We start from the raw sequence: 113949 nt of genomic DNA on the forward strand, positions 1-113949 counted from the left end.
TGATCGAGGTAGCGGGCGGCCTGGGCGAGTTCCTCCTCCTCGCCGGGAGCACAGCTGACCACATAGGTCTGACCCATGAGGCTGATTTCGACGGTCTGACGTGGTCCCTCGGACATGACATCACTTCCGGTACGGGCCAAGTACTGGCCGTTGCGCTAAGATGGTGAACGCTGACGTGATGACGGTCTGCCGCGATCAGGACGTCGTGAACACCCGTCGTCGCCACTATAGAGAGCCGCCCGGAAGCGGTCAACGCGACCACTGCCGGGTGGCAGCTGTACTCCCTACCGCAATTCGAGGTCCGGATGTCGACCGATCAGCCACCGGCGGATTTTGCCACCGTCGCCGATGTTTTCCTGGCACACGGCAGCCTGCAGTCGCCTGCCTTCCTTGACGGACAGCTCAGCGCCCGGCTGGCGCTCGATGATATCGACGCCGAATACTGGTTGACGCTGGTGTGCGAAACGATGGGGGTGGAGGAGCCGCGCTCGCGCGATGAGGCGCAGATACTGCTCGCCTGGCGCAGTCAGGCCCGCGAGCGGCTCTCCACCTCGGAGATGAGTTTCGAGCCGCTGCTGCCCGATGAACTGTTCTCGCTGGCCGAGCGCGCCCAGGCGCTGCGCGAATGGTGCCAGGGGTTCAACGAGGTGATCGCCGAAGTGGATGAGGAGCGGCGCCGGGCATGGCCGGCGATGTTGCGCGAGGCGCTCGAGGATCTCGGTCACATGAGTGATATCGATACCGAGCTGACCGACAGCCGGGAAAACGAGGACGACCTGTTCGCGCTGACCGATCACGCCCGCATGGCGGCGCTGATGCTCTATACCGAGCAGCATCCGGGGCGCCCGCAGGTTGAGCAGCCCGAGGATGACAGCAACCCTGCCACGCGCCACTAGGGCGCTGGCGTTTCCGGTGTCCGGGAGTCCACATGAGTAATGCTCCGGCAGAGCGTGCCGAGCACCGCTCGGTCGATGTTGCCATTGTCGGTGGTGGCCTGGTCGGCGCCAGCCTGGCGCTTGCCCTGGCCCCCCTGATCGAGCGGTTCGGGCTGACGGTCGCGGTCATCGAGGCCGCGCCGCTCGGTGACAGCGATACCAGCGGTTACCAGCCCAGCTTCGACGAGCGCGCCAGTGCCATCGCCTTCGGTTCGCGCCGCCACTTCGAGGCCATGGGGATCTGGTCGCAGCTGGCCGAGCGGGCCGGCGACATCCATCACATTCACATCAGTCAGCGCGGTCATCCCGGCGTCACCCGACTCTCCCGCGAGGATGTCCGGCTGCCGGCACTGGGCCACGTGCTGCCCAACGCCTGGCTGGGGCGGGTGCTCCACGAACGGCTGGCCGAACAGGCGCTGCAGTGGTACTGCCCGGCCCGGGTCGAGCAGATCGCACCACACCCGGGGGGGCACCGGCTGGTGCTGGATTCAGGCATCGTGCTGGATGCCGGACTGACCGTGCTGGCCGATGGCGGGCGCTCGCCGCTGAAGCAGCAGCTGGGTATCGATACCGATGTCCGGCACTTCGATCAGCATGCCCTGATTGCCAATGTCGAAGTGGGGCGCGACCACCGCGGCTGGGCCTTCGAGCGGTTTACCCCGGAGGGGCCGATGGCACTGCTGCCGCAGACGGCGCAGCGCATGGCGCTGATCTGGACCCGGCCGCCGGCGGTGGCCGAGGAGCTTGCCCGGCTCGATGAGCGCCCCTTTCTGCATGCCCTGCAGCAGCACTTCGGCGATCGGCTGGGACGCTTTCGCCGGCTGGGCACGCGTCACGTCTATCCGCTGTCGACGGCGCGGGCACGCGAGCAGTCACGCCCCCATCTGGCGATTCTCGGCAATGCCGCCCATGCGCTGCATCCGGTTGCCGGTCAGGGGTTCAATCTTGCCCTGCGCGGGGTCATGGCACTGCGCGATGCGCTGACAGCGCATCTGACCGAAGGGCAGGCGCCCGGCAATGCGGCGATGATGCGCGAGTTCGAGCGCCGCCGCGGTGCCGACCGGGATCTGATCATGCCGGCCAGCAGCTCGCTGGTTGCCCTGTTCGAGCAGCAGTGGCCGGGGCTGGCGCACCTGCGCAGTGCCGGGCTGACGGGGCTGGAGGTCAATGCGCCGCTCAAGCGGCTGGTTACCCGGCGCGCGATGGGCCTGTTCCATGGGCACGACTAGCCGGGGCACGACGGCAATTCACGAAGCCGGCCTGTCGTGGCGGGCCGGCGGGCAGCGAGGTTGCGATGAGTTTTGATGTGGTGGTCGTTGGCGGCGGGCTGGTCGGTGCCAGTCAGGCGCTGTGCTTGGCCGAGGCAGGCATGACGGTCGCTCTGGTCGAGGCCGGGCGGCTCGGCGGTGACTGGCAGGAGGATCGGGTGGATCCCCGGGTCAGTGCGATCACGCCGGCCTCGCAGGCGCTGTTTGCCTCGCTCGGGGTCTGGTCGGCGATGGTCGAGCGTCGTGTCAGTCCCTACCAGTACATGACGGTCTGGGAAGCCGAGGGCACCGGGCGGATCAGCTTTGCTGCCGATGCCCTGGGGATGCCGGCGCTCGGTCACATCGTCGAGAACGGGGTGATACTGGCAGCGCTGGCCGAGCGGCTGCACGACCATCCTGCCGTCACGCTCTTCGAGCAGTGCACGCCGCAGGCCGTCAGCCGCGATGCGGGAGAGACCACGGTGGTGCTGACGGATGGCCGCCAGCCGAGCGGGCGCGTGGTGGTCGCGGCCGATGGTGCGAACTCGACCCTCCGCGAGCTGGCCGGCATCCGCCGGCGGGAGTTCGCCACCGGTCAGCGCGCCATCGTGACCACGGTGCACCACCGCCACGACCACCGCGCCAGCGCCCGGCAGTGCTTTCTGCCGACCGGACCGCTGGCCTTCCTGCCGCTGGCGCTCGAAGGCGGGCGACAGTACTCCTCGATCGTCTGGTCGTGCCATGCCGACGAGGCCTGGCGGCTGATGGCGCTGGATGATGCGGCCTTCTCGGCCGCGCTGGCCGAGGCCTTCGAACTGCCGGCCGACGACATCGTGGCCATCGAGACGCGTCACGACTTTCCGCTGGTCCAGCATCACGCCCGACGCTACGTCGCCGATGGCATCGTGCTGGTCGGCGATGCCGCCCACCGGCTGCATCCGCTGGCCGGGCAGGGCGTCAATCTCGGTCTGCTCGACGTGGCGGTGCTTACCGAGGAACTCGAGCGGGCGCGCCGGCGCGGCGCGCCCCTGTCCGATGAGCGCGTGCTGGCCCGCTATACCCGGCGCCGGCGCGGCGACAATGCCGCCATGCTGATGCTGATGGATGCCTTTCGGGTCGGCTTCGGCAGCAGGCTGCCCGTGGTGCGACTACTGCGCAATCGCGGACTGTCGCTGGCCGATGCCGGCGGCCCGCTCAAGGACCTGATGATGCGTCAGGCGATGGGCGAGCGCAGCGACCTGCCGGCGCGGCTGCGCCGGTACTGGCCGGTCTGAAAGGGGCGGGGCGGCATCAGCCGCTGCCGCCGCGGGCGTGATGGTCATCATGAGTGGCATCCCGCTGATGGAGGGCGTTGAGCCCGCGCAGCAGGTTGAGCGCCTCGCCGAGCTGATAGTCGCTGCCAGCGACCGGAGTGGCTTGTGATGACTCGGGACGTGAGCGGTCGCGGGCGTTCTGCAGATGCCCGCTCAGGTCCGATTCGCGTATCCGCAGGCCGGCGCTGCGGGCGATTTCGAGATGGCCCTGCTGGACATCGACATCGGGCACGATGCCCTCGGCCTGGATGGAGCGGCCGTCCGGCGTATAGTAGAGCGCCGTGGTGAGCTTGAGCCCGGTGCCGTTGTCCAGCGGCATGACCGACTGTACCGAACCCTTGCCGAAACTCTCGCTGCCCATCACGATCGCCCGGTGGTGATTCTGCAGGGCGCCGGAAACGATCTCCGCGGCCGAGGCGGTGCCGCCGTTGATCAGCACCACCATCGGCGTGTCCGCCAGCGGGGTATCGGCATGGGCGGAGAAGGACATCCGCGAATCCGGCAGGCGCCCCTTGGTGTAGACGATCAGGCCCTGCCCGAGGAACAGGTCGGCGACATCCACGGCGCCGTCGAGAATGCCGCCGGGATTGTTGCGCAGATCAAGAATCACTCCCTGCAGTGGCTGTTCGCCCTGCCCACGGAGGCTGGCGATGGCCTCGCGCGCCTGGTCGGCGGTGCGTGTCTGGAACTGGCTGATGCGCAGATAGCCATAGCCCGGGGCGAGCATGCGCGAGCTGACGCTCCGGCTCGAGATCTCGGCGCGCTCGAGCGTGACCTCACGCGGCTCGCCAGCCCCCTCGTGAATGATGGTCAGGGTCACCGGGGTGCCGGCATCGCCGCGCAGCCGATCCACGGCATCCTCGAGTGACATGCCGTCGGTGGCGGTACCGTCGATGGCGAGAATACGGTCATGGGGCTGCAGGCCGGCGCGGGCAGCCGGAGTATCATCGATCGGCGCAATGACGGTCAGGCGCCCCTCCTCTTCGCCGATCTGGATGCCGATGCCGCTGAACTCGCCCTCGGTGGCTTCCTGCAGCTGTTCGAAATCCTCCCGGTCGAGATAGGCCGAATGCGGGTCCAGCCCCGAGAGCATGCCGCGCATGGCATTGCGCAGCAGCGTGGCGTCATCCACCTGGTCGACGTAGGTGCGCTTGATGCGCTCGAAGACCTCGGCGAAAGTACGGACATCATCAAGGTCGAGCTCGACGGAAGTACCGGTCTCACCCTGCGGGGCCGCATCGGCGGGCATCTCGGCGGGAGTGTCGGTTTCGGCCCATGCCGGCGCCTGCAGCGCGAGGGGCGCAAGGCTCAGCATCAGCAGCAGCGGGGTGCGACGCGCGCGCATGGCGTCTCCTGAAATGGTTCGGCAACGACGGTGGCCTCGGGCCACGGCATCAGCATAGCCCGATCCGGACCGGCCATGCCATTGGTGGCAAGCGCCTGTCAGCGCCGGGCCAGCCAGGTGTCGGGGTTGATCGGCTGACCGCCGCGGCGGACCTCGAAATAGAGCGCCGGGCTCTGCCGGCCGCCGCTGTCACCGACATGGGCGATGACCGCACCGCGCTCGACCCGGTCGCCGGCCGCCACGGCCAGGCTCCGGTTGTGGGCATAGAGCGTCAGTACGCCATCGTGATCGATGATGACCAGGTTGCCGAAGCTGCGCATCCAGTGGGCAAACACCACCCGCCCGGCCGCGGCCGCCCGGACCGGCGCGCCGGCACTGGCGGCAATCAGCACACCGTTGCGGTCGATCCCCTGGCCCTGGCCGAAGCGGGCGAGGATGCGGCCGTCGACCGGCCACTTCGAACTTCCGCCACTGCTGGCCCGGTGGGTGGTAGTGGCGGGCTCAGCCGCCAGTTCGCTGGCGGTCAGCCCGCCGCCATCGCCATCATCCTCGTGATCGTCGCCGGCGTCCGGCGCGGTCTGCTCCTGAGCCTGCTGCCGGCGTCGCTGCGCTTCGGCGCGACGCTCGCGGCGCGCCTGTTCCAGCTGCTGCTCCAGCCGGTCGACCATGGCCTCTGCCTGGTCGCGCTCGGATTGCAGGTCGTCCAGGCGCGCCTGCTCGCTCTGATAACGCTGATCGAGCCGGTCCAGCGCCTGTTGGCGCTGCTGGCGCTGCTCGGTCAGCTGCTGCTGGCGCTGCTGGAGATCATCCAGCAGCTCGCCGAGCTGCTGCTGACGGCTGCGGGTATCGCGACGATTGTCGCTGAGCTGACGATTGAGCTGCTCAAGCCTGTCCAGCCGCTCGGCTCGGGCCTGATTGAGGCTGTCGAGATAGCGCTGGAAACGCTCCAGTTCGGTGGGGTCATCGCCGTTGAGCAGCATCTTCAGCCGCGGCTGCCGGCCCATTTCGTAGAGCGCCCGCATCTGCTCGGCGAGCGCCTGCTGCTGGGCACTGCGTTGCGTCTCGAGCTCGTCCTGATGCGCCTTCAGTTGCCTGAGCTGCGAACGCACCTGCTGCTGCTGCTGCTGCAGCTGGCGAATGCGCTGATGGGTGTCGGCCAGCGACTGTTCGGCCTTCTGCAGCGTATGGCGTGCCTGGCTGCGTTCGTCGCCGGTATCCTCGAGCTGCTGTCGGGCGTTGCCGATGCGCTGCTGGATCGATTCGAGCTGCGCCTTCGAGGCTTCCAGATCGGCGGCCGCCGACTCGCCGGCCCCCAGTGCCAGCAGGGTGGCCAGCAGCAGCGCAGTCCTGCCCGACGGCCGGCTGCCCGGGCCGGTGGCGCCTGGCGCGCCACGACGGCCAGGGGACCGCAATCCGAAATACGACACTGGCCTGACATCTCCCCGAACTGCTCGTGACCCGGCGGCACCCGCCGGGGTTGCCCCGGCGGGTCGGCCTCAGCGGAAATCCACCAGACTGTGACCGGACATCTCCTCCGGCGGCTGCTCGTCCAGCATGTGCAGCAGCGAGGGCGCCAGATCGCACAGGCGGCCGTGATCGTGCAGCTGCGCCGGCCGGCTACCGACATACAAAAGCGGCACCCGGAAGGTGGTGTGGGCGGTATGCGGCTTGCCGGTGTCCGGATCGACCATCTGTTCGGCATTGCCGTGATCGGCGGTGACCAGCGCACTGCCGCCGGCGCGTTCGATCGCCTCCAGCACCCGGCCCAGGCCCTGATCGACCGCTTCCACGGCGCCGATGGCAGCCTGCAGATCGCCGGTGTGACCGACCATGTCGCAGTTGGCATAGTTGCAGATGACCAGATCGAAGCGGTCGGCATCGATCGCCTCCACCAGCCGGTCGGTGACCTCGCCGGCGCTCATTTCCGGCTTCTCGTCGTAGGTCTTCACGTCCTTCGGCGAGTTCACCAGGATGCGCTCCTCGCCCTTGAAGGGTTCCTCGCGGCCGCCGGAGAAGAAGAAGGTCACGTGGGCGTACTTCTCGGTCTCGGCGATGCGCAGCTGAGTGAGTCCGCGAGCGCTGGCGAACTCGCCCAGGGTATTGGGCAGCTCCTGGGGCGGGAAGGCGACCGGGGCGTCCAGGTCGTTGCTGTAGCGCGTCATCATCACGAAATCGACCTGCGGCCGGCGCTCGCGAGCAAAGCCGTCGAACTCCTCATCGACGAAGACCCGGGCCAGCTCGCGGGCTCGATCGGCGCGGAAGTTGGCAAACAGCACCGCATCGCCATCGTCGATGGTGACCGGCCGGTCGTCGGGGCGCAGGCTGGTGGCCTCGACGAACTCATCGGTTTCGCCGCGCTGATAGGCTGCTTCGAGCCCGGCCTCGGCGGTCGTGGCGGTATGAGTGCCCTGACCATCGACCACCACCCGCCAGGCCTGCTCGACCCGCTCCCAGCGGTTGTCGCGATCCATGGCATAAAAGCGGCCCACCATCGAGGCGACGCGGCCGACACCGAGCTGTTGAAGCTTGTCGTCGGCGCGTGCCAGCGACTCGCGGGCGCTCTGCGGCGGGGTATCACGGCCGTCGAGGAAGGCGTGAATGTAGACCCGCCCGGCACCCCGGGCGGCGGCCAGCTCGGCCAGTGCCAGGATGTGATCCTCGTGGCTGTGGACCCCGCCCGGCGAGAGCAGGCCGAGCAGATGCACGGCGCGACCGCGCTCGACGGCGGCGTCGATGGCATGGGTCAGTGCGGCATTGTCGGCCAGTTCGCCGTCGCTGATGGCGTTGGAGATGCGGGTCAGGCTCTGGAACACGATGCGGCCGGCACCGATGTTCATGTGGCCCACCTCGGAGTTCCCCATCTGCCCCTCGGGCAGGCCGACATGCCCACCGTCGGTGTGGATCAGGGTGTGTGGGCACTCACTCATGAGGCGATCCATGACCGGCGTGTTCGCCAGCGCCACCGCATTGTGGTCGGTGTTCGGGTTACGACCGTAGCCGTCGAGGATGATCAGGGCGACCGGGCGCGACCGGTCGGTCCGTTCCTGTGACATGGAAGGCCTCGCTAACGATTGAAAAGCAGGCGTGCTGACGGCGGCAGCATGAACCGGTGGCCGACCATGCTCGCGCGCCGTGCTCGGCGACTGGCGTCATCATAACGCAGCCGACGGGAAGTGCGCATGATCGTGTTTGCCCCGGATGATCCACGCGTCTGCTCATGTATACTGGGCGTCCTCCGGAATCCGGTCTCCGGAGCGGCGCGTACGGCAGGCCATGCCGCAGGCGCCGGTACAGGCCCTTGCCGGGACACGCAACGAGTACGAGTTCGTCATGATTGATCAGCTTCTGGAGTTCGTGAGCCGGCACCCTCTGCTGGTGGGTGCCTTTGTGGCGGTAGGGGCGGCCTTCATGGCCTATGAAGCCCGACGCAGCGCTGCGGGGGGGGTCTCTTCCGGCGAGGCGACCGCCATGGTCAACCGCGAGGATGGCGTGATCGTCGATCTTCGCGAGAAGAGCGAGTTTCGCAAGGCGCATATCCCCGGCTCGCGCAACATCCCCAATGATCGCCTCGACGATCGCATGCAGGAACTCGATGAGCACAAGGACAAGCCGATCATCGTGGTCTGCAAGATGGGGCAGCAGTCCGGTGCCGCGGTCGAGAAGCTCAGGAAGGCCGGCTTCACGCGGGCGGTACGCCTCAAGGGCGGCATCTCGCAGTGGCAGGCCGACGATCTGCCTACCGCACGTCGCTGACGGGCCGGCTTCGAAGGCGCCGAATTCAAACGTCACCGCAGGAAAATCGCTACCATGTCCGAGAACAACGCTACCGACAGCACTGCCGACAACGGTCAGGGTGAAGTCCAGTTCGCGCTGCAGCGCATCTACGTCAAGGATATCTCCTTCGAGGCGCCCAACTCGCCGCAGATCTTCCAGCAGCAGTTCCAGCCGCGCGTCAAGCTGGATGTCGACACCGAGCACGCCGTGCTGGGCGAGTCCATGTACGAAGTCACCGTGCGGGTCACCGCGCACGTCTACAATGGCGACGAGCAGTCCACTGCCTTTCTTGCCGAGGTCGAGCAGGCCGGGCTGTTCTCCATTGCCGGACTGACCGACGAGCAGCTCGGTCACACCCTGGGTGCCTTCTGCCCCAATGTGCTGTTCCCCTACGCACGCGAGTGCATCGACAACATGGTTGGCCGCGGCAGCTTCCCGGCGCTGATGCTGGCACCGGTCAACTTCGATGCCATGTACGCCCAGAAGCAGGAACAGCGCAAGCAGCAGCTGGACAGCTGAAGTCTTGGCTGCCGGCACCCCACGCTTCTACGTCGATGCCGCACTGACGCCGGCCGGCGAGCTGGTACTGCCCGAGCGGGTGGCACACCATCTCACCCGGGTGCTCAGGCGCGGTGTCGGTGACGGGATACGCCTGTTCGACGGGCGTGGCAGCGAGGTGAGTGCTCACATCGAGCGCAGTGAGCGCCGGCAGGTCACGGCGCGTATCGAGGCCCCGCTGACGCCCATGGCGGAGTCACCGCTGGCGGTCCATCTGGGGCAGGCGATCTCCAAGGGCGATCGCATGGATTACGCCATCCAGAAGGCGGTCGAGCTGGGCGTGGCGGCGATCACACCGCTTTATACCGAACACGGCGATGTCGCCCTGAAGGGCGAGCGGGCGGCGAAGAAACTGGCCCACTGGCAGGGCGTGGCGATCAGCGCCTGCGAGCAGTGCGGGCGAGCCACCGTGCCGGTGATCGCCCCGGCCATGAAGCTCTCCGAATGGCTGGCGGCGCGTGACGAACCGGCGCGCTGGGTGCTTCATCCGGGTGAGGCGAGCCTGGCAAGTACCACGACGATCGCGCGCGCCGCGCTGCTGATCGGCCCCGAGGGCGGGCTCGGCGACAGTGACCTGACCGCTGCCCGGTATCACGGCTTTGCGCCCCTGCGCCTGGGCCCCCGCATCCTGCGTACCGAAACGGCGCCGGTGGTGGCGCTGTCGCTGCTGCAGTATCTTCACGGCGATCTGGGCTACTGATCCGCCTGCCGTCGCAGTACGGGCATCGAGGCGATTGATGACGGTCATGAAACCTCAATCGCTTCATCCGGACTAAACTGACAGGGACGTGCGGATGCCAGGATGGCATTGCATCCGCCGACGCTGTTTGTTTTCCGACAAGGAGGTGCCCGTGGCTGACCCAACCGTGGCCGATATTCTGGTGGAAACCCTCGCTCAGGCCGGTGTGCAGAACATCTGGGGACTGCCGGGGGATTCGCTCAATGGCCTGACCGAAAGCCTGCGCCGTCAGGAGCGCATCCGCTGGCGTGGTGTCCGCCACGAGGAAGTGGCCGCGCTGGCGGCGGGCGCCGAGGCGGACGCCACCAAGGCACTCTCGGTCTGTGCCGGCTCCTGCGGTCCCGGCAACCTGCATCTGATCAACGGCCTGTTCGAGGCCCAGCGCGCCAATGTGCCGATGCTGGCGATCGCCGCCCAGATTCCTTCCAGCGAGGTGGGGCTGGGCTACTTCCAGGAGACCCACCCCGAGCAGCTCTTTCGCGAGTGCAGCGACTACTGCGAGCTGGTCTCCTCGCCCGAGCAGATGCCGCGAGTGCTGGAAACCGCGATGAATACCGCCATTACCCAGCAGAGCGTGGCGGTGATCGTGCTGCCCGGCGATGTCGCCCTGCAGCCGTCGCCGGTCAAGCGGGTACAGTGGTCGAATCCGGTGCGGGCGGTGCCGGTGCCGCCGCCGGCTGCGCTGGACGAGCTGGCCGGGATGCTCAATGAGCAGGGGCGCGTGGCGCTGCTGTGCGGCTATGGCTGTGACGGCTATCACGATCAGGTGGTCGCGCTCGCCGAGCGGCTCAAGGCGCCCGTCATTCACGCCCTGCGTGGCAAGCAGTCGCTGGAGTACGACAATCCCTTTGATGTCGGCATGACCGGGCTGATCGGGTTCAGTTCGGGCTATCACGCCCTCAAGGAGTGTGATTTCCTGCTGATGCTGGGGACCAACTTTCCCTATCGCGACTTCTTCCCCGAGCATGGCCGGATCGTGCAGATCGACGAGCGCGGCGCCCATCTCGGCCGGCGCAGTCCGCTGCTGCGCGGACTGGTCGGTGATGTCGGGGCGACCATCGAGGCACTGCTGCCCCGGCTCGAGGAGAAGCGCGATCGCGATTTCCTCGACGACTCCCAGCAGCACTATCGCAAGGCGCGTCAGGGGCTCGATGAGCTGGCCACGCCGCGGGAGGCCGGCGAGCCACTGCATCCCCAGTATCTGACCGCCCGGGTCAGCGCACATGCCGCCGCGGATACCGTGTTTACCTGCGATGTCGGCACGCCCACGGTGTGGGCGGCACGCTATCTGGAAATGAACGGTCGGCGCCGGCTGACCGGCTCGTTCATGCACGGCTCGATGGCAACCGCCGTGCCCCAGGCGATGGGCTGGCAGGCCGCCTGTCCGGGACGCCAGATCGTGGCGCTGGCCGGCGATGGCGGGATCACCATGCTGATGGGCGATCTGCTGACCATGGTGGAGCAGCAGCTGCCGGTGAAGGTGGTGGTCTACAACAACGAGACCTTGGGCTTCGTGGCGCTGGAGATGAAGGCCGCCGGCTTCGTCGATACCACCACCAACCTTTCCGCGGCCAACTTTGCCGAGCTGGCCAATGCGCTGGGCATTCGCGGCATCCGGGTGGAATCCTCGGAGCGGCTCGACGAGGCGCTGGAAGATGCCTTTGCCCACGATGGCCCGGTGATCGTCGATGTACGTACCGCCAAGCAGGAGCTGTCGATTCCGCCGCGAATCGAGGCCGAGCAGGCCAAGGGCTTCAGCCTCTACACCGTGCGCGCGGTGATGAGCGGCCGCGGCGACGAGGTCATCGATCTGGCGAAGACCAACTGGCCGTTCCGACGCAGGAAGTAAGTGCCTGCCAGGCCATGAATGAAACGCCCCGGCCATCAGGCCGGGGCGTTTTTGATCGCGCAGCGGGCCGGGCCCGTGGCGCTCAGGACTTCTCGTCGATCAGGCGCTGGCGGGCCTGGCGCTCCTGTTCTTCGGCGTAGGTGGGGAAGTCGACATAGCCCCGGGCGTCGCCGCCATAGAAGGTGTCCGGATCGTACTCCGCCAGCGGCCAGTCGTGCTTCATGCGCTCGACCAGATCGGGGTTGGAGGTGAACAGCCGCCCGAAGACCGGCAGATCGATGGTGCCGTCATTGACCAGCTTCTCGGCCTCGGCCCTGTCGAGGTTGCCGGCGAACAGCAGCGTGCCGCTGTAGGTGTCGCGGAACTGCTTCAGATAGTCGCGCGGCAGCGGCGGCATGCCCTGTCCGCCCTGGTCGTGCAGATGCACGTAGGCCAGATTGCGCTTGTTGAACTCGCGGGCGAGATGCAGATAGGTCTCGCCGTTGTCGTCGTACTCCGGCATGTCGAACAGCTGGCCGTGCGGCGAGAGACGCACCCCGACGCGGTGACTGCCGATCAGCGCGCAGACCTCGTCGACCACCTCGATCAGCAGCCGGCAGCGGTTCTCGCGCGAGCCGCCATACTCGTCGTCGCGATCATTGACCACGGCGTTGAGGAACTGCTCGAAGAGGTAGCCGTTGGCACCGTGGATCTCCACGCCATCGAAGCCGACGTTGCGGGAATTGACCGCGGCCTGGGCGAAATCACGCACGATCCCGCGCACTTCGCGGGTGGCCAGCCGGCGCGGCGTGCTGGCCGGCAGCATGTCGGGGATGCCCTGCTCGTTGTAGCCGAACGCCATCCCGCCCTGCTGTTCGCTGGGGCCGACCGGTGCGGCACCGGCGATCTGCACCGAGGTGTGCGAGACCCGGCCGACATGCCAGATCTGGGCGAAGAAGACGCCGCCGCGCTCATGTACCGCGCGGGTCGCTTTGGCCCAGCCGTCCAGCTGGTCGGGGCCGTAGATGCCGGGGTTGTAGAGATAGCCCGTACCCTGACGCGAGACCGGCGTCCCCTCGGAGATGATCAGTCCGGCGCTGGCGCGCTGACGATAGTAGAGCGCTCCCATTTCGTTGGGGATGTCGTCCGGGGCCCGCGAACGGGTCATCGGCGCCATGATGATGCGGTTGTCGAGCCGAATGCCGGCCAGGTCATAGGGTTCGAAGAGTACGCTCATGCAGTCCTCCATCGGTGACGGGAATGATCCGAACGTCGAAGACGCCGGAACGCGATGTGAAGCAAGCCTGGCAAGCCGTTAGCATTCGAGCAATAGTTTTCATGCATGCCCGCGATGGGATCTGCCTGGCTGCAGTCGGACGCTTGCGCCATACTGGCGCGATTCATCACCGGGGCGCCGGTCAGCAGGAGTCGAACATGAGTGAACGTACGCTGGACATGGCGGTGGTCATGGACCCCATCGCCGATGTCGCCTACAAGAAGGACACCACCCTGGCCATGCTGTGGGCGGCACAGAAGCAGGGGTATCGGCTGTGGTATCTGGAACCGGAAGACCTCTATCTGAAGGATGGTCGCGCCATGGGCCGGCTGCGTCGGCTGGAGGCGTTCGAGGATCCGGAGTGCTGGTACCGCCTGGGCGAGGTCGAGGCCGGGCCGCTGGCCGCGATGGATGTGATCCTGATGCGTCAGGACCCGCCGGTGGATGATCACTTCATCAACACAGTGCACCTGCTGGGCTTTGCCGAACGCGAAGGCGTACTGGTGGTCAATCCCACCAGGGCGCTGCTGACCTGCAACGAAAAGCTCTACGCCCAGCAGTTTCCGCAGTGTCTGGTGCCGACCGTGGTCTCCTGCAACGAGGCGGTGCTGCGCGAATTTCACGGCGAGCATGGCGATACCATCTTCAAGCCGCTCGATGGCATGGGGGGGAACGGCATCTTTCATGTCACCCCCGAGGGGCGCAACCTCGGCTCGATCATCGAACAGCTGACCGATCGCGGTAGCCGTCAGATCATGGCGCAGCGCTACATTCCCGAGATCAGCCGCGGCGATACCCGCATCCTGCTGATCGACGGCGAGCCGGTGCCGCACGGGCTGGCCCGGATCCCCAGTGCCGGCGAGGTGCGCGGCAATCTGGCCGCCGGCGGACGCGGCGAGGCGCGGCCGCTGACCGAGCGCGACTACTGGCTGGTAGCGCAGGTGCAGGATTCGATCCGCGAACAGGGCCTGCTGTTTGTCGGCCTTGATGTCATCGGTGACTACATCACCGAGATCAATGTCACCAGCCCGACCTGCGTGCGGGAGATCGATGCCCAGACCGGCAGCGACATCGCCGGCCAGCTGATGACCGCCATTGCCCGGCGGCTGGCAGCACGATGAGCCGGCACCAAGCCGCGGGCGTTGGTAAGCGCTCGCTGTGGCCCGGTCGCCTGGGTAGCGATCGGGGTTGCCGTTAGGTGTTACACTGAATCCATCAGACATGATGGCCGGTTGCCCGGCGGGCGCCGTGCCGTCCCGTGACCCCACACTGCGTTGGCAGAACGCCACGTCCGGGAGAACTATGCAAACCCTGCGCGATCACTTCCTGATGGCGATGCCGCATCTGGAAGATGAAAACTTCGCCGGCACCCTGAACTACATCTGCGATCACGACGAGACCGGCACCCTCGGGCTGGTTGTCAATCGCCCGCTGTCGCTGACCCTCGAGGGCCTGTTCGAGCAGCTTGACATCGAGATCGGCGACTGTCCGCACCTGGAAATGCCGGTGCTCTACGGTGGCCCGGTGCATCGTGATCGCGGTTTCATCCTTCATCGGGGCAGCGCCGAGGAGTGGGACTCCAGCCTGCAGGTCTGCGAGTCGCGCGCCCTGACCACCTCGATGGATATCCTGCACGAGCTGGCCGCCGGCCGGGGGCCGGACGAGTTCCTGGTCTGTCTCGGCTGCGCCGGCTGGCAGCCCGATCAGCTCGCCGAGGAGATCAAGGAGAACACCTGGCTGAACGTGGCTGCCACCGACGAGATCCTCTTTCGCACGCCGCCGGAAACCCGGCTGGAAGCGGCCGCCAACCGGCTGGGCGTGGACCTGGCACTGCTGTCGCGCCACGCCGGCCATGGCTGAGCCGCACGCCCTGTCCTGCCGCCGCCGGGGCGCCCCGTGAGCCGGCCGGGCGAGCGGCTGATCATGGCGTTCGATTTCGGCGCCCGCCGTATCGGCGTGGCTGTCGGCAACGAGCTGCTGGGGTCGGCATCGGAGCTGGCGCCGCTGCCCTGTCGCGATGGCATTCCCGACTGGGCGCAGGTTGCCCGGCTGCTCGACGAGTGGCAGCCGGCGCTGCTGGTGGTCGGGCTGCCGCTGCACATGGATGGCAGCGAATCCGAGATGAGCCTGCGGGCCCGCAAGTTCGCCCGCCGTCTGCACGGCCGCTTCGGTCGGCCGTTCGAGATGTTCGACGAGCGCGGCTCGACCCGTGAGGCCAAGCGCATCGCCCGTGAAGAGGGGCATGCCGGAGACTATCGCAACCACGGCGTCGATGGCATCGCCGCCGAACTGATCCTGAGCGCCTTCCTCGCCCGTCCTGCATGAACGCTGCCGGCTGCCGTGGGCAGCGATTTCCCTGTCCGCCACGGCAGGGCCGTGACTAGACTGAATTCCGGGGCGGCCATCCGGTCGTCGGCAATGCCCGGGAGGATGACATGTCAGCGATACAGCATTTCGATGTGATTGCCGTGGGCGGTGGCTCGGGACTGACCGCTGCCTGGCATGCGCTGCAGGAGAACTGCGATGTGGCACTGGTGACGGACCAGCCGGAGGCGCTGGGCGGCACCTGTGTCAATTTCGGCTGCATTCCCACCAAGACCCTGCTGCAGTCGGCCGAGCTGATGGATAGCGTGCGCCACGCCGAGCGCTTCGGCATTCATCTCGACCAGGCCTCGGTGCAGGTCGATTTCGCCCGCATCATGCAGCAGATGCGTCACGCCCGGGCCGAGGCAGTCGCCGGGGTGCGCCGCTGGGTGGAAACCGAGATGACGCCGATCTTCAGCCGGGTGCGCTTCATTGATGAGCGCACCCTGGAGAGCGCCGATGGCCAGCGTCTTACTGCCGATCACATCTTCCTCGCCACCGGCGCCCGGCCGGTAGTTCCGGAGATCCCCGGACTGGCGGAAGCCGGCTACTGGACCAACGAGGAAGTGCTCGAACTCGAGGCGCAGCCGGCAAGCCTGGTCATCATCGGCGGCGGCTACATCGCCGCCGAGCTGGGCTACTTCTTCGCCGCGCTGGGCACCCGGGTCACGCTGATCAGCCGCTCGCCCCGGCTGCTGACGGGCGAGGATGACGAGATCAGCGAACGGTTTACCCGGGCGTTCGGCGAGCGGGTCGAACTGGTCACCGGCGAGCCCGTCGAGGCGCGCGCGACGGCGACACAGCGCCAGGTGGTCGTGGCCACGGCCGATGGCGGCGAGCGCGTGCTGGCGGCCGAGCAGCTGCTGGTGGCGACCGGCCGGCGTGCCAATACCGAAGGACTCGAGGCCGAAACCGGCGGCATCGAGCTCGACGCGCAGGGCGCCATCCGGGTCGATGAGCAGCTGCGTACCCGCAACCCGCGGGTGTTCGCCTATGGTGACGTGATCGGCCGGGCGATGTTCAAGCACACCTCGAGCTACGAGGGTGGGCTCGCCTGGCGCAATGCCCGCGGCGCCGGTGAGCGGGTCGACTACCGCAGCAATCCGCATGCCGTCTTCAGCCATCCGCAGATCGGCGCGGTGGGGCTGACCGAGCGTGAGTGCCGGGCGCGGGCGCTGGATTACCGGGTGACCACCCGCGAGTACGGCGATGTCGCCCGGGGGCGCATCATCGGCGCGCCGGACGGGCTGGCCAGGCTGCTGGTCGAGCGCGGCAGCGAGCGCATTCTCGGCTTTCACATGCTCGGCCCCGGTGCGGCCGAGCTGATCCACGAGGTGGTGGTGGCGATGAATGCCGGTGATGGCAGTACGGCCTCCGTGCGGCGATCCATTCACGTGCATCCCACCCTGCCGGAGCTGGTGCGGGCCGTGTTCGACGCCGACTGAGCCGCCGCGGGCCGGGGTGCGTGCCCCGGCCGCCGACGGTCTCCCCTGACGCGCTCAGAGGGTGACGAAGGAGGCGTCATCCGGGCTCAGGCGCTCGGGCACCTGCCAGCCGACGTCGCGCATCGACTGCTCGATCAGATGATCCACCCCCATCAGCCAGGCGAAGATCGCCATGCGCACCGGAATGCCGTTATCGGTCTGGCGGAAGATGGCCAGCCGGGGATCGCCGTTGAGATCGACATCGAGATCGTTGGCGCCGGGCCGGCTGTCGCGCGGCAGCGGATGCATGACGATGGTCTCGGGCGGACAGTGGCGATCGAGAAAGGCGCGATTGACGCGGAATTCGTCCGACAGGTTGTGAAAGCGCTCCTGCATCTCTTCGGTGAACCGCTCCTTCTGGATGCGGGTGGTATAGACCACGTCGACCGGCTCGAAGTGCGTCTCGAGACTCTCGCGGCTCTCGATGCGGTGGCCGCGGCTGGCCACCAGATCGACCAGTTCGCCCGGCATCTCCAGCCCCGGCGGCGCCACCAGGGTAATGCGCAGCGGCGGGTGCAGCGACAGCAGCCGCATCAGCGAGTGCACGGTCCGCCCGTACCGGAGATCGCCGGTCAGCAGCAGGTGGGCGCCGGCGAGCGACTTGCCCAGGCGCTCGAACTCCTGGCGGATGGTGTAGAGATCGAGCAGGGCCTGGCTGGGATGCTCGCCGGGGCCGTCGCCGCCGTTGATCACCGGCACGTTGATGGCGCGGGAAAACTCCGCCACCGAGCCCTGATCGGGGTGGCGCAGTACGATGGCATCGACATAGCCCGCCATGACCCGACTGGTATCGTAGAGCGACTCGCCCTTGGCCATCGACGAGAAGGTAAATCCGGTGGTGTCGCAGACACTGCCGCCCAGCCGGCTGAAGGCGGCATGAAAGCTCATGCGGGTCCGGGTACTGGCTTCGAAGAAGAGATTGCCGAGCACGGCGCCTTCCAGTACCCGGGTGATCTTGCGACGACGGGCGATCGGCTCCATGCGCCGGGCGATGGTGAACAGGTGCTCGACGGCATCAAGCGAGAGGTCATCGACGGAAAGCAGGTGGGGACTCATGAGCAGCAGCCTCGTTCGGCGGGCCTGGCGGCGAAGTTCGGCAACGCCGGGCAAAAGCACCGGCGTTACCCCGGTTCGGGCGACAGTGTAACCGCAGTGCGGATGGGCTTCATCTGCCGGATGACGCGCGCCGGGCAGACTCTTCTATGCTGGGAAGGCGGGGGTCCAACCCCCATGGACGGCATTCAAAAGGAGCTTGAAATGAGCGATCGACAGTCATCCCCGCCCCAGGCGCAACCCGGTCGTGAGCATGAAATGGGCCCCGAGCCGGAGTACATTCGCGACAGCTATCGCGGTACCGGCAAGCTGGCCGGCAGAACGGCAGTCATCACCGGAGGGGACAGCGGCATCGGTCGTGCGGTGGCCGTGCACTATGCCCGCGAGGGTGCAAATATCGTGATGGCCTATCTGGCCGAGGATCAGGACGCCGAGGACACCCGGGCGCTGGTCGAGGCCGAGGGGCAGCGCTGCGTGGTCCTCAGGGGCGACGTCGCCGATCCGGCCTTCTGCCGCGAGATCGTCGAGCGGGCCGTCAGCGAGTTCGGGGCCGTCAACATCCTCGTCAACAACGCCGCCGAGCAGCACGACTGGGATGATGTCACCGACATCACCGACGAGCAGCTCGAGCGCACCTTTCGAACCAACATCTTCAGCCACTTCTACATGGTCAAGGCCGCGCTGCCACACATGGGCAGTGGCGATACCATCATCGAGTCGTCCTCGGTCAACGCCTTCAAGGGCAACAATTCGCTGATCGACTACACGGCCACCAAGGGGGCGATCCAGGGCTTCATGCGCTCGATCTCCAAGGTGCTGGTCGGACGCGGCATCCGGGTCAACGCGGTGGCACCGGGACCGGTATGGACACCGCTGATCCCCTCGACCATGGAGGAAGAGAAGGTCGAGGGCTTCGGTGAGCAGGTGCCCATGCAACGCGCCGGCCAGCCATCCGAGATGGGGCCGGCCTATGTCTATCTGGCCAGCGAGGAGTCCTCCTACATGAGTGGTCAGACGATTCATCTCAATGGTGGGGTGATTCTCAATACCTGACGCCGATTGTCAGGGCGACCAGCGGGGCGCTGTCGGCATGGCCGGCGGCGCCCTTTTATTGGCATGTCCTGCATGGTTGCTTCGACGGGCTTTTCAGAGGGCCATTCGAAGCCATTCTGCACCGCTCTGCGGCGCAGCGATTTTTCGATACACCAATACGTATTTAATTACGTAATGCTTTTACCCCTGCAATGCCAGGCACTGCGCCGACTGCAGGGCAGTCATCATTACACTTATGGCGCGCCCGTCGATACGGCTTGAGACGAAAGTGGGCTGCACTACGCTTGACGCAGGACAACAGTCGTTGTCGAGGGCATGACGCCCGAAACCGACAAGGGAGATTGGTCATGAGCAAACAGTTTCCGGCACAGCAGCAGGAGCGTCAGCCCGGCGTTGAGCAGGAGATGACGCCGCAGCCCGAAATCATCCGCGAGGACTATCGCGGCAGCGGCAAGCTCGAGGGCCGCAAGGCGCTGATCAGCGGTGGCGACAGCGGTATCGGCCGCACGGCGGCAGTGCATTTCGCCCGCGAGGGCGCGGATGTGGCGATCGTCTATCTGGATGAACACGCCGACGCCGAAGAGACGAAGCGGCTGATCGAGGCCGAGGGGCGTCAGGCGCTGTTGATCAGCGGGGACATGAGCGACAGCGACTTCTGTCACCGGGCCGTCGAGCAGACCCTGCAGGCCTTCGGGGCGATCAACATCCTGGTCAACAACGCCGCACAGCAGGTGGTGCGCGCGGACATCACCGACATCCCCGATGACGAGTGGCGTCACATTTTCGATGTCAACATCCATGGCTACTTCTACATGACCAAGGCCGTGCGCCCGCATCTGAAGGCCGGCGATACCATCATCAACACCACGTCGATCAATCCCTTTGTAGGTAACGCCAAACTGATGGCCTATACTTCGACCAAGGGCGCGATTACCGGCTTTACCCGCTCGCTCTCCGAGGCGCTCGTGGGCGAGGGCATCCGGGTCAACGAGGTGGCCCCGGGCCCCATCTGGACGCCCATCCAGCCCGCCACCATGGGGCGTTTCGACCCCACGCTGGTGGAGACACTGGGCGAGAAGATGCCGATGGGGCGCGCCGGGCAGCCGAGCGAGCTGGGACCGGCCTATGTCTTTCTGGCCTCGAAGGATGCCTCCTACATCAGCGGCCACTCGCTGCACATCAATGGTGGCGCGATCATCAACTGAACAGCCGATGTGCCGGCCCGTCTCGGACGGGCCGGTAACCGCACTTCGATCTTCCGGGAGAGTCTCATGAGCGAGCAGATTCCGCCGCAGCAGCAGGCGCGTCAGCCGGGCGTGGAAGGCGAGATGACGCCTCCGGCCGAGTTCATCCGTGACGACTATCAGGGCAGCGGCAAGCTGCGCGGTCGGGTCGCCATCGTGACCGGCGGCGACAGTGGTATCGGACGGGCGGTTGCGCTGCACTTCGCCCGGGAAGGCGCGGATGTCGTCATTCCCTATCTCGATGAGCACGAGGACGCCGGCGAGACGCAGCGGCTGGTCGAGGCAGAGGGTCGGCACTGCCTGCTGATCGAGGCCGATCTCAGCCGGGCGGAGGCCTGCCGCGACGCTGTCGCCCGGACCATCGAGCAGTTCGACCGGCTCGATGTGCTGGTCAACAACGCGGCACGCCAGGAGCTGCACGACGAACCCGAGGCGACCTCGGACGAGGAGTGGCTGACCACCTTCGATGTCAACATCCATGCCTACTTCTACATGGCGAAGGCGGCGCTGCCGCATCTGCGGCGCAGTGGCGGTACCATCATCAACTCCACCTCGGTCAATGCCTATGCCGGTCATCCGAAGCTGCTGGCCTACACCACCACCAAGGGCGCGATCTCGGGCTTTACCCGGGCGCTGTCGCAGATGACCGTGGGCGATGGCGTGCGGGTCAATCAGGTCGCGCCCGGGCCGATCTGGACCCCGCTGATTCCCTCGACCATGGGGCAGTTCGATACCGGCATGGTCGAGGACTTCGGTGCCCAGTCGCCGATGGGCCGGGCCGGCCAGCCCAGCGAGCTGGGGCCGGCCTATGTCTATCTGGCCAGTCGTGACAGCAGCTATGTCAGCGGCCAGACGATTCACGTCAACGGCGGCATGATCGTCAACGGCTGAACCGCCCACCGGTTCCGGCCCTGGGGGGCCGGCCCCGTTCAGGGTGGCAGGGTGGCTGCCGCCAGTTCGATGTCCTCGCTCGTGACCGGCCGGGTGGCCGAGCGTGCCAGTGCCACCCGGTAGTGGCCTGCCGGGATATGCCAGTGCCGGTCCCCGGGATGAAAGCGGGCCAGCTGGCGAGGCGGGATATCGATGCTGACGCGGCGGCTCTCGCCGGGCTCGAGTTCGACGCTGCGCCATCCTCCCAGGCGCAGTGGCGAGCCGTCGGGGGCGTGGACATAGAGCTGCGGTACGGTGCGCCCGGTGCGCTTGCCGGTATTGGTGACCCGAAAGCTGGCCTGCACGCCCCGGTCGTGCCGGCTCAGGGCAAGGTCTTCGAAGGCGAAGCGGGTATAGGAGAGCCCGTGGCCGAAGGGGTAGAGCGGTGTCCTGTTCTCGCGGGCAAACCAGCGGTAGCCGACGGCGGCCCCGGCCCGGTGGTAATCGACCCGGAAGGCCTGATCGTTGCCGACATGGCGCCCCGGCAGCTGCGGATGGGGCAGCTGTCGGCTGTCCCGCGGGAAGGTCACCGGCAGTCGACCGGCCGGGTTGATCGCCCCGAACAGCACCTGGCCGATGGCCTCTCCCCCGCGCTGGCCCGGATACCAGGCTTCGAGAATGCCCGCCACCCGGTCGCGCCAGGGCATCTTCACCGGCCCCCCGGTTTCCAGCACCACCACGGTACGCGGATTGGCGCGGGCCACGGCGCGAATCAGCTCATTCTGGCGACCGGGCAGTAACAGATCCTTCATGTCCAGGGTTTCGGCGGTCCACTGACCGGCAAAAACCACCGCCACATCGCTGTGGCGGGCGGCCGCCACGGCCTGATCGATGCGATCACCGGGGGTGAAGCTGATTCCGGCCTTCGGTGCCTGACGGCGCATGGCCTCCAGCGGCGGTGACGGATCCAGGATGCGCTGGGTATAGACGCCCCTGGGGGGTACCAGTCCGGGGGCCGCGTCCCCGCCCCAGGGGATCACGGCCGAGGAGCCGCCCCCGGCCAGTACGCCCCGGTCGGCCCGCCCGCCGATCACCGCGATGTGCTGCCGGCTGTCAGGGTCGAGCGGCAGTACGTGATCGGCATTCTTCAGCAGCACGATGGCGTTTTGTTCGATTTTCTGCGCCACGCGGCTGTCGGCTTCGGGCTTGATCGGCTCATCCTGCCGGCGCACCGGATCGTCGACCAGCCCGGTAGCGAAATAGCTGCGCAGGATGCGAAAGGCCATGTCGTTGATCCGGGCATGGGGCACCTTGCCGCGATCCAGGGCCTGCCAGAGTGGCTGTTTGAAGTAGAGGGTGCCGTCAAAGCCCTGGCCGGCGGACTGTTGGTCGAGACCGGCGTTGGCGGCGCTGGCCGCCGAATGTACGGCTCCCCAGTCCGACATGACAAAGCCGGGGAACTGCCAGTCATCCTTGAGTACCCGGTGCAGCAGATAGTCACTGGCGCAGGCGTGCTCGCCATTGACGCTGTTGTAGGCGCACATGGCCGCCCCCGGATCGCTGACCTCGAGGGCGGTGCGAAAGGCCAGCAGATCGGACTCGCGCAGGGCCTGGCGGCCGATGCGGGCATCCAGCCTGAAACGTCCGGTCTCCTGCGCGTTGAGCGCGTAGTGCTTGAGGGTCGACATCACGTGTTCGCTCTGGATGCCGTTGATCCGGGCGCCGGCCATGAGCCCGGAGAGCAGCGGATCCTCGGAGGGCATCTCGAAGTTGCGCCCGGCGCGGGGCTCGCGAATGATCCCGGCATTGCCGGCCAGCAGCACATTGAAGCCGTAGTGCCGCGCCTCGCGGGCGATCATGGCGCCCCCCTGGCGCGACAGCGCCGGCTGCCAGGTGGCACCACTGGCCAGCACCGAGGGCAGTGCCGTGGCCCGGCGATCGGGATCGATCATGCCGGGATTGGTCACGCCCAGCCCGGCATCGGTCTGCTGCTGGGCGGGAATGCCCAGCCGGGGCACGCCGGGCACGTAACCGGCCGAGCCGACGGCCTGTTGCGGACGTGGCGGCGCCGGATGAGGAGACTGCCCCTCCGGGCCGGCAAAGGTGCCATACAGCAGCAGCTGCTTTTCCGCAGGTGTCATCCGTGCCATGACCAGCTCCGCCCGCCTGTCCGGAGAGAGCTCCGGATCGAGCCAGGGGGCCTGCTCCGGTGGCGGAGCGCTTTTCAGGGGTTCGGCGTGGAGCGGCAGGGAGAGCAGGGCTCCTGTCAAAAGGACTGCCTGCCAGGGCAGGAATTTGAAAACGCCGGGATGCAAGCGTGTAGCCTCCGATGATCGTCGCTACAGGAATCAGAACCTTGGTCGTATGTCTTCGATGCGTTGCAGACCGGCGGGTTCTCGTCATCGGGTTACATCAGGTTATTCCTTCGCAGGTTGCGTGAGCACCGCATGGCGCCGGAAACCTCGGCAATGGGCCGGAGAGTCGCCACTATTCGGGGGTCGCGGAGACGCTACCTGGAAGTCACCGGCAACAAAACAATACCCGGTGTGACATGTAAGCAATTGTGCACAATGGATCTTTTAATAAGCTTTTAATCTTTGTGTCATCATTCATTGATCGGAATTTTACCCATGTCGTCGCTGACCCACGCTGCCTTCCCATCGGAACGATCCGTCGGGATGAGGGACCTGCGTCTCGGGGTTGCAGCTCTGGCAATGCTGGCGCTGACGACCCTGGTGACCGTGGCCCTGCCGCTGCCGCCCATCGAACGGGAGAGCATCCTGTTTCTCAACCAGTTCGCCCGACAGAGCGTGCTGGTCGATCGCATTCTCGGTGCGCTGGCCGATCGCAAGTTCGTCTCCGGGGTGCTGATGATGGCCTGTATCTGGTATGTCTGGTTTCGCAGCGAGGAGCGTGTGTGGCGGCGGATGATCCTCACCGGTACGCTGGCGGCCTTCTGCTCGTCGGCCGGTACCCGGGTGGTGCAGATCTTCATGCCGATGCATCCAAGGCCGATGCACAACGAGGCGCTGAACCTGACCCTGCCCTATGGTGTGGAGCCCGATACGCTGTACGGCTGGAGCTCCTTTCCCAGTGATCATGCGGCGGTCTATGCCGGGCTGGCGCTGGTAATCTGGCGGGCAGCCCCACGGCCGCTGGGCATGCTGGCGGTGGCACTGGCGGCGCTGCTCTGCCTTACCCGGGTCTATCTCGGCTACCACTACATCACCGATATCGTCGGGGGGGCAGCGATCGGCATCCTGGCGGTCTGCATTGCCGGGCTCGGCGTCTTCCAGGCCATCGGCGGCTGGTTGAGCGAATTCAGCTACCGTCGCCCGGCACTCTTCTATGGCGTGGCCTTCATCATGACCTACGGTATCGCCACGCTGTTTACCGAGTTGCGCGGCCTGATTTCCGGATTTTTCCAGTTTGCCTGACCGCCTCACCGATCGGGGTGAAGGAAGTGACAATGCCGCCTGCGGGCGGCATTTTAATGGGTACTCCGTCCGCCGCGGCGGATGACATCAACAATGACAATCGTCAGGAGTCCCCGTGCAGCCGTTATCATTTCCCGAAAAGGGCGCGCTCATCCATGAAGGTCGCTCCCTGCTGACCGATGTCAGCCTGCCGGCCGCTGTCATCGACGAAGGTGCGCTGGCCCACAACCTGGCCTGGATGCAGCGCTTCGCCGATCACCATGGCGCGAAGCTGGCGCCACACGGCAAGACCACCATGACCCCGGCACTGTTCCGGCGTCAGCTCGAGGCCGGCGCCTGGGGCATCACGCTGGCCACGGCGACCCAGTGCGTGGCGGCATTTGCCCATGGCGTGTCACGCCTGCTGATGGCCAACCAGCTGGTCGGCCGGCCCAACATGGCGCTGATTGCCGACATCATCGAGCGCGGGGCGCAGTTTTACTGCGTGGTCGATGGCATTGCCAACGTGCAGGCACTGGGAGCCTTTTTCGCCGAGCGCGGGCTGACCCTGCCGATACTGATCGAGCTCGGGACCGACGGTGGGCGCTGCGGCGTGCGCAATGAGCGTGAGCTGGACGCGCTGGTGGCCGCCATCGCCGGGCAGCCGGCGCTGGCGCTGGCGGGGGTCGAGGGCTACGAGGGGGTCATCGGCGATGCGGACCCGGTAGCGGCCGTGCGCGCCTATGGCGAGCGGCTGGTGGCCACCGTCATGGCGCTGCGGGAGAGCGGCGCGCTGGCGGTAGAGGCCCCGATTGTCACTGCCTCGGGGTCGAAGTGGTTCGATCTGATTGCCGAAGCCTTCGATCGCGCCGATTTACGTAATGGTTATACACCGGTATTACGCCCGGGCTGTTACGTGGTTCATGATCATCGGCTCTACCGGAGGGCCATGGCCGAGGTTCGGGCGCGCCATCCCGAGCTGCAGGACGAGCTCAGGCCGGCGCTGAGCGTGTTTGCGCATGTCCAGTCGCTGCCCGAACCCGGGCTGGCCATCGTGGCGCTGGGCAAGCGCGACATCTCCTGCGATCCGGACCTGCCGCTGGCACTGGCGCACTATCGCGATGGCCATGCGACAGCTCCGGTCAGTGAGTGGCAGGTGACCCACATCATGGATCAGCATGTCTTTGTGACACTGCCCGCACATGCCGATATCGCCGTGGGCGACGTGATCGCCTTCGGCGCCTCCCATCCCTGCCTGACCTTCGACAAGTGGCGTCAGCTGCTGCGGGTAGACGACCGGCTCAACGTGCTCGACACCATGCCGACCCTGTTCTGAGACCCCGCCGGGGTAGCGGGTGGCGTTACTGCCTGAGCCGACTATGGTGGGGGCATCAGGGGTGGCGGGAAGCGCCATCCACCAATGCAACTTACCCCCGGCGTTCAGGAATGAACATGACAGACCGCGGCAATGCGCTGGCGGCGCATCATTTCGTGCTGGTGATCGCCTGTGTGGCGGCCATCGCCGGCTTTCTCTACGGCTACGATACCGGCATCATCTCCGGCGCCCTGCTGCAGATCGGCCAGGAGTTCAGCCTCGGCCACTTCGGCAAGGAGCTGATCACCAGTGCCATCCTGGCCGGTGCCGTGATCGGCGCACTCGGCTGCGCCGCCCTTTCGCGCCGGCTGGGCCGGCGCATGACGATCATGATCGTGGCCGCGGTCTTCGCCTGTGGTGCAGTGGCCGCGGCGCTTTCTCCCGGTGCCGTGTGGCTGGGGCTGTTCCGGCTGGTGCTCGGCTTTGCCGTCGGCGGCGCGACCCAGGTAGTGCCGACCTATATCGCCGAACTGGCGCCGGCCGAGCGGCGTGGGCGCCTGGTGACCTGGTTCAATGTCTCGATCGGCGTGGGCATTCTGGCCGCTGCCCTGGTGGGGTCGTTCCTGCAGCAGCTCTGGTCGTGGCGCATGATGATCGGCATTGGTGTGGTGCCCTCGACCCTGCTGCTGCTGGGCATGCTGGTGCTGCCGGAGAGTCCGCGCTGGCTGATCCGCCAACGGCGCCGGGAAGAAGCGCGCGCAGCCCTGGCGCGGGTGCGGGGTGAAGACGAGGACATCGGCCGTGAGATCGAGGCAATCGAGTCGCTGGAAAACGGCGGCGACGAGGCGCCGGGCTGGCAGGCGCTGAGGCGCCGCTGGCTGCGGCCGGCGCTGGTGGCCGGGTTGGGGATCGCCGCGTTCACCCAGCTCTCCGGCATCGAGATGATGATCTACTATACGCCGACCTTTCTCACCGACGCCGGTTTCGGTGATCACGCGGCCCTCTATTCCGCACTCGGGGTGGCTATCGTCTACCTGGTGATGACCGTGCTCGGCAAGCTGCTGGTCGATCGGCTCGGGCGGCGGCGGCTGACCCTGTGGATGATGCCGGGGTCGGCGCTGAGCCTGTTCGTGCTGGGCGGCGTCTTTGCGCTGGGTGCGCAGGGCGCCACCAGCTGGCTGATCGTGGCCGGCATCCTGGTCTACATGATCTTCAATGCCGGCGGCATTCAGGTGGTCGGCTGGCTGATCGGCTCGGAAGTCTATCCGCTGGCGATCCGCGAACGTGCCACCAGCCTGCATGCTGCCACGCTGTGGGGGGCCAATCTGATCCTGACCGGTACGGCGCTTACCATGGTCAGGACGCTGGGCACCGGGGGCGCGATGTGGGTCTACGCGGTGCTCAACGTGCTCTGTTTCCTGTTCGTGCTGCGCTATGTGCCGGAAACGAAGGGGCGCAGCCTCGAGGATATCGAGCGTTCGCTGCGGGAAGGGCGCTTCCGGCCCGGCGCCTGAGCAGGCGCCGGGAGCCGGGGCAGCCCCCGGCGGGGTGTGCTCGTGCTCAGCCGCGGTTTTGCAGATAGTGGTAGATGATCGAGATATCGCCCTCGCCATGACCGGCGTCGACCGCCTTCGCCCAGGTGTCGCTGATGCGCCGGAGCGCCGGCATGTCGAGCTCACCGGCCGCCTCAAGTGCCAGTCTGGCGTCCTTGAGGCCCCACGCCAGCGCCATCTGGGCATCGAACTTGCCGCTGTCGATCATGTCCAGCTTGACCTTCATGTAGGGCACGGCAAGTGGGCCGCCCTCCACGGTGTGCCAGAAATCATCGATCGAGAAGCCGAGCTGCTCGGCCAGCTGGGCCGTTTCGGCCACCCCTTCCATCATGTGGATCAGCCAGGCGTTGACCACCAGCTTCATGCGTGAACCGGCGCCGGCCTCGCCCTGCCACCTGGTGGCCTTGCCGACGGCCTCGAATACGGGCTCGATGGCGGGGGCGGCCTGCCGGTCGCCGCTGGCCAGCACCACCACCTGACCCTGCTCGGCAGGCGCTTTGGTGCCCGACACCGGTGCATCGATGAAGACCACGTCCGGGCGCTTCTCCCTGACCCGGCGGATCAGCTGTTCGGTGGGCTCGACGCCAATGGTGCCCATCTGGGCCACCACGCCCTGCTGTTTCAGCCCTTCCAGCGCACCGTTATCGCCCAGCAGGATCTCTTCGGTGGTGGGCGCGTCCGGCACCATGGTAATGACCACATCGGCTGCCTCGGCGGCATGCCGCGGGCTGTCGCAGATGATCGCCCCGCTGCGGCCGAGATCCTCGGCCTTGCTGCGGGTGCGGTTCCAGACCCGGGTGGGCAGTCCGGCTGCCAGCAGATTGACGGCAAAGCCATGGCCCATGGCGCCCAGTCCCAGTACGGCAACGGTCGGTTGGCTACTCATGAACTCTTCGGTCCCCCTTTGTGAACGAATGAGCATTGTCACTCCCCATTCTGGTGGGTTCAGGGGCATTCGGCCAGCCCATTAGGGCACTAACGGTTGCCGGAGGCTGCGCAGCGGGGGCGGGTTGACGAAAGGGCCGGGGATCGGCCGGCCTGCCACGCGCTGCCCGGCAGGCAGGCGCCCGGGTATCCGCCATGGCGGCGGAGCGTGGCAGATGCCGACCCGGATGAGTCAGGCGTTTGTCGGCGGCGACCTGCGCGCGCTGCCCTGACGGTCCTCGAAGGTCAGCCCCCAGCCGGTGAGGGCCGCGAACAGCATGATGAACAGCAGCAGCCAGCCCTGGAAGACAAACGGAAAGACGGCGGTCGGCGCTACCACGGGCAGCCAGTCGTACTGCTGCTGCATGCCCTGGATGGTGCTCCAGCCCAGCAGTACCGGCGCGCCCCAGGGGAAGATGTAGCCGAGCGCCGAAGTGACGGCATCCAGCATGTTGGCGCGGCGGTAGCGGTGGATGTGATACCGCTCGCCCAGCTCCCTGACAAAGGGGGCCGCCGCGATTTCGGCCGCGGTATTGATGGTGATGGCCGTATTGAGCAGCGCCACGATCGCCCAGTTGGCCAGCTCTGCCCGGCGCACCGAGGTCCTGATCCAGCGGATCAGCCGCTGGGTGACGGCCTCCATGGTGCCGCCCAGCTTCATCAGGTGCGAGGCAGCCACGATCAGCAGGATCAGGATGGCCATGTTGACATAGCCCGAGACGCCATCCACCAGCGCCCCCGTGATCACGCTGTCGGTGGTGGGATCGAAGGCGATGATCTCGCTGGCGGCGCCGAAGTCCGTGATGATGATGATGGCGGCGCCGGCCAGGATGCCCCAGGTCAGCGAGGTGATCAGGTGCTGTCCGCTCAGTGCCAGTCCCAGCACCAGCACGAACGGGGTCAGCATGATCAGTCCGGAGGGGCCGACCGAGTGCATTACCTGCTGCAGGGCGCCGGCATCGACGCCCTCGATCCGGCCGCCACCGCCCAGCAGCGCGAACAGCAGCAGGGTGGGGAGGGCGGCCATGATGGAGTACTTGAAACGGCTGCGTACCACCCCCGGAACATCGGCCTGCTGGGTGGCAGCAGAGACGATGGTGGTGTCGGAAACGGGGGCCAGATTGTCACCGAAGATGGCACCGGCAAGGATGGCGGCAAACAGCATGACCGGGTCGCAGCCCAGCACCACGCCGGCCGGATACATCAGGGTGCAGAAGGCGACCGTGGTGCCGTAGCCGGTGCCCACGGCGGTGGAAAAGACCGCGGCCAGAATGAAGGTCAGCGCCGTGAACCAGCCGCCGGTGGCGCCCGAAATGCCCCCCAGCCAGACCAGCCCGTCCACCAGGCCGCCGACCTGGAGAACCTGGGCGAACATGCCGGCATAGAACCAGGCCACCACGGCGACCACGCCGACCGACTGGGTCATGCCGCTGAACAGCCCCTGTGCGTACTGCTCCCAGCGACTGCGGCAGAAGAACAGCCCGAGGGTCAGACCGAGGAGCGCCCCCATGACCAGGCCGATTTCGGAGGAGAGCTGCAGCACACTGGTGGTAATGGCCCAGATGACAAAGAAGATCAGGGGGATGGCTGCACCAAAAGCGCCGAGCCGAAAGCTCAGCGTCGGCGGCTCGGCGCCCTGGTGCCGGGCCGCGCCGCGCTGTGCCTCTGACGTCATTCCGATTCCTCTTGTCGATCATGGGAGCAGGGAGCGTGACAGTATTACAGGAAGCCAGGTCCGGGCAAATGCCGGAGACCGGCGGCCAGTGGCGGCAGCAGGCGGGGTCATCGTGGCTTGCGAGGGTGCCGGTTCGCGCTCTGCCGGGCGTGCCATCGCGGCGCTATCCGGTGCCCGCATCGGTGGCATGGCGGACATGCCGGGCATGATTAGGGGGCGGTCAGTCGACGTTGGCTGCCGAAGGGGTGGCTGATCGCGCGCAGCGCGTGTCGGACAGGGTGCCGGTCGGCGGCCGGTCGGGCGTGTCCTGCGAGGGTGGAGCACCGCCCGGCCGAACCGGGCGGTGGCTGAAGCAAGCGGTTGCGGCAGGCCTCAGTCGTAGTCGATGCCCGAGTACAGTACCCGCGTGCGCAGGGTGTGCTCGACCTCGCGCAGGGCGTGCAGTGCCTGCTGACCATAGGCCTTGTCGACATCGATCACGACATAGCCGACCTGTTCGTTGGTCTGCAGATACTGGGCGGAGATGTTGATCCCCTCGTTGCCCAGCACGCGGTTGATTTCGGACAGCACGCCGGGCACGTTGCGGTGGATGTGCAGCAGCCGGTGCTTGTCGGGATGCGAGGGCAGCGCCACTTCGGGGAAGTTGACCGAGGTGATGGTGGTGCCGTTGTCGGAGAAGGTGACCAGCTTGTCGGAGACCTCGACGCCGATGTTCTCCTGGGCTTCCACCGTGGAACCGCCGATGTGCGGCGTGATGATGACGTTGTCGAAGCGGCGCAGCGGCGAGACGAACTCCTCGCCGTTGCCCTTGGGCTCGACCGGGAAGACATCGACGGCAGCGCCCAGCAGCCGGCCCGAATCGAGCGACTCGGCCAGCGCTTCGATATCGACCACGGTACCGCGCGAGGCGTTGATGAAGTAGCTGCCCTGCTTCATCAGGGAGAGCTGTTCGCGACCGATCATCCACCTGGTGGAGGGCGTTTCCGGTACGTGCAGGGTCACGATGTCGGCGCGGGCCAGCAGCTCCTCGAGACTGCCGACCTGGCGCGCGTTGCCCATGCCGAGCTTGGTGACCACGTCATAATAGATGACGTTGAGACCGACCGATTCGGCCAGCACCGAGAGCTGGGCGCCGATGCTGCCGTAGCCGACGATGCCGAGCGTCTTGCCGCGGGCCTCGAACGAATTGCTGGCGGATTTCAGCCAGCCGCCTTCATGGGCGCGGGCGTTCTTCTCGGGGATGCCGCGCAGCATCATGATGCTCTCGGCGAGCACCAGCTCCGCCACCGAGCGGGTATTGGAGTAGGGCGCATTGAACACCGGAATGCCGCGTTCCAGCGCCGCATCGAGATCGACCTGGTTGGTGCCGATGCAGAAACAGCCGATGGCGGTGAGTTTTTCCGCGGCAGCGATGACCCGTTCGTTCAATTGCGTGCGCGAACGGATACCGATGAAATGAACGTCACGGATCTTCTCGACCAGATCCTCTTCGGTCAGTGACGTCGACAGTCGCTCGATGTTGGTGTACCCGGCATTGTGCAGGTTGTCCACGGCGGACTGGTGAATGCCCTCGAGCAGCAGAATCCGGATCTTGCTCTTGTCCAGAGACGTTTTAGCCATTGTGCATCAACCCTTGGGTCGGCAGGACCGACGGTGTCTTCGATAGCGTATGCCCGCGACACCCGGCGCGAGCAGAAAGGTCGCGACGGCAGGCACGGGCGTGCCTGCCGTTATGGTGCGCGATGATTCGGGGACGCCATTGTAACACAGCCGGGCCATGAACGGCGCGCCCGCGCCCCGTCATTCATCGGGGCGATGCCGGCGTCAAAGATCGCCGTGATGTGTATACTGAGGCGTTTGGGAGCGGGGCGGCAGATGCCGCCCACTGCCCGCCATTCATCAGCGTTGCGCAGCCGCCCGGCGGCATGGCGAGGCAACGTGGAGGCGAGACGCCATGACGGAGCAGGATCATACAGCCGCCCCCGCGGGTGACGACGTCGGCGGGGATCGGGATTTCGCGGCCACGCTGGCCGAACTCGAGCGACTGGTCGAACAGCTCGAGGGCGGCGAGCTGAGCCTCGAGGCGTCGCTGGGCGCCTTCGAGCAGGGCATCCGGCTGACCCGGGAAGCCCAGACCCGGCTCGATCGGGCCGAGCTGCGGGTCAGCCGGCTGCTGGAGCGCAGCGATGGCACGCTGGAGCAGGCCGCCGGGTCGACCGGCGACGAGGGAGAGGCTGCACCATGAGCGACGCCGCACGGGATCCGGCGGCGCAGCGCATCGAGGCCCTGATGCAGCACTGCCGGCAGCGCTGCGAGCGGCGGCTGGTCCGGCTGTTCGACGAGGCGCCCGGGCCGGCGCCGCGGCTCGAGCAGGCCATGCGCTACGGAGTGCTGGGCGGCGGCAAGCGGCTGCGGCCGGTACTGGTCTATGCCGCCGGCCGGACCCTGGGCGCCGGGGACGAGGCGCTGGATGCACCAGCGGCGGCGGTCGAGCTGATCCACGCCTACTCACTGGTACATGACGATCTGCCGAGCATGGATGACGACGCCCTGCGGCGCGGCCAGCCGACCTGTCACCGGGCGTTCGACGAGGCCACGGCACTGCTGGCCGGCGATGCCCTGCAGTCACTGGCCTTCGAGGTGCTCACCGCCGGCGAGACACCGCGTGCCGCCGCCATGGTGGCGACGCTCGCGCAGGCCGCGGGGCGAGGCGGCATGGCCGGCGGTCAGGCGCTCGATCTGGCAGCGGTCGGCGGTCGGCTCGATGTCGAGCAGCTGATGGCGGTACACCGCCACAAGACCGGCGCCCTGATTCGCGCAGCGGTCCGCCTCGGTGGGCTGGCCGCGGCTGCCGGGGATGATCCGCGGCTCGAGGCGCTGGATCGCTACGCCGCGGCGATCGGGCTGGCCTTTCAGATCCAGGATGACATCCTGGATGTTACCGGTGATGCCGAGGTGACCGGCAAGACCCAGGGGGCGGATGCGGCGCGCGACAAGCCGACCTATCCCGCCCTGCTGGGGCTTGATGAAGCGCGTCGTCAGGCGCAGGCGCTGGTCGATGAGGGCTGCTCGGCGCTGGCCGGCCTCGATGCGCAGCCGCTGATCGATCTGGCCCGCTACATGGTCGAGCGCAATCACTGACCGGCGTTCATTTACTGCAGTGTCCCGATGCCCCGGGCATCATGCGGACCATGGATGGATTTTCGAGCCAATATGAAGCTGTTTGATGACATCCCCACCACCCGCCCGCTGACGCCGCTGCTGGATCGCGTCCGCGAGCCCTCGGATCTGCGCAGTCTCAACGAGCATCAGCTGCTGACGCTGGCCGATGAACTGCGCGCCTATCTGCTCTACAGCGTGGGGCGTACCGGCGGTCACTTCGGCGCCGGTCTCGGCGTCGTCGAGCTGACCGTGGCGCTGCATCAGCAGTACAACACGCCGCACGACCGGCTGGTCTGGGACGTCGGTCACCAGACCTATCCGCACAAGATCCTGACCGGCCGCCGCGAGGCGATGGACAGCATGCGCCAGCACGGCGGGCTGGCCCCCTTCCCGCGGCGGCTCGAATCCGAGTACGACACCTTCGGCGTGGGGCACTCCAGCACCTCGCTCTCCGCGGCGCTGGGGATGGCGCTGGCGGCTCGCACGCAGGGTGACAACCGGCGGGTCTGTGCAGTACTCGGCGATGGCGCGCTGACCGCCGGCATGGCGTTCGAGGCACTGGCTCATGCCGGCCATGTCAACGCCAACATGCTGGTGGTGCTCAACGACAACGAGATGTCGATCTCGGAGAACGTCGGCGGCATGGCCACCTACCTGTCGCGCATCCTGACCAGCGGCCCCTATGTGGCCGCCCGCGAGAGCGGCAAGCGGGTGCTGTCGCATCTGCCCGGCGCGCTCGATCTCGCCCGGCGCACCGAGGGGCACGTCAAGGGCATGTTCAGTCCGGCGACGCTGTTCGAGGAGATGGGCTTCAACTATGTCGGCCCCATCGACGGTCATGACCTGCCGCTGCTGATTCGCACCCTGCGTGATCTGAAGAACCGCGAGGGGCCGCAGTTCCTGCATATCGTGACCCGCAAGGGCAAGGGCTACCAGTCGGCCGAGGGTGACCCCATCGGCTATCACGCCATCACCAAGCTGGAGAAGGAAAAGCCCGCCGATCCCGCCCCCTCCGGGGCCGAGCAGCAGCAGTTCAACGCGCCGCCGGCACCGAAGAAGCTCAAGTACTGCAATGTCTTCGGCGAGTGGATCTGCGACACCGCGGCACGTGACCAGCGCCTGATCGGGATCACCCCGGCGATGCGCGAGGGCTCCGATCTGATCCGCTTCTCGAAGGAGTATCCCGAGCGCTACTACGATGTGGCGATCGCCGAACAGCATGCCGTTACCATGGCAGCCGGCATGGCCTGCGAGCAGGTCAAGCCGGTGGTGGCGATCTACTCCACCTTCCTGCAGCGCGGCTACGATCAGCTGATCCATGACGTGGCCGTGCAGGGGCTGGATGTCACCTTCGCCATCGATCGCGCCGGGCTGGTGGGCGAGGATGGCTCGACCCACCATGGCGCCTTCGATCTCTCCTACCTGCGCTGCCTGCCGGGCATGGTAGTGATGGCGCCTTCCGATGAGCGCGAGTGCTACCGGATGCTGGGCACGGCCTATCACCACGAGGGGCCGGCGGCGGTGCGTTATCCGCGCGGCACGGGCCCCGGGGCCGCCATCGACCGTTCGCTCGAGCCCCTGCCCATCGGCCGCGCCGAGCTGCGTCGCGAGGCGGGCGACGGTCGCCCGCGGCTGGCGCTGCTGGCCTTCGGCAGCATGGTCGGACCGGCGATGGAAGTGGCCGAACGGCTCGATGCCACCGTCTATGACATGCGCTTCGTCAAGCCGCTCGACCGCGAGGCGATCCTCCAGGCCGCCGGCAGTCACGAGCTGCTGGTGACGCTGGAGGAGAGCGTGGTCATGGGTGGGGCCGGCAGCGGTGTCAACGAGCTGCTGGCCGCCGAGCGGATACTGGTCGAGGTGCTCAATCTGGGTGTCCCCGATCGCTTCATCGAACACGGCACGCCGAAGGAGCTGCTGACCGAATGCGGGCTGGATGCCAACGGCATCGAAGCTTCCATTCAGGCACGCCTGACCAGAATGTCGCATCATGCCTCCCGGCCAGCGCCGTAACCGGCGCTGGCCATTCGGCCGGCGGGCAGAGCGCGCCGGCCGGACCATTCATCGGGTAGTGGATATCTCATGCTGATTGTCATCCTCATCACGGCGGGGCTCGGTTATCTGATCGCACGCCTGCCGGGACTCATCATCGGTGGGCTGCTGGGGTTCTGGCTGGTACGGCGACTGCAGCGCCTGGTGCGCGACAAGGTGGTCGAGCGTCAGGCGCAGTTTCTCGACTCCACCTTTGCCGTCATGGGCTGTCTGAGTCAGGTCGACGGTGAGGTGTCCGATCATGAGCGACGCACCGCCGAGGCCGTGTTCGAGCGGCTGGGGCTGAACGAAACCCAGCGCGAGCGCTGCCGGACCGCCTTCCGGCGCGGCCAGCAGCCGGATTTCGATCTGGATGCCGAGCTCGCCCGGGTGCGTCAGGTTGCCGGGCTGCAGCGCGGACTGCTGCAGGTCTTTCTGCAGGTGCAGCTGTCGGCGATCGCGGCCGATGGTGAACTGCATCAGGCCGAGCACGACATGCTGCTGCGCGTGGCACGCGGGCTGGGCTTCTCCGAGGCGGAGATCCGCCAGATCGAGGCCATGCTGCGTGGCGGCGCCGGCCAGGCCGGGCCCGATACCTCCGGGCCCTCGCTGGAAGAGGCCTACGAGGTGCTGGGCGTGGACAGCAGCGCCAGCGATGCCGAGGTCAAGCGGGCCTATCGGCGGCTGATGAGTCAGAACCACCCCGACAAGCTGGCCGGCAAGGGGCTGCCGGAGAACATGCGGGAAATGGCCGAAAAGCGCACCCGCGAGATCGGCAACGCCTACGAGCGCATCCGCAAGGCGCGTGCCGAGCACGCCTGATTCCCATGGCGGCGGGGCGGTGCCTCCGACACCGGCCGTCTGCCCCTGACCGGGGCGTGTCCGGGCGCTGCGTTCGCATCCCCGCCGGCGTGCACTACGCTGGAGGTTCCGGTACCGCACATCCGGGCAGGGCAGGAGATGACATGGGATTCGGGCGGGTCAAGGGCCTACGGCCACGGCGCTGGCGCCAAGCGCTGGCAGGGCTGCTGCTGGTCGGCATGGCGCTCCCGGCGCAGGCTGCCAGCCTGGCGGCCTTCGGTGACAGCTACAGCGACAACGGTCGTTCCCACATGCTGGCGGAACGGGCGCGCCGGCTGGGGATGCCGGGGGTCGAGCCGATCACGCCGGCCGCGCAGGGCTATTATCGCCACCGCTGGAGCAACGGCCCCACCGCCGTCGAGGTGCTTGCCGCCCGCAGCGGCATGCAGCTCAAGGACATGGCGGTCGGGGGTGCCCTGACCGGGGCCTCGAACTATTTCCCGTGGTTCGACAGTGTCACGCCCAGCGGACTGCTGGCGCAGGTGAACGATTATCTCGACCGCCACGCTGCGCCGCGCAACGCCTTCGTGTTCGCCTCCGCCAATGACTTCTTCTTTCGGGTGCTGGATCAGCAGGCCGATCCGCAGCGCGTGGCCGAGGCCGCAGCGCACAATGTCCGGCTGGCCATGGAGCGCCTGATTGCGGGGGGCACACGGCGTGTCATGGTAGTCGGCGCGTTCGATCTGACGCTGCTGCCGCGGGTCCGGCGGGATACGGCGGTGCCTGCGGCCAATGCCTACATGCAGCGTTTTGATGACCGGCTGCGCGAGAGCGTGGCCCGGCTCGACCGGCGTGACGGGGTCCGGATCAGCTATTTCGATCTGCGCAGCGCGCTGACCGACATTCGTCATCAGGCTGTCTCGCTGGGCTTCAGTGACCTGGTGCATCCCTGCCTTGCCGGTGACGACGGCACCCTCTGCCCGAACCCGGATGCCCATCTGCTCTGGGATGCCTATCACCCCACCCGGCGTGTTCACCAGCTGCTGGGCAGACGCATGGCCGAACAGGCCCGTCAGGCGCTGGGCTGGGAAGCCGCCACTGAACATGTCCGCTCTGTCGAATAACCCCGTCGGGCCCGTGCGCCCGCTCGTGATGCGGCCCACCGAGTTGCGGCGGTGGCCCGCGTCTGTCGTTCAACCCCTGCGCCCGTGGAGCGCCATCATGACCGCTGGATCGACAAGCCATCAGCATACCGCCCGTTATCTGTCACTCCATGTGCTGATCATGTGGGTGGGGCTGAACCTGCGGCCGTCGATTGCAGCCGTGGGGCCGCTGCTGGACCGCATCCAGCAGTCGCTGGCGATGAGCTACAGCCAGGCCTCGCTGCTGACGGCGCTGCCGTTCGTGGCGATGGGACTGGCGTGTTTCCAGGGCATGCGACTGGTGCGGCGCTTCGATCGGCACCGGCTGATCATGCTGGCGCTGGGGGTGATTACGCTGGCCAGCCTGATGCGATTGTTCACCGACAGCCTGACGGGGCTGGCGCTGACGGCACTGGCCGGAGGCGCCGGCATTGCCGTGATCCAGGCGCTGATGCCGGCGCTGATCAAGGCGACCCTGCCCGATCGGGTCTCCTCGGCTACCGGGCTCTACATCGGCGCCATTCTGGGCGGCGGGGCCCTGGCGTCGATGCTGGCGCCCCCGCTGACCCGGCTGACGGGCAGCTGGCATGTCGGGCTGGCAGCATGGGCCCTGCTGGGGCCGCTGGCGTTGTGGCAGTGGCAGCGTCATGGCGGCGCCATGCTCTCGCCGGTGCCCCGCGAGGGGCGGGGCAACAATACCCCGCTGCACCGGCTGCCCAGGGCCTGGTCGCTGACCCTGTTCTTCGGCTTCGGCACCGCCGGCTACGCCTGCGTGCTGGCCTGGCTGCCGCCGTACTATCTGGCGCGGGGCTGGTCGGCGAGTGCGGTCGGTGCCCTGCTGGGCCATGCCACGCTGCTGCAGGTACTGGCCAGCGTGGCGCTGCCGTGGCTGATGCGCTATCGCCTCGACCGGCGTCCGGCGCTGTACGCCGTGGTCGGTGCGGCGCTGGTGGGCTTCATCGGCCTGCTGGCAGCACCCGCCGGCGCCCTGGCCTGGCTGTGGGCGACCCTGCTGGGCGTGGGCATCGGCGGCGTGTTTCCGCTGTCGGTGCTGGTCCCCATGGACCATCACCGCGATCCGGCGCGGGCCGGCGATCTGGCCGCCTTCGTGCAGGGCCATGGCTATCTGATTGCCGCCGCCGGCACCCTGGCCGCCGCCGTGGCGCGTGATCTGCTCGCGGGATTCGAACCGGCCTGGCTGGCGCTGATCGTGCTGTTCGGCTGGATGCTGGTGATCAGTCGACGCTTTGATCCGGCGCACTATACCCGTCAGATCGACTGACACCCGCCGGCTCGACTGACCCCGGGGCCTGCCGGGGCCGGGGTATTTGTCAGCCGCGCCCCGGGACCACTATTCTGAACAATTACCTCCACCAAAAAGAGGGTTTTTCCATGGTGGATCACAATCACTCCACGGCTGCCGAAAATACCGAGCGGGATGGGCGCAACCACGTCCAGCAGATGCTGTCGCTGGATGGTGAGGCCCAAAAGCTCAAGGCCCGTTATCGCGGTTGGTCACAAGGCAGCAATCGGACCTATCATGTGCCGGGCATCCTGTGCGATTTCATGACCGAGCAGACCCAGCGCCACTCGATGGGCGCGCCGGGACAGCTGCACATTCTCGATGCCGGCTGTGGCAGCGGCCTGATCGGTCAGGCGCTGTCGGCTCACGGCTTTACCTGGCTGGACGGCTTCGATCTCAACGATAGTGTTATCGTCGAGGCGCGCAAGTGCGAGGTCTATGACCAGCTGCGCGGCGGTGTCGACATGAACGGGGCACTGGATTATGACACCGGCAGCTTCGATGTCGTGGTCTGTTGCGGCGTGTTCAACGATGACAACGTGGATCCCGAGGCGCTGGGCGAGCTGTTGCGCATTACCCGCCCCGGTGGACTGGTGATGATCAGTACCCAGCAGGGCTATGATGAGCGCCACGGTTTCGAGGCCTGGCTGCGCACGCCCGATTTCACCCGCATGGCCGAGCGCATTCACCATCTGGTCGGCGCGCCCTACAGCGGCCGGATCACTGCCGACTATCACACCTTTCGCATTCACGCGTGACGCCCCATCCCGACCGGCCGTCGGGATGGCCGGGTGCCGCGTCGGAGACGCCGGCTAGCGGCGCCGGTTGTCGTCCACGGGGCCGGCAAAGGTGAACTGATCCAGCGCCATCATGTGGCCCAGACGCCCGGCCTTGGTGGTCAGATACTGCTCGTTGTGGGCATTGAGCCCGGTCGTCAGCGGCAGCCGTTCGCTGATCTCGATCCCGTCGGCACGCAGGGCCTCGACCTTGCGCGGATTGTTGGTCATCAGCTTGAGGGCGTGGACGCCGAGGTGTTCGAGCATCGGCAGACAGAGGTCGTAGCGGCGCATGTCGGCCTCGAAACCGAGCGCCTCGTTGGCCTCGACCGTGTCGGCGCCCTCGTCCTGCAGGTGATAGGCGCGAATCTTGTTGAGCAGGCCGATGCCGCGCCCCTCCTGACGCAGGTAGAGCAGCAGGCCGCGTCCCTCCTCGGCAATGCGCTTGAGCGCCGCCTGCAGCTGATAGCCGCAGTCGCAGCGCATCGAGAACAGGGCGTCGCCGGTCAGGCACTCGGAATGCACCCGGCCCAGTACCGGGGTGCCATCGTCGATGGTGCCCAGCGAAAGGGCAACATGCTCCTTGCCGCTGCGGTCATCCTCGAACCCGTGCAGGGTGAAGGTGGCCCAGGGCGTCGGCAGGCGGGAGGCCGCAATGAATCGAATCGTCACGTCAGATCTCGTGATGGCGGTGCATCATCATCCACTCGGGGGTGGACCAGTCTAGCAGGCCAGCGCGGCTGGCTCATCCCGCAGCGCGATGAGTTTTTCTATCACGCTCATTCGATTTCATCGACGCCCGATGGATGAGCGCAAGGCGACCGATCCGCTACAATCGGCGGTACACTTCATCTGCGGCGAGACGGCAAGCGCATGGCCCTTCACAACGATCGTTTTCTGCGGGCACTGGCCCGGCAGCCCGTTGACCGCACTCCGGTCTGGATGATGCGTCAGGCAGGTCGCTATCTGCCGGAGTATCGCGCGACCCGCGAGCGGGCCGGCAGCTTCATGGACCTGTGTCGCAACGCCGAGCTGGCCTGCGAGGTGACCCTGCAGCCGGTCGATCGTTTCGATCTCGACGCCGCGATCCTGTTTTCCGACATTCTTACCATCCCCGATGCGATGGGGCTGGGGCTCTACTTTGTACCCGGCGAGGGCCCGATGTTTCGCAGCCCGGTACGCGACGGTGCGGCCATCGACCGACTGAGCGCGCCCGATGCCGAGCGCGATCTCGACTATGTCATGAACGCGGTCTCGACCGTGCGCCGCGAACTCAATGGCCGGATGCCGCTGATCGGCTTTTCCGGCAGCCCCTGGACGCTGGCCACCTACATGGTGGAGGGCGGCCCGAGCAAGGACTTCCGCCACGTGAAGGGCCTGCTCTACAGCGATCCCGCGGCGCTGCATCGTCTGCTGGCGATCCTGGCCGAGGCGGTGACCGACTATCTCAATGCGCAGATCCGCGCCGGCGCCCAGGCGGTGCAGATCTTCGATACCTGGGGTGGGGCGCTGACCACGCCGGCCTATCGCGACTTCTCGCTGGCCTACATGCAGCGCATCGTTGATGGGCTGATCCGCGAGCACGACGGCCGGCGGGTGCCGGTGATCCTGTTCACCAAGAACGGCGGCCAGTGGCTCGAACAGATCGCCGCCACCGGCTGTGACGGGGTGGGACTGGACTGGACCACCGAGCTTGCCGATGCCCGGGCCCGTATCGGCGGGCAGGCCGCGCTGCAGGGCAATCTCGATCCCAGTGCGCTGTTCGGTGCTCCGGCCACCATTCGTGCCGAGGTGGCGCGCATTCTGGAGAGCTTCGGTGCCGGCTCCGGCCATGTCTTCAATCTCGGTCATGGCATCTCCCAGTTTACACCGCCGGAGAATGTGACGGCCTTCATCGCGGCCCTGCACGAGCTGAGTCCGCAGTGGCATGAGTGAAGCGCCGCCACGTCGCGTTCATGAAGAGGGGCATGAGGCTGAGCCCCTTTTTACGCAACTGATCGTGTTCGATGGCGACTGCCCGCTCTGCCGGCGCTCGGTGGCCTGGCTGCTGCGCCACGAACGCCGCCCGACAATCGGTCTGGTGACCCTGCAGTCCACACTCGGTCATCGGCTCGGCGATCACTTCGATGAAAGCGCCGATCAGCTCGACAGCGTCTGGCTGATCCGGTCGGGTCGGCTTCATCGTGATAGCGAGGCGCTGTGGCGGGCGGCCGAAGCACTGACCGCGCCGTTTGCCGGACTGGCGCAGCTGCGCCGGCTGCCGCAGCCGCTGCGGGATGGCGTGTATGCCCTGATCGGACGCTATCGTCATCGACTGGCGCGTGACCCGGGGCTGGATGAGGCCGTACAGGCACGGCTGCTGGCCGGGCTGAGCCCGGCACAGTGCCGGGCTCTCGACCTGCCCGAGGCCCTGGCAGCATGCGTCTGAACGGGGTGCTTTTCATCCTGTCGCTGGCAGGCTATGTTGCCCGCCCCGGCGGGTCATCCGGCCCGTTATCGCCAGCAGTAGTGACCGGTAGCGACCGGCAGGAGAGAGTGAGATGAGTGAACAGCCCCTCGATGGCTGGTTCATCGAGCGATTCGATCGTGAGGGCAGTGCCATCGGTCTGAAAGTGCAGGAAAAGCTGCATGACGAGACCACGCCCTGGCAGCATCTCGAAGTCTACTCAACCGAGACGCACGGCCATCTGATGGTGCTTGATGGCTGCGTGATGCTCACCGACCGGGACAACTTCCTCTATCACGAGATGATTGCCCATCCGGCGCTGTTCACCCATGCCGATCCGAAGCGGGTGGTGATCATCGGCGGCGGCGATTGCGGCACGCTGCGCGAGGTGCTGCGCCATCCCGGGGTCGAGCAGGCCACCCAGATCGATATCGACGAGGCCGTGACGCGCGCGGCCGAGCGCTTCTTCCCGCAGTTGACCGAAGCCAACCATGATCCGCGCGCCGAGCTGCGGTTTGCCGACGGCGTCAAATGGGTCGATGACTGCCCGGAGAACAGCGTGGATGTGCTGATCATCGACTCCACCGATCCGGTGGGTCCGGCGGAGGGCCTCTTTCAGCAGGACTTTCTCGCCCGCTGCCAGCGTATCCTGCGTGACGGCGGGGTAATGGTGCAGCAGAGTGAATCGCCGCTCTACCACAGCGGCTCGATCATTCGTGACCTGCGCACCGCCATGACGCAGGCCGGCTTCGACAGTGTGGCGACCCTGGTCTTCCCGCAGCCCACCTATCCCTCCGGCTGGTGGAGCGTGACCCTGGCCGGCAAGGGCGGTGCGGTCGATCGCTTTCGCGAGACAGCCGCCCGTGAGCGCTCCTTTGCGACCGAGTACTACAGTGACGCCCAGCACCGCGCTGCGCTGACCCTGCCGCCCTTCATGGCCCGTCTGCTGGCCGGGTAAGGCGCATGGCCCCGGCCGTGAGGCCGGGTCGCGCCCGGCGGGTGCAACATCGCTTTACCTTCCATTACACAAATGTGCTGTCCTGGTGCATTGACTGCCAAACGGTAATCGTTGCGCTCCCTTTCTGTGCATCAGCCTGCCTCCTGCGGCGCCCATGGTGTCGGCCATACGCAGCAAGTGCTTGAATCCCATCGCTTTCCCGGACAATGGGCCATTCTGGAACACTCCTTGCAACTTTCGGTCAGTGGCAGGGCATGCCACTGCTCGAGCATGAGGAGTCGTCGCCTCGAGCAGGCGACATGCTTTTCCCCGAAATTCCACAAACATGAACAATCAGGGAAATCTTCCATGGGAACCTACAAGTCCGCCTTGATGACGCTGGCCGCCGGCACCACCCTTGCCTTCACCCTGACCCATGCCGCCCAGGCGGCAACACTGGATGACGTCAAGAGTCGCGGGCAGCTGCGCTGCGGGGTCAGCGATGGCCTCCCCGGTTTCTCCAACCCGGATGCCGATGGCACCTGGCAGGGCATCGACGTGGAAACCTGCCGCGCCGTGGCAGCCGCCGTACTGGACGACCCCGAAAAGGTGGCCTTCTCGCCGCTGACCGCCAAGGAGCGCTTTACCGCCCTGCAGTCCGGTGAAGTCGACATGCTCTCGCGCAACACCACCTGGACGGCGTCGCGGGACAACTCCATGGGCCTGAACTTCACCGGCGTGAACTTCTACGATGGCCAGGGCTTCATGATCCGCAAGGATCTCGGCATCAACAGCGCCACCGAGCTGGATGGCGCCTCGGTCTGCGTGGCGGCGGGTACCACCACCGAGCTCAACCTGGCCGACTACTTCCGTGCCAACGACATGGAGTACCAGGCGGTCAGCTTTGATGAATCCAGCCAGACGGCGGCCGGTTTCGACAGCGGCCGCTGTGACGTGCTGACCTCCGACTCCTCGCAGCTGGCGGCACTGCGGCTGCAGCTCTCCGAGCCCGACAGCGTCAAGATCCTGCCCGAGCGGATCTCCAAGGAGCCGCTGGGGCCGGTGGTCCGTCAGGGTGACGATCAGTGGTTCGATATCGTCAAGTGGACCCTGTTTGCCATGATCAACGCCGAAGAGCTGGGCGTGAACAGTGACAATGTCGATCAGATGCGTGACAACCCGCCCAATCCCAACGTGGCACGTCTGCTCGGCCAGGATGGCAACTTCGGTCAGCAGATGGGACTGACCAATGACTGGGCCTACCGCATCATCAGCGAGGTCGGCAACTACGGTGAGGTCTACGCCGATACCGTGGGGGCCAACTCGCCGCTCGGGATCGAGCGCGGTATCAATGCACTGTGGAACGACGGCGGCATCATGTACGCCCCGCCGGTTCGCTGAACGCGGCTGATTGAGCGAACTCCGGCGGGGGCTTTACGCGAGGTCCCCGCCGGGTCTGCAGACCCCGTGACCTGCCGGCCAGATCCCGGCAGGTCGTCGGATCGATCCAGGCGGAGAAGCGTCAATGCTGCGTCCTTCCTCATCCATTCCCCGCCGCGGCCGCGGGCCGCTGTGGCGTGACCCGGCCGTCCGGGCACTGGCCACCCAGGTGATCCTGCTGATCGCACTGGTGGCCGTGATCGGTTTGCTGATCCACAACACCCTGGTCAATCTCGAGGCCCGCGGGATCAATACCGGCTTCGGTTTTCTTGACGGTCGCGCGGGATTTCCCATCTCGCAGACACTGATCCAGTACACCAGTGACAGTACCTATGGCCGGACCTTTGCCGTCGGGCTGCTCAATACCCTGCTGGTCTCGGTGCTGGGCATCGTGGCGGCCACCCTCATCGGCTTTCTGGTCGGCATTGCCCGCCTGTCACCGAACTGGCTGCTGGCACGGCTGGCGGCCTGCTATGTCGAGCTCTTTCGCAATATTCCGCTGCTGCTGCAGATCCTGTTCTGGTATTTCGCGGTGCTGCGCTCGCTGCCCTCGCCGCGCCAGAGCATTTCGATGTTCGATGCCTTCTTTTTCAACGTGCGCGGCATGGTGATGCCGGCGCCCGAAACCCAGCCCGCCTTTGTCGCGGTCTGGGTGGCGCTGCTAGTAGCCATCGTCGCCACCGTGGGGCTGGTCATCTACGGCCGCCGGCGCCAGGCTGCCACCGGCCGGGCCCTGCCGGTGGGGTGGATCGGCACGATGCTGATCATCGGCCTGCCGATCGTGGCCTATTTCGTGACCGGCCGGCCCCTGAACTGGTCGGTGCCCGAGCTGGGCGGTTTCAACTTCCGCGGCGGCATGCACGTACTGCCGGAACTGCTGGCGCTGTGGCTGGCACTGTCGATCTACACGGCGGCCTTCATCGCCGAGATCGTGCGCTCGGGCATCCAGTCGGTCCCGGGCGGCCAGACGGAAGCGGCCCGCTCGCTGTCGCTGCCGGGCGGCCTGACCCTGCGCAGGATCGTGCTGCCGCAGGCGATGCGGGTGATCATTCCGCAGATCACCAGCCAGTATCTCAATCTGACCAAGAACTCCTCGCTGGCCACGGCGATCGGCTACCCCGATCTGGTGGCGGTCTTTGCCGGCACCACGCTCAACCAGACCGGCCAGGCGATCGAGATCATCGCCATGACCATGGCGGTCTATCTGATCATCAGCCTGGTGATCTCGCTGCTGATGAACATCTACAACGCGCGCGTCGCGCTCAGGGAGCGTTGAGATGAGTTCCGACATGATTGCAGCGCGTCCGGCCCCCGATCAGCGTCACGGCATCGTCGGCTGGCTGCGCGCCAACCTCTTTTCCGGGCCGATCAACTCGATCGTCACGGTGGTGGTGCTGGCCCTTCTGGTGCGCCTGCTGTGGCCGGTGCTTGACTGGGCGCTGATTGACGCCGACTGGGTCGGGAGCACGCGCCAGGCCTGTACCGGTGATGGCGCCTGCTGGGTCTTCATTTCGGTACGACTCAACCAGATCGTCTATGGCTTCTATCCGGAGGCGATGCGCTGGCGGGTCGATATCGTCTTTGCCCTGTTTGCCTTGCTGGCGATTCCCCGGCTGCCGTTCAAGCGCATCGTCGGCGTGTTTGCCCTGATCGGCTTTCCCGTCATCGCCTGGGTGCTGCTGCTGGGCGGCGTGTTCGGGCTCACGCCGGTACCCACCCGCCAGTGGGGCGGGCTGATGCTGACGCTCACCATTGCCGCGGTCGGCATCGTCGGCTCGCTGCCGATCGGTGTGCTGCTGGCGCTGGGGCGACGCTCGAAGATGCCGCTGGTCAAGGGTGCCAGCGTGGTCTTCATCGAGTTCTGGCGCGGCGTGCCGCTGATCACCGTGCTGTTCATGGCCTCGGTGATGCTGCCGCTGTTTGCCCCGGCCGGTACCGAGTTCGACAAGCTGCTGCGCGCCCTGATCGGCATCATGCTGTTCTGGAGCGCCTACATGGCCGAGGTGGTGCGCAGTGGCCTGCAGGCGATCCCGACGGGGCAGGGCGAGGCCGGCGCCGCGCTCGGGCTGAGCTACTGGCAGCGGATGGGCCTGATCATCCTGCCCCAGGCGCTCAAGCTGGTGATTCCCGGCATCGTCAACACCTTCATTGCGCTGTTCAAGGATACCTCGCTGGTGCTGATCATCGGTCTGTTCGATCTGCTGGCGGTGATCCAGTCGGGTCTGACCGATTCCGCCTGGCTGGGCTTTGCCATCGAAGGCTATGTCTTTGCGGCGCTGGTCTACTGGGTCTTCTGCTTCTCGATGTCGCGCTACAGCCAGTACATCGAGCGGCGGCTGCATACCGGCCACTGAGCCATCACGGCGGCCGGCCCAAGCTGCCGCCGCCCCGCTGACAACAGGAGTGCTGTGATGAGTGAAGCCAGCGCAACCGTGACCGATCAATCGATGATCTCCATCAATCGGCTCAACAAGTGGTACGGCGACTTTCATGTCCTGCGGGACATCGATCTCGAAGTGGCGAAGGGCGAGCGTATCGTCATCTGCGGGCCGTCGGGGTCGGGCAAGTCGACGCTGATCCGCTGCATCAACCACCTCGAGCGCCATCAGCAGGGCGACATCACCGTCGGTGGTGTCCACATGACCAATGACATCAAGCGCATCGAACAGATCCGGCGCAATGTCGGCATGGTCTTTCAGCACTTCAACCTCTTTCCCCACCTGACGGTGCTGGAGAACTGCTGCCTGTCGCCCATCTGGGTACAGAAGAAGCCGCGCCGCGAGGCCGAAAGGACGGCCATGGAGTATCTTGAGCGGGTGCGTATCGCCAATCAGGCGCAGAAGTACCCCGGTCAGCTCTCCGGCGGCCAGCAGCAGCGCGTGGCGATTGCCCGGGCGCTGTGCATGCATCCCGAGGTGATGCTGTTCGACGAACCGACCTCGGCGCTCGACCCGGAGATGATCAAGGAAGTGCTCGACGTCATGATCGAACTCGCCCGCGAAGGCATGACCATGCTCTGCGTAACCCATGAGATGGGCTTTGCCAAAACGGTCGCCGACCGGGTGATCTTCATGGACGAGGGGCAGATCGTGGAATCGGCACCGCCGCAGGCGCTCTTCAACAATCCGCAGTCGCCGCGCACGAAGGAATTCCTCAGCCAGATTCTGGGCCACTGAGCCAGGGCCCGGACCATCCGCACTGCTGCCGGTCGGCGGCAGTGCCCCGCCACGAGAGTCACCATGATTCAGAAGATGATGTGTGCCGGCGCCCCGCAGCCGATTGCGCCCTTTTCCCACGCCTGCCGGGTCAACGATCTGGTATTCATTACCGGCCAGATGCCGACCGTACCGGAGACCAACGAGATGCTGCTGGGTACCTTTACCGAGCAGACGCATCGGGTGATGCAGAATCTCGCCATCGTTCTCGCCGAGGTGGGCACTCACTTCGATTACGTGGTGCAGGCACGGGTATTCATTACCAACATGGGACACTTCGAAGAGGTCAATGCCATCTACCGCAGCTACTTCAGCGACCCCCTGCCGACACGTACCTGCATCGGCGTCACCGGCCTGGCCGGCGGCGCCGATGTGGAAGTCGACATGATTGCCTGGATTCCGCCTGACGGGGCGTCGTCCGCGGTTTCGGGGTGGTGATACCCGTGGGCCGCCCATGGTGCGCGTTTGACAGCTGACGGAGGGTATCTACCTTGGATAGGCCCGAGCCATGGAAGGCCTTGGGAGACGCCCGGAGCGGAGGCTCCGGGACAGGCACCACCGGTTCATGGAGCGACCGACATTGATTGCCCTGTGGGTGTCACTGGCCGACATATCGCCGATCCTGGCGCTGCTGCCCTCCACCCTGCTGAGCCTGGGGGCGATGGCGTGGCTGGCGAGAGGGGCGACGATCCGGTCAGGGTGTCGGCCGAACAGCAGGGAGCTGCAGGAGTAATAGTACCTGACGGGGCATGGTCGGGCTGCCAGACATTCGCCCGTGGAGCTCGGGGACCGGCTGTCCTGGCGCTCAAGCTGCCCGGGGGCCAGCCGTTAATGGAAGCAATCTTCCGTTACATCTGGTCCCGAGGCTTTCATGCTGCACTCCCTGCGTGCTCGTATTCTGGCGATCTGTATCGCCATCATCGTGCTTTCCCTGATCATCACCGGCGCCGCTACCTGGTGGGTCACGGCCCACTACAATGACAGGACCATCGCCAGTGATCTGAAGGCGATTGCCGCCGGGCACGTGATGGCGATTGCCGACTGGAGTGAAAACCAGAAGCGGCTGGTGGAGTCGATCGGCGAGCGGGCGCTGGGGGACGATGCCTCCTCGGCGATGGCGCTGATCCAGCAGGCCAGCCGCTTCTCGATGGTCTATGCCGGCTACCCGGATGACGCTTTCGTCTCGGGCAGCGACTGGACGCCGCCGGAAGACTTCCGGCCCACCCAGCGCATCTGGTACCAGCAGGCCGCCGAGGCCGGCCATACCGTGGCCACCGAGCCCTACATGGATGCCGCTACCCACGCGCTGGCGGTGCCCTTTGCCACCCCGGTGATGCAAGCCGGCCGGGTGGCAGCCGTGGTCGCCGGCGACATGCCGCTGGATCAGGTGGTGGCCAACGTGACCTCGATCGCGCCCACCGAGCACAGCTACGCCTTCCTGGTGAATGATCAGGGCACCCTGATTGCCCATCCCGATACCGAACTGGCCCTCAAGCCGGCCACCGAGGTCGACAGCGAGCTCACCGCGCAGTGGCTCGGTCAGGCGGCACAGAGTGGCCGGGTGCAGGATGTCACGCTGAATGGCATCGATGAGCGGGTACTGGCCGAGCAGATTCCCGGGACCAATTGGACGCTGGTGATCGCGCTCAACGAGCGCGAGGCACTGGCCGGGCTCTACAGTGCCGCTTCCACCATGCTGGTGGCGCTTTTGATTACCGCGCTGATTGCGGCAGGCGTGCTGTGGGCCGCCCTGACACCGAGCTTTCGCCGGCTCGCCCGGGTACGTGATGCCCTTGGCGATATCGCCACCGGCGACGGCGATCTCTCCCGACGCCTGACCATTCACGGTCGCGATGAGGTCGCCGGTATTGCCAACGCCTTCAACGCCTTTGCCGAGCGCATCAACGAGGTGCTGCTGCGGGTCCGTCGCAGCAGCGAGTCGGTGCGCATGGCCTCCGACGAGATCACCCAGGGCAGTCAGGATCTCTCGCGGCGTACCGAGCAGACGGCGGCGAGCCTCGAGGAGTCGGCAGCGGCAGTCGAGGAGCTGGCCGGCACCACCGACCAGTCGGCCCATTCGGCGCGCAGCGCCAGCGCGGTGGCCAGCGAGACCACGACCATGGCGCGCCAGGGCGGCGAGCGCATGGAGGCCGTCAGTCAGGCCATGCAGCGCATGCGGGACTCCGCCCAGCAGATCGATGGCATCGTCGAGATGATCGATTCGATCGCCTTTCAGACCAACCTGCTGGCCCTCAACGCGTCGGTCGAGGCCGCGCGGGCAGGTGAGCACGGGCGCGGCTTTGCCGTGGTCGCCGAGGAGGTGCGCGGGCTGGCCAATCGCAGCACCGAGGCGGCCCGCGAGATCAAGGGGCTGATCGCCCAGTCCGGTGAGCAGACGGCGGCCGGTGTCGCCGAGGTTGAAGCCGCCGATGGCGCCATGCGCGAGATCGTGCGACGCATCGAGGAGGTCAGCGGCATGCTGGCGGAGCTCAGTGGTGCCGCCGAGGAGCAGGCTACCGGGATCGGCCAGGTCAACCAGGCGGTTTCCCAGCTTGATGGCATGACCCAGCAGAACGCCGCGCTGGTGGAGCAGTCGGCGGCTGCCAGCGAAGCGCTGCATCAGCAGGCGCTGGAGCTGGCCGACAGCGTGGCGGCCTTCCGGCTGCGCGAGGAAGACAGCGGGCAGTCCGGGGAAGCGGACTTGCGCGCCCGTCGTGAAGCCACTGATGAAACGGCAGCCCCGGCCTGATCGTGGGTCTGGCCGGCTACCGGAGTGCACTGCCATGCTGAAACTCGGATTCGTCCGTACCCTTGTCACGCGCACTGCCGGGGCCTGCCTGCTGCTGGTGATGGCGGCCCTGGTAGGACATGCGCTGCTGGCCATGAGTCACATGCAGGCGACTCCGGACGAGCGTCCCGGCGAGGCAAAAGAACAGCCGAGCGGTGCCCCGCCGGCTGCAGCGGGCAGTGCCTTCCGGTTGGTGACGGAGAGCGCTGCCGCCGGGGCGTAACGCCCCGGTCGGTTCAGGTGACCGAGAGGAGGGTCCAGGGGGCTTCGCTGGCATAACGCTCGTCACGGGTGTCGCCGAGGCTCCCCAGCGCCATCTCGCGATCGTTGTCATAGGCGACCAGCAGGCGATTGGCATCGAGCACGGCCAGGCCTTCGGCCTTGTGTTCGAAGACACGCGGGCCGCCCCGCTCATCCTCCACCAGCGTCGGTGCGCGCCGGGCATGGAAGTCCTCGAGCGACATCACCCAGAGATAGCCGCCGATGGCGTGCAGCCCTTCCTCTTCGGCTTCGAAGCTGGTCAGCAGATAGAGCCGGCCGTTGTAGGGGTCATACTCCAGGCTCGACAGGCCGCAGACATGCTCGACCCCTTCATGGGCGCCCGGATCGAAGGCGAACAGCTCACGCACCTCATCGGTGAAGGTCAGCCGACCCTGCTCGTCAACCTGGTAGTGAGCGCCCACTACGCGGCTGACATAGTCGAAGTCGTCATGCGCCCGACCCTGTTCGCGGACACCGAACAGCAGCAGGCCATCATCGCGTTCGGCGGGGATGGCGGCCAGCCCCTCGATCTTGTAGTAGGGCAGGCCGATGGCCTCATCGAGTCGCCGGCGCAGCTCCAGCGAGCCGGGCACGCCGTCGCGCGGATCGGGGTCCACGACGCGGATCTGCTCCGGATGGCCCAGCGGCCAGATCAGCAGGTGGTTCCAGGCGTTGAGCTCATGGCTGTCCTCGGCGATCCGGTCGAAGCCGGTGGTCGCCAGCACATGGCGGCCATCCGCGGTGAGGGCGAAGTCCTCGTACTTGGTGGCCTGCCTGATGGCATCACTGGTGAAGTACTCGATGCCGCTTTCGATGGGGCCCTCACTGCCCATGGGCACGGCGAAGACGGCCGAGCGTGACTCACCGGGAATCGGCTTGTCACTGGCCAGAATCAGTCGTTCACCGTCGAACACGGCCGCCGAGATCTCGGCGTTGACCAGTCTGCCCTGCTCGTCGCGCAGGCCGGTCGGAAAACAGTGCAGCGTACCTTCGCTCAAGATGCTCGTGCGGGTCATTGAACAGCTCCATCCGTTCGGGTCACGGTGCATCGGGCGGGCGATGGTTCCCCCCCTGCGCCGTGACGATTAGAATGTGTGCATTGGATTGTTTCGCAAATGCGAGTCATTTTTGGGGGTTATATCCGTGTCCAGCAAGTTTGCCACTGCCGAAGTACTCAGCGTTCATCACTGGAACGAGTCGCTGTTCAGTTTCCGCACCACCCGTGAGGAGAGTCTGCGATTCAGGAACGGCCAGTTCGTGATGATCGGCCTCGAGGTCGATGGCAAGCCGCTGACGCGCGCCTACTCGGTTGCCAGCCCCAACTGGGCGGAAGAGCTCGAGTTCTTCTCCATCAAGGTACCGGACGGCCCGCTGACCTCGCGTCTGCAGCATCTCGAGGTCGGCGATCAGGTGCTGGTCAGCCGCAAGCCGACCGGTACGCTGGTGCTGGATGATCTCAAGGCCGGTCGGCATCTCTATCTGCTCTCCACCGGCACCGGGCTGGCACCCTTCCTGAGTCTGATCCAGGACCCCGAGGCCTACGAGCGCTTCGAAAAGATCGTACTGGTGCATGGGGTACGGACCGTCAGCGAGCTGGCCTATCATCACTTCATTACCGAAGAGCTGCCGGCGCACGAACTGCTTGGTGAGGAGATCAGCGAGAAGCTGATCTACTACCCGACGGTGACCCGAGAGGCGTACCACACCACTGGGCGGCTCACTGATCACATCCGCTCCGGCAAGCTGGCGGCCGATATCGGCCTGCCCCAGCTCGATCCCGAGCAGGATCGGGCCATGCTCTGCGGCAGCCCCGCCATGCTGGAAGAGACCAGCGAGGTGCTGGATGAAATGGGCTTTGTCAGCTCGCCGCGCATGGGCGAGCCGGGCGACTATGTCATCGAGCGCGCCTTCGTCGAGAAGTAGCACACCGGAGCGCGAATCGAATGAAGCGCCCATGAAAAACCCGCCGTGAGGCGGGTTTGCTGTCTCGGTGGGGCCGGTCGTCAGCCTCAGACCGCATCCTTGCCGGTCTCGCCGGTACGAATCCGGATGACCTGATCGAGCGGCGACACGAAGATCTTGCCGTCACCGATCTTGCCGGTATTGGCAACCGAGGTGATGGCCTCGATGACTTCATCGACCATGGATTCGTCGACGGCGACTTCCAGCTTGACCTTGGGCAGGAAATCCACGACATATTCCGCACCGCGGTAGAGCTCGGTGTGCCCCTTCTGACGGCCGAACCCCTTCACTTCGGTGACGGTAATGCCCTGCACGCCCACTTCGGAGAGTGATTCGCGCACGTCGTCGAGCTTGAACGGCTTGATGATGGCGGAGACCAGTTTCATGACTTGTGTCCTTGGCTGATGAGTGCGGTTGACCGAGCTTCTCGGAGTTTCCCTGTACCTTCAGCATACAATGCGTGCTGAAGGAATGAAAAAGCACCGCGGGGACAAAAAAGGCACCCCCGAGGGGTGCCAGGGCGCACGCCAGCTCACTCGGGGGCGGTTACTTCTTGCCGCCGGTGAACTCGGGGTAGGCTTCCATGCCGCACTCGGCCACATCGACGCCTTCGTACTCTTCTTCCTCGGTAACGCGCAGTCCCATGACCGCCTTGATGATGCCCCACACGATCAGGCTGGCGACGAAGGTCCAGATGAAGATGGTGACAATGCCCAGCAGCTGCGAGCCGAACCCGGCATCGCCGTTGGAGAGCGGTACGGCCAGCAGCCCCCAGATACCGACCACGCCGTGCACCGAGATGGCGCCGACCGGGTCATCGATGCGCAGCTTGTCGAGCGCGACGATGGCGAATACCACCAGCAGGCCGCCGACGGCGCCGATCAGGGTGGCGCCCAGTGCCGTGGGGGCCAGCGGCTCGGCGGTGATCGCCACCAGACCGGCCAGCGCACCGTTGAGCGCCATGGTCAGGTCCGCCTTGCGGAACCACAGCTTGGCGAGGATCAGGGCAGCGATCACGCCCCCGGCCGCGGCGGCATTGGTGTTGACGAAGACCTGGGCGACGGCGTTGGCTTCACTGATGTTGGAAACCTTCAGCTCGGAGCCGCCGTTGAAGCCGAACCAGCCCAGCCACAGGATGAAGGTGCCCAGCGTGGCCAGCGGCAGGTTGGCGCCCGGGATGGCGTAGATGGCGCCGTTGCGGCCGTACTTGCCCTTGCGCGCACCCAGCAGCAGCACCCCTGCCAGCGCTGCGGTCGCCCCACACATGTGCACCACACCGGAACCGGCAAAGTCCTGGAACCCGGCTGCGTCGAGGAACCCGCCGCCCCACTTCCAGTAGCCCTGCACGGGATAGATGAAGCCGGTCATGACCACGGCAAAGGCCATGAAGGCCCACAGTTTCATGCGCTCGGCAACGGCCCCGGAAACGATCGACATCGCGGTCGCCACGAAGACCACCTGGAAGAAGAAGTCCGAGCGGGAGGAGTAGTAGACATCGCCGTTGCTGCCCAGCACGTCATCCACGCTGTTCTCGCCGCCCAGCAGGAAGCCGAAGCTCGGGAAGAAGCCGCCCGAAGGGCTGGAGTACATGATGTGGTAGCCGATCAGCAGATACATGGTGCAGGCAATGGCAAACAGCACGATGTTCTTGGTCAGGATTTCGGTGGTGTTCTTGGCACGCACCAGACCGGCCTCGAGCATGGCGAAGCCGGCCGCCATCCACATGACCAGCGCCCCCATGATCAGGAAATAGAGGGTATCGAGAGCGTATTGGACTTGAATCAGATCATTCATGAGGTTGGTTCCTTGACCCTGGGCGTTATACCGCGTCGACGCCGCGTTCACCGGTTCTGATACGAATGACATCCTCCAGCGGTGTCACGAACAGCTTGCCGTCGCCGATCTTGCCGCTGTTGGCGGCCTGGCGGATGGCATCGAGCACGCCGTCGATGCGCTCGTCATCGACGGCGACCTCAAGCTTGACCTTGGGCAGGAAGTCGACCACGTATTCCGCGCCGCGATAGAGCTCGGTATGGCCCTTCTGACGGCCGAAGCCCTTGACTTCGGTGACCGTGATCCCCTGCACGCCGTGATCCGCCAGGGCTTCCCTGACGTCATCGAGCTTGAATGGCTTGATGATGGCGGTAATGAGTTTCATGTCGTTGTGTCTCCCTTGTGGCTGGCGCCTGCCCTATCACAGGGCAGAAGCTGTGCCACTACCCTCAAAACCGAGCAATATCAGGCACTTGAAAAGTAAAAAAGTGTTTCGAGGGTTGCGGCGGGGGGTGGCTGGAAAGGGTAAATGCACCATCTTCGAGCCTGTGGCAGGGGTGAAGGTGCGCCATTTGCGCCATCCTGGTGCGAAGGCGGGCGCCCGCAAGGCCCTCCGGAACCGTTCGGGCGCGGCCTGCACAGCTTTGACTCAGTGCTGCACTGTTGCAGGACGTCGCCGGTTTTCATGCGGTGATCAATGCGTAACGGCGCGGGCTTGCGTATCCTTGTAGACAGCCGTCGGATGGCATGGCTGTCCGATAGATTGGTCACGCAACCGTGAGGTAGCTTCATGGCACGACAGGATGTTTTCGGCCGACTGGCGCAGCAGATCGGCGAGCGGCTTCAGGACGCCTCGCATGCGCCGGAAGAGATTCAGCGTACCGTGCATGGCGCCATGCGCGGTGCCTTCGATCGGCTCGAGCTGGTCTCGCGCGAGGATTTCGACGTCATGATGGAGGTGCTTCAGCGTACCCGGTCGCGCGTCGAGGCGCTGGAAAAGCAGGTAGCCGATCTCGAAGCCGCCCTGGACGAGCGCGAGGGCCGTACCACCCCGACCACCACCGCCCGGGCCGACCAGAGCGAGACGCCGGCGGATGCCCCCGCGGACGACAGCGCGGACCACGACCCCACTACACGGTGAAGCCGCACGGCGGGCCGATGTCGTATCGGTCCGTCGGTCGATCCGCCCGGCCCGCCTTTTGCCATGCCCCTGCCTGCCCGGGTGCGCCGTACTCAAGCAATTCCATCAGCGGCCGATTCAGTAGCAGATACCGATATTGTTTCGGTGCCCTGTGATCGCCCGTCTGAAGGAGCCATCGTGACACTTGCCATCATTCCCACCCGGGCCAGCGTGGGGCTGGATGCCCCGGAAGTGCTGGTCGAGGTGCATCTCTCCAACGGCCTGCCGGGGCTGGCAATTGTCGGCCTGCCGGAGGCGGCGGTGAAGGAAAGCCGGGAGCGGGTACGCAGCGCGCTGATCAACGCCGGTTTCGAGTTTCCCTCCCGGCGCATCACCCTCAATCTGGCGCCCGCCGATCTGCCCAAGGAGGGCGGGCGTTTCGATCTGCCGATCGCGCTGGGCATTCTGGTGGCGTCAGGGCAGATCCCGCGTGAAGCGGCAGACCGGCTGGAGTGTCTGGGAGAGCTGGCGCTGGATGGGCATCTGCGTCCGGTCTCCGGGGTGCTGCCGGCGGCGATGGCGGCCAGCCGGGCCGGGCGCACCCTGATGGTGCCTGCGGCGTGCGCCGATGAGGCGGCGCTGGCGGGCGATCTGGTGGTGCTGCCGGTCAACCATCTGCTGGATGTGGTGGCCCACCTGATGGGCCGGCAGCGCATCGAGCCCCATGTCCTGGGCGAGCCGCCCGCGGCAGCGCTGCCACCGTTCGATCTGAGCGAAGTGCGCGGTCAGCATCAGGCGCGCCGGGCGCTGGAGATTGCCGCGGCGGGTGGCCACAACCTGCTGTTCGCCGGCCCGCCGGGGACCGGCAAGACCATGCTGGCCAGCCGGCTGGCCGGCATCCTGCCGCCGCTGCAGGAGAGCGAATGCCTGGAAGTGGCGGCGATCCGCTCGGTGTGCGGGCTGGATATCCTCGAGCGCTGGGGGCAGCGGCCGTTTCGCACGCCGCACCACGGCGCCAGCGCTGCGGCACTGGTCGGCGGCGGCTCGAAACCCCGGCCCGGCGAGATCTCGCTGGCGCACCACGGGGTGCTGTTTCTCGACGAGCTGCCGGAGTTCGACCGCAAGGTGCTGGAGGTCCTGCGTGAACCGCTGGAATCGGGACGGATTCATATCGCCCGCGCCAGCCACCAGCGCCAGTATCCGGCACGCTTTCAGCTGGTCGCGGCGATGAATCCCTGCCCCTGCGGTCATCTCGGCGATCCGCGCCAGCCCTGCCACTGCACGCCCCAGCAGGTGCAGCGCTATCAGGCCCGGCTCTCCGGACCACTGCTTGATCGCATCGATCTGCAGGTCGAGGTGCCGGCACTGCCCGCCGAACAGCTTACTGCCCGCGAGCGCGGCGAGGATTCCGCCACGGTGCGCCAGCGCGTGCTGGCTGCCCGGCACCGGCAGCACGCCCGGGGCGGTCTCAATGCCCATATCGCCACCACCGTGCTGGAGCAGGCCTGTGCCCTCGGTGACGACGAACGCAGCTGGCTCTCCGACGTGCTCAACCGCCTCAACCTCTCGGCGCGGGCTTATCACCGGGTGCTGAGGGTGGCGCTGACGATTGCCGATCTCGCCGAGGAATCGCGGGTCACGCGCCCCCGGCTGATGGAAGCGATCGGCTATCGCCAGCTCGACCGCATGATGGGGCGGGGCGGGGTGTGATGGCGCAGGCGCCGGCCCGTGGCCCCGGGGAGCGGTCGGCCGCTGTGCCGATGCACGCCATTTCGGTTTTCCGGCAAAACAGTGATTGACTCCCCGGGGGTAGCGGCGCAGACTGCGCGCAGTAGGTTGGCAAGTCGCATATCGTCAGTTGTGATCGAATCATTCGGTAGCCTGGTTATATCCCCCTTGTTTTACCCACTGTCATCGGGTGTTACCCGGCAATCGTCATCAAGCGCACAGCGCTCAAGGAATTCGAAAATGGCAACTGGCACGGTCAAGTGGTTCAACGACTCCAAGGGTTTCGGTTTCATCGCTCCGTCCGAAGGCGGCGATGACCTGTTCGCACACTTCTCGGAGATTCAGGCCGACGGCTTCAAGTCGCTGCAGGACGGTCAGGAAGTCTCCTTTGATGTGACCCAGGGCAAGAAGGGGCTGCAGGCGTCCAATATCCGGCCTCTCTGAGCTCCGGCAGACGGCCGCTTCGGGCGGTCTTCTACCCTGCACCAGGGCCCGCTTCGGCGGGCCCTGGTGTTTTTGTATCTGCCACCGCAGGGCCGCCCGCTCATGCCGCAGGGTGCGCCATGGGCGCACCGCCGCGTCCCTTCATCCAAAGATCTACATGACCCCCGCACCGGGACTGACTACCCTCTGATGGCATCAGGCAGTGTGCAATGCGCTGCCCGGCTCATCACAAGAACTCGAGGGAGCAGCGCATGAATCATCATCTCCGGGGCCTGCGGCAGGGCCATCTCGCCCTGCTGTTGTCGCTGTGGCTGGCACTGGCCGGCTGTGCCGGTACCGGCACGCAACCGATCAAGACCGCCGCCGACTCCCCCGAGCCGACCTGGCAGCCGCTGCTGGCGGATGCGGCGCTGCACCACGTTTACGAGGATGGCAAGACGCTGGTCGACATGATCCCCGAGCGTCCCATGCCGGCGATCCTGGCCGATTATCGGGCACTGCCCTGCCAGCCCGACTGCAATACCGGCGAGATCAGCGCCTTCATGCAGCAGAACTTTCGCGAACCGCCAACGCCCGATGAGCGGCTCAGCGAACCCGAGAATACCCCGGTGGTGCAGCATATCCGCAATCTCTGGCCGGTTTTGACCCGCTCGCCGGAAGACAGTCGGCAGGGGCCGCTGAGCACCATGGTGGCCCTGCCGCACCGCTATGTGGTGCCGGGCGGCCGCTTCAACGAGATGTTCTACTGGGACAGCTACTTCACCATGCTCGGCCTGGCGGCGAACGACCGCTATGACCTGGTGCGCGACATGGTGGCCAACTTCGCCTGGCTGATCGACACCTACGGCTTCATTCCCAATGGGACCCGGACCTACTTCCTGAGCCGTTCGCAGCCGCCGTTCTTTGCCGCGATGGTCAACCTGCTGGCCGAACATGACGGCGACGAGGTCTATACCCGCTATCTGCCCCAGCTGGAGCAGGAGTACGAGTTCTGGATGCGCGGCGCCGATCGGCTGGCGCCCGGGCAGGCCGGCGAGCGGGTCGTGCGGCTTCCCGATGGCACGCTGCTCAATCGCTACTTCGGCGGGGAAAACCGGCCGCGTCCGGAAGCCTACGCGGCCGAAATCGAGACCGCGGCGCAGAGCGATCGTCCGGCCCCCGTGGTGTACGGCAACCTGCGGGCAGCGGCCGAGAGCGGCTGGGACTTCAGCTCGCGCTGGATGGCCGATGGCGAGCATCTGGCCACCCTCGAGACGCGCGATATCCTGCCGGTGGATCTCAACAGCCTGATGGCCAACCTGGAAAATACCCTGGCGCAGGCCTGGCAGGTTGCGGGCAACCGTGAGCGAGCTGCCCACTATCGCGACCGGGTGCAGGTGCGTCAGCAGGCACTCAATACGGTGTTCTGGTCGGCGCAGGGCTTCTACAGCGACTACGCCTGGTCACGGCAGGCGCCCACCGGCCGGCTGACCGCCGCCACCAGCTTTCCGCTCTTTCTCGGACTGGCGACGCCGTCACATGCCGATGGTGTGGCACAGGCCATCCAGACCCGGCTGCTGAAGCCGGGCGGTATTGTCACCACGCCCCGCAATACCGGCGAGCAGTGGGATGCGCCCAACGGCTGGGCGCCGCTGCAGTGGGCGGCCATTCGCGGGCTGCGGCGCTACGGCCATGAGGCGCTGGCCGAGCGGATTGCCCGACGCTGGATTGACACCAACGTCTCGGTCTATCGCCGGACCGGCAAGCTGGTGGAGAAGTACAACGTGGTATCGCCCGGCGTCGGCGGCGGCGGCGAGTACGACGTGGTCGATGGCTTCGGCTGGACCAATGGCGTGCTGATGCAGCTGCTCGAGCTCTATCCGCAGGCGGCGGAAGGCCGTCGGTCACAGCCGGCGGTCATGGAGACTTCTCCCTGAGCGCGCGCCACGGCATCACGTCATGGATCGTTGCGCTCGGGGCAACAACCGGGGCCGGTTGATCAGCCCAAAAAAAGGGCCTGCCGGGGGACGGCAGGCCTGCAGTATGCAAGGAATCATTCAAGGGAACATCTGTTTTGAAAGTGCCCCCACGGGATAAGTTCCCGCGCGCCGCCGAAAAAGCGGTAAGCGAATGCAAGCAGGCGTAACACTCTGCGTGCGCGCCCCGGGGGCAGCTTCATCGGGGCCTCGCTCGGCAAATCCGCAGCGCCGGGTGGGCCGTTAGCCTGCAAAACAATATACACTGTGTCCCGGTCATGTTCGCCGCCCGGCGGTGAACGGCAATACCCTCAGAGGACACCGCATGTCTGCTCCCCGACTGTTCGAGCCGCTGCGGCTCGATGATCTCGAATTGCGCAATCGCATCATCATTGCGCCCATGTGCCAGTATTCGGCCGATCACGGCAGTGCCACCGACTGGCATCTCATCCACCTCGGCCACCTGGCGCTCTCCGGCGCCGGTCTGCTGCTTCTGGAGGCGACTGCCGTGTCGCCGGAAGGGCGCATCAGCCCCGCGGACCTCGGCCTTTACAGCGATGACAACGAGCAGGCGCTGGCCTGCACCCTGAGCGCCCTTCGGGCCCACTCCGACATGCCGATCGGCATTCAGCTCGGTCACGCCGGGCGCAAGGCCTCGACCACCGCCCCCTGGCAGGGGGGCGAGCAGATTCCCCCCGAGGCCGACAACGGCTGGCAGACGCTGGCGCCCTCGGCACTGCCGCATGGCGAGGCGGATCATCCGCCGAGCGCGCTGTCGGTTGAAGAGATCGAACGGATCAAGGCGGATTTCGTCACCGCCGCCGAACGCGCGGCCCGGCTGGGACTGGAGGCGATCGAGCTGCACGCGGCGCACGGCTATCTGCTGCACCAGTTCCTGTCGCCGCTCTCCAACCGGCGCGATGACGAATATGGCGGCAGTCCGGAGAATCGACTGCGGCTGGTGCTGGAGGTCTTCGACGCGGTGCGTGAGGTGTTTCCGAAAGGCAGGCCGGTGGGCGTACGTGTCTCGGCCAGTGACTGGGCCGAGGGCGGCTGGGACATCGAGGGGACGCTGGCGCTGGCCCGGGCGCTCGATGAGCGCGGCTGCAGCTATATTCATGTCTCCAGCGGCGGCCTCACCCCTGCCCAGCAGATCCCCGTCGGCCCCGGCTACCAGGTGCCGTTCGCCCGCCGGGTGCGCGAAGCGGTCGAGATGCCGGTGATCGCCGTGGGGCTGATCAACGAGCCCGAGCAGGCCGAGGCGATTGTCGGCACCGGCGAGGCCGATGCCATCGCCCTGGCCCGGGCGATGCTCTACAACCCGCGCTGGCCATGGCATGCCGCAGCGGCGCTGGGCGCCACGGTGAAGGCGCCGAACCAGTATCTGCGCTCGCAGCCGCGCCAGTACCGTCAGCTCTTCGATCACGACTAGCCGGCCGACCCGCTTTCGGCAGCAAAGCCGCCTCATGGGCGGCTTTTTCATGACTGAAGGCAGCGCCATGGCATGGCGCAATCCGGATGCGCCAGCTAGCCTCTCCAGTTCAGAATGAGTGATCCGCTGCTGGAGAGTGCCTTGCCCTTTGATTTTACTGCCTTGCCGCTGCCGGTCGTCCTGGGGCTGTTTGTGCTCTGCGCACTGATCATCGGGACCATCGGCACCTGGCTGACCGGCGTGGTGGACCAGCTGGCGGATCGCACCGGACTGGGCGAGGCGATTGCCGGTTCGGTGATGCTGGGAGCGGTCACCTCGCTGGCCGGGATCATGGTCTCGGTGGCTGCCGCCGCCCGCGATCAGCCGGCCCTGGCCATGAGCAACGCGCTCGGTGGCATCGCGGTACAGACCGCCTTTCTGGCGCTGGCCGACATCACCTATCGCCGCGCCAATCTCGAACACGCTGCCCCCTCCATCGGCAACCTGATGCAGAGTGCGCTGCTGATCTGCCTGCTCGCCCTGCTGCTGATCGGGGCCTGGACCCCGCCCTTTACCGTGTTCGGCATCCATCCGGTAACCCCGCTGCTGCTGGGGGGCTACGTGTATGGACTGATCAAGGTGCGCGGCGCCCAGAACGATCCCATGTGGCGGCCGAAGAAGACCCGCGAGACCTTCGAGGATGTGCCGGCCGAGGACGACGGCAAGCGCAGCCTGACCTCGCTGTGGCTCCGCTTTCTGCTGCTGGCTGCCGTGCTCGGCATCACCGGGCTGGTGCTGGAGCGGGTGGCGTCGGCCCTGACCCTGCAGACCGGGCTCTCCGCGACCGCGGTGGGGGCGCTGCTGACCGCGGTTGCCACCTCGCTGCCGGAGCTGGTGACCTCGATTGCCGCGGTGCGCCGCGGGGCACTGACGCTGGCAATCAGCGGCATCATCGGCGGCAATGCCTTCGATACCCTGTTTGCCGCGACTTCCGACATTGCCTACCGCAAGGGCTCGATCTATCACGCCATGCCGGATTCGATCCTGCTGTGGACCGCCATTACGCTGCTGATGACCGGCATCCTGCTGATGGGGCTGATCCGTCGCGAACGCCACAACTGGGGCGGTATCGGCTTCGAAAGCGGGATCGTGCTGGCGCTCTATGGTCTGGGGGCGGCCCTGACACTGGGCAGTGGCTGAGAGCCCACCTGACATGCAAGCGTGCGCAAAATCCCCTGCGGCCAAGGTTCAATGGTTCGCCAAGTGACTGATTCTGCTGTGCAAGGTCGGTGACAGCTTGCACGATCGGCGATTGCACGCCGTCACCGGCCTGTTAGCTTGCAGTCAGGGGAAAGGTTCTCGTTCTGCAAGCGGAGGGTCACATGGCGACCGAGTACATCAAGGCAAGCAATCGGCAGGCGCAGCAGCAGGCTTCGGATCGCTCGACCCGGGAGAAGGTCCAGCAGCTGATCAGCGCTGTCGAGGAGGAGGGCGAGCCGGCGATCCGTCGCTACTCCGAACAGTTCGATCGCTGGAATCCGGACGCCTTTCGCCTGAGTGACGAGCAGATCCGGCGCTGCATCGACAGCCTTGATGCGCAGATCATCGAGGACATCCGCTTCGCCCAGCAGCAGATTCGACACTTCGCCCGCGCCCAGCGCGAGTGCCTGCAGGATCTGGAGATCGAGACCCTGCCCGGGGTGACCCTCGGCCATCGCAACGTGCCGGTGGCGAGTGCCGGCTGCTATGTGCCCGGAGGCCGCTATCCGATCGTGGCTTCGGCGCACATGAGTGTGGTGACGGCGAAGGAGGCCGGCGTCGAACGGGTGATTGCCTGCACGCCCCCGGTGGATGGCGAGCCCAATGCCGCCATCGTGGCCTCCCTGGCGCTCGGCGGTGCCGACGAGATCTACCTGCTCGGCGGCGTTCAGGCACTGGCGGCCATGGCACTGGGGACCTCGGAGATCACCCCCGTGGACATGATCGTGGGGCCCGGCAATGCCTTTGTCTCCGAGGCCAAGCGCCAGCTCTACGGCCGGGTGGGCATCGACCTGCTGGCCGGCCCCACCGAGATCCTGGTGCTGGCCGATGACAGTGCCGACGCCGAGATGGTGGCCACCGACCTGCTGGGGCAGGCGGAGCATGGCCCCGGTTCGCCCGCGACTTTGGTCACCACCTGCAGGCAGCTGGCGGAGGCTACCCTCGGGGAGATCGAACGGCAGCTGCAGACGCTGGCGACGGCCGAGGTGGCCGGCCGGGCCTGGGCCGACCACGGCGAGATCCGGCTGGTCGATGACGAGCAGACGATGATCAAGGAAGCCAATGCCATCGCCGCCGAGCATGTCGAGGTGCTGACGCGTGAGCCGCGCCGCCATCTCGCGACGCTGAAGAATTACGGCTCCGCCTTCATCGGTCCAGAGACCAATGTAGCCTATGGCGACAAGGTGATCGGGACCAATCACATCCTGCCGACCCTGGGCGCGGCCCGGTATACCGGCGGGCTCTGGGTCGGCAAGTTCATCAGGACCCTGACCTGGCAGCAGTGCACACCCGAGGCCAGTGTTGAGATGGGACGCTATTGCTCCCGGCTGTGTGCACTGGAGCGGTTCTGGGGCCACAAGGCACAGGCGGATCTGCGCTTGGCGCGTTACACGAGGGTCTGAACTGTAACGACAGCCTCATGAGGAGCCTGCCGATGACTGCAAGGCAGCGCCGTGTCACTGCCAGCGAGGTTGCCCGCGCTGCCCGGGTCGCGGTATCGACCGTCTCCCGGGCGCTGCGCGACGATCACCGTATTTCGGCGGCCACCCGTCATCATGTACAGGAGGTGGCGCAACGGCTGGGCTACGAATCGGCGACCCGGCGTAGCAGTGCGCCGCGGGTGGGGCTGGTCATGGAGCATCTGCACAACCCGTTTTATCCGGCACTGATCGAGCGGCTGTCGCACCGTCTGGCCGAGGAGGGGGTCGAGCTGCTGTGCATGACCGCCGGAGCGGATGGCCGGCACGAGACAGTCATCGCCTCGCTCGCCCGGCTGAAGGTCGGCGCCATCATCTTTACCACCGCCAACATCGACTCCGCGGCGGTGAGCGCCTGTGAACAGCACGAGATTCCGGCCATTCTGGTCAATCGTTATATCCCCGGCGCCCGGGCACTGACCGTGGGCTGCAACAACTATGCCGGGGGCATGCTGCTGGCAGAGTGGCTGATCCGGCGCGGCCATCGCCGGCTGCTGTTCATTCAGGGCGAGCGCCACGCCTCAACCACCATCGATCGCCAGAAGGGCGTGCGCGACGCCGCCCGGCGCTATCGCCTGCCTGCCGTGACCCTGGCCGGGTCGAACGCGTACAGCCACGAGGCCGGCTACACGGCCATCGGCGCGCTGGCGCGTCACGAACTGCCGGACGCCATCATCGGGGCCAATGACGTGCTGGCGCTGGGGGCCATGGATGCGCTGTGCCACGAGTGGCAGCTCGCCGTGCCCGAGGCGGTGTCGGTCGCCGGATTCGATGATATCGACATGGCCGCCTGGCGGCGCTACGACCTGACCACGGTACGTCAGCCACTGGCGGGCATGGTCGAGGCAGTAGTCGAGGGCGTTCACAGGAGCCTGAAGTACCAGGTGTTCACACCGCGCTCATACCTGCTCGAAGGTGACATCATCGAGCGGGGATCGGTCGCGACCCGGCCTGCCACCATGGCACTTTGAACCGGGCGGACAACACGCGAGGAAGGGGAGAGGCAGTCATGACGGCTTTTGCAGCACAGCGGCGCGTCTGGATCACCGGCGGGCTGGGAGGCATCGGCCTGGCCTGTGCCGAACACTTTGCCCGGGCGGGAGACCGGGTGCTGGTCACGACCCGCGATGCCGACCGGGCAAGCCGGCTGCAGTCGCTGCCGGCAGAGATTGCCGGACGGATTGAAAGCGTGACCCTGGATATCCGTGATGAAGCGGCCATCGAGCACCTGCTGGCGGCGCATGGAACGCCGGATGTACTGGTCAACAACGCCGGGCTCAATATTCCCCGCCCCTTCAGTGAAATCAGCGGCGCGGATATCGATACCGTGTTCGATATCAATGTGCGCGCCCTGATGCTGCTGACCCGGGCCGTCGTCAATGCCATGCAGGCGCAGAACGTGGCCGGGCGCATCGTCAATGTCTCCTCCCAGGCCGGGCTGATCGGCCTGCCGCAGCGTACGGTCTACTGCGCCAGCAAGCACGCCGTGGAAGGGTTCGGCAAGGCGCTGGCGATCGAGCTCAGGGGCACCGGCATTCGGGTCAACAGCGTGGCGCCCACCTTCGTGGCCACCGAGATGACCCGGGAAACGCTGGCCGATACCACCATGCGCTCGCTGATCGAGCAGAAGTGCCTGCTTGAAGCACTGCCCGAGCCCGCGGATGTCGCCGCAGCAGTCCACTTTCTCGCTTCCGAGGGCGCCCGCTACATGACCGGTACCACCCTGAAGGTGGATGCCGGCTGGACGGCACACTAGCGCCGCCCGTCGCGGGGCCGGTCACCGCTCGCAGCGCGCCGGCGCCACCAGGGTGCGTTCGACCTCGGCCACGGCCCGGCCGTGCTCATCCACCAGACCGTAGATCCACTGAATGGTGAGGGGCTCGCTGTCGCTGGCATTGATGAAGCGATGCGCGACGTGTGGCGGAATAAAGGAACTGTCGAACGGTTCGACCTCGGTGGTCTCCTGGCCTTCGACCACGCACAGGGCGCGGCCGGTCAGGATGGTCACGGTCTCCTCGACGTTGTGCACGTGACAGGGCAGGCTGGCGCCGGGGGCGAAGGTGGCCAGCCCGACGATCATGGTGCGAGCGCCATCCTCCCGACGGATCATCTCCCGGAACCGTACGCCGGGCTCGACTTCGAAGGCCTCGGCAGTGCGGTAGCGGGCCAGGCGTGATGTGCAGGACTGCGAATGCATGGCGGTACTCCGGTCGGGGACCGAAGAAGGCGGGCTTCTCCGGCCCGATGGGCCGTGCCGACGGGACACTCAGGAGCGTGTCAGCGGCTCGGTCGCGGGGGCGGTCGAGGTGTCCGGCTCGTCCTCGAACTCCTGCTGCGGGTCGATCCCCCGCTTCATCTGCCAGCGGTAGACCAGCAGTGCCAGCACCGGCGTCAGAATGGCGGTCGTGACCGTGGACCCGGCCACCTGGGCCGTGGCCGTGGCCTCGATGGCCCGATAGGCGGGGTCGGCTGCCGCGACGACTGCCGGAGTGGCGACGGCCGCGCCGGCGGTGGAGGATTCACAGGCGCCCGAGATGATATTGCGCCGATAGTGCGGCCGGCGGCGGACGCGATGGACCAGGGCGAGCAGCAACATGGCACCACCGCCGGAGACTACCAGTGTCAGCAGCCCCAGCAGCACGCCCGGCAGCCCGGCTTCGATCAGGGTCTTGAAGTCGATGCCGGCGCCCAGCGGGAAGGCAAAGAAGGGGATCAGGATGCGCTGGCCGGGGGCCAGGAAGCGGCGCAGGTTCTCATCCAGATTGCCGAGGATGAAGCCCAGCAGCACCGGGGCGACCACGCCGATGAAGGTCAGCAGCGGAATCGAGGCCAGCCCCGCGGCCCCCAGTACCAGCAGGGTGAGAAAGGGGCCGTCATTGAGCGAGATGACCGAGACGGCACCGGTATCGGTCTTGTTGCCGAACTGTTCGGTCAGGGCGACATACATGCCGCTGTTGGAGTTGGTCATGGCCGCCACGATTGCCAGGGGTGACAGCGCCAGCAGGGTGCCCGAGGGCATCAGAAAGGCTGCGATCAGGGCCACGAGCACGCCGGCAATCAGCTTGCCGATCAGGATGGCGAAGCCCTTTTCGGCGATCGGGCCGGTGGCGCGGATGGGAATCTGGGCGCCCATGCAGAATAGGAAGGCGCCGATCACCGGCAGTGCGCCCTCCTTGAACAGGGCCTGGGTGAAGCCGCCGATCTCGAGCAGACCGGGAAAGAAGGTGTTGACGGTGGCGCCCATCAGCAGCGGAATGACCATGATGCCGCCGGGCACCTTTTCGATTGCACCGAGAATGTTCATGACGGACCTCGGGTAGGTAGTGAGGCGAATGAAGCTGAATCAACCGATGCCACGGACACAATCTCTCCGGGTCACGGAACGCGGGGTTTCCGGACCTGTGGTCGATCGGTCTGCCGGCGGACGGCCGACGCCGGGCAGGGCGCCGGCCGGAACGTGTCAGGCGGACTGACGCTTCTTCAGCGCGGCCAGCGTCACCAGATAGCGGTCCCGCCAGGCCATGCGCTCGTCGCGCTGGTCGGCAGGCAGCGTCTCGCGGCGCGCGCGTTCGAGCTGGTCGAGCAGCTGTTCGCTGTAGCCGTGGCGGGGGCGCGAGGAGTCGGCAATCTGCTGATACATCGGCCCGAGCCGGGTCATGTAGTCGCGCACTCCTTCCGGGGCATTGAGATCGATGGTCTCGATCGGCCCCATGAAGAACCAGCGGGCGCCCAGGCCGTCGCTGACCACCCGGTCGAGGTCCTCGACGCTGAGATAGCCGTCCTCGATCAGGTTGAAGGCCTCGTTGAGCAGCGCCCCCTGCAGCCGATTGACCGCGAAGCCGGGAATCTCGCCTCCGAGGGTGATCGGGGACTGGCCGACCTCCGCCATCAGCGCCCGGGTGCGGTCAAGCACTGCGTCATCGGTCCAGGGCGCGGGAATCAGTTCGACCAGCGGAATCAGGGCCGGCGGATTGACCGGATGCGCCACCAGGCAGCGCTCGCGGTGGGCGAGGGTCTCGGTGAAATCGGAGGCCGGTATGCCCGAGGTCGAACTGGCCAGCGTGGTATCGGGCGCGGCCAGCTCATCGAGCCGGGCGAACAGTTCCCGCTTGAGCGCCACCCGTTCGGGAATGTTCTCCTGGACGTGGATGGCCCCCTCCAGCGCCTGCGTCAGATCGCTGCTGATCCGTACCCGCTCCAGCACGCGGGCGGGGGCCTCGTCGAGCAGCTCGTTGGCGGCCAGCTCCTCGAGGGTCTCACCGACCAGCTCACGGGCGCGGGGCAGCACCTCGGCCTGGCTGTCGAACAGCACCACGTCGTGGCCACCGCGGGCGAAGACCACCGACCAGCTGCGCCCGATCAGGCCCGATCCGATAATGGCAACATGACTCATCTTCCACCTCCTGGTTGACGGCGCGCGGGCGCCGGGCCGATCCCTGTGCCGGCCGGTAACATGCAGCGCTCAGCTCTCCCACCGGGCGCCATGGTGCTCGCAGAGTTCGCCGATCTGATCGGCATCGAGGGTGCGATACTCGTGACCGTGCAGCAGCAGGAAGAGCTTGGCGGTCTCCTCCAGCTCCTCGGCGGCGCTGACCGTGGCATCGAGGTCCTTGCCGGTGACGATCGGGCCGTGATTGGCCAGCATCAGCGCGCTGTAGTGTGGCGCCAGCCGGGCGACGTCGTCGCCGAGCCGCTCGTCCCCCGGGCGGCGGTAGGGCACCAGCGGCAGCCGGCCGATGCGCATCACGAAATAGGGCGTGATCGGCGGCAGCACACTCGCCTCGTCGACGTTCTTCAGGCACGACACGGCGCTGGAGTAGCTCGAGTGCAGGTGCACGATCGCCTGCGCCTCGGGCCGATGCTTGTAGTAGGCCAGGTGAAAGAAGTACTCCTTGCTGGGCTTGCTGCCGGAGAGGACATTGCCCTCCCAGTCGAGCTTGGAGATCTCGTCGGCGTTGAGTTCGCCCATGCAGGAGTTGGTGGGCGTGGTCAGCCAGCCATCGTCCAGCCGCACGCTGAGATTGCCGCTGGTGCCGGGACTGAGCCCGCGGTCGTAGAGTCGCTTGCCGAGCGTGACCAGACGCTGGCGCAGGGTATGTTCATTCATCGATGACCTCCCAGGCACGGGTAAACATGTCGGGGGCGCCGAAGTTGCCGGACTTCAGCGCCAGGTGCAGCGGACCATGGCTGGAGTCGGTCCAGGTCCAGGGAACGCCGGGATCGATTTCCGGGCCGATGCGCAGACTCTCGATGCCCAGTGCGCCGACGATGGCGCCCGCCGTTTCGCCACCGGCGACGATCAGGCGGCCGATGTTGCGGACGATCAGCCGCCTGGCGAGTTCCGCCAGCGCTCGTTCCACCAGCGCACCGGCGGCTTCGACCCCCAGCTGCTGCTGGGCCTCGCGCACGACCTCGGCTCGGGTGTCGCTGTGGATCAGCAGCGGCGCGCCCAGCTGTGGCAGCGCCCACTGTTCGATCGCGGCGAGGGTGGCGTCGAAATCGTGATGCAGTTCGAGCGGGTCCAGGGCCCGGGTCGGCATCCGGGCACGGGCATGTTCGATCTGCTCGCGGGTGCGCTGCGAGGCGCTGCCGGCCAGGATCAGCGCGCCGCCCTCGGGCGCCGGCAGGGCGGCCGCCCGGCCGCTCGGCGATGAATAAAGCGCCCCCAGCCCGAGTGCCAGCCCGGAGCCCCCGGTGACCAGTGGCATGTCGCGGCTGGCCAGCGCAATGGTGGTCAGGTGGGCGTTGCGCAGGGTGTCGGTCACGAGCAGCCGGTGCCCCTGGGCCTGCAGCTCCTCGAGCCGGTCGCGGGCGGCCGCTTCGCCACGCTCGATGACCTCGGCCGACAGCAGCCCGACGCGCTGTTCGGTCTGTGCCTCGAGCCAGCGCACGAGGTTGGCATCGGTCATCGGGTTGAGCGGGTGGTGCTCCATGCCGCTCTCGTTGAGCAGGCTGCCGCCCACGAACAGATGGCCCTGATAGACGGTACGGCCGGTGGCCGGGAAGGCCGGGCAGAACAGGGTGGTGTCACAGCCGAGCGCCGCCATCAGCGCCTCGGCCACCGGGCCGATATTGCCTTGCGGGGTGGAGTCGAAGGTCGAGCAGTACTTGAAGTAGAACCTTTCGCAGCCCTGGCGCTGCAGCCAGCTCAGGGCGTCCAGCGACTGACGTACGGCGTCGGCTGCCGGAATGCTGCGCGACTTCAGCGCCACCACGATGGCATCGACGTCTTCGGGCGCCGTGGTCGGCACGCCGATGGTCTGGACGGTACGAAAGCCGCTTCTGACCAGGTTGTTGGCCAGGTCCGTGCCGCCGGTGAAATCGTCGGCAATACATCCGATCAGGGCCATGGGACCTCCTTCGGTTCATCGGCCGTCCGGGGGGCGGTAAGCGTGACCGTGTCGAGTGCGATGTCGCGCTCGATGATCGCCTCGCGAGCACTTTCGGCCAGCCGGTCATCGGTGACGATCAGGTCGAAATCCTCCAGCGCACAGGCCCGGAACATGCCGAATCGGCCATACTTGGAGCTGTCGGCGACCAGCACGCTCTTGGAGGCGATCTGCAGCAGCTGCTGCTTGACCAGGATCTTCGATTCATCCGGCGTGGTCACGCCGCGTTCGAGATGCCAGGAAGAGCTGCTGAGAAAGGCGATGTCGACGTTGACCTGGCGCAGGAACTCCACCACCGAGGGGCCGACCGCCGAGTAGTTCTCGTGATTGACCCGGCCGCCGGTATGAAAGAGCTCGATGTGCGGGTACTGCGCCAGCAGCGCCGAGATGTGAAAGTTGTTGGTGACTACCGAAAGATCGTTGTGCTCGGTGAGCAGGCGAGCCATGGCGAAGGTGGTGGTGCCGGCATCGAGATAGATCGACATGCCGTCGTGGATCATGGCCGCCGCCCGCCGGGCAATCGCCTCCTTGTGCTCGATGCTGGCAGTGGTCTTCTCCTGCCAGGCGGGCTCGTGACGGAACCGGGCAGCCAGGCGCACCCCGCCGGAGACCGAGAGCACCCGGCCCTCCTGTTCAAGCTGGGCGATATCGCGGCGTACCGTCATGTGGGAGACCCCGAGCAGGTCGGTCAGCTCGCTGATGGTCAGTACGCTCTGCCGGTCGAGCAGTTCCAGCAGGTAGTCGCGTCTTTGCGTGGGTATCACGGTGGTGTTTCCGTCGATTGCTGCAGATAGCCGTGGTAAATGACGTGAAAAATTCACGTCGATTATCATGAAAGGCATGTTTGATGGTGGCGCGCTGAAAGTCAAAGCGCCGGTCATTAGCTTTTGGTATAAGGCGTGAAAGCCGGAATTCGGGGGAGGCGAGGATGGCGGGAGATATCGGCCGGCCGTTGCGGATTGTGAATCGGTGTTAAGCGGGAGCGTGCGGCCGTGACGTATCGCCATCCGGGTGATGGCAGAAGTCGATGAAACGCGCCAGCAGTGGGCTGATGTACTTGTCGCGGTGGGTGATCAGGTGAAACTGGCGCGGCATCGCCAGATCGATCTCGAGTTCACGCAACCGGCCATCCGCCAGGGCATGGCGGGCTTCCAGTTCGGAGACACAGGTCAGCCCCATGCCGGCGGCAGTCGCATTGATGATCGCTTCGGTGGCGTTGAGCTCGAGTGCGGTCTGCCAGTGTTCAAGCCGAGCGGCCAGAAAGTGCATGAACTGCTCCCGGGTACCGGAACCGGGCTCGCGCAGCACCCACTGCTGATGTTCGAGGTCGGCCACCGTGGCAACACGGCCGACCAGCGGATGCTCCGGAGCCGCCGCCACCAGCATGCGATCGTGGCGCCAGGTTCGGGCCATCAGCGGTGCGTGATCGATCCGGCCCTCGACCATGCCGATATCGAGCTCGAAGGCGTTGAGGGCCTCACCAATGGTGGCGCTGTTGACAATGGTGACCTGCTGATCGGTATGGCCGGTAAGACGACGGAATCCCTGCAACAGCGACGGCAGCAGCTGGTGACCGATGGTATAGCTGGCACCGATTCGCAGCTTGCCGGACAGCTGCGTATGGCGATCGAAGAGCTGCTCGACGGTGGCGGCGCGGCCGAGCAGCTCATCGGCCAGCGGCAGCAGCTGGCGCCCCAGGTCGTTGATGAACAGCCGGTTGTGATGACGATCGAACAACCGGTGGCCGTAGCGCTTCTCCAGTTCGGCCAGCGCTGCGCTGACTGCCGGCTTGGTCAGATGCAGGGCTTGCGCGGCGGCGGTCAGCGAGCCCTCGTGCACGATGGTGACAAAGACACGCAGCTGGCGCAGGGTGATCGCCATCGTTTCAATGCTCTCCGACGTGAAGCGGCCAGGCGATGACGGCGTTGTAGAGACATCCATGATCGTTCCACGGCACCCGGTCGGGCTGCACGTTGCCGGCCTCGTCGATGGCGCGTACGCGCAGCTCATGCTCGCCGGGCGCCAGCTCGGTGATGACCGACCAGCGTACCCAGGCAGCGGGCAGGTTGGGGGCCTCCAGTCGGGCCGGCTGCCACGCGCCGTCATCAAGGCGATACTCGACCCGCTCGACCCGCCCCTCACCGGAGAAGGCCCGGCCGCGAATCACCTGCCGGCCGGCGGCGAGCCCGGCCGGCCAGTCCAGTTCGGGGACGCTCATCACCGGCATCACCGTGATGGGGATGCCATCGGCCTCGCCTTCGGCAGGGTAGTCCGGACCGGCGAGGGTATAGTCCCGGGTGTTCCAGTACGTATTCTGCTCATGGGCCGCCACGCGGATTCGCCCCAGCCACTTGATGCTGGCCGCGCCCAGCCAGCCGGACACCACCAGCCGGGCAGGGGCGCCGTGATCACACGGCAGCGGTTCACCGTTCATCGCCAGTGCGATCAGGGTATCCTCAGCCAGCGCCTTGGCCAGCGGTAGCGGCCGGGCGAAACGCCCCTCGTCGAGTCCTTCCGGCAGTACGCTGATCGCCTCCGCCGTCACGCCGGCCTGCTCGAGCACATCGCGCAGCCGTACACCGCTCCATTCCGCTACCCCGATTGCGCCGCTGCGCCACTGGGCGCCCTCGGCCGGCTCGCCGAAGTCATGGGCGAAAAAGGCCCGGGCGTTGCCGGCGCACTCGATGGCGCGCGTGATCGAGACCTGCGGCAGTGCCTGCAGGGCCGCCAGATCGAGCGTGATCGAGCGCTCGAGGCCGTCACCCTCGAGCTGCAGTGTCCAGGTGCGGGGGTCGATCTCGGGTGTGGCGGTATGGTTGCGGATATAGAACAGGGCGGCAGGCGTCAGATAACCCGCCAGCTGCGATAACCGGGTTTCGGCATTGGACTCGCCGCCCTCGGGGGGATGGGTGAAATATCGTGTGGCCAGCGACTTGTGAATGGCGGGACGTTGCGACATGCCGGTTGGCTCCTGTTGACCTCGGGAAGGCTTGCGAGGCTCTCTCCGGGCAGTGTAGTAGTGTCGCAATTCCGGTGCTGCCGCGACGTGACGGATGTCCGCGCGGCAGGCGCTGGAAGACCCGTTGCCCACGGGCGGCGGGCCTCAGCCCGGATGGCCGGAGAGATCGGTCATCGCAAGACGTTGTCCGTAGTAGGTGGCATAGCGCAGCGCGACATACCCGACGACCACCGTGGCCACGGTGAGTTCGATATCGGCCAGTGTCTGCACCTGCGCCACCAGCGAGCCCGGCACGCCCTGGCTTGCCAGCCATCCGGCGGTCTTCGCCATCGCCGTGGCGCCGATCACCATCGGGAAGGTGAAGGCGGCATGGGCGGGGCTGAAGGGCAGACGCAGCAGCCGGAAGAAGGCGAGATAGATCACGACCGTCATCAGCAGCGCGATGCTCCCCAGCAGGGCCACCAGCAGCGGTGAGGGCTCGGCGGACACGGTCAGGTAGCCGGCCAGACTGAGACTCGCCGGGGCCGCCATGATGGCGATGGTCGGCTTGGCGGCATCCGGGATCTCGGCTGAGAAGATCAGCCGATGCACCATCACCGGCAGCAGCAGGGCGTACATGATCATGCCGAACCAGAGCAGACCCAGGGCGAGCGGCTGCAGGGCCGGTACCCCGGGAAAGGCGACATCGGCCACGATGATCCCGACCGGTGGCACGAACCAGCCCGGCACCATGTGGTGCAGCCTGAAGTCGCGGCAGCGATGAATGACGAAGGCGCTCAGAAAGATCAGATGCAGCCCCACTGCCACCAGCCAGAGCGCCGTACCAAGGCTGGGCACCCAGTGACCGAAGGCCTTCGAGACCACCATGAGGGCCATGGCGAAGGTGGGAACGACACTGCCGACCACCGGGTGGGCCAGATCCTGGCGCAGTGACTGCGGATGGCGGATGAAACGAACCGCCAGGATCAGCAGCAGGACTGCAGCGATGGCTGCGCCGGCTTGCTGGGCAACCCCCTTCAGCGCAGTAAGGCTCTCCCAGCTCCACCCGAGGCTGGCGATACCCAGGGCCAGCCCGGCCATGGGGGTCGGGGCACCACGGATGACGTCTTCAAGGCGAAGTAACATGGCGAACTCCTGCTGACTGATCGGATGTCGCCATGCTGGACTGTCGGCTTCGGTAATTATATTGGAACGTTTTTTACCGCTCGTTCACCTTAATCGAACGCTGGCCCGTCGAGCGCAGCGCGGCGGCGATTTGCCGCCGCGCCCTCGAGGGTCAGTGCCGGTCGCCGGGCGTGGTCGGGCTGTGGGGCCCGGCGAAGTGCTCGCGGGTCAGTCGGAAGACCAGCGGCGACAGCAGGGCCAGAGCGATCAGGTTGGGAATCGCCATCAGCGCGTTGAAGGTATCGGCCAGCAGCCAGATGAAGTCCAGATGTGCCATGGCGCCGACCGGAATCATCAGCACGAAGGCAATGCGGTAGCCATGCGCGGCCCGGGGGCCGAAGAGATACTGGAAGCAGCGCTCGCCATAGTAGGACCAGCCGAGAATGGTGGTGAAGGCGAAGATCGCCAGCGCCGCCGCCACGATATAGTCGCCCGGCCCCGGCAGTGCGGTGCGAAAGGCCAGCGAGGTCAGCGCCGCGCCGGACTCGCCCTCCAGCCACTGCCCGGAGGTGATGATGGCCAGGGCGGTGATGGTGCAGACCACCAGGGTGTCGATGAAGGTGCCCAGCATGGCGATCATGCCCTGGCGGACCGGACTGTTGGTCTGGGCGGCGGCGTGGGCGATGGGGGCACTGCCCAGCCCGGCTTCGTTGGAGAACACGCCGCGGGCCACGCCGAAGCGGATGGCGGCGGCCACTGCGGCACCGGCAAAGCCGCCGGCGGCCGAGACGGGGGTGAAGGCGTGCACGAAGATCAGGCCGAGCGCCTCGGGGATGTCGGTGATGTTGATCAGCAGGACCACCACACCCGCCAGCAGATAGGCGATGGCCATCAGCGGCACCAGCCGTCCGGCAACGCTGGAGATGCGCCGGATGCCGCCCAGGATGACGGCGCCGGCCAGCACCATGATGATCAGCCCGGTCAGCCAGGCGGGGATGGCAAAGGAGGTCGACAGCGCATCGGCCACCGAGTTGGCCTGCACGGTGTTGCCGATACCGAACGAGGCCAGCGCGCCGAACAGCGCAAACAGCCCGCCCAGCCAGGCAAAGCGTCTGCCCAGACCGTTACGGATGTAGTACATCGGTCCGCCGACGAAGTTGCCCTCGCTGTCGCGCTCGCGAAAGCGCACCGCGCAGACGGCCTCGGCATACTTGGTGGCCATGCCGACCAGCGCCGTGATCCACATCCAGAACACCGCGCCCGGGCCGCCCAGGGCAATGGCGGTGGCCACGCCGGCGATGTTGCCGGTGCCGATGGTGGCCGACAGCGAGGTCATCAGGGCATTGAAGGAGGAGATTTCACCGCTGTCGCGTTCGCCGCTGCGTCCCTGCCAGAGCAGCGCGAAGGCGCGGCCGATGTTGCGAATCGGCATCGCCTTCAGGCCGATCTGCAGATAGATCCCCACACCCAGCAGCAGAATCAGCATCAGCGGGCCCCATACCACGCCGTTGATGCCCTCGATAAGGCTCTGTATTACATCCATGCCCTGCTCCGTTGATTGTTGGTCGTTAGATGAGTCACGCGAGCGCTTGCTTCGGCGCATTCGGCAATGTAGCGCCGATGAAGGATGGTGTCATGACGCCCGTGCCGCGCTCGGATCAGAGTGCTTCTTCCAGTGGTGCCAGCCGGCCGGGCACCAGCGCATCCTCGACGGCGCTGATGCGCAGCACATGGCCCAGCGCCGGATGCGGCGGACGGTGCACGATCACGCCCTCCGCCAGCAGGGCGCGATGTACCTCGGCGGCCCGGTCGCCGTCGGCCAGGCAGAGGGCGACGAAATTGGTCTCCCCGGGCACGACCTGACCGCCCCGGCGGCGCAGATGGGCGGCCAGCCGCTCGCGCCGGTCGACCACATCGCGAATGTGCTCGTGCACTTCTTCCTCGTGATCGACCAGCACGGTCGCGGCCTCCAGCGCCACCGAGGAGACGGCGTAGTGGATGCGTACCTTGTGCATGTCGCTGATCAGGGTCGGCGAGGCGATGGCGTAGCCGATCCGCAGCCCGGCCAGGCCGTGCGCCTTGGAAAAGGTCCGCAGCCGGACACGGCGCGGTCGCACCCGGTTGTCGCGCCGTGCCTCGGGCAGGAAGTCGTGATAGGCCTCGTCGAGCAGCAGCGTGCAGCCCTCGGGCAGGGCTTCCTCGAGGGCATCCAGGGTGTCGGGATCATGCCAGTGGCCGCTCGGGTTGTCCGGATTGGCCAGATAGACCAGCTGGGCCTCGTGCCGGCAGGCGGCCTCGGCGAGTGCCCCGGGATCGGGTGACAGGGCGGGGGCCTGGCCTGCCGGGTCCGCCTCGCTGCGGTAGGGCACTTCGATGATGTGACACCCCTGACCCTCGGCGAAATAGCCGAAGGTGGGGTAGGTGCCGGCACTGGTGATCACCGTGGCACCGGGATCGCAGAGCGTGCGCAGGGCGAGGGCGATCAGGCTGTCGGCGCCGGCATCGATGATCAGCGCCTCCATGGGCACCCCGAGCCGATCCTGCAGCCGGCTGCGCAGCTCGAAGGCTTCCGCATCCCCGTAGGCACGCGCCAGCCGGGCGACCTCTCCCCCGAGCGCTTGACCCAGCGCCCGATGCGGCATGTCCAGGCCCTCGTTGGAGCCCAGCTGATGGGGTACCCGGCGACCCAGCCGGCGCTCCAGTGCGCGCAGGCCGGGGAAGGGGTTGGCGGGGCCGTGGCGATCGAGGTGGCGAGCAGTCATGGCAGTGGTGTCCGGAGCTTGCGAAGTGTCAGGGCGTCGCTCTGTCGGTGGCTGAAGTCCCGACCGACGAGAGCAGGGCATCGGCATCGAAGGCGCCCTCGATGTGATGCTTCCAGTCGGCGCTGACGGCGGTCGGCGCCGTCAGCTCCAGGGTCAGCCGATAGGGGTAGAGCGTGCGATCGGAGAGCTTGAGTGCCGGTGCAGAAGCGGCCAGTCGGGTACTCAGGATGCGCTGATTGTCGGCCAGGCTCGGGGTGCCCTCGATCGGCTGCCAGGCCAGGATCTGCGGGCCGTCGTCCCGTGCCAGCAGGGTGCGGATCAGGGTCTCGCGCAGCCGGGCGGCGTCGATCGGCAGGCGGTCATCCACCTGGGGCGGTGCCACCAGGATGACCCGTTGCCCGGGCGGTATGGCCCAGTCGTCGGCGGCGAGTACCTGACGCGCCGCCGACTCCCCCAGGCTCGCCAGCGGTGAGCGTGGTTCGACGGGGGCGCCATTGCCGAACAGGGCGCAGCCGGCGAGCCAGCAGGGCAGCAGCAGGACCACAAGTTGACGGAACAGGGCGCTCATGGCGAGATCTCGCAATGGACGGAGGCGACATTGTCGTTACGCTGCGCCTCGACGAAGTCGAGCAGCACCGTGAACAGTGGCTGCCGGAGCGTCTCGTGTTCATTGACCAGGTGATGCCTGGCCCGGGTATTACGCTCGATGCGGGCCATGGGGAATTGTGCGGCCAGCACCTGCAGGTTCCAGCGCCAGTCGACGGTGGCATCCTGCTCGCCCTGCAGGATCAGGACCGGCAGCGCGCGGGGCGACAGCATGCAAAACCGCGCCATCCAGCGGCGCATGGCGCGTACCCAGACCAGCGGCAGCCGCTCGGCCTGCAGCGGGTCGCCATGGCGCAGGAAGGCCACGAAGTCGGCATCGGTCGAGTTGGGGTGATGAGTGCGCGGGATCGAGCGCACGAAGGGGCCGGCGATATCGTGCAGCCAGCGCGCCCGTTTCCAGCCGCGCGGGCGGACCAGCGGCGCCAGCAGCACCAGGGCCTGCCAGGGTGAGTGCTCGCGGCGGGAGAGGGCATCGGTGGCAAGGATGGCGCCGCCGGTGCTCTGGCCGATGCCGATCCAGGGGCCCTGCATCAGTGCGCGCTCGTCGAGCTGATCCGTCAGCGCCTGCAGACAGTGGATATAGTCGGCAAAGTCGTCGATGGCCGCGCGCTCGCCGCTGGAGAGGCCATGGCCGGGCAGGTCCCAGAGGATGACCTGCCAGCCGGCAGCGAGCAGGGTCTTCAGCAGATGCCGGTAAAGGCCGAGATGATCGAAGTAGCCGTGGACCACCACCACGGTACCGTGCGGCGGCTGCGCGGGGCGCCAGCGCTGTACCCAGAGCCGATAGCCGGCGCAGTCGATCTGACCGGCGTCCAGGCCTGCCGCCATCGGTAGCGCCTCGTCGAGGCGGTAGTGGCGCAGATAGGGCGCCAGTACCCCGCCGAGCGGCTCGGGGACAGGGGCCAGCTCGCCGTAGTCGAGCAGGTTGGCAAAGGGGGCGTTGTGACCGGTCATGATCGGCCATGCTAGCGCTGCACCGCGGTCAGCGCCAGTTCAGCCGCTGCGCGCGCGCCAGCCGGCGATGGCCACGGCCGCCCAGCCGAGCATCAGCGCCAGACCTCCGAATGGCGTGATCGGCCCTAGCCAGCCGGGCGCGCCCAGTGCAAGGGCGTAGAGCGAGAGGCAGAACAGCACGATGCCGACTCCCCACAGCCGCAGTGCCAGCCGCTGCCCCCTGAGGGGCTTTTGATGGCGCCAGACCAGTACCGCCATGGCGGCCAGGGTGTGCCAGGCCTGATAGCGCACCCCGGTGGTGAAGGCGTTCAGCTGCCCGGCATCCAGCCGGTCGGCCAGGCCATGCGCGCCCAGGGCCACGGTGACCAGTCCCGAGACTCCGACCAGTGCCCAGGCGTGACGTTGGCTCATGATGATGTACACTCCCCGCCCGGCAGCATATCCGAACGGTCTGCCCCGGGTCCTGCCATACTGAAGATCTACCGGCCCTGCCGGCCTCGAGCACCTGTGGTGCAGCCGTCCGACAACAACTGACATGGCTTCGCTTCCGCCCGCGGAAGGAAACCAGCCCGCCGGAGTGCCGCGATGGAATGGCTTACTGCAATTGAGTCGGCGATCAACGCCGTCACCGATCCGATCAGCAATTTTATCTGGTCTTTCATTCTGGTCTACCTGCTGCTGGGGGTTGGCCTGCTGTTTACCCTGATCACGCGTTTCATGCAGTTCCGGCTGCTCGGCCACATGGCGCGCATCACCTTTACCAGCCGTGGCAGTGGCGAGGGCATCAGCGCCTTCCAGGCCTTCGCGACCTCGCTGGCCGGCCGGGTGGGGACCGGCAATCTGGCCGGCGTGGCGCTGGCGCTGTGGGTCGGCGGTCCCGGCGCCATCTTCTGGATGTGGGTCACGGCGCTGGTGGGACTGGCGACCGCGTTCGTCGAGTCCACCCTGGCGCAGGTCTACAAGTCCCGTCATGCGGATGGCGCCTTCCGCGGCGGGCCGGCGTACTATATCGAGCGCGGCCTCGGCCAGCGCTGGCTGGGCTGTCTGTTCGCGGTGCTGCTGATCATTGCCTTCGGGCTCGCCTTCGCCGGCGCTCAGGCCAATACCATTGCGCGTGCCATGGACGGCGCCTTCAGTGTGCCCACCTGGCTGACCGGCCTGATCCTGGTCGCGCTGACGGCGCTGATCATCTATGGCGGGGTGCGCTCGGTCGCCCGCGCCGCCGAGAAGATCGTGCCGTTCATGGCGGTGGCCTACCTGCTGGTGGCGCTCTACATCCTGGTGGTCAATCTGGCGGATGTCCCGGCGCTGCTGGCACTGATCGTCAAGAGTGCCTTCGGTTTCGGCCCCGCGCTTGGCGGAGCAGCCGGTTTCGCGATCAAGACGGCGATGGAGAACGGCGTCAAGCGCGGCCTGTTCTCCAACGAGGCGGGCATGGGCTCGGCCCCCAACGTGGCCGCCACCGCGACGGTCCGCCATCCGGCCGCCCAGGGGCTGGTGCAGTCCTTCGGCGTGGTCTGCGACACCCTGATCATCTGCACCTGCACCGCCATCGTGATCCTGTTCTCCGGCGTCTACCAGAGCCTGATGAGCGGCTCGCCCGGTGCCGACATCGAGGGTATCCAGCTGACCCAGGATGCCATGAGCGATCACCTCGGCAGCTTCGGTACCTGGTTCATCGCCATCGCGATCTGCCTGTTTGCCTTCACCTCGATCCTGGCGGACTACGCCTACTCCGCGATCAACATCGAGTATCTCTTCCCGCGCCATGCCCGGCTGGCCGATCAGGTCCTGCGAGTGGTGGTGCTGGCCATGGTGATGATCGGCTCGGTGGCATCGCTGGGCTTCATCTGGCACTTCGCCGATCTGGCGATGGGGCTGATGGCGACCGTCAACCTGATTGCCATCGTGCTGCTGGCGCCGGTGGCGTTGCGGGCGCTGCGCGATTACGAACGCCAGCGCCGCAATGGCGTGCGTGAGCCGAGCTTCGATCCGGCCATCCTCAGCCGCCCCGAGCAGGTGGATCATGACGTCTGGTCCGGCACCACCGGGCGCGCCGGCTGAGCCGCGGCCGATCGCCGATACCCTTTCAACCGCCACATCAGAGTGCCGTCATGGAATTCATTCATACCCTCGAAAATGCGATTCGCGTCGTGATGGAGCCGGTCAGCGGTTTCATCTGGGGCTATGTCCTGCTCTACCTGCTGCTGGGGGCCGGCGTGCTGTTCACCCTCATGACGAAATTCATGCAGTTTCGTCTGCTGGGGCACATGGCCCGGGTCACCTTCGGCGGCCGTGGTGCCGGCGAGGGCATCAGCGCCTTTCAGGCCTTTGCCACCTCGCTGGCCTCGCGGGTGGGCACCGGCAACCTGGCCGGGGTGGCGATTGCCCTCTGGGTCGGCGGCCCCGGGGCCATCTTCTGGATGTGGATGACCGCGCTGGTGGGGCTGGCGACCGCCTTCGTCGAATCCACCCTCGCCCAGGTCTACAAGGTGAAGCACGAGGATGGTGTCTTCCGCGGCGGGCCGGCGTACTACATCGAGCGCGGTCTCGGCCAGCGCTGGATGAGTGTGCTGTTTGCGGTCTTTCTGCTGCTCGCCTATGGCCTGGCTTTCAACGGCGCCCAGGCCAATACCATTGCCCAGGCGATGAGCGGCGCCTTCAGCGTGCCCCACTGGCTGACCGGACTGGTGCTGGTGGCAGTGACCGCGCTGGTCATCTATGGCGGTATCCGCTCGGTGGCGCGCACCGCCGAGAAGATCGTGCCGGTCATGGCGGTGGCCTACCTGCTGGTGGCGCTCTACATCCTGGCGGTCAACATCGGCGAGGTACCGGCGATGCTGGCACTGATCGTCAAGAGTGCGTTCGGCCTGGGTCCGGCCGCCGGCGGGGCGGCCGGGTTTGCGATCAAGGTAGCGATGGAGAATGGCGTCAAGCGCGGGCTGTTCTCCAACGAGGCGGGCATGGGCTCGGCGCCCAACGCCGCGGCCACGGCTTCGGTCCGGCATCCGGCGGCCCAGGGGCTGGTGCAGTCCTTCGGGGTGGTCTGCGATACCCTGATCATCTGCAGCTGTACCGCCGTGGTGATCCTGCTGTCCGGGGTGTACGACACCCTGATGGCGAATTCGCCGGGCCAGCAGATCGAGGGCATCCGGCTGACCCAGGATGCGATGAGCGATCATCTCGGCAGCTTCGGCACCTGGTTCATCGCCATTGCGATCCTGCTGTTCGCCTTCACCTCGATCATCGGCAACTACGCCTATGGTGAGATCAACATGGGCTACCTGTTCGGCAAGCGCAGCCGGCCGGCCATTCAGCTGCTGCGGCTGGCAGTGCTGGCGATGGTGATGATCGGTGCGGTGGCGAAGCTGACCTTCGTCTGGGATTTCGCCGATTTCGCCATGGGGCTGATGGCGACCACCAACCTGGTCGCGATCCTGCTGCTCTCGCCGATCGCCCTGCGGGTGTTGAAGGACTATGAGCGCCAGCGCCGCAACGGCGTGCGCGAGCCGGTGTTCGATCCCTCGGTGCTCAGGCGTCCCGATCGGCTCGAGCCCGGTGTCTGGCCGGAGCGATCTGCCGCCGACTGACAGGGGGATCGGCGCAGCCCCCGGGGCGGCGTTATAATGCGGTCGAAATCGATGTCATGTGGAGGACGGCTCATGCAGCTCACGATCAACGGTGAAAGCCGCGCGGTGGACCAGGCGGCCACGGTGGCCGAGCTGATCGACCGGCTCGGGCTCGCCAACCGCCGGCTGGCCGTCGAACTCAACGAGATGATCGTGCCCCGCTCGCGCCACGCCGAAACGGCGCTCAGCGAGGGAGATCACATCGAGATCGTACACGCCATCGGCGGGGGCTGAGGCGCTGCTCGCCATGCTGCTGCCGGCGGGACGTCAGTGGACGTGACTGCCGGCGGTCCATGCCCTTCACGGGCCCGTTTTTTCAGGAGAATGTCATGAGTGCTGACACGCGCCTCGACAGACCGCTGACGATCGCCGGGCAGACCTTCGGCTCGCGGCTGCTGGTGGGCACCGGCAAGTATCGCGATTTCGACGAGGCCGGCCGGGCGGTCGAGGCCAGCGGCGCCGAGATCGTGACCGTAGCGGTGCGCCGCTCCAACATCGGCCAGTCGCCCGATGAACCCAGCCTGCTCGATGTCATTTCGCCCGAGCGCTATACCCTGCTGCCCAACACTGCCGGCTGCTTCAATGCCCGCGATGCGGTGCGCACCTGTCAGCTGGCACGCGAGCTGCTCGACGGGCATTCGCTGGTCAAGCTGGAAGTGCTGGGAGACGAGCAGACGCTCTATCCCAATGTCATTGAAACCGTCAACGCGGCCCGCACCCTGATCGACGACGGCTTCAGCGTGATGGTCTATACCAGCGATGACCCCATCGTGGCCGCCGAGCTGGAGTCGATGGGCTGCAGCGCGGTGATGCCGCTGGGCTCGCTGATCGGCTCCGGCCATGGCCTGCTCAATCCGCACAGCCTGTCGCTGATCATCGAGGCCGCGAATGTGCCGATCCTGGTGGATGCCGGCATCGGCACCCCCTCGGATGCGTCGCTGGCGATGGAGATGGGCTGTGACGGCGTACTGGTCAATTCGGCCATCGCCCACGCCCGTCAGCCGGTGATGATGGCGGGTGCGATGAGAAAGGCGGTCGAGGCCGGTCGCGAGGCCTGGCTGGCCGAGCGCATGCCGCGCAAGACCTATGCCGCCGAGCCCTCCTCCCCGATGGCAGGGCGCATCAGCAGCTGACCCCCTTGTACCCACCCGGACCGGCTTGTCGCTCGTGCGTGATGGCCGGTCTGCATTCGACGATACGATCCAGCCATGTCCCGTGACGAGTACCATCAGCCGTTTTCAGCCACACCTGCCGAAGAGCAGTCGAGTGACGCCTCTCGTTCGCCGAAGCGCGAAGTCCGCAGCTATGTCCTGCGCGGCGGCCGCATGACCCGTGCCCAGCAGCGTGGTCTGGATGAGGTCTTCCCGCGCCTGGGCCTGACCCTGGCCCGGGGGATGATCGACCCCGAGCGCGTGTTCGGCCGGCGTGCGCCGCTGGTGGTCGAGATCGGCTTCGGCATGGGCGGCTCGCTGCTCGAGCAGGCCCGCACCCATCCGCAGACCGATTTCATCGGTATCGAGGTGCATCCGCCCGGGGTGGGCAAGCTGCTCGACGAGGCCGACAAGGCCGGGCTGGATAATCTGCGGGTCTATCGCGAGGATGCCCTGGCCGTGCTCGACGAGGCGCTGCCGGCCGGCTCGGTCGATACCCTGCAGCTGTTCTTCCCCGATCCCTGGCCGAAAAAGAAGCATCACAAGCGGCGTATCGTCCAGCCGGCCTTTCTCGAGCGGGTACACCGGGTATTGCAGCCGAACGGGCGTCTGCACATGGCCACCGACTGGGAGAACTACGCCGAACACATGGTGGAAGTCATGAGCACGACGCCGGGGTTCGTGAATACCGCCGTGGCCGGGGATTACGTGCCGCGTCCCGACTTCCGCCCGCTGACCAAGTTCGAAACCCGGGGCGAACGGCTGGGGCATGGTGTTTGGGATCTGATCTACCGGCGGACGTGAGTGCGATACTGCCCACTTCGCCTGCGGTGTGGCGCTGCATCATCACGCCGGCAGCGACAGGGCACTAAAAAGCCGCCCCTGGCGGGGCGGCGAAAGGACCGTGACTAGCTTGATGAGGAGATGACCACTGGGAGGCCTGACCTCCTCCCGGCTGTGGTCATGTGGTGCATGGCAAGCACCACACCCTCGAGTCTGGGGAAAGGCTCTGCGGCTGTCAATATGAATGATAATAATTTTTATTCAGTATTGGGCGCCTTCGACGCCATCGGCCTCACTTTCGTACCGTCTGACAGGTATGCTGACGGGCGACCCACCAGTCATTACATCCGGACTTGACCAAGCATGTGTGCTGTTCGAATCGATCGTCACCACGAGGACCAGCCCCGCCCACCGGTACTGAACGCCCTGATTCTGGTCACGCTGGTGACCATCGTCGTGGCGTGCTGGTATCTCGGCGACTACTACCTGGGCAGTGCCGGCGAGAGAACCCGCTGGTTTGCGCCGTCGCCCTTCTGCGATGTGCTTGCCGGGTCGTGTCATACCCGGCTGGGGCAGCAGGGGAGTCTGGTGACCCGGCTGGAGTCGGCGCCGCAACGGGTTCGCGTCAGTGTGACGATCGACGGGCTGGACACCCGGGCAGTAGAGGCCCAGCTCGAGGGGCGCAGCGTGTACACCGGAGAGCAGGAAATCCGGCTGCAGCAGGTCGCGCCGCATCGCTATGCGGGCACCCTGCCGATGGCGTCCTGTGAGCGCGACTCACACAGCTGGCGGCTGCGTATTCGAGTCGAGGATCGGGCGGGTGTACGACTGGGCAGCTGGTACGACTTCGACTCGCCCTGTCAATAGCACGGCGCAAGCTCCGGATGAATTATCCACAAAGGCCGCGAGCCGCGAGATGCCGCCTGTGGGTAATTGACAGGATGACGAAAATTCGTTATCGGCAATTGCGGGGATGAAATATTTTTCCTTTCAGATCATTGAGTTGATTGAGCTCAATGTCTGCGGCCGGGCCATTCGGTGCTACCCTGTCAAGCTGCTGCGACCCGAGTCGAAGGCCGCCAGCAGGTGGAAAATTCATGACTCGCCACACTTGTTCCACATAATTATCCACACCCTCGTCCACCGGCATGACGGGCTGAACGCCGGAACGGCGGGGTAGCACCGCAGGCACAACGCAACAACGCAACAACGCCCGGGTGGCGTGCCCGGGCGTTGCGGAGACAGCGTAACAGTGGCTGCTCAGTTGGCTGTCGTCGGCTCGGAAGCCGTGCTGCCACCGGTAGCGGAAGCCGCGCTGCTCGACTGGCCGGCGCCGCCCTGAGCGTTACCGGCACCTTCCACCGAGCTTTCGACATCATCCCCGACCGCGATCAGATGCACCTTGAAGATGAGCGTCTGATTGGGGCCGATCGGACCGGTACCGCCCTGGCCGTAGGCCAGCTCGGCCGGCACATAGATCATCCAGGTGGCGCCTTCGGGCATCATCTGGAGTGCCTGCTGCCAGCCCTCGATGACCTGATTGACCTGGAAGGTAACCGGCTGACCGCGCTCGTAGGAGCTGTCGAAGACCTCACCGTCGATGGTCTTGCCTTCGTAATCGACCTTGACCTGTTCTTCGGCGGCCGGCTTCGGGCCATTGCCTTCCTCAACGACCTTGTACTGCAGGCCGGAGTCGGTGGTCTGGACCCCATCCTTCTGAGCGTTCTGCTTGAGGAACTTCTCGCCGGCGGCCTTGTTCTCCTTGGCCGCCTGCTGCTGCTGCTGCTGCTGCTGGGCAATCATCTTCTGCTGATACTGCTTCAGGGCCTGACTGATCTGGTCCTGGCTCAGCTTGAGATCATTGCCGTTATAGCCGTCGCGGATACCCTGAGTGAAGGTGTCGAGATCCAGATCACTCATGTCCTGGCTCATGTTCTGGGCCATGGTGGCGCCGATGGCGTAGCTCAGCCGGGCCTGATCGGACTCGAACGGGCCGTTGTCGCTGCCGTTCCCGGCACCCTGCTGCTCGCTGCTGCCATCACCGCCCTGAGCCTGTGCGTTGCCGGCCTGCTGGCTGCTCTGCTGCTGGCTGTTGTTCGCTTGATCGGTCTGCTCGCTGTCATCCGAGCCGCCGGAGCAACCGCTCAGGATCAGCAGGGCACTGAGCGTGGCGACGCTCGCCAGTTTATTCATGAAAACTCCTGGGACTGGGGACTTTGAACGAGTGGTGGCGCAGGCGCTGCGGTTGTCACCACTCGCCTGTGGTGGATTAAGACTTTATCAGGGGGCGTCGAGTTCCGCATCCGTTGTGCATTGACGAGCATGACGGGGCGCCATGGTCGGGCCGCGGCTACATCAGCCGTGTGCCGAGCGGCACCGCGTGATCCGGCACGCACAGGGCCACCTCGCCCTGCTCGTTGTGAAAGCCGGTGACCAGGCATTCGGACATCAGCGGGCCGACCTGCTTTTTCGGCAGATTGGTCACGGCCACCACCAGCCGACCGCTCAGCTCATCCGGCGTATAGAGAGCGGTGAGCTGGGCGCTGGACTTCTTCACGCCGAGCGTCTCGCCGAAGTCGACATGCAGGATATAGGCCGGCCGCCGGGCCTCTGGAAAGGGCTCGGCACTGATGATGCGGCCGATGCGCAGTTCGACCCGGGTGAAGTCGTCCCAGCCAATGGTGCTCATGTGTATCCCTTCTGCAGAAACCGGCTGTCGAGTCTAGCCCGTGCGAGGGCACCAGGTCATTACCGCCTGCCCCGGCGCGATCGGGCCGGCAGGGCGCTGCGGAGCTGAAGAAGCCGGCACGAGCACCTATGCTGGGAAGACCGGACTTCAACCGGCCTGTATTCATGAACGGAGGCCGACCATGGTCGAATACGGCAATGTCAGCATCGAGCTGGATCAGTACGGCAGCAGGGGCCGCCATCAGTCCCACACCTTCACCGGGCAGACGGTCGATATCACCTTTCACAAGCCACGCGATCACCACAACGAGGATGGCCGGATCGAGCGTGAAACCGAACCCTGCGAGGTGATCTGGCGTGAGGGTGCGGCGCACGGCAAGGCCCTGAAGAACGCCGAAGTGCATATTCACGATCGCGACGGACAGTATCTGCTGGGCGGCGATGTCATCGTCGAACAGGAGACCGAGGCCGAGCGTCGGGAGGATATCGGCTTCGGAGTGCTCTGACCCCGGGTATGCTCACTTCAGCCCCAGCCGATGGGCCAGTCGATGCAGGTTGCCACTGTCCAGCTGCAGCGCGCGTGCCGTAGCCGCCCAGTTGTGGTCATGGGCGGCCAGTGCCCGGGCGATGTGCGAGCGCTGAAATGCATCGACCGCCTCGCGCAGCGAGCGCCAGGACGCCTCGGTGGCGGCGCCGGGGCGGGGGACGGCCTCGGCGGCTGAAGCGGTGGTGGCAGCCGGCTCTGTCGCGTCCCGGACGGGCAGTTCCAGATGTTCGGCACGGATGCGCACGATGCTCTGGCGGCGGGCCTCGGCCTCCTGTGGTCCCTGTTCGCCCAGCGCCCGCAGCGCGGCGCGGGCAAGGGTGTGCTCGAGTTCGCGCACGTTGCCCGGCCAGTGCCAGGCCAGCAGGGCACCTTCGGCGGCCTCGTCGAGGCGCAGGTTGGCCACCCCCAGCCGGACCCGGTTGTCCTCCAGGAAGCTGCCTGCCAGCAGGATGATGTCCTCGCGGCGCTCGCGCAGGGCCGGAATCTCCAGCGGAAAGACGCCGAGGCGATGGTAGAGATCCTCGCGGAACCGCCCGGCAGCCACTTCGGCGTGCAGCTCGCGGTTGGTGACCGCCACCACCCGCACATCGACCTGCACGCTCTTCTCGCTGCCCAGCGGCTGGATCTCGCCCTCCTGCAGTACCCGTAGCAGCTTGGGCTGCAGCGCCAGCTGCAGCTCGCCGATCTCGTCGAGCATCAGGGTGCCGCCATCGGCCATGGCAAAGTGACCGCGATGGTCGCGCACCGCGCCGGAGAAGGCGCCCCGGCGATGGCCGAACAGCTCGCTCTCCACCAGCGCCTCGGGCAGGGTGGCGCAGTTGACCCGCACCAGCGGCGCATGACTGCGGGTGGAGAGCTCGTGCAGCCGGCGGGTAATCAACTCCTTGCCGACCCCGGTTTCACCATGCAGCAGCACGCTCATGTCGGTGGGTGCCACCAGCGCCAGACTCTCCTCGAGCCGGCGCATGGCGGGGCTGTGCCACTGCGGGGTGCGACCCGGCAGCGGGGTTTCCGGCGCCAGCGCCTCGTTGAGCCGCGAGCGGGTGTCACTGAGCTGCCAGGCCAGCCGCAGGCAGGTGCCCAGCAGTCCGGCGGCGGCCAGCAGTTCATCATCATCGATGGCGGCAAGCCGGCCGGGCTCGAGCGCATCGAGAGTGAGCATGCCGATCAGCCGATCGCCATCGCGCAGGGCGACGCCGAGGCAGTCGTGGACATGGGTCAGCGCCTCGTCGAGCAGCCCGTCGAAGGGGTCCGGCAGCTCACAGTCCTGCGGGAAGCGGCAGACATCGGGATGGGCGGCAATCGCGGCCAGCCGGGGGTGCGCCTGCAGCGCAAAGTGGCGCCCGCGCACCTCATCGTCCAGCCCCAGCACGGCGACCGGCTGCAGGCCCTCGTCGGTGGCCATCATCAGGGTGCTGGCATCGGCCGGGTAGCTGCCGACCAGCGCCTCCAGCAGCTGCGACCACTGTGCCGGCAGGCTCTCGGCGGCCTGGCCGGCACTCAGACGGGCCAGCAGGTCACGCAGGGTGGAGAGAAAGCGTGTCATCGTGACAGTCATCCGCAGGCAGTGTCGTATTGACAGTATTTGGGTAGGTCATTGTGACACTCTCCGACCGGTGGCGGCCATTGCCAGGGGCCGCGATGCCCTCCCGGCAGCGACGTGCAGGGCCCGTCCTGACGAGGCGGGCGGCAGGGCGTGGGGCGGAGTGTCGCAGATGCTGCGCTGGCGTGAGGCCCTGGCACGGCGCTTGCTCGGACAGGGGGTGATCGTCACGTTTTCGAGGACACCGCATGCTGACCGAATCCCAGGAAGCCATCATTGCCGATACCACGCCGGTGGTGGCCGACCACATCGACGCCATTGCCCGACGCTTCTATCCGCTGCTGTTCGAGCGCTACCCCGAGGTACGCTCGCTGTTCAACGTCACCCACCAGCAGTCGGGCGCCCAGCCACGCGCGCTGGCCGGTGCCGTGGTGGCCTATGTTCAGCTGCGTCACGACCCGCAGCGGGTGCGCCGGGCACTGACAACCATCGTCGACAAGCATGTCTCGCTGAACATCCGTCCCGAACACTACCCCATGGTGGGGGAGTGTCTGATGGCCGCGATCGGCGAGGTGCTGGGTGACGCCGTGACGCCGGCGATCGCCGATGCCTGGCAGGCGCTCTACGGTGAGCTCGCCGAGCTGCTGATCAGCCTGGAGCACGAGCGTTACGACGAGTTTGCCCGCCGTCCGGGCGGCTGGCAGGGCGCGCGTCGATTCCGTATTGCCGAGCGCCGGCCCGAGAGTGCGGTCATCACCTCCTTTGTGCTGGCCCCCGAGGATGGCGGGCCGGTCGCCGATTTCGCGCCGGGGCAGTTCATCGGCGTGCGATTGCGGATCGAGGGCGAAATCGTCCATCGGCAATACAGCCTGTCGGCTTCGCCCGATGGCCGGCACTACCGCATCTCCATCAAGCGGGAGGAGGAGGGGCGGGTCAGCCGCCATTTCCACGACCGGATGCAGCCCGGCGATACGCTCGAACTGCTGCCGCCGGCGGGGGAGCTGACGCTGGTGCCGGGGCGCGAGCCGGTGATGCTGCTCAGCGGCGGAGTCGGCCAGACACCGATGCTGTCGCTGGCCCGCCAGGCCCTGCAGGCAGGGCGTCGGGTGATCTATCTGCACGCGGCGCGCGATGCCGAGTCCCATGCCTTTGCCCGCGAAGTCGCGGCGCTGGCGGCGGCGTATCCGCACCAGCTCGAACGGGTGACGCTCTACGAGCAGGGCGAGGCAAGCGACGCCACCATCCGGATCGGCCGTGTGGATCGCGCGCTGCTCGCCGAGCATCTGCCGGATGAACCCACCCGGTGCTACTTCATCGGTCCCCCGGGGTTCATGAACGCCGTCGAGCAGCACCTGGCGGCGCTGGGGGTGCCCGCGGCGCGGCGGCACCACGAGCACTTCGGGCCGTCCCGACGCCTGGAAGAAACGGTGGCCTGAGGTCACTCCTCGGTTGACGTGTGCTGCCCAGGCCAGGGCGAGAGCGCCTCGGCCTGCTGCGCCAGGGTGGTCAGCGCCGCGGTAAGCGCGGCCCCGACCGGGCGGTAGCGTGTGGTCAGTTCGACCACGAGCGACTGACCGGACGCAGCCATGACGCTGTCCTCGCTTTCGGCCAGCGCCTGCAGCCGGGCCAGCGCTTCCAGTTCGCTGGCCAGCTCGGCGCGCTTGAGGTGGGTGCGCAGTGTCTCCAGTTGCGGCTGCTCGAGCGTCAGCGGCTTGAGCCGGCGCCGCCGCTCGCGCAGCGGTACGGTCATCTCGCCCTGCCAGCGGCGGATCTCCGCCAGCCCGGGGTCGGCCGCCGGGCCGGGGGCCAGGCCGTGATGGGCCAGCCAGCAGCGCCACAGCAGTTCGCAGACATCCAGCCCGCCCTCGTCCTGCAGGGTCAGGCAGGCGGCCTCGACGCCGGGGCGGTCATAAAGCGTCAGCGCAAAGCTCCGAAGATCGGGGGTGAATCGGTTAGACTGGGCGGTTTCAGGCATGCTCAATATCACGCCGCGACCAGGCGGCGTCCTGCCATCAATGGAGAGAGGCATGATTGCATTCCGCCAGCTCGCGCTGCAACGCGGCGGGACACCGCTGATCGAGTCCGCCGACTTCACCCTCTCCGGACCGCAGAAGGTGGGGATCGTGGGGGCCAACGGCGCCGGCAAGTCGAGCCTGTTTTCGCTGCTGCTGGGTGAACTCTCGCCCGACCAGGGGGAAGTGGGGATCGACCCCGGCACCCGGATCGCCCACATGGCGCAGGAGATCGAGGCGCTCGACCAGGGCGTGACCGACTACGTGCTGGACGGCGATGGCGAACTGCGCCGTACCGAAGCCGCTCTCGCCCGCGCCCGGGCCGCCGAGGAGCATGAGCGCGAGGCGCAACTGCATGGCGAGATCGAGGCACTGGATGGCTATACCGCGCGCCCGCGGGCCGAACAGCTGCTGGTCGGGCTGGGGTTTGCCCAGGCCGATCTCGACCGGCCGCTGGCGGACTTCTCCGGTGGCTGGCGGATGCGCGCCAATCTCGCCCGTACGCTGTTCATGCCGTCGGACCTGATGCTGCTCGATGAGCCCACCAACCACCTCGATCTCGATGCCCTGCTGTGGCTCGAGCAGTGGCTGGTGCGCTATGACGGCACCCTGATGCTGATCTCCCACGATCGTGACTTCCTCGATGCCGTCTGCGATCACGTCGCTCATTTCGAGTCCCGCCGGGTCACGCTCTATCGCGGCAACTACACCACCTTCGAGCGCACCCGCGCCGAGCGGCTCGCCCAGCAGCAGGCCGAGCACGAGAAGCAGCAGGCACGGCGCGCCGAGATCGAGCGCTTCGTCGAACGCTTCCGCGCCAAGGCCACCAAGGCGCGGCAGGCGCAGAGCCGGCTGAAGATGCTCGAGCGGATGGAGGAGACGGCACCGGTACGCGCCAGCTCGCAGTTCCAGTTTACCCTGCCGGCGGCCGAGAAGGTCTCCAACCCGCTGCTGGCGCTGGATCGCGCCGTCATCGGCTACGCTGACGCGCCGCTGCTCGAGGGCGTGCGGCTGTCGCTGGAGCCGGGCAGCCGGATCGGCCTGCTGGGGCCCAACGGGGCCGGCAAGTCGACCCTGATCAAGGCGTTGACCGGGGCGCTGCCGCTGCTGGCCGGCAGTCGGGTCGAGGGCGAGCACCTGGCGATCGGCTACTTCGCCCAGCACCAGCTCGACAGCCTCGACATGCAGGCCACGCCCTATGCCCATGTGCAGCGCCGTTCGCCGCAGGCCAGCGAGCAGGTGATCTGCAACTTCCTGGGGGGCTTCGGCTTTCGCGGCGACGATGTCTTCGCCACGGTCGAGCGCTTCTCCGGCGGCGAGAAGGCGCGGCTGGCGCTGGCGCTGATCGCCTGGCACCGCCCCAACCTGCTGCTGCTCGATGAGCCCACCAACCACCTCGATCTGGAGATGCGCGAGGCGCTGGTTGATGCCCTGACGACCTTCGAGGGCGCGGTGGTCATAGTCTCCCACGATCGCCACCTGCTGCGGGCCAGTGTCGATGACTTCTGGTGTGTCGCCGATGGGACGGTGACGCACTTCGATGGTGATCTCGACGACTATCGCGCCTGGCTGAAGGCCCGGGTCGAACGGGCGCGGCGCCAGCCCGAGGAGACTGCAGCGGACAGCGACAACGCCGGTAATGCCCGCGAGGGGCGGGGCGATCGCAGGGCCGCGCGCCAGGCCGCGGCCGAGCGGCGCGAGCAGCTCAAGCCGCTGCGCAAGCGCCGGGATCAGGCCGAAAAGGCGGTCAACCGCATCCAGCAGCAGCTGGATGAACTCGAGCAGCAGCTGGCCGATCCGGGGCTCTACGAGGCCGAGCGCAAGGAGGAGATGACCCGGCTGCTGCGCGAGCAGGGTGAACTCAGAGCACAGCTGGATGAGCAGGAGCAGGCCTGGCTGGATGCCGAAGAGGCGCTGGAAAACCTGGAGGCCGAGCTGGCCGCCTCCCAGTGAAGGCAGCCCGGTCGGCTTCTATAATGACAATGGTCGATGATCGGCACTACGGATCGAAAGGAGTCGAGTCATGCCCTACGACAGTCGTGACGATATTCCCGACAGTGCTCGCAAGGTGCTGCCGCCACACGCGCGCACCATCTACAAGGAAGCCTTCAACGACGCCTGGCAGGAGTACAGGAACCCTTCCGATCGCAGGGGCAACAGCTCCCGTGAAGAGACTGCTCACGCCGTGGCCTGGAAGGCGGTCGAGGCGAAGTACAGAAAGGGGGATGACGGCCACTGGCATCCCAAACACTGATACGGCCGCCCTCGTGATGCCAGGGGAGGCCGTGCCGGGTCGCCCTGCACGGCCATGCGCTCAATCGGCGTAGATCATCCTGCGGGTCATGCCGCCATCGACCGGGAAGTGCTGACCGGTAATGAAACCGGCTTCGGGCGAGGCGAGAAAGGCCACCAGCGCGGCGATGTCCGCCGGTTCACCGATCCGCCCGGCAGGGTGCTGATGGTGGTCGATTGCGCGGTGTTCGGGGGGCTGACGGTGGGCCGCCTGCTGATGTTCGCCCACCTCGATCCAGCCCGGACAGATGGCATTGACCCGGATCTCGGGGCCGAGGCTGACCGACATGGCATGCGTCAGGGCCAGCAGGCCGCCCTTGCTGGCGGCGTAGGCCTCGCTGTCGGGTTCGGACTGCAGGGCGCGGGTGGAGGCGATGTTGACGATCGACCCGTGCCACTCGCGCAGCAGCGGCACGGCGCTGCGCGAACAGAGAAAGGCGCCTGTCAGATGGGTATCGAGCCAGCTGTGCCAGCCCTCGAGCGAGAGCGCTTCCAGCGGCCCGCTGTCAGGATCGGCCGGACCGGCATTGTTGACCAGCAGGTCGAGCCGGGCGTGCCACGCCGTCACTCGCTCGAAGGCCAGACGAACCGCCTGTTCATCGCCGATGCTGCCACTCAGCGGCAGCAGTCGCGCCGCCTCGAAGCGCTGCGCCAGCTCATCGAGCGCCTCGGCGTCGATGTCCAGCACCGCCACGCACCAGTCGCGGGCAAGGAGGTATTCGGCAATGCCGCGGCCGATGCCCCGGGCACCGCCGGTAATCAGCGCGACCCGGGCAGTGCAGGAAGAATCGGTCATGATGGCTCCGGGGATGACTCAGGTTTCCAGCAGAAAGGTCACCGGTCCGTCGTTGGTCAGCGAGATCTGCATCTCGGCACCGAAGCGGCCGGTGGCCACATGGGCCCAGCGGGCACGGGCCTGCTCGACCAGATGGTTGAACCAGTGCTCACCGACCTCCGGCGGCGCGGCGCGGGAGAAGCCGGGGCGCATGCCGCGTGAGGTATCCGCCACCAGGGTGAACTGTGATACCAGCAGCAGGCCGCCCTCGACATCACACACGCTGCGGTTCATGCGACCGTCATCGTCGCCGAAAATGCGGTAATTGAGCAGTTTGTGCAGCAGCCTGTCGCTGCGCTCGGCGGTATCATCGGGCTCGACCCCGATCAGGGCGAGCAGGCCGTGGTCGATGGCGCCGACCGTCTCTTCGGCCACCCGGACCTCGGCATGGGTCACGCGCTGAATCAGGGCGCGCATGGGCAACTCCGCTATGGCTTGAGTGAGTGTTACCAGGTGCGGCAGAGCATGAGGTCGCAGCGGGCCTCGCTCAGCAGCCGCTCCATCAGGCTGCTGGGAGCGCGCTGGCCGATGCCCAGCCGACCGTGGCTGCCCAGTGCCAGCAGATCGGGGGGCTGCTGGACCAGGCGGTTGAGCAGCACCTCGGTGGGGTCGCCCTGTTCAACCACCAGCTCGATATCGGGCTCGGTATCCAGCTCCCCCATCAGGCGTTCGAGCTCCCGCTCGAGCTGCTGGCGCAGTCGCGCCCGCTCCTGTTCGCGCCAGCGCCGATAGCCGCTGTCCGCCGACAGCTCGCGGGAGACCGGCATGTCCCAGGCGTGCAGCAGGGTCAGTCGGACACCGGGCAGCCGGGTCAGGACTTCCTTGAGGATATAGCGTGAAGCGAGCGAGAAATCGATCGGCACCAGCACGTCGTGCCAGCGGAAATCGGCGGTATGGGTAATGCTGAGCACCGGACAGGGGGCGCGCCGCAGCACCCGCGACAGGGTGGTGCCATTGACCAGATCGGCCTGGCCGTGCTTGCGATGGGTGCCGAGGATGGCCAGCTGGGTGCCGCGCTCGTAGGCTTCACGGACGATCTCGGCATAGGCATCACCGGGCACGATCTGGATCTGCAACTCCGGGCGGGCGACGCCGTGGGTGGCACACAGGCCTTCGACGGTGCGTTCGATTTCGGCCTCGATGGCCTCGTCGACGCCGGGTCTGGCGGTACCCGGCAGCCAGGGGTCGATGACATGCAGGATATCGAGGCGAGCGCCGCTGTCGGCAGCCAGACGGATGGCGCGGGAAAAGGCGGCGTGACACTCGCGGGACAGGTCGGTCGCCAGCAGCAGTGTCGGAGTCATGGCGGAGTCCTCATTGCAGCATCGCGGGTAATGACCCTGCCAGCATAGCCTGTACACGGGGCATTTCGCCGCTTTGATCGCGAGGTTTCACCACTCTACCACCATGCATGGAAGTGATGCAGCGGCCCCTGGCCGTGCCCGACGCCGAGACGATCGGCCTGCTCCAGTGCCTGGGTCATGTACTGGCGCGCCTCGCGCACCGTGGCCAGCCAGCCGTCATGCCGGGGGCGCAGCGCGGCAATAGCCGAAGCCAGGGTGCAGCCGGCGCCGTGCAGGGACCGGGTGGGAATGCGGCGGGCCGGCAGCTGATGCTCGCCATCGCCATCATGGAAGAGATCGTCGCAGCGTTCTCCCTGCAGATGGCCGCCCTTGAGCAGCACGTTGGGTGCCCCCAGCGCCGCCAGCCGGGGCAGCAGCGCACTCATCGCTGCGGGCGTGTCCGGTACCGGTTCATCGAGCAGCACCGCGGCCTCGGGCAGATTGGGCGTGATCACGTCGCTGATCGGTACCAGCAGTTCGCGGACGGCCCGGATGCCGTCGTCATCGACCAGCACATCGCCGCTCTTGGCGACCATGACCGGGTCGAGGACCACGAACGGCGGGCGGTAGTGCTCGATGGCTTCACGAATGATCCGGGCGGTGATGGTATCGGCGACCATGCCGATCTTGACGCCGTCGAGGGCAATGTCCTCGAACACGGCATCCAGCTGGGCCCGGATCATCGGCTGCGGCATCGGCAGCACATCGCGCACGCCCCGGGTGTTCTGCGCCACCACGGCAGTGATCACGCTGGTGGCATAGGCGCCGAGGGCGGAGAAGGTCTTCATGTCGGCCGACTGGCCGGCACCGCCGCTGGGGTCCGTGCCGGCGATGGTCAGCAGACGGGGGATGTGAGCAGTTGCTGTCGGCAAGGCGATACCCTCCGGTTGACCGGCCGGATGAATGGCTGCTGCCATTCTGACATCCGGTGGGCGGTTATTAAATTTCATTTCAGCAAGCCCCGGTGCTTGAAAAAAATCGCCAGCAGCGCGATCCTTGGGCAAGTAATACTACAGAAAAACAACGCTGTTCTAACGTGACTGGTGGTCAGTAGCATCCTGTCCGGGTGCTGCATTCAGGGTAACAGGCCATGAATGAAACATTCATTGGTGCATCCGCATGCGCCCTGGGCTCCCGGATTCGTCATCGGAAGGCATCTCCGCAATCGGATCGGCAGTGGCATGATTCCGGTTGCAGATGCTGGTGGCTGCCGGCACGAATCGACTACTCTGAACCGGAAGGCATTGATCGAACAGGGGCATGGGTGCCGGATCGGATCCGCGCTGTCCTGAACACGGGCCGATCAGTGCAGGCATTCCGCCAGCCGGTACGAGCGCCACGCAGATGGCTGGCACGTGCAGGGCACGACGGCGGAAGCAGGAGTAGTCAAGTCTAGCCCGTGATCCGACTGTCACCCGATGAGTGAATGGCGATGGACCTGACACAGCAGCTCGCCCAGCACTGGGCAACCGGCGTTTTCATCGTGGCCGCATTCGGCCTCTGTGCCCTCATGGTCGGTCTTTCCGGCCTGCTGGGCGGCAAGGCCTGGGGCCATCGCAAGGATACCCCCTACGAGTCCGGCATCCTGCCGGCCGGCAGCGCGCACCAGCGGCTGTCGATCCAGTTCTATCTGGTCGCGATGCTGTTCGTGATCTTCGATGTGGAAGCCCTGTACCTGTTTGCCTGGGCCACGGCCATCCGCCAGAGCGGCTGGGCCGGCTTTGTCGAGGTCTTCATCTTCATCGCCGTGCTGCTGGTGGGGCTGATCTACATCTGTCGCATCGGTGCGCTGGACTGGGCGCCGACCGGCCGCAAGCCGAACCGACCTCGCACCTGACACATTCGAGAGGGTGTCATCGATGCAATACAAGCTGACGCGTATCGACCCCAACACGCCGGAGCAGACCCGCTACCCCCTCGGGCGCGAGCGTGGTGTCGAAGATCCCATGGACAAGCACGTGCACCGCAACGTGTTCACGGGCAAGCTGGCCGACATCATGAACTCCGCGGTGAACTGGGGCCGCAAGAACTCGATCTGGCCCTACAACTTCGGCCTGTCCTGCTGCTACGTGGAAATGACCACGGCCTTCACCGCACCTCACGATATTGCCCGCTTCGGCTCCGAGGTGCTGCGTGCCTCGCCGCGTCAGGCCGACCTGATGGTGATCAGCGGCACCTGCTTCATCAAGATGGCGCCGATCATTCAGCAGCTCTATGACCAGATGCTCGAGCCCAAGTGGGTGATCTCGATGGGGTCCTGCTCCAACTCCGGCGGCATGTACGATATCTATTCGGTGGTGCAGGGTGTCGACAAGTTCCTGCCGGTCGATGTCTATATTCCCGGTTGCCCGCCGCGTCCGGAGGCCTTCCTGCAGGGACTGCAGCTCTTGCAGGATTCGATCCAGCAGGAGCGTCGTCCGCTCTCCTGGGTAGTGGGTGATCAGGGTGTCTACCAGGCGGAAATGCCTTCGCAGCGTGAGCGGCATCGCGATGACCGGATCGCCGTGAAAGAGCTGCGAACTCCCGACCAAGTCTAGAATCAGCAGGCGGCAGGGCCTGAATGATCGGGCCCCATGCCAATCAAGTTAGGGGCCGGATCGAATTTCATGACCACTGATACCGCATTGTCGAATACCAGCCGGGCAGCCGGTGAGCACGACCCCGTCGTTGACGAGTTGCGCTCCCGGTTCGGTGCCGAAGCCTTCACCCTGCAGCCTACGCTGACCGGCATGCCGGTGGTCTGGGTGGCGCGCGAGCAGCTCCTCGAGGTGCTGCAGTTCCTGCGCTCGCTGGCCCGACCCTACGTCATGCTCTACGACCTGCATGGCATTGATGAACGGCTGCGGGTGCATCGGGAAGAGCAGCCGCCGGCCGACTTCACGGTGTTCTACCAGCTGATGTCGTTTGACCGGAACAGTGATCTGATGCTCAAGGTGGCGCTGCACGAGGCCGACCTGCGGCTGCCGACCATCACCGGTATCTTCCCCAATGCCAACTGGTACGAACGTGAAGTGTTCGACATGTTCGGCATCGACTTTGCCGGTCATCCGCATCTGACCCGGGTGCTGATGCCGCCGACCTGGAACGGTCATCCGCTGCGCAAGGACTATCCCGCCCGCGCAACCGAGTTCGACCCCTATACGCTGACCATGGAGGGGCAGGACAAGGAACAGGAAGCCCTGCGCTTCGATCCCGAGTCCTGGGGCATGCAGCGCCACTCCGAGGAGACGGACTTCATGTTCCTCAACCTCGGCCCCAACCACCCCTCGGCGCACGGGGTGTTCCGTGTCGTGCTGCAGCTCGACGGCGAGGAGGTCGTCGACTGCGTACCGGATATCGGCTATCACCATCGCGGCGCCGAGAAGATGGCCGAACGCCAGTCCTGGCACAGCTACATCCCCTATACCGACCGGATTGACTACACCGGCGGGGTGATGAACAACTTCCCCTACGTGATGGCGGTCGAGAAGCTGGCCGGGATTACCGTTACGCCGCGCGCCCAGATGATCCGGGTGATGATGGCGGAGATGTTCCGCATCAACTCCCACCTGCTGTTTCTGGGCACCTACCTGCAGGATCTGGGGGCGATGACGCCGGTGTTCTACACCTTCAGCGATCGCCAGAAGGCATACAACGTCATCGAGGCGGTCACCGGCTTTCGCATGCATCCGGCGTGGTTCCGTATTGGCGGTGTAGCGCATGATCTGCCCCAGGGCTGGGATCGACTGGTACGCGAATTCATCGACTGGATGAATCCGCGGCTGGATGAGTACGAGCGCGCCATGATGGACAACTCCCTGGTGCGCGAGCGGACCGTCGACGTGGCGGCATTCAGTACGCAGAACGCCTTCGACTGGGGCGTGACCGGGCCCAACCTGCGGGCCACCGGCTATCAGTACGACCTGCGCAAGGCGCGCCCCTATTCCGGCTACGAGCAGTTCGACTTCGATGTGCCGGTGGGGACCAACGGCGATGCCTTCGATCGCGGCATGATGCGGCTCGAGGAGATGCGCCAGAGCGTACGCATCATCAAGCAGTGTCTGGAGAACATGCCCGGCGGTGACTACAAGGCGGACCATCCGCTGACCACGCCGCCGCCGCGCGAGAAGATGCTCAAGCACATCGAGACGCTGATCACGCACTTCCTGCAGGTCTCCTGGGGGCCGGTGCTCAAGCCCAACGAGTCGTTCCAGATGATCGAGGCGACCAAGGGGCTCAACAGCTACTACCTGACCAGCGATGGCAATACCATGAGCTATCGCACCCGTATCCGCACGCCCAGCTATCCGCATCTGCAGCACATTCCGTCGGTGATGAACGGCGGCTTCGTGCCCGACCTGATCGCGCATCTGGGCAGCATCGATTTCGTCATGGCCGACGTGGACCGTTAAGCATGGAACCATCAACCCGTGACGCGTCAGCGTCGTCATCCTACAGCCTGATCGCCTCCGACCAGTATCCCGATGACTTCGTGCTCTCCGATGAGGAGCGCGAGGCCATCGAGCAGGAGAAGGGGCACTTCGAGAACCCCCGGGCGGCGTCGATCGAGGCGCTCAAGATCGTGCAGAAGCGCCGCGGCTGGGTGCCGGACGGCGCCATCTATGCGATCAGCAACGTGCTGGGCATTCCCTCGAGTGATGTCGAGGGCGTGGCCACCTTCTACAGTCTGATCTTTCGCCAGCCGGTCGGACGCCACGTGATCCTGATCTGCGACAGCAGCTCGTGTTTCCTGACCGACTACGAACAATTGCGCGACGCCTTCACCCGTGAGCTGGGAATCGGCTTCGGCCAGACCACCGAAGACAACCGTTTCACCCTGCTGCCGGTCTGCTGCCTGGGCGCCTGCGATCGTGGCCCGGCCCTGATGATCGACGAGGATCTTCACGGCCCGGTGGATCCGGGTGACGTCGCTTCACTGCTGGAGCAATACGCATGAGCAGTCGACTGTTTCACACCAGCCGCAATCCCGAGACCCATCCGCTGACCTTCCGGGTGCGCGACGACCGGGCACCGGTGGGACTCGAGGAGTATCAGGACACCCGGGGCTACGAGGCCGTACGCAACATGCTGCGCGATCTCTCGCCGGATGAGCTGATCGAGCGGATGAAGGCTGCCAACGTGCGCGGTCGCGGCGGCGGCGGGTTCTCCGCCGGCATGAAGTGGAGCCTGACCATGAAGGGCGAGGGCGTGCCGCGCGGCTATATCGTCTGCAACGCCGATGAGATGGAGCCCGGCACCTTCAAGGACCGGCTGCTGATGGAGGAGCTGCCCCATCTGCTGATCGAGGGCATGATCATTGCCGGTTATGCCAACAATGCCCGGCTGGGCTATATCTTCCTGCGCGGCGAGTACGTCGAGGCCGCCCACCGGATCGAGCAGGCCCTGCAGGAGGCGCGGGCAGCCGGCATTCTCGGCCCGAAGGTGTGCGGATATGATTTCGATTTCGATATCTATCTGCACACCGGCGCCGGGCGCTACATCTGCGGCGAGGAGACCGCGCTGATCAACTCGCTGGAAGGCCGGCGTGCCAATCCGCGCTCCAAGCCGCCCTTCCCGGGACAGAGCGGGGCCTGGGGCAAGCCGACGGTGGTCAACAACGTCGAGACGCTGTGCAACGGCCCGGCCATCGTGCTGCGCGGCGCCGACTGGTACCAGTCGCTCTCCGGCGAGCGCAGCAATGACGGGGGCACCAAGCTCTACGGCGTCTCCGGCAAGGTGAAGGAGCCCGGACTGGTCGAGCTGCCGATGGGGGCCTCCGCCCGCGAGATCATCGACATGGCCGGCGGCATGCGTGACGGGCTGGAGCTCAAGGCCTGGCTGCCGGGCGGTGGCAGTACCGGTTTCCTGCTGCCCGAGCACCTCGACCTGACGATGGACTTCGACACCATCGGCAAGGCGGGCAGCCGCCTGGGCACCGGTCTGCTGGCGGTGATCGCGGACAATCAGAGCATTGTCTCGCTGACCCGCAATCTCGAGGACTTCTTCGCCCGTGAATCCTGTGGCTGGTGCACACCCTGTCGCGACGGCCTGCCGTGGACGGCGCGTATCCTGCACTCGCTGGAGAAGGGTGAGGGCGAGAACGGCGATATCGAAATGCTCGAATCGCTGGCTTCCGATCTCGGGCCCGGCAAGACCTTCTGCGCCCACGCACCGGGGGCGGCAATGCCGCTGCAGACGGCACTGAAGCACTTTCGCGCCGAGTTCGAGGCGGGAATTTCGCATCCGCAGCGCGAGGCGCATGCCGAGCCCATTCCGGTGGGGTCGGTCTGATCGACGGAGCCAGACTCCGGGGCTTTCGGCGTGATCGATGCGTCGAAGAGGATTTTCAACGACCCGTTGCGGTTCGGGTCGTGAGTGAATGAAAGGCGACGCCGCATGGCCACGATTCATGTAGACGGCAAGGATTACGAAGTCGACGGCAGTGACAACCTGCTGCACGCCTGCCTGTCACTGGGGCTCGACATTCCCTATTTCTGCTGGCACCCGGCGATGGGCAGCGTGGGCGCCTGCCGTCAGTGTGCAGTGAAGCAGTACAAGGACGCCGATGACACCCGCGGTACGCTGGTGATGTCCTGCATGGCGCCTGTCAAGGATGATGCCTATATCTCGATCGAGGACGATGAGGCAAAGGATTTCCGGGCCAGCGTCATCGAGTGGCTGATGACCAACCACCCGCACGACTGCCCGGTCTGCGAGGAAGGGGGGCACTGTCACCTGCAGGACATGACGGTGATGACCGGGCACGATCGGCGCCGCTATCGCTTCGCCAAGCGTACCCATCGCAACCAGAATCTCGGGCCGTTCATCGGCCACGAAATGAACCGCTGCATTACCTGCTACCGCTGCGTGCGGTTCTACAAGGACTATGCCGGCGGCGAGGATCTGGGCGCATTCGGGGCGCACGAGAACATCTATTTCGGCCGCACCACCGACGGCACCCTGGAGAACGAGTTCTCCGGCAACCTGACCGAAGTCTGCCCGACCGGGGTGTTCACCGACCAGACCCACTCCGAGCACTATACCCGCAAGTGGGACATGCAGTTTGCCCCGAGCATCTGTCACGGCTGCTCCAGCGGCTGCAACATCAGCCCCGGAGAGCGCTACGGTGATGTGCGCCGGATCGAGAACCGCTACAACGGTGAAGTGAATCATTACTTCCTGTGTGACCGCGGCCGGTTCGGCTACGGCTACGTCAACCGGGCCGATCGCCCGCGCCAGCCGGTGATGCGGGTCGATTCCGACGATGAGCGCCGGGATGAGCTGCTCGATGTCGGCGGGGCGCTGGATCACAGCGCCGAGCGGCTGAAGAAGGCGCAGCGCGTGATCGGTATCGGCTCGCCGCGCGCCAGTCTCGAAAGCAACCATGTGCTGCGCGAGCTGGTGGGGGCGGAGCACTTCTCCACCGGAATTGCCCAGCAGGAGTACGAGAACCTGCAGCTGATGCTGGAGATCCAGCGCGAAGGGGCGCTGCCGACACCCAGCATGCGCGAGATCGAGGATCACGATGCGGTGATCGTGCTTGGCGAGGATCTGATGCAGACCGCGGCACGTGTGGCACTGGCGGTACGTCAGGCCGCCAATGGCCGCGCCCAGGATCTGGCCGCCGAGATCGGCATTCCGGCGTGGAACGCCAATGCGGTCAACACCCTGGCCCAGGGTCGCCAGTATCCGGTATTCCTCGCCACGCTGACCGAAACGCGCATGGATGACCTGGCGCGTGAACGCTTTCACGGCAGCGCCGAGGAGATTGCCCGGCTGGGCTTTGCCGTGGCGCATGCGCTCGATGACAGCGCGCCCGCCGTGGAAGGCCTCGATGAGGCCACGCAGACGCTGGTGAGTACCATCGCCGAGGCGCTGATGACCGCCGAGCGGCCGCTGATCATCTCCGGCGGATCGATGGGCTCGCGCGAAGTCATCCAGGCGGCAGCCAATCTGGCCCGGGCGCTGCGTCAGCGCGACCGTCGGGGCTCGCTCACGCTGGTCAGTGGCGAAGCCAACAGCACCGGGCTGGCGATGCTCGGCGGGCACTCGCTGGACTGGGCGCTCGATTCGCTCGGCGAAGGTGACGCCGTGGTGGTGCTGGAGAACGATCTCTACGCGCGGGCCGATGCCGAGCGCGTCGACCGGGCGCTGGGGGCCGCGGAGTGCGTGGTCTGCGCCGATCACCAGAGCACGCCGACCTGGCTTCGGGCGGATATCGGCCTGCCGGTGGCCACCTTTGCCGAAGGCGACGGTACCCTGGTCAGTCACGAGGGCCGTGCGCAGCGCTTCTTCCAGGTCTATGACCCGAGCTACTACCGGCCCAACGATCTTACCCACGAGAGCTGGCGCTGGCTGCATGCGCTGCATACCACCATGGAAGCGCGCCGGGTGGACTGGACCCAGCTCGACGAGGTGACCGAGGACTGCGCCGAGCATCATCCGCAGCTGGCCGGTATCCGTGATGCCGCGCCGAGCGCGTCGTTCCGGATCAAGGGGCAGAAGCTGGCGCGCGAGCCGCACCGTTACAGCGGGCGCACCGCGATGCGGGCCAACATCAGCGTCAGCGAGCCGCGGGCGCCGCAGGATGCCGACAGTGCCTTCACCTTCTCGATGGAAGGCTACAACGGCTATGCCGAACCCCGCTCGCAGGTGGCCTTTGCCTGGGCGCCGGGCTGGAACTCGCCGCAGGCCTGGAACAAGTTCCAGGATGAAGTGGGCGGCCATCTGACCGGCAGCGATCCCGGCAATCGCCTGTTCGAGCCCGAGCCGGACAATCGGCTGGAGTACTTCACCGCCGTGCCCGGGCGCTTCGAGCAGCGTGACGATGCCTGGCGGGTGGCGCGGCTGCCGCACCTGTTCGGCAGCGACGAGATGAGCGCCCGTGCCGAGCCGATCCAGCAGCGCATGAGTGCTCCCTACGTGGCGCTCTCCGAGGGCGATGCCCGGCGGCTTGGGGTGGATGTCGGTACCGAGCTGACCTTTACCATCGGCAGTCATCGCCTGACCCTGCCGCTGCGCATCAGCAGCGAGCTGCGCGACGGCGTGCTGGGCGTGCCGGCACTGCCGACCATGCCGGCTGCGGTCAATCACGAGTGGGCCCACCTGGGTGAGGAGACCAAGGCATGAGCTGGCTGACACCGGACGTTCTGGTCCCGATCGTTCTGGCGATTCTCAAGGCACTCGTGATCCTGCTCTGTGCGGTGCTCGGTGGCGCCATCCTGACCGTGGTCGAGCGTCGCCTGCTCGGCCTCTGGCAGGATCGCTACGGCCCCAACCGGGTCGGTCCCTTCGGCTCGATGCAGCTGATCGCGGACATGCTCAAGATCTTCTTCAAGGAGGACTGGGTCCCCCACTTCGCCGATCGCAAGCTGTTCTCGCTGGCGCCGGTGATCGCCTTCAGCTCGCTGCTGCTGTCGTTCATGATCATTCCGGTCACGCCGAACTGGGGCGTGGCAGACATGAACATCGGCATCCTGTTCTTCTTCGCCATGGCCGGTGTCAACGTCTATGCGGTGCTGTTCGCCGGCTACGCCAGTGCCAACAAGTACGCCCTGCTCGGTGCCATGCGCGCCTCGGCCCAGACCCTCTCCTACGAGGTCTTCATGGGGCTGTCGGTGATGGGCTGCGTGGCGCTGGCCGGCTCGTTCGAGATGCGCGACATCGTCAACGCCCAGGAAGGCTTCTGGTTCGTGATTCCGCAGTTCTTCGGCTTCTGTACCTTCCTGGTGGCCGGGGTCGCCGTGACCCACCGTCATCCGTTCGACCAGCCCGAGGCCGAGCAGGAGCTGGCCGACGGCTACCACATCGAATACTCCAGCATGAAGTTCGGCCTGTTCTTCATCGGTGAATATGTCGGCGTGGTGCTGATCTCGGCGCTGATCGCGACCCTGTTCTTCGGCGGCTGGCACGGCCCCTGGCTGCCCGGCATCGTCTGGTTCCTGCTCAAGACCGGGCTGTTCGTGATGCTGTTCGTGCTGCTCCGGGCCTCGATTCCACGGCCGCGCTATGACCGCGTGATGCAGTTCGGCTGGAAGTTCTGCCTGCCGCTGACCCTGATCAATCTGCTGGTGACCGGTGCGCTGATCCTGCTCAACGCCCCGGCCTCATCCTGAACGAGGTAAGCCGATATGTCCGATACGTTTCTCGGCGAGGTATTCAAGGGAGTGCGCAAGGTGGTGGTCGGTACCGGCACCAACGTGCGCACCATCGGCATGGTCTTCATGCACTCGTTTCACAAGCGCGAGACCATCAACTATCCCGAAGAGAAACCCTATCTGCCGCCGCGCTACCGGGGTCGCATCGTGCTGACCCGCGATCCCGACGGGGAGGAGCGTTGTGTCGCCTGCAACCTCTGCGCGGTCGCCTGCCCGGTGGCCTGCATCTCGCTGCAGAAGGGTGAGAAGGAGGACGGGCGCTGGTATCCGGAGTTCTTCCGCATCAACTTCTCGCGCTGCATCTTCTGCGGCATGTGCGAGGAGGCCTGCCCGACCTCGGCGATCCAGCTTACGCCCGATTACGAGATGTGCGAGTACGACCGCCAGGAGCTGGTCTACGAAAAGCGTGATCTGCTGATCTCCGGACCGGGCAAGGATCACAACTACAATTTCTATCGGGTCGCGGGCATGTCGATTTCCGGCAAGCCCAAGGGGGCGGCGCAGAACGAAGCGCAGCCCGTCGACGTCAAGACACTGTTGCCCTGACCGGCCGGACAAGGAGTTTCCGTGGAAATCGCGTTCTATCTGTCCGCCCTGGTGGCCATACTGTCGACCTTTCGCGTCATCACCCATACCGATGCGGTGCATGCGCTGCTCTATCTGATCGTTTCGCTGCTGGCAATCGCCATGGTGTTCTTTGCCCTGGGGGCACCCTTCGCCGCGGCGCTGGAGATCATCGTCTATGCCGGTGCGATCATGGTGCTGTTCGTCTTCGTGATCATGATGCTCAACGTCGGCCAGGAGTCGATCGAGCGCGAGCGGCGCTGGCTGAGACCCGGCATCTGGACCGGCCCCGCGATCCTCGCGGCCATCCTGCTGGTGGTCCTTGCCATCGCGCTGTGGGGTGGCGGTTCGCTGGGCGGCATCAGCGGTGACACGCTGCAGGCGACCGAGGTCGGTATCCGGCTGTTCGGCCCCTATCTGCTGATGGTCGAACTGGCTTCCTTCCTGCTGCTGGCGGCGCTGGTTGCAGCGGTTCACGTCGGTCGTGACGAAGAGCGTCAGATCGAGCCGGATCGCACCATGAACGAGCCGGCCCAGCGCGGCCCGGATAACGACTGAATAAGGGGGCAACCATGAACGGACTACCGGTCGAGCACGGTATGGCGCTGGCCGCCATCCTGTTCGTGCTCGGGCTTGTGGGGATGCTGGTGCGGCGTAACACCCTGTTCATCCTGATGAGTCTGGAGATCATGATGAACGCTGCCGGGCTGGCCTTCATCGTCGCCGGCCAGCACTGGGAGCAGCCCGATGGCCAGATCATGTTCATCATGATCATTACCCTGGCAGCGGCCGAGGCCAGTATCGGGCTGGGCCTGCTGATCCAGCTCCAGCGGCGTTTCCGGACGCTCGATGTCGATGCAGCCAGTGAGATGAACGGATGAACCTGCTACCCCTTGTTGCCCTGTTTCCGCTGATCGGCGCCGTGGTGCTCTCGTTCAGGCCACGCATGCCCGATCGTCTCGCGGCGGTGTTCGGTGTCGGCTCGGTGGGCCTGGCCGCGCTGGTGACTGCCATTCTCGACCTGATCTGGCTGTCCGGTGCCCGCGAGGGCGTGGTGCAGCAGCTCTGGCAGTGGGTGTCGGTCAATGACTTCCGGATGGGCTTCACGCTCTATCTCGACGGCCTGTCACTGACCATGCTCAATGTCATTACCGGCGTCGGCTTTCTGATTCACCTGTTTGCCTCCTGGTACATGCGCGAGGATCTCGAGGGCGGCCCCGGCTATGCCCGCTTCTTCGCCTACATGAACCTGTTCGTGTTCAGCATGATACTGCTGGTACTGGGCAACAACCTGCTGCTGCTCTATCTCGGCTGGGAAGGTGTCGGCCTGTGCAGCTACCTGCTGATCGGCTACTACTACAAGACCGAGGCCAACGCCTGGGCGGCCTTCAAGGCGTTCATCGTGACCCGGGTGGGGGACGTCTTTCTCGCCATCGGCATGTTCATCCTGTTCGTCACCTTTCATACCCTGGATATCCAGACGCTGCTCGAGCGGGCACCCCAGGTATGGGCAGAAGGTGATCTGATGGTCGAGCTGGCGGCGCTGATGCTGCTCGGCGGTGCGGTCGGCAAGTCCGCCCAGCTGCCGCTGCAGACCTGGCTTGCCGACGCCATGGCGGGTCCGACGCCGGTGTCGGCGCTGATCCACGCCGCCACCATGGTGACCGCCGGGGTCTATCTGATCGCCCGCACCCATACCATCTTCGAGCTGGCTCCCTTCGTGCTCGAGCTGGTGGGCGTGATCGGCATGCTGACGCTGCTGCTGGCCGGGGTGACCGCGCTGGCCCAGACCGACATCAAGCGGGTGCTGGCGTACTCCACCATGAGCCAGATCGGCTACATGTTCCTGGCGCTGGGGGTACAGGCCTGGGATGCAGCGATCTTCCACCTGATGATCCACGCCTTCTTCAAGGCGCTGCTGTTCCTCGCTTCCGGTTCGGTGATCATTGCCTGCCACCATGAGCAGAACATCTTCAGGATGGGCGGCCTGTGGCGCACCCTGAAGCTGCCCTACGCCTGCTTCCTGGTAGGCGGCGCGGCGCTCTCGGCGCTGCCGCTGGTCACCGCCGGCTTCTATTCCAAGGACGAGATCCTGTGGCTGGCCTTCGACCACGGTCACATCTGGCTCTGGCTGGGCGGGCTGATCGGCGCCTTCCTGACCTCGGTCTATACCTTCCGGATGATCTTCATCGCCTTTCATGGCGAGGAGAAGACCCATCCGCACGCCGGTCACGGCATCGCGCATCACCTGCCGCTGATCGTGCTGCTGGTACTGTCGACCTTTGTCGGGGCCATGATCTCGCAGCCGCTGGGGAATGTGCTGCCCGAAGTGGAAGGCAACTTCGGGCACGGTGTCCAGCTGACCCTCGAGGTGCTCTCCAGCATCGTTGCCATAGTGGGCATCGGTGTGGCTGCTGCCTTCTTCCTCGGCCAGCGACGTGCGATCACGGCGCTGGCCGAATCGCCCAAGGGGCGCCAGACCTGGCACTTCCTCTACAGTGCCTGCGGTTTCGACTGGCTCTACGACAGGCTGTTCGTCCGCCCCTGGCTGTTCATCGCCCGGCTGCACCGGCGTGACTGGATCAATGCGCTGGTGGACCTCTGGCCCGGTCTGGCGCTGGCCTGCAATGGCCTGCTGTCGACCACCCAGAGCGGTCGGTTGCGCTGGTACGCCGGTGTCTTCATTGCCGGCGGGACACTCATGCTCGCGACCCTGATGTTGGGCTAACGAAAGGAACCGTGAACGTCATGATCCTGCCCTGGTTACTCTTTCTACCATTCATCGGCGGCCTGCTGTGCTGGCAGGCCGAGCGTGCCGGTGTTGCGCCGCGACCCATTCGCTGGATCGCACTGCTGACCATGGTCGCCGTGCTGGTGCTCTCGCTCTGGCTGTGGGTGACCGGCGATTATCAGCTGGGAACGACAGTGGGCAGCGAGCCCGACTGGCAGCTGCAGTTCCGTCTGCCGTGGATCGACCGCTTCGGCATTACCTTCCACCTGGCCCTCGATGGCCTGTCGCTGATCATGGTGGCGCTGACCGGGTTTCTCGGTGTACTGGCGGTACTCTGCTCATGGCAGGAGATCGACACCCGCATCGGTTTCTTCCACCTCAACCTGCTGTGGATCATTGGTGGCGTGGTCGGGGTCTTCCTCGCCATCGACCTGTTCCTGTTCTTCTTCTTCTGGGAGATGATGCTGGTGCCGATGTACTTCCTGATCGCGCTGTGGGGCCACAGCTCGCAAGGGAAGTCGCCGGTCCATGCGGCCATCAAGTTCTTCATCTATACCCAGGCCTCGGGCCTTTTGATGCTGGTGTCGATTCTCGGGCTGGTGTTCGTGCACTACAGTCAGACCGGCACCTTTACCTTCGACTATTCGGTCCTGCGTGAAGCGCCCATTTCCGGCGTCTTCTCGTGGGTGCTGATGCTCGGCTTCTTCATCGCCTTCGCGGTCAAGCTGCCGGTGGTGCCGCTGCACGGCTGGCTGCCGGATGCCCATGCCCAGGCGCCCACCGCGGGCAGTGTCGACCTGGCCGGCATCCTCTTGAAGACGGCGGCCTACGGCATGCTGCGCTTTGCGCTGCCGCTGTTTCCCGAGACCTCGCAGGCCTTTGCACCGTTTGCCATGGCGCTGGGTCTGATCGGCATCTTCTATGGCGCGGTGCTGGCCTTTGCGCAGAGCGACATGAAGCGACTGATTGCCTGTTCCAGCATTTCCCACATGGGTTTCGTGCTGATCGGCATCTATTCCGGCACGGTGCTGGCGCTGCAGGGCGTGATCGTGCAGATGGTGGCCCACGCGTTCTCTGCCGCCGGGCTCTTCATTCTCAGCGGCCAGATCTACGAGCGTCTCAAGACTCGCGACATGCGTGAGCTGGGCGGGCTGTTCGGCCGCATGGGCGCGCTGCCCGGCTTTGCGCTGGCCTTTGTGGTGGCCTCGCTGGGTATGCCCGGGACCGGCAATTTCATCGGCGAATTCCTGATCCTGTTCGGTGCCTTCAGTGTGGTGCCGTGGGTGGTGGTGATTGCCAGCATCGGGCTGGTGCTCGCCGCGGTCTACTCGCTCTATCTGATGCACCGGGTCTACTGGGGGCCGCCGGCTTCCGAAACCTCGCTGGGTGGGCTGGATACCCGCGAGTATCTGATGATGCTGCTGGTGCTGGGCCTCTCCCTGCTGCTGGGCTTCTATCCGCAGCTGGTGCTCGATGTGTCGCATGCCGCGATGAGCGAGGTTAACCACTGGTTCGTCGCGTCTACCTCTTCGCCGCTATCTTCGTAAGCTGAGCTGCCATGAATCTGACTACGTCACATCTGATCGCGCTGTTGCCGCTGCTGATCGTCTCCGCCACGGTCATCGTCGTCATGCTCGGCGTCGCCTGGCAGCGGCATCACTTTCTCAGCGCCACCCTGACGGTCATCGGGCTCAATGCGGCGCTGGTGTCCCTGCTGGCCACGCTGACGGTGACACCGATCCAGGTGACCCCGCTGCTGGCCTTCGACAACTATTCGGTACTGTTCATGGCGCTGGCGCTGATAGCGGCGCTGGCCTGTACCACCCTGGCGCACGCCTATCTGGAAGGCTTCGACGATCGCCGCGAAGAGTACTACATGCTGCTGCTGTGCTCGGTGCTGGGTGCGATGACGCTGGTTGCCAGCCGTCACATGACCGCGCTGTTCATCGGGCTCGAGCTGATGTCGGTACCGCTCTACGGCATGGCGGCCTATGCCTATCGCAATCGGGTGTCGCTGGAAGCCGGTCTCAAGTACATGGTGCTTTCCGCGGCCGCCTCGGCCTTTCTGCTGTTCGGCATGGCGCTGCTGTATGCCGAATCCGGCACGCTCGAGTTTGCCGGCATCGGCGCATCGATGAATCAGGGTGGGCATGATCTCTGGCTGCTGGCAGGGATCGGCATGATGGTGATCGCGCTCGGCTTCAAGCTGTCGCTGGTGCCGTTTCATCTGTGGACGCCGGATGTCTATGAAGGGGCCCCGGCGCCGATGTCGGCCTTTCTCGCCACGGTCAGCAAGCTGGCGGTGTTCGCCCTGCTGATCCGGCTGTTCGAAACCGCGCCGGTCACCGGCAACGATGTACTGCACACCGTGATCGCGGTGATCGCCTTTGCCTCGATGATCGTCGGCAACCTGCTGGCCCTGCGCCAGAACAACATCAAGCGGCTGCTGGGCTACTCCTCGATTGCCCACCTGGGCTATCTGCTGACGGCGCTGGTGGCCAGCAACAGCCTGGCGGTCGAGACCGTCGGTGTTTACATGGTGACTTATGTGCTGACCACCCTGGGCACCTTCGGTGTCGTGGCGCTTGTGTCCAGTCCCTATAGTGGGGTCGATGCCGCTGACATGTCGCACTACCGCGGCCTGTTCTGGCGCCGGCCCTACCTGGCGGCGGTCATGACGGTGATGATGCTGTCGCTGGCCGGGATTCCGATGACTGCCGGCTTCATCGGCAAGTTCTATGCCCTGGCCGTGGGCGTGCAGTCCGGCCTCTGGTGGCTGGTGGCCGGTATCGTGGTGGGCAGTGCGATCGGCCTCTACTACTACCTGCGGGTCATGGTCGGGCTCTATCTTCACGAGGGCGAGCAGAGCCGCCGGGATGCCACCGATGACTGGGGACAGCGCTCCGGCGGGGTCATGGTCCTGCTGCTGGCCATTGCGGTACTGGTGCTCGGGGTCTATCCGCAGCCGATGATCGCGCTGATCGATGCGGCCACCATGGCGACCGGCTGACGGCAGTCGCCATCGGCCCTGCAGGCCGCTCCGTCGGAGACGACGGGGCGGCCTTTTTCATGCCGGTGCGGGCCCCGGGTGCTGAAGAACGCCGGCAGGCGGGTGCTCAGGCACCGGTCCTGCGCTGGGTATGTCCCTGTGAGGTGATGTTGATGGTGCGGGTACAGGAGAGTGGCAGCTGGATATCCACCGCCAGCGGTAGATGATCGGAAAACAGCGGTGACAGTGCCTGCAGGTTGTGGGGCGTCAGTGAGGAGGAGAGCAGGATGTGGTCGAGCGCCCGGCTGGGCTGCCAGGCCGGGTAGCTCGGAATGGCATGGGCCTGGCGCATGTCCAGGGCCCGACAGAAACGCCGGTGGGCGTGCAGCTGCTCGGGGGTGCAGTTGAGATCCCCCATGACCACCACATGGTGCAGCGGGCTGATCAGTTCCCCGAGATAGTCGAGCTGCTGATTGCGGGTCCGGACCCCGAGGGCGAGATGCACCACAAAGACGTGCAGTGCTTCCGGTCCTTCACCGAAGCGGGCATGAATGGCCCCGCGGCCGGGTGGCCCCGGCAGCCGGTGGTTGGTGATGTGACCCGGTGGCAGGCGGCTCAGCAGCCCGTTGCTGTGCTGCGCGAGCCGCCCGAGATTGCGATTGATCTGCTGATAGTGGGTCGGGAAACCGGCCTGTTCGGCCAGATATTCGACCTGATTGACATTACCCGACCGAAAGCTGCCGCCGTCGACCTCCTGAAGGGCCACCAGATCGAACGCCTTCAGCGTGTCGCTGATCATGGCCAGCCGCGTGTCGCGGCGGCGGTTGGGCAGCAGATGCTGCCAGCTGCGGGTCAGATAGTGGTGATAGGCCTGGGTATGGATGCCTACCTGCAGATTGAAGGTCAGCAGGCGGATCATGCCCGGATTGTCGCTGCTCTGGCCGGTCATCCGGTCTCCCGTGTCGTGCGATCTCACTCGGCGGACTGGGCGCTCTGGCTGCTGCGCTGCTCGCGGACCCTCTCGATCAGGCGATCGGTCACGTCGAGCATGTTGTCGATCCCCTGGGCGCTCTGCGGCGATACCTTGTACTTGCCGGCCACCACGATGGTGGGGGTGCCCATGACCTGCCAGGACTTGACCTTCGACATGGCCTGGTTGAGCTCGCTCTTGACGCCGAACGAGTTCAGGGTGTCGAGTACCTTCTGCCGCTCGACGCCGTAGTTCGAATAGAAGTCGGCAATGGCTTCATCACCGGTCATCCGCTTGCCCTGCTTGTGAATGGCATCGAAGAAGGCCAGATGGGTCCTGTCGAGGATGCCCAGCTCCTCGGCAGTATAGTAGGCCGCGGCATGCTTGGCCCAGGTCTTGCCCAGCGGTGCCGGCACCCGGTTGAACACCACGTCGTCGGACAGCTGGCCGACCCAGTTTTCCAGCGGGCGCTCGAGGTCGTAGCAGTGCGGGCAGCCATACCAGAACACCTCGGTCACGGCGATCTTGCCATCGGGCGCGCTGGTCTGGACCGGCTCGTCGAGGGTGGTGTAGCCCTTGTCACCTGAATCGGCGGCCATGGCCAGGCCTGAAAACAGCAGTCCGGCCAGCAGGGCCAGCGGTTGCCAGCGGGTAACTTTCAGCATTGCAGGGTGCTCCTTGAGCCATTGGAAATGCAGGAAAAAGTGCTCGTTTTGATCACTGTAACCGGTTTTCGGTTCCACCAGGGGGAGGACTTTCCGATCCTACCGGTCGCGGGCCGCGCTGACGAGCCTGCACCGCTGTGACCGGCAGGCGTGTTAGGATAGCGCGCTGAATCCTTTTCCTGCCCATGCCGCCTGCGGAGCCGTCATGTCCGATGCCCCTCGCCTCAATTTTCATGTGACGCGTTTTCTGACCAGCGCGCCCACGCTGGCCGACTGTCCGGCCGATGAGGGGCGTGAAGTTGCCTTTGCCGGGCGCTCCAATGCCGGCAAGTCGAGTGCCCTGAACACCCTGACCGGTCAGAACTCGCTCGCCCGCACCTCGCGTACGCCCGGGCGCACCCAGCTGATCAACTTCTTCGCCGTGGGCAGTGACAGTGCGCAGCGGCTGGTCGATCTGCCGGGCTACGGCTATGCGAAGGTGCCCGAAGCGGTACGCCGTGAATGGCAGGCGCACCTGGCGGACTATCTGCGTCGCCGTCATTCGCTGGCCGGTACCGTGCTGGTGATGGATGTGCGCCATCCGCTGACCGAATTCGACCAGATGATGCTGGGGTGGGCGGATGACAACGACATGCCGGTACACATCCTGCTGACCAAGGCCGACAAGCTGGGCCGCGGTGCTGCCGCTTCGGCCATGACCCGGGTGCGCAATGCGCTCGTCGAGTGGGAGGATCTGGTCTCGGTGCAGCTCTTCTCGGCGCACAAGCGCCAGGGCATCGACACCCTGAACGATACGCTTGCCCGGTGGCTGACCCTGCCGGAAGCGTAGCCCGCCCGGCGAGCCGTGGGATGAGGTCCGCGCGCCGCTAGAAGCTGTAGGTCCGGGTATACTTCGGAT

At 66.2% G+C, this 113949-nt stretch carries 109 protein-coding genes (2 of these 109 cut by a window edge); 69 read left to right on the top strand and 40 right to left on the bottom strand.

Translation table 11 applies throughout. From position 1 onward, the window contains the following. Positions 1-116 carry the beginning of a cell division protein ZapA gene (locus tag C7446_RS00780; RefSeq protein ID WP_121170329.1) on the bottom strand. It extends 193 nt beyond the left edge of the window, so the window shows 116 of its 309 coding nt (coding positions 1-116); the start codon lies at positions 114-116; its stop codon lies beyond the left edge, outside the window. Positions 117-305: 189 nt separating this feature from the next. On the opposite strand from C7446_RS00780, the gene C7446_RS00785 reads away from it, so the two are divergent. From C7446_RS00785 to C7446_RS00795, 3 genes are all read left to right on the top strand, one after another. Then, complete coding sequence (locus tag C7446_RS00785) at positions 306-896, top strand: UPF0149 family protein (protein ID WP_121170331.1); 591 nt, start codon at positions 306-308, stop codon at positions 894-896. 32 nt (positions 897-928) lie between these two features. After that, positions 929-2164: a 2-octaprenyl-6-methoxyphenyl hydroxylase gene (gene ubiH, locus C7446_RS00790; protein WP_121170333.1), complete on the top strand. Its 1236-nt coding sequence runs from the start codon at positions 929-931 to the stop codon at positions 2162-2164. Between the two features lie 65 nt (positions 2165-2229). Continuing rightward, the gene (locus C7446_RS00795; RefSeq protein ID WP_121170335.1) at positions 2230-3456 is read left to right on the top strand and encodes a UbiH/UbiF/VisC/COQ6 family ubiquinone biosynthesis hydroxylase; all 1227 of its coding nucleotides are present in this window, start codon (positions 2230-2232) and stop codon (positions 3454-3456) included. 16 nt (positions 3457-3472) lie between these two features. Here C7446_RS00795 and C7446_RS00800 read toward each other — a convergent pair whose 3' ends face one another. The 3 genes from C7446_RS00800 to gpmI all read right to left on the bottom strand — a co-directional run bounded on the left by C7446_RS00800 (position 3473) and on the right by gpmI (position 7893). Then, positions 3473-4840 carry a S41 family peptidase gene (locus C7446_RS00800; RefSeq protein ID WP_121170337.1) on the bottom strand — a complete coding sequence of 456 codons (1368 nt, stop codon included), beginning with the start codon at positions 4838-4840 and terminating at the stop codon, positions 3473-3475. 98 nt (positions 4841-4938) lie between these two features. Next, positions 4939-6252, bottom strand: coding sequence for a murein hydrolase activator EnvC family protein (locus tag C7446_RS00805; RefSeq protein ID WP_121170339.1), 1314 nt, complete (start codon positions 6250-6252; stop codon positions 4939-4941). An 84-nt stretch (positions 6253-6336) separates the two neighbouring features. Continuing rightward, entirely contained in the window at positions 6337-7893 is a 1557-nt protein-coding gene (gpmI, locus tag C7446_RS00810) for a 2,3-bisphosphoglycerate-independent phosphoglycerate mutase (RefSeq protein ID WP_121170341.1), read from the bottom strand. Positions 7894-8170: 277 nt separating this feature from the next. Here gpmI and C7446_RS00815 point away from each other — a divergent pair, with 277 nt between their 5' ends. The 4 genes from C7446_RS00815 to poxB all read left to right on the top strand — a co-directional run bounded on the left by C7446_RS00815 (position 8171) and on the right by poxB (position 11760). Next, positions 8171-8593: a rhodanese-like domain-containing protein gene (locus C7446_RS00815; RefSeq protein WP_121170995.1), complete on the top strand. Its 423-nt coding sequence runs from the start codon at positions 8171-8173 to the stop codon at positions 8591-8593. Positions 8594-8647: 54 nt separating this feature from the next. Continuing rightward, positions 8648-9133 (top strand): protein-export chaperone SecB, encoded by a 486-nt coding sequence (gene secB / locus C7446_RS00820; protein ID WP_121170343.1) that lies wholly within the window; start codon positions 8648-8650, stop codon positions 9131-9133. 4 nt (positions 9134-9137) lie between these two features. After that, positions 9138-9872 carry a 16S rRNA (uracil(1498)-N(3))-methyltransferase gene (locus tag C7446_RS00825; RefSeq protein ID WP_245977589.1) on the top strand — a complete coding sequence of 245 codons (735 nt, stop codon included), beginning with the start codon at positions 9138-9140 and terminating at the stop codon, positions 9870-9872. 151 nt (positions 9873-10023) lie between these two features. Continuing rightward, complete coding sequence (poxB, locus tag C7446_RS00830) at positions 10024-11760, top strand: ubiquinone-dependent pyruvate dehydrogenase (RefSeq protein WP_121170997.1); 1737 nt, start codon at positions 10024-10026, stop codon at positions 11758-11760. A gap of 82 nt (positions 11761-11842) precedes the next feature. Here the strand turns inward: poxB and C7446_RS00835 are convergent, their stop codons facing one another. Then, entirely contained in the window at positions 11843-12976 is a 1134-nt protein-coding gene (locus C7446_RS00835) for an alkene reductase (protein WP_121170347.1), read from the bottom strand. Between the two features lie 197 nt (positions 12977-13173). On the opposite strand from C7446_RS00835, the gene gshB reads away from it, so the two are divergent. From gshB to C7446_RS00855, 4 genes are all read left to right on the top strand, one after another. Beyond that, positions 13174-14136, top strand: coding sequence for a glutathione synthase (gshB, locus tag C7446_RS00840; protein ID WP_121170349.1), 963 nt, complete (start codon positions 13174-13176; stop codon positions 14134-14136). A 181-nt stretch (positions 14137-14317) separates the two neighbouring features. Beyond that, complete coding sequence (locus C7446_RS00845; RefSeq protein ID WP_121170351.1) at positions 14318-14875, top strand: YqgE/AlgH family protein; 558 nt, start codon at positions 14318-14320, stop codon at positions 14873-14875. 63 nt (positions 14876-14938) lie between these two features. Beyond that, complete coding sequence (gene ruvX, locus C7446_RS00850; protein ID WP_425454093.1) at positions 14939-15340, top strand: Holliday junction resolvase RuvX; 402 nt, start codon at positions 14939-14941, stop codon at positions 15338-15340. A 110-nt stretch (positions 15341-15450) separates the two neighbouring features. Next, positions 15451-16824: a dihydrolipoyl dehydrogenase family protein gene (locus C7446_RS00855; protein ID WP_121170355.1), complete on the top strand. Its 1374-nt coding sequence runs from the start codon at positions 15451-15453 to the stop codon at positions 16822-16824. A gap of 54 nt (positions 16825-16878) precedes the next feature. Here C7446_RS00855 and C7446_RS00860 read toward each other — a convergent pair whose 3' ends face one another. After that, complete coding sequence (locus tag C7446_RS00860) at positions 16879-17919, bottom strand: aspartate carbamoyltransferase (RefSeq protein WP_121170357.1); 1041 nt, start codon at positions 17917-17919, stop codon at positions 16879-16881. A gap of 201 nt (positions 17920-18120) precedes the next feature. Here C7446_RS00860 and C7446_RS00865 point away from each other — a divergent pair, with 201 nt between their 5' ends. The 3 genes from C7446_RS00865 to C7446_RS00875 all read left to right on the top strand — a co-directional run bounded on the left by C7446_RS00865 (position 18121) and on the right by C7446_RS00875 (position 21104). After that, positions 18121-18969, top strand: coding sequence for an SDR family oxidoreductase (locus C7446_RS00865; RefSeq protein ID WP_121170359.1), 849 nt, complete (start codon positions 18121-18123; stop codon positions 18967-18969). Between the two features lie 347 nt (positions 18970-19316). Then, entirely contained in the window at positions 19317-20174 is an 858-nt protein-coding gene (locus C7446_RS00870; protein WP_121170361.1) for an SDR family oxidoreductase, read from the top strand. 66 nt (positions 20175-20240) lie between these two features. Then, the gene (locus tag C7446_RS00875) at positions 20241-21104 is read left to right on the top strand and encodes an SDR family oxidoreductase (RefSeq protein ID WP_121170363.1); all 864 of its coding nucleotides are present in this window, start codon (positions 20241-20243) and stop codon (positions 21102-21104) included. Positions 21105-21142: 38 nt separating this feature from the next. Here the strand turns inward: C7446_RS00875 and C7446_RS00880 are convergent, their stop codons facing one another. After that, positions 21143-23353: a beta-glucosidase family protein gene (locus C7446_RS00880; RefSeq protein WP_121170365.1), complete on the bottom strand. Its 2211-nt coding sequence runs from the start codon at positions 23351-23353 to the stop codon at positions 21143-21145. Between the two features lie 408 nt (positions 23354-23761). On the opposite strand from C7446_RS00880, the gene C7446_RS00885 reads away from it, so the two are divergent. From C7446_RS00885 to C7446_RS00895, 3 genes are all read left to right on the top strand, one after another. Further along, entirely contained in the window at positions 23762-24520 is a 759-nt protein-coding gene (locus tag C7446_RS00885; protein WP_170149960.1) for a phosphatase PAP2 family protein, read from the top strand. Positions 24521-24635: 115 nt separating this feature from the next. Further along, the gene (locus tag C7446_RS00890) at positions 24636-25835 is read left to right on the top strand and encodes an amino acid deaminase (protein WP_121170369.1); all 1200 of its coding nucleotides are present in this window, start codon (positions 24636-24638) and stop codon (positions 25833-25835) included. 116 nt (positions 25836-25951) lie between these two features. Next, the gene (locus tag C7446_RS00895; protein WP_211327815.1) at positions 25952-27328 is read left to right on the top strand and encodes a sugar porter family MFS transporter; all 1377 of its coding nucleotides are present in this window, start codon (positions 25952-25954) and stop codon (positions 27326-27328) included. Between the two features lie 46 nt (positions 27329-27374). On the opposite strand, the gene C7446_RS00900 is transcribed toward C7446_RS00895, so the two are convergent. The 3 genes from C7446_RS00900 to serA form a co-directional block, all read right to left on the bottom strand. After that, positions 27375-28253 carry an NAD(P)-dependent oxidoreductase gene (locus C7446_RS00900; protein WP_121170998.1) on the bottom strand — a complete coding sequence of 293 codons (879 nt, stop codon included), beginning with the start codon at positions 28251-28253 and terminating at the stop codon, positions 27375-27377. A 231-nt stretch (positions 28254-28484) separates the two neighbouring features. Beyond that, the gene (locus tag C7446_RS00905) at positions 28485-29966 is read right to left on the bottom strand and encodes a Na+/H+ antiporter NhaC family protein (protein WP_121170373.1); all 1482 of its coding nucleotides are present in this window, start codon (positions 29964-29966) and stop codon (positions 28485-28487) included. Between the two features lie 372 nt (positions 29967-30338). Then, on the bottom strand, positions 30339-31586 hold the full coding sequence (gene serA, locus C7446_RS00910; RefSeq protein ID WP_121170375.1) for a phosphoglycerate dehydrogenase: 1248 nt from the start codon (positions 31584-31586) through the stop codon (positions 30339-30341). 334 nt (positions 31587-31920) lie between these two features. Between serA and C7446_RS00915 the strand changes: the two genes are divergently transcribed. The 7 genes from C7446_RS00915 to C7446_RS00945 all read left to right on the top strand — a co-directional run bounded on the left by C7446_RS00915 (position 31921) and on the right by C7446_RS00945 (position 39163). Then, positions 31921-32211: an exodeoxyribonuclease VII small subunit gene (locus C7446_RS00915; RefSeq protein WP_121170377.1), complete on the top strand. Its 291-nt coding sequence runs from the start codon at positions 31921-31923 to the stop codon at positions 32209-32211. A 44-nt stretch (positions 32212-32255) separates the two neighbouring features. Then, entirely contained in the window at positions 32256-33107 is an 852-nt protein-coding gene (ispA, locus tag C7446_RS00920; RefSeq protein WP_121171000.1) for a (2E,6E)-farnesyl diphosphate synthase, read from the top strand. Between the two features lie 72 nt (positions 33108-33179). Beyond that, on the top strand, positions 33180-35141 hold the full coding sequence (gene dxs / locus C7446_RS00925) for a 1-deoxy-D-xylulose-5-phosphate synthase (RefSeq protein ID WP_121170379.1): 1962 nt from the start codon (positions 33180-33182) through the stop codon (positions 35139-35141). A 69-nt stretch (positions 35142-35210) separates the two neighbouring features. Next, a complete protein-coding gene (djlA, locus tag C7446_RS00930) occupies positions 35211-35981 on the top strand; it encodes a co-chaperone DjlA (RefSeq protein ID WP_121170381.1) in 771 nt (256 codons plus the stop codon). A 143-nt stretch (positions 35982-36124) separates the two neighbouring features. Next, positions 36125-37084, top strand: a complete 960-nt coding sequence (locus tag C7446_RS00935) for an SGNH/GDSL hydrolase family protein (protein ID WP_121170382.1) — start codon at positions 36125-36127, stop codon at positions 37082-37084. Between the two features lie 97 nt (positions 37085-37181). Further along, on the top strand, positions 37182-38384 hold the full coding sequence (locus C7446_RS00940) for an MFS transporter (protein ID WP_121170384.1): 1203 nt from the start codon (positions 37182-37184) through the stop codon (positions 38382-38384). Between the two features lie 110 nt (positions 38385-38494). Next, positions 38495-39163: a class I SAM-dependent DNA methyltransferase gene (locus C7446_RS00945; protein WP_121170386.1), complete on the top strand. Its 669-nt coding sequence runs from the start codon at positions 38495-38497 to the stop codon at positions 39161-39163. A 54-nt stretch (positions 39164-39217) separates the two neighbouring features. On the opposite strand, the gene ribA is transcribed toward C7446_RS00945, so the two are convergent. Then, the gene (gene ribA / locus C7446_RS00950) at positions 39218-39853 is read right to left on the bottom strand and encodes a GTP cyclohydrolase II (RefSeq protein WP_121170388.1); all 636 of its coding nucleotides are present in this window, start codon (positions 39851-39853) and stop codon (positions 39218-39220) included. A gap of 201 nt (positions 39854-40054) precedes the next feature. Between ribA and hemE the strand changes: the two genes are divergently transcribed. The 11 genes from hemE (at position 40055) to C7446_RS01005 (ending at position 50230) form a co-directional block, all read left to right on the top strand. After that, complete coding sequence (gene hemE / locus C7446_RS00955) at positions 40055-41116, top strand: uroporphyrinogen decarboxylase (protein ID WP_121170390.1); 1062 nt, start codon at positions 40055-40057, stop codon at positions 41114-41116. Next, positions 41109-41609, top strand: coding sequence for a thiol-disulfide oxidoreductase DCC family protein (locus tag C7446_RS00960; protein WP_121170392.1), 501 nt, complete (start codon positions 41109-41111; stop codon positions 41607-41609). Before hemE ends, C7446_RS00960 begins: the two co-directional genes overlap by 8 nt. Positions 41610-41721: 112 nt before the next feature. Then, a complete protein-coding gene (gene speE / locus C7446_RS00965; protein ID WP_121170394.1) occupies positions 41722-42585 on the top strand; it encodes a polyamine aminopropyltransferase in 864 nt (287 codons plus the stop codon). Positions 42586-42933: 348 nt separating this feature from the next. Beyond that, positions 42934-43965, top strand: a complete 1032-nt coding sequence (locus C7446_RS00970; RefSeq protein WP_211327816.1) for an amino acid ABC transporter substrate-binding protein — start codon at positions 42934-42936, stop codon at positions 43963-43965. 124 nt (positions 43966-44089) lie between these two features. Then, positions 44090-45280 (top strand): amino acid ABC transporter permease, encoded by a 1191-nt coding sequence (locus C7446_RS00975; protein WP_121170396.1) that lies wholly within the window; start codon positions 44090-44092, stop codon positions 45278-45280. A 1-nt stretch (position 45281) separates the two neighbouring features. Continuing rightward, positions 45282-46358, top strand: a complete 1077-nt coding sequence (locus tag C7446_RS00980; protein ID WP_121170398.1) for an amino acid ABC transporter permease — start codon at positions 45282-45284, stop codon at positions 46356-46358. 57 nt (positions 46359-46415) lie between these two features. Beyond that, entirely contained in the window at positions 46416-47180 is a 765-nt protein-coding gene (locus C7446_RS00985; protein ID WP_281272309.1) for an amino acid ABC transporter ATP-binding protein, read from the top strand. Between the two features lie 63 nt (positions 47181-47243). Beyond that, a complete protein-coding gene (locus C7446_RS00990) occupies positions 47244-47657 on the top strand; it encodes a RidA family protein (RefSeq protein ID WP_121170400.1) in 414 nt (137 codons plus the stop codon). Between the two features lie 127 nt (positions 47658-47784). Continuing rightward, the gene (locus tag C7446_RS16405) at positions 47785-47952 is read left to right on the top strand and encodes a hypothetical protein (protein WP_170149961.1); all 168 of its coding nucleotides are present in this window, start codon (positions 47785-47787) and stop codon (positions 47950-47952) included. A 138-nt stretch (positions 47953-48090) separates the two neighbouring features. Further along, the gene (locus tag C7446_RS01000; RefSeq protein ID WP_121170405.1) at positions 48091-49968 is read left to right on the top strand and encodes a methyl-accepting chemotaxis protein; all 1878 of its coding nucleotides are present in this window, start codon (positions 48091-48093) and stop codon (positions 49966-49968) included. Positions 49969-50002: 34 nt separating this feature from the next. Further along, a complete protein-coding gene (locus C7446_RS01005) occupies positions 50003-50230 on the top strand; it encodes a hypothetical protein (RefSeq protein WP_121170407.1) in 228 nt (75 codons plus the stop codon). Between the two features lie 13 nt (positions 50231-50243). On the opposite strand, the gene C7446_RS01010 is transcribed toward C7446_RS01005, so the two are convergent. Next, positions 50244-51284: a hypothetical protein gene (locus C7446_RS01010; RefSeq protein ID WP_121170409.1), complete on the bottom strand. Its 1041-nt coding sequence runs from the start codon at positions 51282-51284 to the stop codon at positions 50244-50246. A 127-nt stretch (positions 51285-51411) separates the two neighbouring features. On the opposite strand from C7446_RS01010, the gene C7446_RS01015 reads away from it, so the two are divergent. Next, positions 51412-52191 carry a ferredoxin--NADP reductase gene (locus C7446_RS01015; protein ID WP_121170411.1) on the top strand — a complete coding sequence of 260 codons (780 nt, stop codon included), beginning with the start codon at positions 51412-51414 and terminating at the stop codon, positions 52189-52191. A gap of 86 nt (positions 52192-52277) precedes the next feature. On the opposite strand, the gene C7446_RS01020 is transcribed toward C7446_RS01015, so the two are convergent. The 3 genes from C7446_RS01020 to C7446_RS01030 form a co-directional block, all read right to left on the bottom strand. Further along, positions 52278-52616, bottom strand: coding sequence for a P-II family nitrogen regulator (locus tag C7446_RS01020; protein WP_070980519.1), 339 nt, complete (start codon positions 52614-52616; stop codon positions 52278-52280). Between the two features lie 160 nt (positions 52617-52776). Further along, positions 52777-54024 (bottom strand): ammonium transporter, encoded by a 1248-nt coding sequence (locus tag C7446_RS01025; protein ID WP_121170413.1) that lies wholly within the window; start codon positions 54022-54024, stop codon positions 52777-52779. Between the two features lie 25 nt (positions 54025-54049). Beyond that, positions 54050-54388, bottom strand: a complete 339-nt coding sequence (locus C7446_RS01030) for a P-II family nitrogen regulator (protein WP_121170415.1) — start codon at positions 54386-54388, stop codon at positions 54050-54052. 405 nt (positions 54389-54793) lie between these two features. On the opposite strand from C7446_RS01030, the gene C7446_RS01035 reads away from it, so the two are divergent. The 9 genes from C7446_RS01035 to C7446_RS01075 all read left to right on the top strand — a co-directional run bounded on the left by C7446_RS01035 (position 54794) and on the right by C7446_RS01075 (position 65155). Then, a complete protein-coding gene (locus C7446_RS01035; protein WP_121170417.1) occupies positions 54794-55144 on the top strand; it encodes an accessory factor UbiK family protein in 351 nt (116 codons plus the stop codon). Between the two features lie 177 nt (positions 55145-55321). Next, a complete protein-coding gene (locus tag C7446_RS01040; RefSeq protein WP_121170418.1) occupies positions 55322-56833 on the top strand; it encodes a YifB family Mg chelatase-like AAA ATPase in 1512 nt (503 codons plus the stop codon). A gap of 258 nt (positions 56834-57091) precedes the next feature. Beyond that, positions 57092-57295 carry a cold-shock protein gene (locus C7446_RS01045; protein WP_121170420.1) on the top strand — a complete coding sequence of 68 codons (204 nt, stop codon included), beginning with the start codon at positions 57092-57094 and terminating at the stop codon, positions 57293-57295. Positions 57296-57546: 251 nt separating this feature from the next. Continuing rightward, a complete protein-coding gene (treA, locus tag C7446_RS01050; RefSeq protein ID WP_121170422.1) occupies positions 57547-59211 on the top strand; it encodes an alpha,alpha-trehalase TreA in 1665 nt (554 codons plus the stop codon). Positions 59212-59575: 364 nt separating this feature from the next. Then, a complete protein-coding gene (locus C7446_RS01055; protein WP_121170424.1) occupies positions 59576-60682 on the top strand; it encodes an NADH:flavin oxidoreductase/NADH oxidase in 1107 nt (368 codons plus the stop codon). Between the two features lie 114 nt (positions 60683-60796). After that, positions 60797-61861 carry a sodium:calcium antiporter gene (locus tag C7446_RS01060; protein ID WP_121170426.1) on the top strand — a complete coding sequence of 355 codons (1065 nt, stop codon included), beginning with the start codon at positions 60797-60799 and terminating at the stop codon, positions 61859-61861. A 182-nt stretch (positions 61862-62043) separates the two neighbouring features. Next, entirely contained in the window at positions 62044-63324 is a 1281-nt protein-coding gene (gene hisD, locus C7446_RS01065; RefSeq protein ID WP_121170428.1) for a histidinol dehydrogenase, read from the top strand. 32 nt (positions 63325-63356) lie between these two features. After that, a complete protein-coding gene (locus C7446_RS01070) occupies positions 63357-64370 on the top strand; it encodes a LacI family DNA-binding transcriptional regulator (RefSeq protein ID WP_170149962.1) in 1014 nt (337 codons plus the stop codon). 38 nt (positions 64371-64408) lie between these two features. After that, positions 64409-65155: an SDR family NAD(P)-dependent oxidoreductase gene (locus C7446_RS01075; protein WP_121170432.1), complete on the top strand. Its 747-nt coding sequence runs from the start codon at positions 64409-64411 to the stop codon at positions 65153-65155. A 21-nt stretch (positions 65156-65176) separates the two neighbouring features. Here C7446_RS01075 and C7446_RS01080 read toward each other — a convergent pair whose 3' ends face one another. The 14 genes from C7446_RS01080 to C7446_RS01145 form a co-directional block, all read right to left on the bottom strand. Further along, the gene (locus C7446_RS01080) at positions 65177-65596 is read right to left on the bottom strand and encodes a cupin domain-containing protein (RefSeq protein ID WP_121170434.1); all 420 of its coding nucleotides are present in this window, start codon (positions 65594-65596) and stop codon (positions 65177-65179) included. A 69-nt stretch (positions 65597-65665) separates the two neighbouring features. Continuing rightward, positions 65666-66703, bottom strand: a complete 1038-nt coding sequence (locus C7446_RS01085) for a 2-keto-3-deoxygluconate permease (protein ID WP_121170436.1) — start codon at positions 66701-66703, stop codon at positions 65666-65668. Between the two features lie 156 nt (positions 66704-66859). After that, positions 66860-67792, bottom strand: a complete 933-nt coding sequence (locus C7446_RS01090) for a 3-hydroxyacyl-CoA dehydrogenase (RefSeq protein ID WP_121170438.1) — start codon at positions 67790-67792, stop codon at positions 66860-66862. Positions 67793-67861: 69 nt separating this feature from the next. Next, complete coding sequence (otnC, locus tag C7446_RS01095; RefSeq protein WP_121170440.1) at positions 67862-68506, bottom strand: 3-oxo-tetronate 4-phosphate decarboxylase; 645 nt, start codon at positions 68504-68506, stop codon at positions 67862-67864. Continuing rightward, the gene (otnK, locus tag C7446_RS01100) at positions 68499-69749 is read right to left on the bottom strand and encodes a 3-oxo-tetronate kinase (RefSeq protein ID WP_121170442.1); all 1251 of its coding nucleotides are present in this window, start codon (positions 69747-69749) and stop codon (positions 68499-68501) included. Before otnK ends, otnC begins: the two co-directional genes overlap by 8 nt. Then, on the bottom strand, positions 69740-70552 hold the full coding sequence (locus C7446_RS01105; protein ID WP_121170444.1) for a DeoR/GlpR family DNA-binding transcription regulator: 813 nt from the start codon (positions 70550-70552) through the stop codon (positions 69740-69742). Before C7446_RS01105 ends, otnK begins: the two co-directional genes overlap by 10 nt. A gap of 208 nt (positions 70553-70760) precedes the next feature. Further along, positions 70761-71729 carry a LysR substrate-binding domain-containing protein gene (locus C7446_RS01110; protein ID WP_245977591.1) on the bottom strand — a complete coding sequence of 323 codons (969 nt, stop codon included), beginning with the start codon at positions 71727-71729 and terminating at the stop codon, positions 70761-70763. Further along, positions 71674-72747, bottom strand: coding sequence for a sulfite oxidase (locus C7446_RS01115; protein ID WP_121170448.1), 1074 nt, complete (start codon positions 72745-72747; stop codon positions 71674-71676). The genes C7446_RS01110 and C7446_RS01115 overlap by 56 nt, the downstream gene beginning before the upstream one ends. 144 nt (positions 72748-72891) lie before the next feature. Next, entirely contained in the window at positions 72892-73872 is a 981-nt protein-coding gene (locus tag C7446_RS01120) for a TDT family transporter (RefSeq protein ID WP_121170450.1), read from the bottom strand. A 151-nt stretch (positions 73873-74023) separates the two neighbouring features. Next, a complete protein-coding gene (locus C7446_RS01125; RefSeq protein WP_121170452.1) occupies positions 74024-75394 on the bottom strand; it encodes an alanine/glycine:cation symporter family protein in 1371 nt (456 codons plus the stop codon). A gap of 115 nt (positions 75395-75509) precedes the next feature. After that, the gene (locus tag C7446_RS01130; protein ID WP_121170454.1) at positions 75510-76613 is read right to left on the bottom strand and encodes an aminotransferase class I/II-fold pyridoxal phosphate-dependent enzyme; all 1104 of its coding nucleotides are present in this window, start codon (positions 76611-76613) and stop codon (positions 75510-75512) included. A 28-nt stretch (positions 76614-76641) separates the two neighbouring features. Continuing rightward, on the bottom strand, positions 76642-77181 hold the full coding sequence (locus C7446_RS01135; protein WP_121170456.1) for a hypothetical protein: 540 nt from the start codon (positions 77179-77181) through the stop codon (positions 76642-76644). Beyond that, positions 77178-78173 (bottom strand): alpha/beta hydrolase, encoded by a 996-nt coding sequence (locus tag C7446_RS01140; RefSeq protein WP_121170458.1) that lies wholly within the window; start codon positions 78171-78173, stop codon positions 77178-77180. The genes C7446_RS01135 and C7446_RS01140 overlap by 4 nt, the downstream gene beginning before the upstream one ends. 39 nt (positions 78174-78212) lie before the next feature. After that, positions 78213-78584 carry a DUF423 domain-containing protein gene (locus C7446_RS01145; protein WP_121170460.1) on the bottom strand — a complete coding sequence of 124 codons (372 nt, stop codon included), beginning with the start codon at positions 78582-78584 and terminating at the stop codon, positions 78213-78215. Between the two features lie 174 nt (positions 78585-78758). Between C7446_RS01145 and C7446_RS01150 the strand changes: the two genes are divergently transcribed. The 6 genes from C7446_RS01150 to C7446_RS01175 all read left to right on the top strand — a co-directional run bounded on the left by C7446_RS01150 (position 78759) and on the right by C7446_RS01175 (position 84603). Next, on the top strand, positions 78759-80237 hold the full coding sequence (locus tag C7446_RS01150; protein ID WP_121170462.1) for an alanine/glycine:cation symporter family protein: 1479 nt from the start codon (positions 78759-78761) through the stop codon (positions 80235-80237). A 50-nt stretch (positions 80238-80287) separates the two neighbouring features. Further along, positions 80288-81763, top strand: coding sequence for an alanine/glycine:cation symporter family protein (locus tag C7446_RS01155; protein WP_121170464.1), 1476 nt, complete (start codon positions 80288-80290; stop codon positions 81761-81763). A 72-nt stretch (positions 81764-81835) separates the two neighbouring features. Further along, a complete protein-coding gene (gene thiS / locus C7446_RS01160; protein ID WP_121170466.1) occupies positions 81836-82036 on the top strand; it encodes a sulfur carrier protein ThiS in 201 nt (66 codons plus the stop codon). 95 nt (positions 82037-82131) lie between these two features. Further along, the gene (locus tag C7446_RS01165; RefSeq protein ID WP_121170468.1) at positions 82132-82935 is read left to right on the top strand and encodes a thiazole synthase; all 804 of its coding nucleotides are present in this window, start codon (positions 82132-82134) and stop codon (positions 82933-82935) included. A 75-nt stretch (positions 82936-83010) separates the two neighbouring features. Then, positions 83011-83757: a tRNA (guanosine(46)-N7)-methyltransferase TrmB gene (trmB, locus tag C7446_RS01170; protein ID WP_121170470.1), complete on the top strand. Its 747-nt coding sequence runs from the start codon at positions 83011-83013 to the stop codon at positions 83755-83757. Between the two features lie 342 nt (positions 83758-84099). After that, positions 84100-84603, top strand: coding sequence for a hypothetical protein (locus tag C7446_RS01175; RefSeq protein WP_121170472.1), 504 nt, complete (start codon positions 84100-84102; stop codon positions 84601-84603). Between the two features lie 393 nt (positions 84604-84996). Here C7446_RS01175 and bamJ read toward each other — a convergent pair whose 3' ends face one another. Together bamJ and C7446_RS01190 are read right to left on the bottom strand one after the other, a co-directional pair. Further along, positions 84997-85929 (bottom strand): BamJ family beta-barrel-assembly machinery protein, encoded by a 933-nt coding sequence (bamJ, locus tag C7446_RS01185; RefSeq protein WP_121170476.1) that lies wholly within the window; start codon positions 85927-85929, stop codon positions 84997-84999. Between the two features lie 157 nt (positions 85930-86086). After that, on the bottom strand, positions 86087-86425 hold the full coding sequence (locus C7446_RS01190; RefSeq protein WP_121170478.1) for a tRNA-binding protein: 339 nt from the start codon (positions 86423-86425) through the stop codon (positions 86087-86089). A gap of 181 nt (positions 86426-86606) precedes the next feature. On the opposite strand from C7446_RS01190, the gene C7446_RS01195 reads away from it, so the two are divergent. Further along, the gene (locus C7446_RS01195; RefSeq protein WP_121170480.1) at positions 86607-86930 is read left to right on the top strand and encodes a hypothetical protein; all 324 of its coding nucleotides are present in this window, start codon (positions 86607-86609) and stop codon (positions 86928-86930) included. Between the two features lie 12 nt (positions 86931-86942). On the opposite strand, the gene norR is transcribed toward C7446_RS01195, so the two are convergent. Next, complete coding sequence (gene norR, locus C7446_RS01200) at positions 86943-88517, bottom strand: nitric oxide reductase transcriptional regulator NorR (RefSeq protein WP_121170482.1); 1575 nt, start codon at positions 88515-88517, stop codon at positions 86943-86945. A gap of 245 nt (positions 88518-88762) precedes the next feature. Here norR and hmpA point away from each other — a divergent pair, with 245 nt between their 5' ends. After that, positions 88763-89950 (top strand): NO-inducible flavohemoprotein, encoded by a 1188-nt coding sequence (gene hmpA / locus C7446_RS01205; RefSeq protein ID WP_121170484.1) that lies wholly within the window; start codon positions 88763-88765, stop codon positions 89948-89950. Positions 89951-89952: 2 nt separating this feature from the next. Here the strand turns inward: hmpA and C7446_RS01210 are convergent, their stop codons facing one another. Beyond that, positions 89953-90489 (bottom strand): TIGR02444 family protein, encoded by a 537-nt coding sequence (locus C7446_RS01210; protein ID WP_170149963.1) that lies wholly within the window; start codon positions 90487-90489, stop codon positions 89953-89955. A 52-nt stretch (positions 90490-90541) separates the two neighbouring features. Between C7446_RS01210 and C7446_RS01215 the strand changes: the two genes are divergently transcribed. Both C7446_RS01215 and C7446_RS01220 read left to right on the top strand, forming a co-directional pair. Further along, positions 90542-92479: an ABC-F family ATP-binding cassette domain-containing protein gene (locus C7446_RS01215; RefSeq protein ID WP_121170488.1), complete on the top strand. Its 1938-nt coding sequence runs from the start codon at positions 90542-90544 to the stop codon at positions 92477-92479. A gap of 70 nt (positions 92480-92549) precedes the next feature. Continuing rightward, the gene (locus C7446_RS01220; RefSeq protein WP_121170490.1) at positions 92550-92780 is read left to right on the top strand and encodes a ChaB family protein; all 231 of its coding nucleotides are present in this window, start codon (positions 92550-92552) and stop codon (positions 92778-92780) included. 60 nt (positions 92781-92840) lie between these two features. Here C7446_RS01220 and C7446_RS01225 read toward each other — a convergent pair whose 3' ends face one another. The 4 genes from C7446_RS01225 to thiD form a co-directional block, all read right to left on the bottom strand. Continuing rightward, the gene (locus tag C7446_RS01225; RefSeq protein ID WP_121170492.1) at positions 92841-93614 is read right to left on the bottom strand and encodes an SDR family oxidoreductase; all 774 of its coding nucleotides are present in this window, start codon (positions 93612-93614) and stop codon (positions 92841-92843) included. Positions 93615-93632: 18 nt separating this feature from the next. After that, positions 93633-94070 carry a D-aminoacyl-tRNA deacylase gene (gene dtd, locus C7446_RS01230; protein ID WP_121170494.1) on the bottom strand — a complete coding sequence of 146 codons (438 nt, stop codon included), beginning with the start codon at positions 94068-94070 and terminating at the stop codon, positions 93633-93635. Positions 94071-94099: 29 nt separating this feature from the next. Further along, positions 94100-94957: a universal stress protein gene (locus tag C7446_RS01235; protein ID WP_121170495.1), complete on the bottom strand. Its 858-nt coding sequence runs from the start codon at positions 94955-94957 to the stop codon at positions 94100-94102. A 95-nt stretch (positions 94958-95052) separates the two neighbouring features. Then, positions 95053-95913 carry a bifunctional hydroxymethylpyrimidine kinase/phosphomethylpyrimidine kinase gene (gene thiD / locus C7446_RS01240; protein ID WP_121170497.1) on the bottom strand — a complete coding sequence of 287 codons (861 nt, stop codon included), beginning with the start codon at positions 95911-95913 and terminating at the stop codon, positions 95053-95055. A 515-nt stretch (positions 95914-96428) separates the two neighbouring features. Here thiD and C7446_RS01245 point away from each other — a divergent pair. From C7446_RS01245 to nuoN, 13 genes are all read left to right on the top strand, one after another. Then, the gene (locus C7446_RS01245; protein WP_342768335.1) at positions 96429-96833 is read left to right on the top strand and encodes an NADH-quinone oxidoreductase subunit A; all 405 of its coding nucleotides are present in this window, start codon (positions 96429-96431) and stop codon (positions 96831-96833) included. 22 nt (positions 96834-96855) lie between these two features. Next, complete coding sequence (locus C7446_RS01250; protein WP_121170501.1) at positions 96856-97533, top strand: NuoB/complex I 20 kDa subunit family protein; 678 nt, start codon at positions 96856-96858, stop codon at positions 97531-97533. A gap of 69 nt (positions 97534-97602) precedes the next feature. Next, positions 97603-99387 carry an NADH-quinone oxidoreductase subunit C/D gene (gene nuoC, locus C7446_RS01255; protein WP_121170503.1) on the top strand — a complete coding sequence of 595 codons (1785 nt, stop codon included), beginning with the start codon at positions 97603-97605 and terminating at the stop codon, positions 99385-99387. 2 nt (positions 99388-99389) lie between these two features. Continuing rightward, complete coding sequence (gene nuoE / locus C7446_RS01260; RefSeq protein WP_121170505.1) at positions 99390-99932, top strand: NADH-quinone oxidoreductase subunit NuoE; 543 nt, start codon at positions 99390-99392, stop codon at positions 99930-99932. Beyond that, positions 99929-101266, top strand: a complete 1338-nt coding sequence (nuoF, locus tag C7446_RS01265) for an NADH-quinone oxidoreductase subunit NuoF (protein ID WP_121170507.1) — start codon at positions 99929-99931, stop codon at positions 101264-101266. Before nuoE ends, nuoF begins: the two co-directional genes overlap by 4 nt. 105 nt (positions 101267-101371) lie before the next feature. After that, complete coding sequence (gene nuoG / locus C7446_RS01270) at positions 101372-104104, top strand: NADH-quinone oxidoreductase subunit NuoG (protein ID WP_121170509.1); 2733 nt, start codon at positions 101372-101374, stop codon at positions 104102-104104. Next, positions 104101-105090, top strand: coding sequence for an NADH-quinone oxidoreductase subunit NuoH (nuoH, locus tag C7446_RS01275; protein WP_121170511.1), 990 nt, complete (start codon positions 104101-104103; stop codon positions 105088-105090). Before nuoG ends, nuoH begins: the two co-directional genes overlap by 4 nt. A 15-nt stretch (positions 105091-105105) precedes the next feature. Next, positions 105106-105678 carry an NADH-quinone oxidoreductase subunit NuoI gene (nuoI, locus tag C7446_RS01280; protein ID WP_121170513.1) on the top strand — a complete coding sequence of 191 codons (573 nt, stop codon included), beginning with the start codon at positions 105106-105108 and terminating at the stop codon, positions 105676-105678. A 21-nt stretch (positions 105679-105699) separates the two neighbouring features. Then, positions 105700-106254: an NADH-quinone oxidoreductase subunit J gene (gene nuoJ / locus C7446_RS01285; RefSeq protein WP_121170515.1), complete on the top strand. Its 555-nt coding sequence runs from the start codon at positions 105700-105702 to the stop codon at positions 106252-106254. A gap of 14 nt (positions 106255-106268) precedes the next feature. Then, positions 106269-106577: an NADH-quinone oxidoreductase subunit NuoK gene (gene nuoK / locus C7446_RS01290; protein ID WP_121170517.1), complete on the top strand. Its 309-nt coding sequence runs from the start codon at positions 106269-106271 to the stop codon at positions 106575-106577. Continuing rightward, complete coding sequence (gene nuoL, locus C7446_RS01295; RefSeq protein WP_121170519.1) at positions 106574-108424, top strand: NADH-quinone oxidoreductase subunit L; 1851 nt, start codon at positions 106574-106576, stop codon at positions 108422-108424. Before nuoK ends, nuoL begins: the two co-directional genes overlap by 4 nt. 20 nt (positions 108425-108444) lie before the next feature. Further along, positions 108445-109974, top strand: coding sequence for an NADH-quinone oxidoreductase subunit M (gene nuoM, locus C7446_RS01300; protein ID WP_121170521.1), 1530 nt, complete (start codon positions 108445-108447; stop codon positions 109972-109974). A gap of 11 nt (positions 109975-109985) precedes the next feature. Continuing rightward, positions 109986-111437: an NADH-quinone oxidoreductase subunit NuoN gene (nuoN, locus tag C7446_RS01305; RefSeq protein WP_121170523.1), complete on the top strand. Its 1452-nt coding sequence runs from the start codon at positions 109986-109988 to the stop codon at positions 111435-111437. Positions 111438-111543: 106 nt separating this feature from the next. Here the strand turns inward: nuoN and C7446_RS01310 are convergent, their stop codons facing one another. After that, the gene (locus tag C7446_RS01310; RefSeq protein ID WP_211327817.1) at positions 111544-112365 is read right to left on the bottom strand and encodes an endonuclease/exonuclease/phosphatase family protein; all 822 of its coding nucleotides are present in this window, start codon (positions 112363-112365) and stop codon (positions 111544-111546) included. Positions 112366-112388: 23 nt separating this feature from the next. Next, positions 112389-113051, bottom strand: a complete 663-nt coding sequence (locus C7446_RS01315) for a thiol:disulfide interchange protein DsbA/DsbL (RefSeq protein WP_121170527.1) — start codon at positions 113049-113051, stop codon at positions 112389-112391. 205 nt (positions 113052-113256) lie between these two features. On the opposite strand from C7446_RS01315, the gene yihA reads away from it, so the two are divergent. Next, positions 113257-113880: a ribosome biogenesis GTP-binding protein YihA/YsxC gene (gene yihA / locus C7446_RS01320; RefSeq protein WP_121170529.1), complete on the top strand. Its 624-nt coding sequence runs from the start codon at positions 113257-113259 to the stop codon at positions 113878-113880. A 37-nt stretch (positions 113881-113917) separates the two neighbouring features. Here the strand turns inward: yihA and C7446_RS01325 are convergent, their stop codons facing one another. Next, positions 113918-113949, bottom strand: partial view of a hypothetical protein gene (locus C7446_RS01325; protein ID WP_121170531.1) — the final stretch only. It continues 364 nt past the right edge of the window; only the last 32 of its 396 coding nucleotides appear in the window; its start codon lies off the right edge, out of view — the gene reads right to left on this strand; it ends in the stop codon at positions 113918-113920.

This window comes from Kushneria sinocarnis (assembly GCF_003633775.1).
Lineage (GTDB): Bacteria > Pseudomonadota > Gammaproteobacteria > Pseudomonadales > Halomonadaceae > Kushneria > Kushneria sinocarnis.

Excerpts from the sequence above, each read along its gene's own strand:
- C7446_RS00785 (WP_121170331.1), top strand. The coding sequence starts at position 306 with ATGTCGACCGATCAGCCACCGGCGGATTTTGCCACCGTCGCCGATGTT.
- ubiH (WP_121170333.1), top strand. The coding sequence starts at position 929 with ATGAGTAATGCTCCGGCAGAGCGTGCCGAGCACCGCTCGGTCGATGTT.
- C7446_RS00795 (WP_121170335.1), top strand. The coding sequence starts at position 2,230 with ATGAGTTTTGATGTGGTGGTCGTTGGCGGCGGGCTGGTCGGTGCCAGT.
- C7446_RS00800 (WP_121170337.1), bottom strand. The coding sequence starts at position 4,840 with ATGCGCGCGCGTCGCACCCCGCTGCTGCTGATGCTGAGCCTTGCGCCC.
- gpmI (WP_121170341.1), bottom strand. The coding sequence starts at position 7,893 with ATGTCACAGGAACGGACCGACCGGTCGCGCCCGGTCGCCCTGATCATC.
- C7446_RS00815 (WP_121170995.1), top strand. The coding sequence starts at position 8,171 with ATGATTGATCAGCTTCTGGAGTTCGTGAGCCGGCACCCTCTGCTGGTG.
- secB (WP_121170343.1), top strand. The coding sequence starts at position 8,648 with ATGTCCGAGAACAACGCTACCGACAGCACTGCCGACAACGGTCAGGGT.
- C7446_RS00835 (WP_121170347.1), bottom strand. The coding sequence starts at position 12,976 with ATGAGCGTACTCTTCGAACCCTATGACCTGGCCGGCATTCGGCTCGAC.
- gshB (WP_121170349.1), top strand. The coding sequence starts at position 13,174 with ATGAGTGAACGTACGCTGGACATGGCGGTGGTCATGGACCCCATCGCC.
- C7446_RS00845 (WP_121170351.1), top strand. The coding sequence starts at position 14,318 with ATGCAAACCCTGCGCGATCACTTCCTGATGGCGATGCCGCATCTGGAA.
- ruvX (WP_425454093.1), top strand. The coding sequence starts at position 14,939 with ATGGCGTTCGATTTCGGCGCCCGCCGTATCGGCGTGGCTGTCGGCAAC.
- C7446_RS00855 (WP_121170355.1), top strand. The coding sequence starts at position 15,451 with ATGTCAGCGATACAGCATTTCGATGTGATTGCCGTGGGCGGTGGCTCG.
- C7446_RS00860 (WP_121170357.1), bottom strand. The coding sequence starts at position 17,919 with ATGAGTCCCCACCTGCTTTCCGTCGATGACCTCTCGCTTGATGCCGTC.
- C7446_RS00865 (WP_121170359.1), top strand. The coding sequence starts at position 18,121 with ATGAGCGATCGACAGTCATCCCCGCCCCAGGCGCAACCCGGTCGTGAG.
- C7446_RS00870 (WP_121170361.1), top strand. The coding sequence starts at position 19,317 with ATGAGCAAACAGTTTCCGGCACAGCAGCAGGAGCGTCAGCCCGGCGTT.
- C7446_RS00875 (WP_121170363.1), top strand. The coding sequence starts at position 20,241 with ATGAGCGAGCAGATTCCGCCGCAGCAGCAGGCGCGTCAGCCGGGCGTG.
- C7446_RS00885 (WP_170149960.1), top strand. The coding sequence starts at position 23,762 with ATGAGGGACCTGCGTCTCGGGGTTGCAGCTCTGGCAATGCTGGCGCTG.
- C7446_RS00895 (WP_211327815.1), top strand. The coding sequence starts at position 25,952 with ATGACAGACCGCGGCAATGCGCTGGCGGCGCATCATTTCGTGCTGGTG.
- C7446_RS00900 (WP_121170998.1), bottom strand. The coding sequence starts at position 28,253 with ATGAGTAGCCAACCGACCGTTGCCGTACTGGGACTGGGCGCCATGGGC.
- C7446_RS00905 (WP_121170373.1), bottom strand. The coding sequence starts at position 29,966 with ATGACGTCAGAGGCACAGCGCGGCGCGGCCCGGCACCAGGGCGCCGAG.
- serA (WP_121170375.1), bottom strand. The coding sequence starts at position 31,586 with ATGGCTAAAACGTCTCTGGACAAGAGCAAGATCCGGATTCTGCTGCTC.
- C7446_RS00915 (WP_121170377.1), top strand. The coding sequence starts at position 31,921 with ATGACGGAGCAGGATCATACAGCCGCCCCCGCGGGTGACGACGTCGGC.
- ispA (WP_121171000.1), top strand. The coding sequence starts at position 32,256 with ATGCAGCACTGCCGGCAGCGCTGCGAGCGGCGGCTGGTCCGGCTGTTC.
- dxs (WP_121170379.1), top strand. The coding sequence starts at position 33,180 with ATGAAGCTGTTTGATGACATCCCCACCACCCGCCCGCTGACGCCGCTG.
- djlA (WP_121170381.1), top strand. The coding sequence starts at position 35,211 with ATGCTGATTGTCATCCTCATCACGGCGGGGCTCGGTTATCTGATCGCA.
- C7446_RS00935 (WP_121170382.1), top strand. The coding sequence starts at position 36,125 with ATGGGATTCGGGCGGGTCAAGGGCCTACGGCCACGGCGCTGGCGCCAA.
- C7446_RS00940 (WP_121170384.1), top strand. The coding sequence starts at position 37,182 with ATGACCGCTGGATCGACAAGCCATCAGCATACCGCCCGTTATCTGTCA.
- C7446_RS00945 (WP_121170386.1), top strand. The coding sequence starts at position 38,495 with ATGGTGGATCACAATCACTCCACGGCTGCCGAAAATACCGAGCGGGAT.
- hemE (WP_121170390.1), top strand. The coding sequence starts at position 40,055 with ATGGCCCTTCACAACGATCGTTTTCTGCGGGCACTGGCCCGGCAGCCC.
- C7446_RS00960 (WP_121170392.1), top strand. The coding sequence starts at position 41,109 with ATGAGTGAAGCGCCGCCACGTCGCGTTCATGAAGAGGGGCATGAGGCT.
- speE (WP_121170394.1), top strand. The coding sequence starts at position 41,722 with ATGAGTGAACAGCCCCTCGATGGCTGGTTCATCGAGCGATTCGATCGT.
- C7446_RS00970 (WP_211327816.1), top strand. The coding sequence starts at position 42,934 with ATGGGAACCTACAAGTCCGCCTTGATGACGCTGGCCGCCGGCACCACC.
- C7446_RS00975 (WP_121170396.1), top strand. The coding sequence starts at position 44,090 with ATGCTGCGTCCTTCCTCATCCATTCCCCGCCGCGGCCGCGGGCCGCTG.
- C7446_RS00980 (WP_121170398.1), top strand. The coding sequence starts at position 45,282 with ATGAGTTCCGACATGATTGCAGCGCGTCCGGCCCCCGATCAGCGTCAC.
- C7446_RS00985 (WP_281272309.1), top strand. The coding sequence starts at position 46,416 with ATGAGTGAAGCCAGCGCAACCGTGACCGATCAATCGATGATCTCCATC.
- C7446_RS00990 (WP_121170400.1), top strand. The coding sequence starts at position 47,244 with ATGATTCAGAAGATGATGTGTGCCGGCGCCCCGCAGCCGATTGCGCCC.
- C7446_RS16405 (WP_170149961.1), top strand. The coding sequence starts at position 47,785 with ATGGAGCGACCGACATTGATTGCCCTGTGGGTGTCACTGGCCGACATA.
- C7446_RS01000 (WP_121170405.1), top strand. The coding sequence starts at position 48,091 with ATGCTGCACTCCCTGCGTGCTCGTATTCTGGCGATCTGTATCGCCATC.
- C7446_RS01005 (WP_121170407.1), top strand. The coding sequence starts at position 50,003 with ATGCTGAAACTCGGATTCGTCCGTACCCTTGTCACGCGCACTGCCGGG.
- C7446_RS01010 (WP_121170409.1), bottom strand. The coding sequence starts at position 51,284 with ATGACCCGCACGAGCATCTTGAGCGAAGGTACGCTGCACTGTTTTCCG.
- C7446_RS01020 (WP_070980519.1), bottom strand. The coding sequence starts at position 52,616 with ATGAAACTGGTCTCCGCCATCATCAAGCCGTTCAAGCTCGACGACGTG.
- C7446_RS01025 (WP_121170413.1), bottom strand. The coding sequence starts at position 54,024 with ATGAATGATCTGATTCAAGTCCAATACGCTCTCGATACCCTCTATTTC.
- C7446_RS01030 (WP_121170415.1), bottom strand. The coding sequence starts at position 54,388 with ATGAAACTCATTACCGCCATCATCAAGCCATTCAAGCTCGATGACGTC.
- C7446_RS01035 (WP_121170417.1), top strand. The coding sequence starts at position 54,794 with ATGGCACGACAGGATGTTTTCGGCCGACTGGCGCAGCAGATCGGCGAG.
- C7446_RS01045 (WP_121170420.1), top strand. The coding sequence starts at position 57,092 with ATGGCAACTGGCACGGTCAAGTGGTTCAACGACTCCAAGGGTTTCGGT.
- treA (WP_121170422.1), top strand. The coding sequence starts at position 57,547 with ATGAATCATCATCTCCGGGGCCTGCGGCAGGGCCATCTCGCCCTGCTG.
- C7446_RS01055 (WP_121170424.1), top strand. The coding sequence starts at position 59,576 with ATGTCTGCTCCCCGACTGTTCGAGCCGCTGCGGCTCGATGATCTCGAA.
- C7446_RS01060 (WP_121170426.1), top strand. The coding sequence starts at position 60,797 with ATGAGTGATCCGCTGCTGGAGAGTGCCTTGCCCTTTGATTTTACTGCC.
- hisD (WP_121170428.1), top strand. The coding sequence starts at position 62,044 with ATGGCGACCGAGTACATCAAGGCAAGCAATCGGCAGGCGCAGCAGCAG.
- C7446_RS01070 (WP_170149962.1), top strand. The coding sequence starts at position 63,357 with ATGACTGCAAGGCAGCGCCGTGTCACTGCCAGCGAGGTTGCCCGCGCT.
- C7446_RS01075 (WP_121170432.1), top strand. The coding sequence starts at position 64,409 with ATGACGGCTTTTGCAGCACAGCGGCGCGTCTGGATCACCGGCGGGCTG.
- C7446_RS01080 (WP_121170434.1), bottom strand. The coding sequence starts at position 65,596 with ATGCATTCGCAGTCCTGCACATCACGCCTGGCCCGCTACCGCACTGCC.
- C7446_RS01085 (WP_121170436.1), bottom strand. The coding sequence starts at position 66,703 with ATGAACATTCTCGGTGCAATCGAAAAGGTGCCCGGCGGCATCATGGTC.
- C7446_RS01090 (WP_121170438.1), bottom strand. The coding sequence starts at position 67,792 with ATGAGTCATGTTGCCATTATCGGATCGGGCCTGATCGGGCGCAGCTGG.
- otnC (WP_121170440.1), bottom strand. The coding sequence starts at position 68,506 with ATGAATGAACATACCCTGCGCCAGCGTCTGGTCACGCTCGGCAAGCGA.
- otnK (WP_121170442.1), bottom strand. The coding sequence starts at position 69,749 with ATGGCCCTGATCGGATGTATTGCCGACGATTTCACCGGCGGCACGGAC.
- C7446_RS01110 (WP_245977591.1), bottom strand. The coding sequence starts at position 71,729 with ATGGATGTCTCTACAACGCCGTCATCGCCTGGCCGCTTCACGTCGGAG.
- C7446_RS01115 (WP_121170448.1), bottom strand. The coding sequence starts at position 72,747 with ATGTCGCAACGTCCCGCCATTCACAAGTCGCTGGCCACACGATATTTC.
- C7446_RS01120 (WP_121170450.1), bottom strand. The coding sequence starts at position 73,872 with ATGTTACTTCGCCTTGAAGACGTCATCCGTGGTGCCCCGACCCCCATG.
- C7446_RS01125 (WP_121170452.1), bottom strand. The coding sequence starts at position 75,394 with ATGGATGTAATACAGAGCCTTATCGAGGGCATCAACGGCGTGGTATGG.
- C7446_RS01130 (WP_121170454.1), bottom strand. The coding sequence starts at position 76,613 with ATGACTGCTCGCCACCTCGATCGCCACGGCCCCGCCAACCCCTTCCCC.
- C7446_RS01135 (WP_121170456.1), bottom strand. The coding sequence starts at position 77,181 with ATGAGCGCCCTGTTCCGTCAACTTGTGGTCCTGCTGCTGCCCTGCTGG.
- C7446_RS01140 (WP_121170458.1), bottom strand. The coding sequence starts at position 78,173 with ATGACCGGTCACAACGCCCCCTTTGCCAACCTGCTCGACTACGGCGAG.
- C7446_RS01145 (WP_121170460.1), bottom strand. The coding sequence starts at position 78,584 with ATGAGCCAACGTCACGCCTGGGCACTGGTCGGAGTCTCGGGACTGGTC.
- C7446_RS01150 (WP_121170462.1), top strand. The coding sequence starts at position 78,759 with ATGGAATGGCTTACTGCAATTGAGTCGGCGATCAACGCCGTCACCGAT.
- C7446_RS01155 (WP_121170464.1), top strand. The coding sequence starts at position 80,288 with ATGGAATTCATTCATACCCTCGAAAATGCGATTCGCGTCGTGATGGAG.
- thiS (WP_121170466.1), top strand. The coding sequence starts at position 81,836 with ATGCAGCTCACGATCAACGGTGAAAGCCGCGCGGTGGACCAGGCGGCC.
- C7446_RS01165 (WP_121170468.1), top strand. The coding sequence starts at position 82,132 with ATGAGTGCTGACACGCGCCTCGACAGACCGCTGACGATCGCCGGGCAG.
- trmB (WP_121170470.1), top strand. The coding sequence starts at position 83,011 with ATGTCCCGTGACGAGTACCATCAGCCGTTTTCAGCCACACCTGCCGAA.
- C7446_RS01175 (WP_121170472.1), top strand. The coding sequence starts at position 84,100 with ATGTGTGCTGTTCGAATCGATCGTCACCACGAGGACCAGCCCCGCCCA.
- bamJ (WP_121170476.1), bottom strand. The coding sequence starts at position 85,929 with ATGAATAAACTGGCGAGCGTCGCCACGCTCAGTGCCCTGCTGATCCTG.
- C7446_RS01190 (WP_121170478.1), bottom strand. The coding sequence starts at position 86,425 with ATGAGCACCATTGGCTGGGACGACTTCACCCGGGTCGAACTGCGCATC.
- C7446_RS01195 (WP_121170480.1), top strand. The coding sequence starts at position 86,607 with ATGGTCGAATACGGCAATGTCAGCATCGAGCTGGATCAGTACGGCAGC.
- norR (WP_121170482.1), bottom strand. The coding sequence starts at position 88,517 with ATGACACGCTTTCTCTCCACCCTGCGTGACCTGCTGGCCCGTCTGAGT.
- hmpA (WP_121170484.1), top strand. The coding sequence starts at position 88,763 with ATGCTGACCGAATCCCAGGAAGCCATCATTGCCGATACCACGCCGGTG.
- C7446_RS01210 (WP_170149963.1), bottom strand. The coding sequence starts at position 90,489 with ATGCCTGAAACCGCCCAGTCTAACCGATTCACCCCCGATCTTCGGAGC.
- C7446_RS01215 (WP_121170488.1), top strand. The coding sequence starts at position 90,542 with ATGATTGCATTCCGCCAGCTCGCGCTGCAACGCGGCGGGACACCGCTG.
- C7446_RS01220 (WP_121170490.1), top strand. The coding sequence starts at position 92,550 with ATGCCCTACGACAGTCGTGACGATATTCCCGACAGTGCTCGCAAGGTG.
- C7446_RS01225 (WP_121170492.1), bottom strand. The coding sequence starts at position 93,614 with ATGACCGATTCTTCCTGCACTGCCCGGGTCGCGCTGATTACCGGCGGT.
- dtd (WP_121170494.1), bottom strand. The coding sequence starts at position 94,070 with ATGCGCGCCCTGATTCAGCGCGTGACCCATGCCGAGGTCCGGGTGGCC.
- C7446_RS01235 (WP_121170495.1), bottom strand. The coding sequence starts at position 94,957 with ATGACTCCGACACTGCTGCTGGCGACCGACCTGTCCCGCGAGTGTCAC.
- thiD (WP_121170497.1), bottom strand. The coding sequence starts at position 95,913 with ATGGCAGCAGCCATTCATCCGGCCGGTCAACCGGAGGGTATCGCCTTG.
- C7446_RS01245 (WP_342768335.1), top strand. The coding sequence starts at position 96,429 with ATGGACCTGACACAGCAGCTCGCCCAGCACTGGGCAACCGGCGTTTTC.
- C7446_RS01250 (WP_121170501.1), top strand. The coding sequence starts at position 96,856 with ATGCAATACAAGCTGACGCGTATCGACCCCAACACGCCGGAGCAGACC.
- nuoC (WP_121170503.1), top strand. The coding sequence starts at position 97,603 with ATGACCACTGATACCGCATTGTCGAATACCAGCCGGGCAGCCGGTGAG.
- nuoE (WP_121170505.1), top strand. The coding sequence starts at position 99,390 with ATGGAACCATCAACCCGTGACGCGTCAGCGTCGTCATCCTACAGCCTG.
- nuoF (WP_121170507.1), top strand. The coding sequence starts at position 99,929 with ATGAGCAGTCGACTGTTTCACACCAGCCGCAATCCCGAGACCCATCCG.
- nuoG (WP_121170509.1), top strand. The coding sequence starts at position 101,372 with ATGGCCACGATTCATGTAGACGGCAAGGATTACGAAGTCGACGGCAGT.
- nuoH (WP_121170511.1), top strand. The coding sequence starts at position 104,101 with ATGAGCTGGCTGACACCGGACGTTCTGGTCCCGATCGTTCTGGCGATT.
- nuoI (WP_121170513.1), top strand. The coding sequence starts at position 105,106 with ATGTCCGATACGTTTCTCGGCGAGGTATTCAAGGGAGTGCGCAAGGTG.
- nuoK (WP_121170517.1), top strand. The coding sequence starts at position 106,269 with ATGAACGGACTACCGGTCGAGCACGGTATGGCGCTGGCCGCCATCCTG.
- nuoL (WP_121170519.1), top strand. The coding sequence starts at position 106,574 with ATGAACCTGCTACCCCTTGTTGCCCTGTTTCCGCTGATCGGCGCCGTG.
- nuoM (WP_121170521.1), top strand. The coding sequence starts at position 108,445 with ATGATCCTGCCCTGGTTACTCTTTCTACCATTCATCGGCGGCCTGCTG.
- nuoN (WP_121170523.1), top strand. The coding sequence starts at position 109,986 with ATGAATCTGACTACGTCACATCTGATCGCGCTGTTGCCGCTGCTGATC.
- C7446_RS01310 (WP_211327817.1), bottom strand. The coding sequence starts at position 112,365 with ATGACCGGCCAGAGCAGCGACAATCCGGGCATGATCCGCCTGCTGACC.
- C7446_RS01315 (WP_121170527.1), bottom strand. The coding sequence starts at position 113,051 with ATGCTGAAAGTTACCCGCTGGCAACCGCTGGCCCTGCTGGCCGGACTG.
- yihA (WP_121170529.1), top strand. The coding sequence starts at position 113,257 with ATGTCCGATGCCCCTCGCCTCAATTTTCATGTGACGCGTTTTCTGACC.